This is a genomic window from Brachyspira hyodysenteriae ATCC 27164, from assembly GCF_001676785.2.
Taxonomy (GTDB): Bacteria; Spirochaetota; Brachyspiria; order Brachyspirales; family Brachyspiraceae; genus Brachyspira; species Brachyspira hyodysenteriae.
The window spans coordinates 2,306,863-2,422,205 of sequence record NZ_CP015910.2; the positions used below are offsets into that span (position 1 = coordinate 2,306,863).

A 115,343-nucleotide genomic window follows, 5' to 3' on the forward strand; every position below is an offset into this window, starting at 1 on the left:
ATTAAAAAAGCAAAAGAAGAAAAATAAAATTTAATTAATAATAATTAAAAAGACTTTGCTGAATATTAAAATCAAGCAAAGTCTTTATTTTTATTAAAACTATAAATTATAGATTATTAAGTCTATTTAAAACTTCTATATAAGCCTCTTCAATAGAACCTAAATCTCTTCTAAATCTGTCTTTATCTAATTTTTTACCAGTTTCTTTATCCCAGAATCTGCAAGTATCAGGAGTAATTTCATCAGCTAAAAGTATTTCACCTTTATCGTTTTTACCAAATTCTACTTTGAAGTCAACTAAAGTAATACCTATTTTATCTAAAGCATCTTTTAATAAATTATTAACTTTTGCAGTTACTTCATAAATATATTTTAATTCATCATAAGTAGCAAGCTTCAAAGCAACAGCATGATGATCATTGATTAAAGGATCACCGTATTCATCATTTTTATAGCAAATTTCAAATATAGTATTAGGAGGAACTGTACCCTCTTCTATGCCAAGTCTTTTAGCCATAGAACCTGCTATTAAATTTCTAACAATTACTTCCAATGGGAAAATTTTAACTTTCTGACAAAGCTGTTCTCTGTCGCTTAATTTTTCTATAAAATGTGTTTTAATTCCATTTTTTTCAAGCATTTTGAAAAGTAAAGTTGTTATTTCATTATTCATAACCCCTTTATCTTTTATAGAGCCTTTTTTTTCTCCATTGAAAGCAGTAGCATCATCTTTATAATACACGATTATTTCATCAGCATTATCTGTAGCATAAATCTTTTTAGCTTTTCCCTCGTACATCATTTCTTTTTTTTCTTTAGACATATATTAACTCCTATTATAGTTAAACTTTTTATATATATTCTATTTATTATATATCTTTTTTAATTATTTTACTATATAGTATTTTAAAAATAAAAACTCATTAAATATCAAATTCAATAGGCTTTTCATTATCAGCAATAAAATCTTCTTTCATTTTCTGTCTGTAAGCAATTAATTTATTTTTAATATCGCTATATTTTAAAGCAAGCATTTCTACAGCAAGCATACCTGCATTATAAGAATTATTAATACCAACAGTAGCAACAGTAATAGGTTTAGGCATCTGCACTATAGAAAGTAAAGCATCCATTCCGTCAAGATTGCTTGCACTAATAGGAACTCCTATAACAGGAAGTATTGTTTTTGAAGCTATTACACCAGGTAAATGAGCAGCAAGTCCTGCACCAGCTATTATTACTTCATAATTATTTTCTTCTATATGTTTTATAGTTTTTTCAAGATGTTCAGGCACTCTATGAGCAGAAAGAACAAAGGCTTTATATTCTATTCCAAATTCTTTTAAACAAGAAGCAGCATTTTTCATTTTATCAGTATCAGATCTGCTTCCAAATATTATAGCAACTTTCATGTTTTCTCCTAATAATAAATTTCAATATATTATAAATAAAAATATAGTATAGTCAAATATTATTAAGAAAATTAATATAAGAAAAATAAAAAAGTAAATTTATTTTTTTATGATATGATCCATAGACTTAGTGTCTTTACTTCCGCATTTTGGACATTTAGCACCAAACCCAAATAAATTAAGAACGGAAGGTCTTTTTTAGAAGAAAAAATTTTCCGCATGAATTGCATTTATACATAAAAGTCGGATTAAAAGGAAGCATAATAAACTCATAAATTAATTTTTATATAATAGTATTATAGTATATATGCATGACAGTTTTTGACATAATATTAAAAATGGGTTACTTTTAAATAAATAAAAATAACCCATTTTTTATATAAAATTATAATAATGATTCTATAAATTGTTTTGCTACTCTAGGACTTCTTCCTGCACTTCTTATAGCATAGCCTTCAGCCTGTTTTATTAATTCATCTTTATCCATTTTTATATTATTAATTTCAGCATAAGAAAGTACAATGTCTGTAAATAAATCTTTATCAGGTCTTTGATATGTTATTATTATACCGAATCTATTAGTTAAACTCATTATCTGCTGAATAGTATCTTCTATATGAATATCATCTCCTGTTCTATCTTGGAAATTTTCTTTTATTAAATGTCTGTAATTTGAAGTAACATAAACTACAACATTTGAGGGGAAAGAATTAACTCCTCCTTCAAGTATAGCTTTTAAATATGAAAAAGTATCATCATTTGAAGAAAATGTTAAATCATCTATAAATATTATAAATTTAAGAGGACTAAAACTCAAATCTTCTATTATATCAGTTATAAATGATAATTGACTTTTTTTAACTTCTATAAGTCTTAATCCATCATCTTTAAACATATTTGCTACTGCTTTTATAGTGCTGCTTTTTCCTGTTCCGGCATCTCCGTAAAGAAGTATATTATTTGCTTTTTTACCTTCAAGAAGACTTTTAGTATTTGCTATAACCTTGCTTCTCTCTCTTTCATAGCCATATAAATGTTTTATATCCTGCATATCCTGATGTTTAGCAGGTATTATATTCTTTTTGTCATCGAGAGTAAACATATTATTATTATAAAATATTCCATGACCTTTTTTAGACATTTCTTCTATATGTTTTTTATATAATTCATAAAAGTTTATTTCATCACAGTCTAATTTTGATATTTGACTTGAATATTCTTCTGAAAATAATGTATTAAAGTCAAATGAAGATAAAAATTCAAAAAAATTTAATTCATTTTTTAATGACTCTTCCAAATTATAATCTAAATTATCTTTCTTTATATATTTACTTATATAAATATTATCATCTTTAAATATATAAGTTAATAAATAATCAGCTATATTATTATTATGTTTAAAAAGTTCATATAAAAAGTCTGAATAATAATCTATCAATTTTATTTCATTGTTTTTATTATCATCATCATAAGCTTCTAAAAACTTAATTAGCTTTTTTATTACTTTATTTTTAAGTATATCCCTAAATATTACTATACTAGAAAACCCTATTCTCATCTTTACTATTTTATCATTCATAATATTTTCCATTCCATTTTTAATTTTCCGATTATTGTAAATTTATTACAAAAATATTCAAGTATTTTAATTTTATTTTTAATTTTTTCTACACTACTGTAATATTTTATTAATTTATATGCTATAATAATTGTATTATAAATTATTCGATTCCGAAAATTGTAAAAAGTATATGAATAAATGAGGTTGAATATGAAAATAAGGACAAGGTTTATTATATTTGGTATTTACACTTTTGCTGTTACTATTCTATTAATATATCTTCAGTTTAGAATAGTAAGAAGTGTTACAGAATATAGTAATATATATCAGCATACTATAAAATCATCTGCTATAGCAAGACAGTATCAGCAAAATTCAGCCTATTTAACTCAATTTGTTAGAAGTTATGTAGCAACTGCTAATCAAAAATACGAACAAGCATATAATGACTGTATAGGAATATCAGGCGGAACAAAGCCTACACCAATGAATTATGACAGAGGATTATATTGGTCTCTATACTTAGGAAGCGGTACTAAACCATATCAAGACGGACAGACAAAATCATATGCAGATGTTATGAAAGAACTTAACTTCTCTCAGGATATGTTTGATCTTTTGGCTTTATCAAAAAGCAGATCTGAAGAATTGGTAAAATTAGAAGTTCAGGCTATGGATATAATAAAATCAATACCAAGAAATGCAGACGGAACTATACCTGATGAATATAAGGCAAGACAATTAGAAGCCATAGAATTAGTTAATGGTGATGAATATGAAAGAAGAGTTTCAGAGATAATGACTCCTATAAGCCAGTTTTTTGATAAATTAGAAAGCGATAATGCTATAAAGTTACGTGCGGCAGCTTATGAAGTAAGAAATGATACTATATTATTTTTTATAGGTTTATTATTAGTAGGTTCATCTGTTGTAGTGTTCTTGGCTTCTTTAGGAAAAACTATAGGAAAAAATTTAAGATTATGCGTAGAATTAGCTTCTGAAATATCTAATGGTAATTTGACAGCAGAAATAGATGAGAGATTATGCAAAGGTAATGGAGAATTTGCTTCATTACTTAAAAGTTTCAGAGATATGATATCACATTTAAGAGAAATTATTTCAAGAGTATTACAAAGCTCTAAAGAAATATCTGAAGCTGCTACAGAAATAGCACAAGGAAATACTGACTTATCAACAAGAACAGAAATGCAGGCTTCTCATTTGGAAGAAACAGCTTCTTCTATGGAACAGATAGCATCTACTATAAAATCTTCTGCTGATAATTCTGTAAGAGGAAATCAAATGATGCAGGATTCTGAAAAATCTGTTCAGGAAGCCGGAGAAATAATTGAAGCTACTACAAATAACATAGAACTTGTATTTGAAGCAAGTAATAAAATCACAGACATTACAAAAATAATAGAAAATATAGCATTCCAAACTAATATATTAGCTCTTAATGCTGCTGTAGAGGCTGCAAGAGCAGGAGAACAAGGTAAAGGTTTTGCTGTTGTTGCTACTGAAGTTAGAAACCTAGCTCAAACTAGTCAGTCTTCTGTTAAAGATATTACTTCTCTTATAGCAGATGCTAATGAGAAAATAAAAACAGCTACAGAAACTGCCAGAAAATCCAAAGAAATATTTATGGACATAGAACAAAAAATAGAAGATACCTCTAGAATTATGCAGGATATTAGTGCTATGGCAGTAGAACAGCAGGCAGGAGTTGATCAAGTTAATGTAGCAGTATCTCAAATGGATCAATCCACTCAGCAGAATGCTGCTTTAGTAGAACAGGCAACAGCTTCTTCTGAAGGATTAATGGGACAAGCTAAAGAATTAGTTGATTTAATGCATTTCTTTAAAGTGTAATATAAAAAATATTTATTCATATAAAAACAATAACGGTATCATTTACTGTTATTGTTTTTTTATTATATTAAAAAAAATAATATTTTGCTATTAATTATAGCATTTTAATTAATCATATTATATAATTGATATCGTTATTTGATTTTTAATAAAAAACAATGGAGATATATCTATTATGACATTTACAGATTTAATTATGACTTTAAATAAATTTTGGAGCGAGAACGGATGTATAATACAGCAGGGATATGACTTAGAGGTAGGAGCAGGTACATTTAACCCAGCAACAGCATTAAGAGCATTAGGACCAGAGCCTTTCAGTGTAGCCTATGTAGAACCATCAAGAAGACCAACAGACGGAAGATACGGAGAAAATCCTAACAGACTTCAGCATTATTATCAGTATCAAGTTATAATGAAACCATCTCCAGAAAATATTCAGGATTTATATATACAAAGTTTGGAAGCATTAGGAATAAGCTTTAAAGATCATGATATAAGATTCGTTCATGATGACTGGGAATCCCCTACTCTAGGTGCTTGGGGCTTAGGTTGGGAAGTATGGCTTGATGGTATGGAAATAACTCAGTTTACATACTTCCAAGCTGTTGGAGGAATAAATTTAAAACCTATAACAGGTGAAATTACTTACGGACTTGAAAGAATATGTATGTATTTGCAAAATATAGATAATGTTTATGACTTGGAATGGGGACATGGAATAAAATACGGTGATGTACATTTACAAGGAGAAAAAGAATTTTCTAAATACAATTTTGAAGTTGCTGATACTGATATGTATTTCAGACATTTCAAAGAATACGAAGAAGAATGCGATAGATGCTTGGCTAATGGATGTGTACTTCCTGCTTATGATATGGTTATGAAAAGTTCGCATGTATTTAATATGCTAGATGCTAGAAATGCTATAAGCGTAACAGAAAGAGCCGGATATATTGCTAGAGTAAGAGAACTTATGAAAAAAGTTTCTGCTGCTTATATAGAATCAAGAGAAAAATTAGGTTATCCATTAATAAAAAATAAGTAAGTTATTTATTTAAAAATTATTATTTATTATAATATTATTACTAAAGACTATATATTAATTGTTTTATTAAGTTTTTAAAGCGATAATAAAAAAATATTAATTATAAGGCTGTCATTTATATAATGGCAGCTTTTTATTTTTATTTTGTAATGCTTTATAATTATAAATTTAATTATTTTTTGTTATAATTGGTTTATCTTAAATATATCTTTATATTACCGGTTTATTTTTATATTCAATATTTATTGTACATATTAATATAAAATATAACAAATACATTATTACTTTTTAATATGAAAAAGGTTATTTTTATTATATATAATATTGACATTATTTTTTTATCTTGTATAATATTATTAGTAATTAATACTATTAAGTAATTATTTTTAAAAAAGGAGACTAATATTATGCCTAGTTTTGCAAATCCGTTTAATGCAAATGTTAATAGAAAAGTGACTAAAGAAGAATTAATACAAGCTGTAAGACTTGATATTGCTGGAGAATTGGAGGCTATATATCTGTATGATGCTCATGTTATGGCTACAGATGATCCGGTTGCAAAGGCAGTATTAGCTGACATAAGAGATGAAGAAAAAGCACATGTCGGAGAGCTTATGGCTTTGCTTAGACATTTAGACCCTAAAGAAGCAGAACATTTTGAATCCGGACAATTAGAAGTTAAAGAGATGATGGAAGAGCTTGGAATAAAAGAACCTAATTTATCCGGACTTACAGTTGGAAGTTTGAAAAAAGACTGATAAGTTTTAAAAATTATTAATACAAGGAGGAATATATGGATTATTTAGCTAGAGAAAGTTCGCCTTTTGAAGAAAGTTTTTGGCAGAATATAGATAAAGTTGTTGTTGAAACAGCAAGCAGAACACTTATAGGAAGAAGATTTTTATCTATTTATGGGCCTCTCGGTGCAGGTGCTATAAGCGTTCAATATGATAAGAGCGACAGAGAAGAAGTTTTTGAAGATGGTTTCGTAAAAACTTCAGGAAGAAAATCTGTTGAGCTGCCTCAAATTTATCAGGATTTCACTCTATTATGGAGAGATTTGGAAAATAATATTTCAAATAAACTTCCTTTAGATTTATCAATAGTATCTCAGGCTGCTCAGACACTTGCTAATAAAGAAGACAATTTAATATTCAATGGAAATGATTTTCTTGAATTAAAAGGTATACTTAATGCTGAAGGAGCACAAAAATTACAAATCTCTGATTGGGGACAAGGTGAGAATCCTTATACTGATATAGTTAAAGCTATAAATATGATTAGAGAAAAAGGCATTGTTGGAAGATTCGTACTATGTTTAAGCCAATCATTATATTTTGACCTACAGAGAATACAGCAAGGAACTGGAATGACAGAAGCTCAAAGAATATCTAGTATGATTGGAAATCTTTACAATGTACCTGTTATAAAAGGAAAGAAAGCTGCATTGATTTGTGCTGAACCTCAATATATGGATTTAGCTGTTGGAATAGATATGTCTACTGCATATTTAGAACAGAAGGATTTAAATCATAGCTTTAGAATAATGGAAACTATAATACCTAGAATAAAAGACTCTAATGCAATAGTTGTTTTAGAATAGTTTGTTTCATAATAACTCTTTAAAAATTATAAAACCTGCAGATAAATAAATCTGCAGGTTTTGTTTTTATGATATTGTTTTTTTATTAATTTACTATATAATCTAATAAAATGTTAAATGCCATTTCAATTCAAAATATAATAGCTTTATGTTCTTATAAAGCAAGCAAGCAAGCAAGCAAGCAAGCAAGCAAGCAAGCAAGCAAGCAAGCAAGCAAGCAAGCAAGCAAGCAAGCAAGCAAGCAATAATCTAATATATTTTCATTTATATAAATATCTATTTTCTTATATAGGTACATCATTTAATTGCATATCATGTTATGCAATCGGTTACATTTTAACATTTTTCAAAATTAATTATAAACATATACAATATGAGGTCTAAAATGTCATACCATTGCGAATGTGAACAATGTAAAAATAAAGAATTTAATCCTGAAGATTATATTATAAAAGAAGAAGATTTCAAAGTACTAGATGAAGAACGCCCTTTAGGTATATCAGGACATTTAAGAGTAAAAGATGAGGCTATGAGCTTAGCTGAATGTATAGATTCATGCATTGATGCCTTAGATGAACTTATAATCACATATAATAAATCAACTGACAATACAGAAGAAATATTAAAAGAATATGCACAAAAATATCCTGATAAAATAAGACTTTATTATTATAAGCCTAATATAATTTTATATGATAATAATAAGTATTTGGAAAAATTTCCTATTTTGCATAATTTATGTAATTATTATAATTATGGCTATATAAAAATAAAATATAAATACTATATGAAAATAGATGCTGATCAAATATATTTTACTGATAAATTATTAAGTATTAGGAAAGCTTTATTTAAAGATATTTCAAAAGAAATATCAGAACTTAATTTTTATAATAAACTTCTATGGTTTATCCCTATTAGAAAAATAAGATCTATATTGAGATATAAAAAAGAGAAAAAACTATTAAATAAAATTTTAAATAGTAATTATATTGATCTTGATAAAATTTCTGATATTTATGATCTAATATTATATTATAAACTTATTATAAGAAAAAGTTGCTATTTTTCATTAGGCGGAATTAACTTAATAAAATTTAATAATAAACTTTGTTTGAATACTGGTAATCTATTAAATGGATGTGTAGGAGATCATAGTATATGGATTCCAAATAGTAAATCAAAATATATAATGGAAAAAAATGCTGTTACAGAAAATATTCATTTGGATGATAAATTCCATATATGCGGTACTGGAATTTTATGGGTTCATTTAGGAGACATAAAAAAACAACATAGTTTAGCAAAAGGATTTGATGTAATCTATTACGAAGATATAAATAGAAAAGAAAATTTCATATATAAAGTTGCTATACCAATGATACATATGTATTATAAAGATCATTTTTTTGATAATGATAAAAAATATTTAACAAAAGAATTTTATGACAGATTTTTAAAGAAACCTCTTGAATATGCAATAAAAAATCAAGATAAATTATGGTAATTACATATAGATTATGATATTAATTCATATGTAAAATATATAGTATTTATAATATAGTTTTCACTTATTATAATTAATATTTCTATCAATTATTATTAAATATAATTTGTTCTCTATAAGTTTTATTTTTATATATTGTTTTTTTATTAATTTACTATATAATTTATTAAAATGTTAAATACAATTTCAATTCAAAATATAATAGCTTTATGTTCTTATAAAGCAAGCAAGCAAGCAAGCAAGCAAGCAAGCAAGCAAGCAAGCAAGCAAGCAAGCAAGCAAGCAAGCAAGCAAGCAAGCAAGCAAGCAAGCAAGCAAGCAAGCAAGCATCTAATAAAAATTGTAAATTCAAACAAAAACCTATTTTCTCTTATAGGTGTACTAGTCTATTGCATAATATTATATTTAATAAAATTTTACTTCAAAATAACTACAATTTTCAATACAAAATTATTAATGATATAATCTAGGAGTATAAAATGTCATACCATTGCGAATGTGAACAGTGTAAAAATAAAGAGTTTAATCCTGAAGATTATATTATAAAAGAAGAAGATTTCAAAGTACTTGATAAAGAACGTCCTTTAGGTATATCTGGACATTTAAGAGTAAAAGATGAGGCTATGAGCATAGCTGAATGTATAGATTCCTGCATTGATGCCTTAGATGAACTTATAATCACATATAATAAATCAACTGATAATACGGAAGAAATTTTAAAAGAGTATAAAAATAAATATCCTGACAAAATAAGGATTTATTATTATGCTCCAAATTTAATAAAATATGATAAAGATGAATATATTACAAAATATTCTGAATTACATTATTTATATAATTATTATAATTTTGGTTATGTAAAAATAAAATATAGATATTATATGAAAATAGATGCTGATCAAGTATATTTTACAAAAAAATTACTAGATATAAGGGAAGCATTATTAATAGACATAAACGATAAAAGAAATATTGATACCAAAATATTATCTTTTCTAAAAATTGATAAAATAGCATGGTATATTCCAATAAAAAAACTAAGAAATACTTTCAGATCTTATTTCATAAAAAAAATCTTTAATAAAGACATAATTCCTGAAATGTTTGCATATGAATATCTATTTTCATTTAAAGAACTTATAATATATAATAGGATTAAAAGCGTAGATGATTTTAGTTTAGAACTTGGAGGATTTAATACTATTATAAATAATGATGAATTATTATTATATACAGACGATTTCATATTTAATGGATGTGTAGGAGACCATAATATATGGAAGCCTGATTCAAATTATAAATATCAATTGTATACTGCAAACGGTTTAGAAATAATTAATAAGTTAAGACCAACAGTTATAATTGGATTTTGTTGGATTCATTTTGGTTTTATAAAAAGAAGAATTACATTGAATAGTAAATTACATATAGATGTTTTAAACATAAAAAATACAACTTGGAAAGATATGAAAGATATTATATTATCTGTTAATAATAATAAATATAATTCAGAATTTGCTAAAAATACATATTTGATCTTTGGTGATAAATATTTCGATATTGATAAAAAATATGTTACAAAAGAATTTTATAATAGATATTTAAAAAAACCTCTTGAATATGCTATAAAAAATCAAGATAAGTTATGGTAATTATTTATACTTTATGATCCGCTCTATTATTACGCCTATTAATATAGTGAATATTCCAAGTATGATAAAAAATATCCAAGCATTCATTTCTAAATAAAAATATTCAAAATATCTTATATACATATTTAAAATAATGAAAAATATAGAATATCTTACTATTGAAGAAATTTTTAATTTATAGCCTATTATAAAAGTTATTATATCTGATACAAAAAACAAAATACTATATATTAATAATTCCATAGTCTTAGGTTTAAATATCATAACTTCATTTGAATTTCCCAATATAGACATTACAGCAAGTATTATATTCAAATATAATATACCAACCGTATAATATATGATTGAGAAATTATAATATCTCTCCCCTAATTTTTTATTTATATTAGTTATACCTATTAAAAACATTAATATGCTTGTTATAATAAATCTTATATAATTATTAATATTGAAAGTTATTTCCGGTATAATATCGAAACCTTCAAAACCATACCAAGTAATTAACCCTATAACAGCTATTGAAAGCACAGCATAATTTCTTTTTATATAAGCTATTATAAAAAATAATATTATACTTATAAGAGATAATAAAATAAAATTATCTTTATTATGAGTTATAATATATGATACAGTAAAAATAAATGCTGATAAAAATATTGAAGAAATGGCTATTATAGCAGAGGAAGTTTTAGGCAAATATATATCTTTTCTTTTAAAAATTTCGTCAATTATAAATCCCGATACAAAAAGCAAAGCAAATAAAAATGCTATAAAATAAAGAGAAAAAATATAGAAACTTATAAAGGCTATAAATCCAATTGATACCATTATAATACCTGTTATCATTATAGCTTTTATAATAGGCTGCCAATCTATATAATCATCTCTGTATCTTTTGGATAATGTTTCAAACTGCTCATCAGTTATGAGATTATCTTTATTCCATTTCTTTAATTCTTTGAGTAAAAATCTGTTTTTGCTTCCCATAATATTTAATAGTCTTTAAATATTTCGTTTTTTATAAATTTTATATTATCTAATGTATATCTAGTATAATCATTATCATTATGCTTCATAGTTCTTAAAGCTCTTATATATTTAATAAAATTCATAAAAGTATTCATTAAATTGGAAGGAACAATATTTTCAATATCAGATTTTATACTGTCATTGAAACTATCACTATTTTCTAATATTATTAAATTACAAAATTCATCTTTATGTTTGAAAAAATTATCCAAATCATTATTTTCTAAATATGAAATAAGTTCATTTAATTTATCAGCTATTAATTGTAAATCTTTGTTACTCATATATATAATTAAATATTATAATAAAATAATTGCAATAGCTAAAAACGAATATTTATAAAATAGAGTCATAAACGTAAGTAAATTTTACATTTATAGATAAATTTTATGTCTATATAAATCAACATGTAGAATAAGTATTATAAAATATATTAAAATCTATATTTTAGGTAAATTTTTTGTAAATTATATTGACAAATACCTGTTTTAGGCTATACTTATAATTGTAAAGATAATTTACATAGTTACTAACAACAATCAAATATTTATAAATTAAAGGAGATTTAACTATGACTAAAAAATTATTCGCTTTATTAATAACTTTAACTATAATTTCTACTTCAAACGCTTTTGCTGATTGGGTTGTTCCTGCTTCTTCACTTCCTCAAAAAGCTAAAAGTTTCATACAGCAAATTTATCCTGGTGTACAAATATGGAAAGTAGAAAGAGATGACGGAAAATTTGAAGTGAAATTATCAAACGGTTCTAAAATAGACTTTTTATACAATGGTGATTGGCATAGCATAGACGGCGAATATAATGCTGTACCTTTCAATGCTTTACCTGCTAATATAGCAAACACTATAAGAAATACTTATCCTCAGGCTGCTGTAATAGATGTAGAAAAAGAATGGGGCAATTACAAAGTAAAATTAAATAACTTTATGGAATTATTCATCTCTTCTAATGGACAGTTAATGGGACAGAAATTCGATGATTAATTACAAATATATTATTAATATTATTTCATGAAAAATACTAAATAAAAATAGGGGGCTATAAAAAGCCCTCTTTTTTATAGATATTAATAATAATATTATTTATTTTCAGGTCTTAAAGAAGCTTTTAAATTAGAGAAAAACTCCTCCTCATTCATAGCCATTTCTTCAGGCAAATTTGCACTCATCTCTTCCAAGAATACAGAAGGTGTACACTCAACTTTTTTTCCCATTTTAGTTCTGCTCCTGCAATATGTAAGAGTCAAATGCTTTTTAGCTCTAGTCATAGCAACATAGCAAAGTCTTCTTTCTTCCTCTAATCCATTTTCATCTAAACTCTTTTGATGAGGCATTATACCATCTTCCATACCACATATATAAACATAAGGGAACTCTAATCCCTTAGCAGCATGTATACTCATAAGCATTATTCCTTTCTTTTTATCCTCATCATCATTTTGTTCTTCTATACTCATTAATAAAATTCTATCTAAATAATTTTTTAAAGTAGCATTTTTATTTGATTTCTCATATTCAAGTATGCCGTTCATAAGAGATTCTACGTTTTCCATTTTTTTAGCACCCTGCTCTTTTGTATCGCTTGAGTTTAAAATCTCATTATGATAAGCAATAACATCTAAAAATTTATTAATGTTTTCATATAGTTTAGGACGCTCTAAGGCATTTTTATCAACAGTAAATAAATTATGATAATGATCTATAACTTCAAGAAAATCTTTTATACCTGCCTTAGCCTTAGGAGAAATATCATCCATACTCTCATAATTAAGCAATGTCTCATATAATGAAACTCCATTTTTTATACTAGCTTCATTGAGATTATTTATTGCAACAGCCCCGATTCCTCTTTTAGGTATATTTATAACCCTAAGCAAAGATACTTCGTCTTCAGGATTAACGAATAAATTAAGATAAGCAAGTATATCTTTAATCTCTTTTCTTTCATAAAATTGAAAAGCTCCTACTACAGTATAAGGCAAACCTCTAAGCCTGAAAGCCTCTTCAAAAAGTCTTGACTGTGCATTCATTCTAAAAAGCACAGCAAAATCTTCATAATTTAATCTTTTACTTATAGAATAATTTATTATAGAGTCTGCTACAAACTGAGCTTCTTCTCTTTCATCTTCGCAAGGCATTATAGTAGGAGGTATTCCTTCCTCGCCTTCTGCCACTACTTTTTTATCTTTTCTTTGAGTATTATTGCTTATTACAGAATGTGCTGCTTCAAGTATTGCTTTTGTACTTCTGTAATTTTTTGTAAGCGTTACTATTTTTGCATCAGGGTATTCATTTTCAAATGATAATATATTAGATACATCAGCACCTCTGAATGCATATATACTTTGATCATCATCGCCCACAACAGCAATATTTCTATATTTTGATGCTAATAAAGTGGTAAGTTTATACTGTGCAAAATTAGTGTCCTGATATTCATCTACCATTATATATCTGAATCTCTCCTGATATTTATTAAGAACTTCAGGAAACTCTACATATAAATCTATTGTAAGATTAATAAGATCATTAAAATCAACTGCATTATATCCTTTTAAATAGCTTTGATAAACTTCATAAACTCTCTTTGCTATCTTTTCTAAATCATCATGAGGCTCTACTTCATAAGGCTTCATCAAATTATTTTTAAATCTATCTATATACCAAGCAAATAAATTTTCATCATAATTGAGAGTGTTAATTTTTATTTCTCTTAAAATATTTCTTATTAAAGTACGGCTGTCAGATGAAGAATAAATACTGAAATTATTTTTGTATCCAAGTTTTTCAATATCGCCTTTCAATACTCTAACACAAAAAGAATGGAAAGTACTTACTACCAATTGTTTTGGTTTTTCTTTTAGAAGTTTTGTTATACGTTCACGCATTTCGGCTGCTGCTTTATTTGTAAAAGTAACAGCTAGTATCTGGCTAGGAAGTACACCATGTTTTATTAAATATGCTATTCTCTCTGTAATAACTCTAGTCTTACCGGAACCTGCACCAGCCAATGCAAGCAATGGTCCGTCAATATGTTCTACTGCCTGTCTTTGTTCTTCATTTAACATTAATGCCATAATTAAAAATACCTCTCATTTTGAAGAGTTATTATATATTATATTAAAATAATGTAAAATTTATATTTTTTAGTTTTTTCATCATATTTATAAAATGCATATAAAAAATAAAATATATTTGCAAAAATATTTGAAAATGATACTATAAATAACATAATTTTTTAATTAAAAGCAATTATAAGGAAACAAAATGAATATAGATAATATTAATGATATAAGAAAAAAAGTAAAAACTGTAAAAATTGGAAATGTTTTGATAGGCGGAAATAATCCTATAAGCATTCAATCTATGACAAATACAGATACTAGAAATATAAAAGACACTGTTAATCAAATAAAATCACTTGAAGATGCAGGAGTTGATATAGTAAGACTTGCTGTTTTGGATATGGATGCTGCTAAAGCCATTAAAGAAATAAAAAATCAAACAAAAGTTCCTTTAATTGCTGATATACATTTTGATTATAGATTAGCATTAGAAAGTATGAAAAGCGGTATTGATTCTTTAAGACTTAATCCTGGTAATATAAAAGACAAAGAAAAAGTAAAAGAAGTTATAAAAGAAGCCAAAGAAAGAAATCTTACAATAAGAGTTGGAGTTAATGGCGGAAGTTTAGACAGAAGCGTATATAAAGAAGTAACTCCTGAAAACATGGTAAAAAGTGCCGCTGAACATATAAAATTAATGGAAGATTTGGATTTCACCAATATAAAAGTTTCTTTAAAATCTTCAGACATAAAAACCACAATAGAAGCTAATACTTTATTCAGAGAAAAATTCGATTATCCTATACATTTGGGAGTAACAGAAGCAGGTACTTTAAGAAGCTCTCTAATAAAAAGTACAAGTGCATTATCATATTTAATAATGCAGGGAATAGGAGACACTATAAGATATTCTATAACAGGAGATCCTGTAGAAGAAGTAATGGCTGGAAAAATGCTTCTTAAATTCTTAGGAATAAGAAATGAACCTTCTATAGAAATAATATCATGTCCTACATGCGGAAGATGTCAGGTTAATGTTGAAGAGGTGGCAAGCTTTATAGAAAAACATGTTCAGAATATAAAAAAGAATATCACTATAGCTATTATGGGATGTGTTGTAAATGGTCCAGGAGAAGCAAGGCATGCTGATTTCGGAGTGGCTGGAACAGGTGATGGAAATTTTATATTTTTTGAAAAGGAAAATGAACCTATAAAAATAGCTAAAGATAATATTATAACTTTCCTTACAAAAAAGATAGAAGAATTTTAAAAGCTAGTTTATTAAATTATATGATTAAATAATTATAAATTAGTAGGATATGTTTTTATATATTAATAATGCATAATCAGAATATATAATTTTTTTTTAATAATAAAATATTATTATTGAAAAAAATGTAAATTTATGCTACTTTTTCTTTACAATCTTCTTATAATAAAGTATAGAAAATGCATAGAAAAAATATTAGAGATATAATATTCAATATAGATGAGGCGTATAGAAATAAATTATACTTTTTATCTGAAAGACTTCTTAAAGATATAGTAGATAAAGAATTGCAATATTATAAATTATATCTTTTATATGCATATTTAACACAATTAGAAAATGATGAAGAAAAATTAAAAATATCAATTCATTACTCTTCAAAAACTATAGAATATAATAAACATTATCTATTAGCATATTGCTATAGATACAAGGCAAGCAAAAGATTATTAGAAATATGTAAAGACAATAAGTTAAAAAAACAATTAGAAAAATTAATTAGTAACGATATAAATTATTTAAAAAACTCATCTAACAATTTTATAATAAAAAAGCATATTAAAAATTTTATTAAAAATCCATTATCCTATTATGATAGAAATAAACTTATATTAAAAACTTCTTCTCAAATAAAAAAATACATGAAATATTTCAATAGAGAAAAATCAAAATATGATTATATAGACATAATGGAAAATTATAACTTCTTCATAAAAAATAATGATAATGATTATGAAGCATATAATTTAAGGGGATTTTTAAAATATAATCTTAAAATATATGATGAAGCATTAGAAGATTTTAATAAATCTATAAATCTTAATTCCAGACTTGCAGAAAATTATTATAACAGAGCAAAACTTTATTATGCATTAAAACATTATGAAGAAGCCTTAAAAGATTTCAGAAAAGCACAGAAAATATTTGTAAGAAATAATATTGATTCTCCTTTAGATATAATAAAATGCGATCATTATATAGCTTGGTGCAATTATAGTTTGATGAGAGATGAAAAAATATTTTTAGATATTGAAGTAGATGAAGATATTAATGACTTTTCTGAAGGGTACTATAATAGTGCCAAATTAAAATTCAATAAGAAAAATTATGCAGAAGCTTTGAAAATTTTTTCCAAAGTAGATAAAAATAATAAGAATTATGCAAAAACGAAATATTATAAAAATGTATGCAAACATAAAATTAACAACAATATCAATATAAATTTAATAGTTAATACTTTGAGATTATCTGATATTTATAAATATGAAAACGATTTTCATGTTACTGAAAATTTATGCAATGAAGCCTTAGAATACATTGAATCTTTAAAAGAAAAAAATGATTTTTGGTATTTATATCTTAAAGGAATTGCTTTATATGAATTATATGATATTTCTTTTTTGAATTATAAATTAAAAGAAGAGGGATTGTATTATCTTAATAAAGCTAAGGAAAATATTGAAAAAGAAAATAAATATTATAAAAGAATAGAAGAAATAATAACGGATATTACAGAATATGGTATTTGATATAAATAAAAAATCAATAGAATTCAATTATAAGGATTCCAAAAAGAAGATTTCATCTTTGAAAGATATTATAAATGATAAAAAAAATATTTACTTGATTGAAAGCGTATCAGGAAGAGAAAAAGATATTGAAAAAGCTTATAAGTTAAGAAAAATAATAATAAACAATGATAATATATTTGATTATGATCTTTCAAAAAAAATTCAGTATATAGATAAAAATGAAATTAATAATATTATAAATAAATCTAATACATATTTTTTAAGCCGTGATGCATTTATAGAATATTATAATATTTTGTACAATAAAAAAATAGAAAATGAAAAAGATATAAAAAAAATCAAAGATAAAATAAAACAGCCTAAATATATAAAACATATATTTCCGGCATATAAATTAAAAAGCAAAGAAAAAGGCAAAGAAGGTTATTTTTATTCTCTAGAAGAAATGGAATTATTTGATATTGTCATAGAATATTTTGAACTTGAAATGAGTAAGTTAAAAGATATTTTATACAGCGAAAATAATAATTATTATAATATAATAAATGCTAAAATAAAATGCTTTTATAAAAATATTCAAAATTACAAATCAGTAAATAATGATAAAATGATATATTATGATTATAAATTATACTTCATACCTTTTTTTATTTTTGATAATTTCAAGCAAGGAAAAATCACTGAAAAAGAACATAATGAACTTATAAGAATATATAGGAAATTTTATAAATCATTGAAAAAAATCAAAAAAGAAAAAAAAGAATATTCATATATGAAATTCAAATTAGATAATAAAGAAACATTTTATAAAAAAAATCTTATAAAAATATTTGAAGTATTTTCTTATGAGGATTATAAAAATGATTCATATTTAGAAGAGTATATTCAATTGCATAAAGAATTAATAGAATATCAGATAAAATATAACAGATATATAGAATATTATAATAAGTTTTTTAATGATTATATTATAAATTTTTTATATTTTACAGACAGAATTTCTAATGATGATTTTTTATATTTTAAAAAACATATAGAAGAATTAAAAAATATAAACAATGAAAATAATGACAAATATATAAATCTTACAGAAAAAGATGAAAATATAATTTATGAAACAATAATTAAAAATAATCATAAAAAAGTTATTATAGGATATATAGAATTATACAATTTTAACAAACTTTATCATAAATCATCAAAAAAGCATTATAAAAGAAGTATAGAATTAATTTCAGGGTATAATTTCTTTAAAAAAATTTTAAAATAATTTTTGAAGTATTTAAAAAAATGCATACTTCAAATGCAATATTTTATTTTTATCGTATAGTAAATGTCAAAATATTTTATAAACCTAATATTAAAGACTTATAAGGAGGTAAGGTAAAAACTAGAAAAATGATAAATATAATTGAAAAATATGCTAAATTGACTTTTTATTATTATATATTCTTTACTGATAAAATAGTTATGAATATAGGTTTATTATACAAATGTTGATTTTATGGTATATGATCTTTCTAATTATATAGAATCATTATTCATTACTTCTTATATAGGTTAAAGTAGGACTGAGATTCGGACCTAAAGCGTTTAATTAATTTGACATAATCATTTTAAATTAAAACAATCAATATTATAAAAAGCCTGTCTTATATTTTAAGCTATGAGGCAGGTTTTTTATTATTTTTTTATTAAAAAATATAATAAATTAAATTAATAACTATAAAAAACCGAATTTTACTCCATAAATAATACTAAAATACAATAATTAAAGGTATTTATTATGAAAAAAAATTATCTATTAACCATTATATTATTTATTATAATAACTTTTAATATATATCCTAATACTTATCAAAATGCTTCTATAGATAAATACCTTCTTCTTACAATTAATGGTACTATAGATAAATCTCCTATAACTATGTATATAAAAATAAAAAATCCTGATTCTATTATGGAAGGTAAAATAATAAAAATAAAAGGGCATTATAAATACGATGGTACAAATAAAACAATAGAATTGGAAGGAAATATTGATAAAAAAGGAATAACAATAAAAGCTCCTAATAATGAAATTTTTGCTTTTAGTTTGAATGAAAATCAATTATACAATATTATCAATTCAAAAAATGAAATGTATTTCAATATAAATGGAAAATGGAGAAATAGAGATAAATCATCTGAATGCAGTATAAAAAAAGTTAAATTTGTTCACTACATTTATGAACTATATATAGAAAAAGAATATAAAGGTAATTCAGGCTCTATAGGAAGCATATACATAGAAGATAAATCTTTAGCAATATATAAAGGAAGTTTAACCAATATCACATTAGATCAATTAATATACGACATGAATAATAGCCTCTATGAAAACCTAAAAACTAATAGTTCAGAAAATAATTTAAATTATACTGAATCTTCATCTATTTCTGATTATTTTGATGATAATATATTTTCTATTATGAACTATTCTGACGGATACTATGGAGAAAAGGGATTAATATATAGATCTTATGTAAGCATATTCACTACGGTTTCATTGGTAAAAATGAATAATTATTTAGGAAATTTAGTATACGATACAGAAGATTTCAGAACTTTTTTAAAAAATAAAATAAAAGAACAAACCCGCAATTATGATAATGATAATTTTGAAAAGTATTTTGATGAATATATAACTTCTCTTAATTATGCTGAAATATATTTTAATACCGACGGCTATGTAACTATTCATTTCTTTTTCGGCAGAGAAAAATTAGAATACAGCTTTATCAATATAAGCATACAAGAATTAAAACCATATATAAAATCAGATAGTTTTTACATATATCTATTTTCAGACTTTAACTTACAGCAATAATATTAAATATATTAATGTAATAATAATAAATAATTGAATAGGAAATATTTACAAATTATATATATGTGATATAATTGATAAGCGATGCTTTATGTAATAAATAATTTTATATCAACTACAAGTTGGCGATATTTCTTTTATGGTCTTGATATAGTATTGGTTGCTGTATTATTTTATATTATATATATGCTCATGTATAATACAAGAGCTTACAGCATAGCAATAGGTTTTATAATACTATTTTTTATAACTTTAATAGCAAAAGTATTTGGACTTTCAACATTATCATGGATATTTGATAAGTTTTTCCAAGTAGGACTTATAGCTATAGTAGTTCTGTTCCAAGCCGAGATAAAACATGCATTAAGAATACTTGGAGGAAGAGCTTTCTTAAAAAAATCATTCAGATATGATGAAGATCAAATTCAAAAAATATTAAGTGCTACATTCAACTTATCATATAAAGGATACGGTGCTTTAATAGTTTTCCAAAGAAATATATCTCTTCATTCTTTGGTAGACAGAGCGGTAAAACTTAATGCTGACATATCTATAGAACTTGTAGAAGCTATATTTTTTAAGAATAACCCTATTCATGATGGAGCTGCAATAATAATGGAAAATAGAATAGCAGCAGCAAGTGCATATCTGCCCCTCACAGAAATAGAGCCTCAAATAAAAAATAGAAGATTAGGTACAAGACATAGAGCAGCACTTGGTATTTCAGAACAAACAGATGCAGTAGTTATTGTAGTTTCAGAGGAAACTCAATGTGTATCTATTGTTCATAACGGTATATTAGAATATAATTTAAATAGAGAAGAATTAGATAAAAGACTTGGGGAACTTTTAGAGATTAAAAAATGAGCAGCAAAAAAACATCAGATTTAAGTAAATTTAGTTTTAAAAAAGCGTTAGCTCGTGTAACGAATAGATTAGGAATAAAATTATTATGTCTTTTAATGTCATTTTTATTATTCCTATTTGTAAGATATCAAAAAGAATATACTAAAGATTATGTTACTAAAATAGAAATAAAAAATATACCTTCAAGATTATTGATTGCAAATGATATACCTGAAAATATTACAATAACACTAAAAGGATTTAAAGATAATATTTATGAACTTCCTACAGAATTTAGTGCCTATATAGATCTCACAAATGCCGCTATAGGAAGCAATATGTATGAAGTTAATTTGGCTGGTGATATAGACTATTCTAAGATGAATATTTCAGTAAATCCAAGAGAAATACCTATAATATTAGATGAATTATCATACAAAACAGTACCTATAAAAGTACCTACTATAGGAACTGCAGCATACGGACTTACAATTGATAATATAATAGTAAATCCTTCAAACACAATAATATCAGGCCCTAAGGCTTTAATATCATCCATAGATGAAATTAAAACCTATAATGTGGATATATCCGATAAATATTTGGATTATTCTTCTATATCCAGAATACATTTACCTAAAAATATCAAATCTGATGTTTCAAGAGTAAATATCAATATTATTTTTAATAAAAATCTTGATAAAATGGAATTTACTAATATTGCAATAAGCATAGATAATTTAAATGGAAAATTCAAAATTAATGATCACAATCCTCTTATAATAGATAAGGTAGTTTTAGAAGCTAATAAAGTAATGCTTGCTAATTTATCACTTGATGATATTAAATTGTATATAGATTTACGGGATATGACAAATGTCGGTATATATTCAAATGTATCTGTAGAAGCTAATGTACCTATTTATACAAAACTTATAGATATAGAACCTTCATTCTTTGATATTGAAATAATAGAAAGAGAGATATCCGAAAGCAATACGGATGAAAGCAACTTAACTAACGAATAAGGTAAATTAGTAAATAATGAAAAGATTAAAATACGGTGATGTATTAATATTTTTATTTATAATTATTTTCTCATTTTTTTATGCTAAAAATTTGATTTCAAATAAAAGTACTAAAATAATAATAGATACTTATGATAAATCTTTTAGATATGATTTAAATACTGACAGAGAAATTACTGTTAATGGTTTATTAGGTGAATCAAAAATACTTATAAGCAATCATCAAATTATGTTTGAAAGTTCGCCTTGCAGAGATAAATTATGCATCAAAGCAGGTGTACTAAAAAATTCACCTATAATATGCATGCCTAATGGTATATCTATAAGATTCGAAAAAAATATGGAGAACAATATAGAAATTGATTCTGTAGTTCAATAGGAATATTTATGGTATTTTTAGAAAATATAAAATCTCATACAGGCAAAAGAAGAATATATGATGTAATATTTTTTGCATTTTTATCATCATTCATAGCTGCTGTTGAAAACATGTTTCCAAGACCTATACCATATTTCAGAATAGGATTTTCTTTTATTATTATATTAATGGTTGTAGATGTATTTAGTTTCAGAGAATTATTATTACTCATATTTATAAAAAATGTTTCAGTTGCTTTAGCATTTGCTTATATATTAACACCTCCATTTTATTTAGGATTATGCGGAGGTATAACATCAATCATAATAATGAAATTTATGAGTTATTTCAAAAATACATTTTCTGTTCTAGGGGTTAGCTTAGCTGGTTCTTTAATAAGTAATTTATCTCAGGCCTTTCTATCTAAATATTTATTTAAATTGCCTGATATAAGATTTTTAATAGTACCTGTATTTATATTATCACTAATAACAGGAAGTATAGTTGGAATTATCACTATGTTATTATGCACAAATAATACTAAAAAAAGTGATTCTTATGCTGATAATAATTAATTAATAGCAAGTAAAGTTTCCTGTAAAGCCTGCATATATTCTCTTGCCCTTGAAACATTAGGGTTAGCCGGATATTCTGATATAAAAGTATCTAAAACCTTATAAGAATCTGAGTATCTTCCTACTTTGAAATATGATAAACCTATATAAAGCAAAGCCTCAGCATCTAAAGTATAAACATTATTAAGTCTTACTCTATTGTAATAATCTAAAGCCTTATTATAATTCTTTTCATTGTAATATGATTGTGCTATTCTAAATAAAGCATCTTCACCATATTCTGTTCTAGGGAATAATTCAGCTATTTTTGTATAATACATTCTTGACTTTATATAATTACCTTCTACGAATGTTTTATGAGCCATAGCAGGAACCTGTATTAAATATGTTCTTACAACTTCATCATAATATATACTAGTTTTATTATATTTTAAGAAATCCTCATAAGTTTCAAATGCTCTGTCATATTCATTCATATTAAAATAAACTCTAGCTCTTCCTAAAACTGCCAATTCACCGTCATATCTTAGAAAATAGCTTAATGCTTCTCCGTATTTTTTTTGAAGGAATAATTGATAACCATACTGCACATTTATTTTTGAAGTTAAATTTGAATTTCCTGTCTGCAAATTTTCCTGCAATTTTGATATTATATACGGATCTGCATGATTTTCTAATCTTGATATATCAGCATAAGCTAAAATTGCATTTACAGAATATTGAGAAAAATCCGGATTATTAATTATATTAGCAAGTCTCTCTTTTGCCAAAGAATATTTTTTTAATCTTTTCAATGAATCTGCCACCATAAAATATGCTTCAGCTATATTATTTATTGGTCTGGATTTACTATCTATAGATAAATATTCATTTAAATTATTAATAGCCTCTTGATAGTTCTCTATTTCATAACTTCTTTTTCCTTTTTGGAAATATCTTTCAGGAGATGATAATGCTGATACTTTTGTAATAAATACTCCACCCAATATTGCTACTATAGTTATAACAGATGCCAAAACTGCTGCATAAGTCTTCATAAATCATATACTCCAATCATAAATCAGTCAAAACTTGATTTATCCAAAAATTAACTTCTTGTGTATTATAAGATTTTATACGATTAAAAACATCTAATGAATTCTTCTTTCTGCCCAAATACTTATAACATTTTCCAAGAAGAAGATTAATATCATAATATAAATTCCTGTTTATATTTCTTCTAGATATAGGCTCCAATATAGAAGCTGCCTGAGAATAATTTTTTAATTTAAATTGTGCTAAGGCTCTGTCGTATTGATTTTTATATCTGCTGTATTCACTTTGAGAAGAATTATTATTAATACTTCCACTTCCTGATGGTTTAGGATTATTAATGATATTATTGGTTAATGTAATAGTATTCGTAACAGTAACTGTGTTTGTATATATAATATTATTAACTACTGTATTGTTATTAATGTTTGTATTATATTTTAAATTATTATTCAAAACATTATTTGTTGTAATACCATTAAATGCTAAATATGATGTATCAATATTTTCTTTAGCGTTATAAAAAACTGAATCATTTATATATGAAACCACAGCATAATAGTATGTAGAAGTAATTATAGGACTATCTGCTATAACGTACATTTTTGAATCATTAGTAGCCTTTACATAATCGACTACAGTAGAATTAGAAAATGAAGATTTACCTATTATGGGATTTTGACTTCTATAAACATAATATATTAAATTATCATCTGTTATTCCTTCCCATTCTATTAATACTATATTATTATTCGTATTTGATGTAGAAATTTTTATTTTAGATACAAATCTTTCAGCATTAGGTAAATTATTTATAAATGTTTCATCATAATAAGCGGAAGTTTGTGTATATAATACATTTATTGATATATAGAAGAATATTATGCTTATAAATGCAAATAATAAATAAATACCGCTTTTTTTACTTTTCTCTCTATTCATACAATAATCCTATAAATGCTTTTTCAATTTTCGGAAATGAAATATATAAAATTTAATAAGGAATATCTATGATAAAAAACGATTTTTTAAATAAAAAAGCCGAAAAATTGACTTTCCGGCTTATTATCATCTTATAATGAACTGTATTTAATTAATTATATTTTTTCCATGGCAATGGCAACCAAGAAACCAACACACATAGAAATAACTGTGGAAGCAAGCATAGGCAAACTCATAGTTGTCATATTAGGCCATAAACTTAAAAATGATACTATTATAATACCAAGAACAAATCCGAATAAAGTAGATTTATATTTTTGAAGCAGTATAGTTACTAGTTTTGATATTCCGAATATTCCTATCACAACACCAAAGCCTAAAAATATTAAAGGAAGCAGAAGACTAAAATTAAAAGTATCAACAAATGAAGATATAAAATACGATATATTTTCATATTCTCCAAGTATTAATAATAGTAAAGAACCTGATATTCCAGGTATTACCATAGCAACAGCAGCAGCTATACCGCATAAAAATAATTTAATGCCGTAAATTAGTGAAAAATTTCCTGCATAAGTAGTTGCTCCTACAGGCTTATTAATATCAAAATATACAAATATTGCCATGATAAAAGCACCTACAAAAAACGCTATAAAAACTTTAAAATTAAACTCTTCCACTGTTTTAGTTATAAATGGAAAAGAACCTAATATTAAACCTACAAAAAATATTCTAGTAGGTATAGGATAGTATGTAAATGTATAATTTATTAGTTTTAAAAATAATACTATAGAAATAGCAGCTCCCAAAGCAACAGGAATCAAAACCTTTAAACTTTCTTTAATTTCTTCCCATTTTAATTTTATTAAAGCATTAGGTAAAATAGATATAGCATAAGTTAATTTTTCATATATACCCAATACAAATGCAATAGTACCTCCGGATACACCAGGTATAGCATTGGCAATACCTATAGCCATTCCTTTAACAAAATACGATATGTAGTTTCTCATTATTTCCTCTTTAAGATTTATTAAATATGATAAAAAGATAGGTAAAATATTTGAATAATATATAAAAGAAAATTATAAAAAAATAACCATGAATATATATATACTCATGGCTATTATTAATAAAAATCAGCTTATAACAGCGATTATTTCAACTTCTACTAAAGCATCTTTAGGTAAAGCTTTTATAGCAACAGTACTTCTTGCAGGCGGATTTTCTGGAAAATAATTTGCATATACTTCGTTAAAAGCAGCAAAATTAGCCATATCTGTTAAGAAACAAGTAGTTTTAATAATATTAGCCATAGTTAAATTTTCTGACTCTAAAAGACCTTTAATATTTTCCATAACTCTTTCTGTTTGTTTTTTTATATCATTTTCAGCCATTTCTCCGCTTACTGGATCCAAAGGTATTTGACCTGATGCAAAAATGAAATTTCCGCTTTTTACTGCTTGAGAATAAGGTCCTATAGCTTGAGGTGCTTTGTGTGTTTTAATAATTTTTTTATCCATGTATTAATCTCCTTTATATATAAATTTTAATTTTTTTCCATTTTTTTTATTATGTTAATTATAATTATTTTTTAACAAAATATCAAGTAATTTATATACTATTTTTTTTTATTTATACAATTTATGTAATTAATATTTGACAATAATAAAAATTATATTATTATGTAGAATAATACTCATAAAAATAATAAGGATATAAATATGCAAATAAACGCTGAAACTATACTAACAGGATTATTCGCATCTCCTTCAAAGCATAGTATATCCCCTATTATGCATAATGAAGCATTCAATAAACTTAATCTTAATTATACATATTTGGCTTTTGAAGTTGATAAAAATAATTTAAAAGAAGCTGTAAATTCTATAAAAACACTCAATATGAGAGGCGTTAATTTGTCTATGCCAAATAAAAAAGAAGTAATAAAATATTTAGACAAAATATCTGAAGCAGCAGAACTTTCACAAAGTGTAAATACAATAGTAAATGATAATGGAATACTTATAGGATACAGTACAGACGGAGAAGGTTTTATAAAATCATTGGAAGAAGAGAATGTATTTATAAAAGATAAAAACATCACTATACTAGGAACAGGAGGAGCTTCTATTGCTATAATATCTCAGGCTGCATTATACGGAGTTAAAGAAATATATGTATTTAAAAGAGATACTAATTGGAATGAGCAGAAAAAAATTATAGATAATATTGCTTCTAAAACTAATTGTAATATAACTCTTCATTCTTTAGAAGATAAAAATATATTAAAATCAAAAATAGAAAATAGTTATGTATTAATAAATGCTACAAGCGTTGGTATGAAAGAAGATGTTTCTCTTATAGAAGATAAATCATTTTTCAGAAATGATCTTGTAGTCAGCGATTGTATATACCATCCTGCAAAAACTAAATTATTAAAAATAGCAGAAGAAGAAGGATGTAAAATAATAAATGGAATGGGAATGCTGTTATATCAAGGAGCTTTGGCTTTTGAACTTTGGACTAACAAAAAAATGCCTGTAGAATATATAAAAAATATTATATTTAAATAGATATTATTAATCAATCTAATATAGTTGAGGATGCGGAAATGGAAAATATAGTAAAAATAAAAAATATAAAATTGGGTGATGGAATTCCAAAAATATGCATATCTGTAGTTGAGAAAAATGAAAAGGATATAATTAAATATATAAAAGAAATAAGCAAACTTCCTGTTGATATTATAGAATGGAGAGCTGATTTCTTTATAGATGATATATCTAAATATAATGATAATTTTGAAGATATAATATCATTTTCAAAAGAGATAAAAAAATCAAGCAGCAAACCTATATTATTTACTTTAAGAAGCAATAAAGAAGGCGGAAATATTAAATATAATAAATATGAAAGCATTATAAATTTATATGATAATATAATAAAAAATAAATGCTTTGAATTAATAGATTTAGAATTATTAACATTAAAAGAAAATGATATAAAAAAATTAATAAAATCAGCTTCTTCAAATAATATAAAAACTATAATATCAAATCATGACTTCAATAAAACTCCTTCAAAAAGAGAGATAATATCAAGAATCAATAAAATGATAAAATTAAAATGCGATATAGCAAAAGTAGCTTATATGCCTAAAAATAAAAAGGATGTTATTACTTTATTGGACGCTTCAAGTGAAATAAAAAATTTCCCTATAATAGCCATATCTATGGGTAACATTGGAATTATAAGCAGAATATTTGGTTCTGTACTCACTTTTGCCTCTGCTAAACGTTCATCTGCTCCTGGACAAATAGAATCTATGAAATTAAAGTATATATTAGACACTATTTACGAAAAAAATTGATTTTATTTTTTTTATGACAAAATCTGTCATAGTTATCTCCTATTATTAATATAAAATAAAAGGAGAATAACAAATGGAAAATATAGATAAAGTAAAAGAAAAGAAATTAAATAATATTTATGATTTCTTTAAAAAAAATAATATAAATAAATATATTAATTACAGCAAAAACAAATTATTAAATATAAAAAAATTAGATTTAAGCTCTTCAAAATTAAATTATATTCCTAAAGAAATAGATATATTAATAAATCTTGAAACTTTAGATATATGCAATAATAAAATAGAAGAAATACCAGATAGTATATGCTCCTTAGTAAATTTAAAATATATAGACGCTAGTTTTAATAAATTAAAAAAACTGCCTAACAAAATATCATTGCTTCAAAATATTGAAGAGATAGATATATCAAATAACATGTTTAAAACTTTTCCAAAAGAAATATATGATTTAAAGAAATTAAAAAATATAAATCTTTCAAGATACTATTTAAATGAAATACCAAAAGAAATTTTTAATCTCACAAATTTAGAAAAATTGGACTTATCTAATAATAATATAGAAAATATACCTGATGAAATATCAAAATTAAAAAATTTAGAAAAACTCTATTTAAACAATAATAATATAAGCAAAATACCAAAAATCATAGAGAAATTATATAAGTTAAAAATTTTATCTCTAAAAAATAATAATTTAGATGATATTAATGAATGTATAGGAAATCTAAAAAATCTTGAAGAATTTTATTTCAGCAGCAAACATATAATAAAAGCAGCAGAAAATTTTTATTCTTTAGAAAATTTAAAAAAACTTTATATAGAGGGAGATTTATCATATATAAAAAATGAAATACATAGATTAAAAAATATTGAATATTTATATTTAGAAAATAATAATCAATAATAAAATATAAAAAAGTGCATATTATTATAATAGCTATAATAATATGCACTTCAAAATGGATAAATTTTTATGACTACTTTAACACTATATCTTTAGAAAACCATTTTTCAGATATTTTAGCAGCTGTACCATCAGCTTTCATCTCATCTAATATTCTGTCAATTTCTTCTAATAATTTCTTATCAGATTTATTTACTCCAATTGCATATAATCCATCAGTAAAAGGAGTATTATGAACTACAGTAAAAGGAGCTTTTTTTTCAGTAATATAATATTGAGCAAAAACATCATCTGTAATGAATGCATCCAATTTATTCAACTGAAGATCAGTAAATGCTTTAATATTTTCATCATACTGACGAAGCTCTTTAATTTTAGACATTATAGGGTGATTGGCTATTTGTTCATAATTTCCGCCTTTCTGAACCCCTACAATTTTTCCTGCTAAATTATCTATGGAATTAATTGTCTCATCATCATTATGTTTAACGATGATAAGCATGTTATTTAAATAAGGCTTAGAAAAATTCATATAAACTTTTCTTTCATTGTTTATATTAACTCCATTCCAAAGGACATCAATTTCTCTATTAGTTAGAATAGATGAAGATTTTCCCCAATCTATAGACTTAGTTTCTAATACCACTCCCATACGAGAAGCAACTTCATGAGCCAAATCAATATCAAATCCAACTATTTCCCCATTTTCATCTCTGAATCCCATAGGAGCAAAAGTATCATCTAAACCTAATACTAATTTTCCTGAATCTTTTACTCTTTGCAATGAATTATCTTCCTGAATCTCTGGTGTATCTTCAATAATAACTTTATTATTTAAATCAGTTTTATTATTTTCTTCTGATTTTTTTTGAGAGTTTCCGCATCCTATTAGCAATAACATCAACGATATAACTGACAACTTTAATATGAATTTCATTTGTTCTCCTATAAAAAACTATAAGCCTAAAATAATAAATATTATTTTAATACTATATCCTTAGCAAACCACTTCTCAGATATTTTAGCAGCTGTACCATCAGCTCTCATCTCATCTAATATTCTATCAACCTCTGCTAAAAGTTTAGCATCTGATTTTCTAAAACCTATACCATATAATTCTTCTGTTAAAGGACTATTTTCTACAACAACAAAAGGAGCTTTTTTCTCAGCTATATAATACTGAGCTGCAACTTCATCTATAACAACAGCATCTATTCTTTTAGCCTGTAAATCTAAGAAAGCATTAACATTAACATCATATCTTCTAATCTCTTTAGCATTCTTACTTGAAGGATCAGCAGTTAATGCTTCATCATTACTTCCAACCTGAACACCTAATACTTTTCCTGACAAATCATCTTTAGAATTAATAGTATTATCATCAGAAGCTTTTACTATTACTAATTTATTATTAAGATAAGGTTTTGAAAAATTAATTTGTTGTTTTCTAGCTTCATTTATAGTAACGCCATTCCAAAGTACATCTACATCGCCTTTATTAAGACTTAATATTGAACTAGACCATTCTATTGGCTTTATTTCTAATGTTACACCGAGTCTGTTTGCTACTTCTTTTGCCAAATCAATATCAAAACCTACTACTTCACCGTTTTCATCTCTGAATCCCATTGGTGCAAAAGTATCATCTAAACCCAATACTAATTTTCCTGCATCTTTTACTTTTTGCAATGAATTATCTTCTGCTGAAGTAGCATTTCCTGCACTGTTAGTATCAGTACTAGAAGTATTGTTTCCGCCGCCGCAGCTTACAATAAATGCAAAAATAATAAATAATAAAATACTTGATATGCGTTTCATAATTTTCTCCTAATTTTTTATGATTTTATAATATGATAAATTAATTATTAGAATTTTTTATTAATGGACGAAGGTGGTATGAAGTTGGAATGAAAAAGAATCATTAAAGATATAATTCAAAAAAAGACTATTCATGATAAAAACTCCATAACACGCTTTTATTACTATATACTATAATACTATTTACAAAAATGTCAATACAAAAATTATATATATTAATAATTTATTTAAATTTCTTTTACAAAATAATTATTTATGAAAAATTTTATTTAGAAAATCTTTTATTCTTTCATTGCTTTGATTATTAAAAAAATTATCAGAAGTATCCATAGCTATAATTTTTCCAGCATCCATAAAAGCGATATTTGTAGAAAGTTCATGTACAAAACTTATTTCATGGCTTACAACAATCATAGTCATTTTTTCTTTAGCAAGCTCTTTTAATACAGTAAGAACTTCTCCTATAAGTTCAGGATCCAATGCTGAAGTAGGCTCATCGCAAAGAAGTATTTCAGGCTTCATAGCTAAAGCTCTTGCTATAGCAACTCTCTGCTTCTGTCCGCCTGATAATTCATTAGGATAGCTGTCTTTTTTATGTTTAAGTCCTACACTATCAAGAAGTTTTAATGCTTCTTCTATAGCCTCATCTTTATTTTGTTTTTTCACTATAACAGGTGCTTCTATAATATTTTCTAAGGCTGTTTTATGAGGAAATAAATTAAAATGCTGAAATATCATACCTATTTTTTCTTTCCTCTTCATAAAATCTGCATGACTTATATCAAGTGCCTTCTCACCTTCTCTCTTACAAAATAGAACTTCATTATCTATATAAACCTCTCCGTAATCAGGATGTTCTATCTGTATAATATTTCTTAAAAGCGAACTTTTTCCAGCTCCTGAAGGCCCTATAATAGAAAGTATATCACCTTTATTAACTGTAAATGATACTCCATTTATGGCAGGAGTTCCTTTATAATGTTTTTTTATATTTACAACTTTTAAATTAGTTTCTTTAGTTTCTGATGACATACTTTTTCTCCAATTGTCTGAATACAAACACAAGTATAGAAGTAAATAATAAATATATAATAGCTGCTATTAAAAAAGGAAGTAATTTATAATCCCTTGTAAGTATTTGTCTTGCATGAAGCATTAAATCTCCTATTCCTAAAACTATAACCAAAGCAGTATCTTTTATCAAATTAATAGCTTCATTAGAAAGAGGAGGAAGAACTCTTCTTACAGCCTGAGGAAGAATGATTCTTGTCATAATCTGTCTGTAACTCAAATTAAGTGCAAAGCCTGCCTCATACTGACCTTTTTCTATACTTTCAATACCAGCTCTGAATATTTCCATAAGATAGGCTGAATAATTAAGTACAAAAGTTATTGCTGCTGATGTAAATGCAGGAAAGGCTATCATATTATTAGTCATGAGAGGAAGTCCGTAATAAAAGAATATAAGCTGAAGTATTAAAGGGGTGCCTCTAAATATCCAAGCATATATATCAAAAATGTATCTCACAAATTTAGGAGAGCTAAACTGTAATGCTGCAAATAGCATAGATAATGGAAGGGAAAATATTGCTGTTACAAAATAAAGAGATAAAGTAGTATATGTTCCCTTAAGCAAATATAAAGTAGTAGATATTACATAATCCATAAAATACAACCAATAATCATTTTTTAGTTACTAAGATAGCATTATAATGTTATTTGTAAAAATATCAATAATAAAAGATAATTCATAAAAAAATACTTACATATTTATTCTTTTAATATTAATTATTATTATGTATAATGAAGATAAACAACAAATATATTAGGAGTTTTATGATGTCAAGTAAAATTTGTATTATAACAGGAGCATCAAACGGTATAGGAAAGGAAATTGCATTATTATTTGCAAAAAACAACTGCGATATAGCATTTATTGATAAAGATAATGAAAACGGTTTAAAACTACAAAAACAAATAAAATATATGGGCAGAGAATGCCTATTTATAAATGACAACATAGACAATGAAAAATCTATAAAATCATTCACTGACAAAATAATAGAAAAATTTGGCAATGTAGATTACTTAATAAATAATGCATGCTATTCAAACAAAGGTCTTTTAAGTAATTGTAGTTATGATGATTTTTTGGAAATTTTCAAAATAGGTGCTGCTGCTCCTTATGAGATTACAAAAAATCTTATGAATAATTTCAATGAAAAAGCCTGCATAATAAATATAGCTTCCACAAGAGCTTTTATGTCTCAAAAAGACAGTGAAAGCTACAGTGCTGCCAAAGGTGCTATTATAGCTTTAACTCATGCGATGGCTATAAGTTTATCTCATAAAGTGAGAGTTAATTCCATAAGTCCGGGTTGGATTAATACCATTGATGATGCCTCATTCAGCAAAGAGGATATACTTCAGCATCCTAGTGCAAAGGTTGGAAAAACTTCTGATATAGCTAGTACCGCTTGGTTTCTTTGTAATAATGATTTTATAAACGGAGAAAATATCACTGTAGACGGAGGTATGACAAAACTTATGATATATCACAATGATGAAGGCTGGAAATTAGATATTTAATTATATTCAAAAATTTATTTAAACGCACGATTAGTAAAATTTTATATATAATTAGAATCTTATAATAATTAATCTAAATATATAATTTAATTACTCGTGCGGTATGCAGATTAACAATTAAAAAAAATATTGGGTGGGCAGCTAAAATTACAGAAATGAATTATAAAAAATATAATATAAAAATAACGGATAAATTTAAAAAGCCTAGAGGGTGGGTTTTAAAATAGGCAAAAAATATATTTACATACCCCGCCCTTTATTTTTTGCCACTTATTTTTTAAATTATAATTTTAATTAATTTTAAATCTTTATTTGAAAAAGCATACCCGCCCAAGCGATATTTAAATTTAAAAATTTATTTTAGATAATCAGATAATATAAGATAAGCTCCATATTCAAATCTCTCATCAGCATTTTTGAATTTTATTTTAATATCAATTTCATCTGTGGTGCTTGAAGCATAATAAAGATTTGGAGTTTCTATTGATACTACAGATTTATTATAATAATCATATAAAAAGTAAAAACTTATAAATCCTCCGTCATTTACTTTATCCATACCCAATTTCAATGCGGTATTTTTAATGCTTCCTGCTTTTGCCTTTTTGGGTATCCTAGAAATTAAATCTTCTTTTGTTTCTAAGGATAATTGATTGAAAGGCTGAATTATATCGTAATCTGAAAGCTGACTTTTCCATTTTTCTATCAGTTCTTTATTAGTTTCCATAGGACTTAATAATGTTATTAAAGCATTATCTTCTATATTCATTTCCTCATCATCAGCATTATTGAATGAGCCGTCCTCCATATATCTGAAAGTAGTTAATAAATTATTATCTTTATCATATACTCCCCAAATAAGTTTAACAGCAAAAGCCCTCATAAAAGGATTGTCAAAAAATATTTCTTTCCATTCATTTAATGTCCATTTTCTGCCGTCCATTAATACCAACTGCAAACGTTCAGTCTGAGTTTTAAGCATTTTATTTATTTCGCTTTTTAATTTTGTTAATTCTTTTTTAGGAATTTGAGGAAAATCTTTCGGTAATGTTTTGTATTCTTTATTTTTTATTTCATCGAATATTGATATTGTAAAATCAGACTTCAATGTTATTTTATATTTTTTATTATCGCTTTCTATTATTCTAATTCCGTTTTTATCAAAATCAAAATCTGGTATAATCTTATCAGCAAAAGTCTCTTTACTTATACCTAATTTTTTAGTTATATCTTCTATAATAAAGGAGCAAGTATTTTTAACACTAGCCTGTTTGAATTTTCTTGAAGCTTCATATAATAATGCTAAACCTTTTTTTGTTCCGCTTAAAGCAATAGCTTCCAACATAGAACATGCTAATTTGAATCTTCCGCTTGCAATAGATACCGCTCTTTTGTACAAATTATCAAGCTGTATATTATTTGCAAATATGCAGTAAGGATAAAGTATTGATTTAGTTTTATTATTTTCATCCCAATGTTTATATACATTCTCAAGTGCTTCGCTTAAACTTTCACTATCTAAAGAATTACCTATCATATCAGCATTTCTTAATCTGTAAGCCTCTTTTATATCTAAATATTCACCCAAAATATATCTTATCACTTTACTTGAAACTACGGCACTTTTATCTTTTATAAAAACATTCGATATTATAGAATCATCTATAAATGAAGTTGTTTTATCGAATTTTTTATTATAATTTTTTTCTACTATGTTGTTAATTTCTTCTAATGAAAGCACTATCATAAACCTCTAAAATATTTTTATACAAAATATATTATTTAGAAAATAAAATCAATAATCAAATTTCAATCTCTTATCTTCTTTGAATTTCTTTCTTGATGGATTTCCTTCAGCTATATATATTTTTTTATTTTTTATTGAATATATAGAAGACCAAACGGTATCAAAATTAAGCTTCCTATCATATTGACATAAAAAACCATATTCCCCTGAAATAAGTTTTTTGGCAAAGTCTAAATCATAATCATAATTTTTAAATGCTTTCTCCATAGTAATATATCTTTCATGTGAATGAATATCATCTTCAATATCAGTATTATATTCTTTCATAGACTTGCTTATAAAATGATTCGATATAAACACATAATCATTTTTTATTATTTCTATATTTCTGCAATTACATTCTATCAATGCAATATCTCCGTTTCTATCTGCTAATACTATATTCTGTGCCGATGAAATAGGAATATTTTTTAAAAACTCTAAAGCCTCATCAACAGCAGAGCATTTCTCTAAAATATATCTTATTATCATTCCTGCATTGAATCCATAATCTATTATTGTAGGATAAACAAAAGTTAATGCTGCAGCAAGTCCTTTTTCATTTATACCATCTTCAATTTCTATGAATGCAGTAGTATTTCCTATAAATGAATATGAATCATCTAATTTATAATATATGCTGTCGCAATAGTCTTCTATATCTTTTAAAAAATCACTGTTTTTGGTAAGTATTATATCTTCATCTGTTTTGAAAGCAAAAGACGAACATTTATTATCAAAAGTAAATGCATATATCGTGAATAAAAAATCGCATATATCTTTATAATCTATTTTTATATTATCATTCGTATTTAATCCGTCAGATAATCCTTTTATCTCCTCTATTATTTCAGGGAAAAATTTATTATATATAGGCATGCATTTATTAGCAAAATTTTTTCTCTCATTTGATATTTTTATTTTTTCTAATGGATTAGTATTATTTTTAGAAAGCAATTTACCATATTTAAGTCCTGCCTCATAATGACTGCCTTTAAATCTTGAATGATACATTTGATATACTCCTTATATTATTTATATAATTACACAATTATATAAAGGCTAGCATAATAAAAATTTTAAGTAAATATGAATAAAAATTTTTTAATATTAAAAATTAATTGGGTATGGTCGTGCGGCAAAATAAAACTATCAAAATATATTAATGCTTCTTTATTTATACAAAAAAAGAGGAAGCATTTTTTAGCTCCCTCTATTTATTTAGTATTTTTCATTAAATAATCTCATAATATATTTGTAATTAATCGTCGAATTTCTGTCCCATTAACTGTCCATCAGCTGTTATAAATAATTCCATAAAGTTATTTAATTTAACTTTGTAATTGCCCCATTCTTTTTCTACATCTATTACAGCAGCCTGAGGATAAGTATTTTTTATAGTGTTTGCTATATTAGCAGGTAAAGCATTGAAAGGTACAGCATTATACTCACCATCTATGCTATGCCAATCACCATTGTATAAAAAGTCTATTTTAGCACCATTTGATAATTTTACTTCAAATTTTCCGTCATCTCTTTCCACTTTCCATATTTGTACATTAGGATAAATCTGCTGTATGAAGCTTCTAGCATTTTGAGGAAGTGAAGAAGCAGGAACAACCCAATCAGCAAAAGCACTTGAAGTAGAAATTATAGTTAAAGTTATTAATAAAGCGAATAATTTTTTAGTCATAGTAAATCTCCTTTAATTTATAAATATTTGATTGTTGTTAGCAACTATGTAAATTATCTTTACAATTATAAGTATAACCTAAATCAGATATTTGTCAATATATTTTACATTTAATTTACAAAAAATTTACCTAAAATATATATTTTAACACATATTACAACACAAATACAACATATATATTTTCTACAACCTAAATAAAGTAAAAAAAATTTACTTTTATAGATAATTAAATATAATATAAACTATTAAAAAACATTATTTAAATAAAATATTTGAATTTTTCATTGTATAGTATATATTCTATTCATTGCAAAAATTAATTTATAGGTGTTTATTATGTCAAATATTACAAATAATACGGAAGAAAAAAAAGAACAAATCGAATTATTATCATGTGCTTTGGAAGGAGGATGTTCTGCTAAAATTCCGCCTGATTTACTTGAAAAAACTCTAGCACCATTAATCCAAACAAAAGTAGACTCTAACCTACTCTCTGATGTTGATATAGGTGATGATGCAGGAGTTTATAAGATTTCAGATGATAACGCTTTAATATTTACAGTGGATTATTTCCCTCCTGTTATAGCAGACCCTTATGGATTCGGACAAATAGCTGCATGCAATTCAATCAGCGATATTTATGCTATGGGAGGAGAACCTAAATTAGCATTGAATATCACTATGTTTCCAAAAGATGATTCTTTAAATATATTAGCTAATATGCTTAAAGGCGGACAGGATAAAGCCACAGAAGCCGGAGTATTGGTTGTAGGAGGACATACCATAACAGATGCATCAGTAAAATACGGAATGGCTGTTATAGGTTTTGCTAATCCTAATAAAATAACTACAAATGCAGCTGCTAAAGAAGGAGACATTATAATATTTACAAAACCTCTAGGAACAGGTGCTTGTTTGGCTGCTATGAGACAGGGACTCATAAAAGAATCTCATATAGAAGATGTTTTTGAATCTATGAAAACATTAAATAAAAAAGCATGTGCTGTTATGAATAAATATAATGTTAAATGTGCCACTGATATAACAGGATTCGGACTCATAGGACATGCTTATAAAATGGCTAAAGCAAGCAATGTAACTATAGAGATTCAATCGTCAGCATTGCCTATGTTTAATAAAACTTATGAAGTGCTTGATATGGGCTGTATACCTGGAGCTGCTTTTACTAATATGCGTTATGTAGGAGACAATATCAAAGTAGATGATAATGTTGATTACAATTTAAAAATGCTTTCTTTCGATCCTCAAACTTCAGGCGGTTTATTTATATGTGCTGATAAAAGTAATGCAGAAAACATACTAGCTGATTTATGGCGTGAAGGTATTGACTGTGCATGTATAATAGGAAAAGTTAAAAATAAAGAAAAAGAATACATACATTTAATAAAATAAAAAAATAATAATTCTAAGTATATCTAAAATTACTAATTTATATATGTGTATATAAAACATATATAAATAATAAAAAATAGGGCTTAACTTTATATAAAGTAAAGCCCTTTAAAAATTCATTTATATAAATATTTTATCTATTATTTTTTGCTTGTTTTTTTAGCAGGTGCTTTTTTAGCAGTAGCTTTTTTAGCAGCTGTTACTTTAGAAGCTGTTTTTTTAGCAGCTGGTTTTTTTGCAGATGCAGTTTTAGCAGCAGCTTTTTTAGCAGCTGGTTTCTTAGCAGCAGCTTTTTTAGCTGGTTTAGAACCTATTATTCCCTGAGCAGCAGCAAGTCTTGCTATAGGTACTCTATAAGGTGAACAGCTTACATAGTTAAGTCCTATGCTGTAGCAGAACATAACTGTAGCAGGATCTCCTCCATGCTCACCGCAGATACCAACAGTAAGTTTTTTATTAGCAGCTCTACCTTTAGTAACACCAATTCTCAAAAGCTCTCCTATACCTTCCTGATCCAATGATTGGAATGGATCTTTTTCGTATATCTCTTTATTAACATAGTCTTTCAAGAATTTACCAGCATCATCTCTTGAGAAACCGCCTCCCATTTGAGTTAAGTCATTAGTACCGAATGAGAAGAATTCAGCTTCTGTAGCGATTTTGTCGGCAACTAAAGCAGCTCTAGGAACTTCTATCATAGTACCAACTTTATAATCAACTTTAGAACCTTCTTTTTCAAATACTTCATCAGCTATTTTAATGATTCTTTCCTTTATCATTTTAAGTTCTTTTAAAGTACCTACAAGAGGAATCATTATTTCAGGATGAACATCTACACCGTTTTTCTTAACTTTAACAGCAGCCTCAATGATAGCTCTAGCCTGCATATCATAGATTTCAGGATAAGTAATACCAAGACGGCAGCCTCTATGTCCAAGCATTGGGTTGAATTCATGTAAACTATCTCTAATAGCTCTAAGTTTCTCAAAAGGAACATTCATTTCATTAGAAAGTTCTTGTAATTGAGAATCTTCATGAGGAATGAATTCATGCAAAGGTGGATCAAGAAGTCTTACTGTTACAGGATATCCATTCATAGCAGTAAATATTCCGATGAAGTCTTCTCTTTGCATAGGAAGAATGCTGTCTAAAGCATCATCATAAAGTTTTCTAGGCTCTTTATATAAAGGTTCAATTTCTTCTATAGTTTTCTTATCGCCGATTTTTTCAGCAGCTTCTAATTTTTCTTTTAACTGCTTAACTTCTTCAGCAACAAGTATAAGCTGTCTTACACTCTTAATTCTGTCAGCATTGAAGAACATATGCTCAGTTCTGCAAAGTCCTATACCTTCAGCACCGAATTTTCTAGCAATTTGTGCATCATTAGGAGTATCAGCATTAGTATGAACTTCGAATTTCTTTTCTTTTCTCTTTTCATCAGCCCATTGCATAAGTTTTTTGAAGTCTTCAGACATTTCAGCTTCTTTAGTAGCAACTTGTCCTAACATAACTTCACCAGTAGAACCATCTATAGAAATATAATCACCTTCATTAACTGTATCGTCACCTACTTTCATGCATTTATTAGCATAGTCTATTTCTAAAGCACTACATCCAGCAACACAGCATTTACCCATACCGCGTGCAACAACAGCAGCATGTGAAGTAGAACCGCCTCTTGCTGTTAATATACCTTCAGCAGCGTTCATACCTTTAATATCTTCAGGGCTAGTCTCTATACGAACAAGTATAGATTGTTCTCCTGCCTCTTTCATAGCTTCAGCTCTGTCAGCAGCAAATACTACTTTACCAACAGCAGCACCAGGAGAAGCATTCAATCCTTTAGCAAGAACTTTAGCTCCTTTTTTAGCAGTAGGATCGAACATTGGGTGAAGTAATTGATCCAAATCAGAAGGATTTACTCTCATTATAGCTTCTTCTTTAGAAATTATTTTAGCTTCAGCAAGTTCAACAGCTATCCTTACAGCAGCAGCAGCAGTTCTTTTACCATTACGAGTTTGAAGCATATAAAGCTTACCTTCCTGTATAGTAAACTCCATATCCTGCATATCGCTGTAATATTTTTCTAATTGATTTTTATAACTTACTAATTGTTTATAAACAGAAGGCATAACTTCTTCAAGAGAAGGATATTTAGCCTTTCTTTCTTCTTCGCTAATATTGTTATTTTTAGCCCATTCTAAACTGCCTTCTAATGTAATTTCCTGAGGAGTTCTAATACCAGCAACAACGTCTTCACCTTGAGCATTAATTAAGAACTCGCCATAGAATTTATTTTCACCAGTAGAAGGGTTACGAGAGAAACATACACCTGTAGCAGAAGTATTTCCCATATTACCGAATACCATAGCCTGAACGTTTACAGCAGTACCTAAAAGTCCTCTTATGTCATTTAATTTTCTGTATGCTTCAGCTCTTGGGTTATTCCAGCTTCTGAATACAGCATTAATAGCATGCCATAATTGTACTTTAGGATCTTCAGGGAATTCTTCTCCCTTCTCTTCTTTATACATAGCTTTATATTTTTCTACTACTACTTTTAAATCATCAACATCTAAGTCAGTATCTTTAACCTCTTTTTCAGGTTTTCCAACTTTAGGTGCTATAGCTTTTTTTCTTTCATCTAATATTTCTTCAAATTTATCATGATCAACACCCATAGCAACATCGCCGAACATCTGTATGAATCTTCTATAAGCATCCCAAGCAAATCTAGGATTATTAGTTTTTGCTACGAGTCCTTCTACTACTTTTTCATTAATACCTAGGTTAAGAATAGTATCCATCATACCAGGCATGGATATAGCAGCTCCAGAACGAACTGAAACAAGCAAAGGCTTATTAACATCACCAAATTTCATATTCATAGCCTTTTCCAGCTTTTTGATGTTTTCATCTACTATCTTTTCTAAACCTTTAGGATATGATTTGTTTTTTGAATAATAATCACAAACCTCTGTAGTTATTGTAAATCCAGCAGGTACAGGCACTTTACTTTCTGTCATTTGTGCAAGTCCTAAACCTTTACCTCCTAAAAGAGCTTTTGTTTCTTTAGCGCCTTCAGATTTACCATTACCAAAGAAGTAAACCATCTTTTTTGATGCCATAATAAACTCTCCTCTAAAAATAAAATATTTATATAAACTTTAAGTCATTACTTATTATATAGTATAATGTTATTTTTCTTATTGTCAATTTTATTGTAAAAATTTCATTAATTTTTTTTATCTTTAATTAATTTTTGAAATAAAATTAAGCATTGAATTATTAATCAATTTTCATTTTTGCATTTTAATCTAATAACAAAAAAATATTTAAATTTTTTTTATATATTGTATAATTATTTGATGTAAAAAGGAAAATTAAAATATGCTGAAAAAAATAAATATACTCTTTGCTCTGCTATTAATAGCTTTGAATACTTACGGAGCAATAGTAATATCAACTTATAAAAAACCAAAAGAAATAAAATACAAATATAAATACAAAACTACAGAAAGAGGAAAAGTTTTAATAGTACCTAAAAATATATTGTTCGATTTTAACAGCTCAGAATTAGATTTAAATAAATATTTAAAAACTGTTCAATATGTAGGAAATCTAAGTAAAAGCACTAATATTATGATGATTATTATAGAAGGGCATATAAGTAGTGATGAAGAAAAAAAAATAACTAACGGATATGATAAAAAGGATATATTATTTTTATATAATAGAAAAGATATTGATGATTTATCATATAAAAGAGCTTATAATGTATATGTAGCTATAACAAATGGCGTTGTAAATAAATTAACCAATTATGGGCTTCAGGATTTACTAAGCGAATATAAAAAAATTGAAGAAAATAGAAGAGTTGAATTTATTTTAATAGAAAATAGTAATGATATGAATGTATATACTAATTATATAAATAATTTGATAATGTCGAAATAATGATATTTTTTATAAAAATATCCTTTATAAATATATTGTAGGTGTGAATTATGCATGATAATAATAGAGAAAAACTTTCAAGCAGATTAGGTTTTTTATTAGTTTCGGCAGGATGTGCCATAGGATTAGGTAATGTATGGAGATTTCCTTATATCACAGGAAAGTACGGCGGAGCACTTTTCGTACTTCTTTATTTAATTTCTCTTGTAATATTAGGACTTCCTATACTTGTAATGGAATTTTCAGTGGGAAGAGCTGGTAAAAGAGATTTAGCTGGTTCTTATAGAGCTTTACAAAAGCCAGGATATAAATGGCATATAGTAGGATATATACAATTATTCGGATGCGTGCTTCTTATGATGTTTTATACTACTGTAGCCGGTTGGTGTTTATCATACTGTTATTTTATGGCGGCAGGAAAACTTCAAGGGCTTACCCCCCAGCAGGTTGGAGAGTTCTTTGGTTCTGTTCTTGCTTCTCCTTCTACTTTAATATTTTGGATGACTGTAACTGTTATAATAGCAACATTTGTATGTATGATGGGACTTGAAAATGGTGTTGAAAAGGTTACTAAGGTAATGATGACTCTTCTTTTGCTGGTTCTTTTTGTACTTATAATAAGAGCAGTTACACTTCCAAATGCTAAAGAAGGACTTAAATTCTATTTACTTCCTGATACAAATAAAATGTTCAGCGGAGGGCTTAAAGGATTTTTCTCTGTTGCTTATGCTGCTATAGGTCAGTCATTCTTCACTTTAAGTCTTGGAATAGGAGCTATGACTATATTCGGAAGCTACATTGATAAAGATTACTCTCTTACAGGAGAATCTGTAATGGTTATGGGGCTTGATACTTTAATAGCATTTCTTTCAGGACTTGTAATATTTCCTACAACATTCTCTTTCGGAATAAACCCAGGAGAAGGCGCAGGATTAGTATTTTTAACTTTACCTAATATATTTAATTCTATGGTTTTAGGAAGATTATGGGGAGCATTATTTTTCTTATTCTTATCCATGGCTGCACTTACAACTATTATAGCGGTATTTGAAAATTTAATTGCATTTACTATGTCTGAAACAAAAATGCCTCGTAAAAAAACTACTATAATAGTATCAATTACTATATTTATACTAAGTTTGCCTACAGCTTTAGGATTTAATTTATTATCATTTATAAAACCTCTTGGAGAAGGAAGCACTATAGCTGATGGTTTAGACTTTTTAGTAAGCAATAATTTCCTTCCTTTAGGCGGTATAATAATACTGATATTCTGTACTAGAGAATTTGGCTGGGGTTGGAATAATTTTATGAAAGAAGCCGATACAGGAAAAGGAATGAAATTCCCTAAATGGGCTAGATTCTATGTTTCATATATTCTGCCTTTCATAGTTTTGGCAATATTTGTAATTGACTATATAAACAGATTTTTTATCTGATATATTTATAACATTGATAATAAAAAAGCTCATCTATATAAAATATACAGATGAGCTTTTTATTTTATATTAGAAAATAATTTATTCTCTAGATACATTCAATATTTTTGTTTTAAGTTCGTTTTCTATATTTCTAAGTTCTAGCTCTGCTGCTCTTCTTTTTTCTCTGCCCTCAGTCTGTATTTTCATAACCTCATCTAAAGTAGATATTAACTGCTGATTTGTATGTTTTAAAGTTTCAATATCAACTATTCCTCTTTCTGATTCTTTAGCTGTTTCTATAGTAGAAGTTTTAAGCATGTCTGCATTCTTTCTAAGTAGCTCATTTGTAGTATCAGTAACGGCTCTTTGTGCTTTTGCTGCCTCATTAGAATGATGAAGTCCTATAGCAAGAACCATTTGATTCTTCCAAAGAGGTATTGTATTTGTTATAGTTGATTGAATTTTTTCTGTCATTATAACATTATTATTCTGAACCAAACGTATTTGAGGTATTGTTTGTATAGAAATTGTCTTTGTAAGCTCTAAATCATGTATTCTTTTTTCAAATCTATTAGCTAAATCTTTAAAATCTCTAGCCATTTGCGCATCTTCAGCAGTATTACTTGCAATAGCCTTTGATTCTAAAGCAGGTATTTCATTAGCCATTAAATGATTAAGTTTCTGTTTTCCTGCCTCTATATAAATTTCAAGTTCTTTCAAATATTCTAGATTATAATTATACATTTGGTCTAAAATACTTATGTCTTTTAGAAGATTTCTTTGATGAGCTTCTAAATTTTTTACAATGCTATCAATATTAGCTTCTACACTAGTATATTTAGCTTTTAATTTAGTAATATTATTAGCAGCTTTCCTGAAGAATCCAAATAAACCTTTTCCTTTAGTCTCATTTTCTATATCAAAACCTTTAAGTTCTGTTATAACATCAGTAATAGCCTCTCCTACTTCGCCTAAATCTTTATTCATAACATTACTTAAAGTATTTTCGGAAAACTGTATCATTTTATTTTGAGCTGCTGATCCGTAAGACATTATAGATACTGAATCCTGTAAATTAATACTATTCGATAATTGATTTATTTTTGCCAAATCTTCAGGTGTAAATTGTCCATTTGAAACGCTGTTCATATCATTTAATACTTGCTGTGCTGAATTCTGAGGCTGATAATTCTGTGTATTCACAAAGTTTTGCCCCTGCATATTAACAGGTATTGCATTTTGCTGCACAGGCTGAACATTTATAACATTCTGACCTTGTATATTGTTAGGCATTACATTTGGCTGCATAGGCTGGGCATTTACAAAATTCTGTCCCTGCATATTATTAGGCATTGCATTTTGCTGCATAGGCTGGGCATTTACAATATTTTGATCTTGAATATTATTAGGCTGTTGATTATTTTCTAAGTTATTATTTTCCATAGAACCTCTCCAATTATTTATTTTTTAATTAATAACCATCTTTATCAAGCATGTTTTTTAATACATCTATATCGCTGTTTATATCCATTAATTTATTCTGATTCATTTCTACAAGCATTTTTTTCAATGCTTCATTTAATTTTATTATAACATCTTCTATTTCCTGTGCTGTTTTTTGCATATTTTCATTTTTTACAGGAAAATTACAAAAATCTATATAAGAATTAAGCATTTTTATAGCTGTAGGAAGATGATATTCATTTATTTTTTCTAGTCTTTTCTCTCCCTCTTTATTAGCTTTAGAATATGAAACCATTTCTTTTAATATACCTATCATTTCTTTTAATGCAGGAGTAAGCTCCGGATCATCTATTTTTTGAGAGAAATCTGTAATTTTATATATATTTCTTTCTGTTTCTAAAATTGTTAAACTATCTTTATTTGAATAACTGTCATTTTTATAATTATTTTGATTATAATTATTTGCATCGTCTTCTCTTGGGAAATTTCTCTGTATATTTTGTCTTAACTTCTGAAAAATAAAATCATCTTCATCTCTTGACATATATATCCTCTAAAATAAACTAAATTAATAAAACTATAAACTAAATATAAAGTAAAAATATATTTACCATTACTTGGTATATATTATAATCAATAAACATAATATTTGCAAGATTATATTAATTATTTTAAACTATAATATAATGAAGATATTCAAATGTTTTTGAAGCAGAATTATATCTTTTGCTGTCGGCTTTAAATCTGCTGTATTCTTTAATAAATAATCCGTATTTTCCTTTTTTTGACATTATTTTCTTTATATCTTCCAATGACAATAAACCTTCATTATTATAGCTTAAAAATATATATTTAGCATTAGCTTTATTTATTAACTCTTCAAATGCATTATAAACATAATTCTTATTGCAGTATAATGATTTTATTCTGTCATTTCTAAGTCCCGTTTTTCCTTTTATTACAGGATCATCATATTTAGCTATAGTTTCAAGTATATGATAATTATCTGAATATTGTCTTCTATTATATGGCGGATCTAAATATAATATATCAGTTTTAATATTTTCTATTAATTTATTGGCATCTTCATTATATACTTTATGAGCTATATCACTTGTAATAAATTCACAAGGAAAATAATTGAAAGTCTTTGAAGCCGTTTTTTTTATATCTTTTAAAAATGCTCCGTAAACTGAAGCTGTATTTGCACATTTATCAACATTTTCAAGTAAGCTGGCAAGAAGAAAATAATATTCATTTTCATTAATCTTATTATCATTAAACCATTCCTCTATTTTCATTCTTATGGCATCGCATTTCATAGCATTTTCATCTGAAAAGTATATTCTCTTATGTTCTTTATCTTTAGTGCCTCCTAAAGAATAATTATTATAAATAAAACCTCTTTTATAATCTATATTATTTAAATACTCGCATACAATTATATATTTTTCTTTAATATCGGCTTCTTTTAATTCTTTTATTTCTTCACATAAACCATTAAAATCCAAATATTTATGATTTTCTATATAATGCTTATTTAAAACATAACTGTAATACTGAATATCATTAGCTATAATTGAGAAATTTTTAGATTTAAAATACTTTCCGACAATACCTGTGCCTGCAAACAAGTCGCATAATGTATGGCAATCACTATCTATTACAGAAATTATAGATTCATATAAAAAATCTAGTAATGATAATTTACTTCCTATATAATTCATAAATTATACCTTTGTGTTCATTAACAATATACAAAACTTTAACATAAAAACTATAGTATATAAATAATTTTTTAATCTTATTATAACTACCCCACTCTATAATATAATTTGTTAATATATAAATTTTAGTATTCTAACAATTTTAATTTTTCAATATTTATTATATAATAACTTTAAAATGTTATAGAGCTATTATATAAAAAAATTATATAGATTTAGTTATTTTTTATTGATATTAAATATATATAATAAAAATCGAGCCAAAAAACTTGTGTAACTTAATTTACTATTTGAGACTTTGGCCGAAATCGAGTATAGCAATAATAAGAAATAATTTTAAGGAGAGATTTATATGAGTGAAGATATTTTATTTACAAGAAGAAGCATAAGAAAATATATTAAAGGAAAACAGGTTGAAGATGAAAAGATAGAATATATGCTTAGAGCAGCTATGTATGCACCTTCTGCCAACAACAGAAGAAATTGGGAGTTTATAGTAGTAAAAAACAGAGAAACATTAGATAAAATCATGAACTCTCACCCTTATGCTAAAATGCTAGATACTGCTACATTAGCTATAGTTGTATGCGGAGATTTATCCGATGAATCAGGTCAGCTTTATTGGCAGCAAAACTGTTCTGCAGCTTTAGAAAATTTGATGCTTGCAGCAAAAGCTAAAGATTTAGGAAGCGTTTGGATTGGTGTTGCTCCTCGTGAAGAGAGAATGAATGAAATAATAAAAATATTTAATTTACCTGATCATATTAAGCCTTTAGGAATAGTTGTTATTGGTTATCCTGACGGAGAGCCTGCAATGCCAGACAGATTTGAGCCTAATAAAATACATTATGAAAAGTATTGATAATATATATCTAAACAACTATATTTGTCAAAAATTATTTTATTATTTTTATTATTTGTGGGGACTAGCCCCCACACCCCACTTCTTTTGCGACCGAAGGGAGTGCCTGTGGTATTGCCACAGGCGAAGCCCGCCTACGGCGAGAAGCAGGCACAGCCCGCCTTCGGCGAAAGGCTACATTTAAACTTAAATTTAATAAATTATCCTACATATAATATAATTTTAGTATGATTTAGTACTAATTTCATACTTGCACTTTCGCCGCAGGCGGACTTCGTCTGGTTCTTTTTGCGGCGGGAAAAAGAACGATAAAAAATTGACAAACTTAAAAATTTTCAGTATATTAATATAAAATTATAAATATATGATAAAAAAATAAAAACAAAATTTATTATTAGGAGATTATTTATGAAAAAAATTTTTATTATATTATTTATGATTTTTGCTGTATCATTCATAAATGAAAACTATGCTCAAAATGCTACTAAAAAAGTTAATATAAGTTTCGATTATACAAAAAGACCAGGTTATTCAAGCAATCAAATAGCTGTTTGGGCTGAAGATAATAACGGAAACTATATAGCCACAATATATATTACAGATTTTACAGGAAGAAGAGAAGGCTGGACATATAGAAAGCAATCTTTAAATAATTGGCAGAAAAAAGCTAATGCTCAAAGTATAGATAAAAAAATAATTGATGCTGTATCAAAATCTACACCAAAACAAGGCAAAGTTAATATAGTTTGGGACTGCAAAGATAATCAAGGAAACATAGTAAAAGACGGCACTTACAGAATAGTTGTTGAAGCTACTATATATCAGGATAATAATGTACTTTATACTTCTGTTATAAATATAGGAAATCAGGCTAATTCTCAAAAAGCATCAGCTAAATACTCAAAACCTGAAGCTCAAAAAATAGATATAATAAAAAATGTAAATGTAAGTTTCATGCCTTAAATGCAATTTACTCTATTATATTGACATATACACTTCTATAGTATAATATAAAACCTTTCTAATATTTATGAGGGTAAAATATGTTAAAAAATAAAAATATTTTTATAATAATTGTATCTTTTATTTTCTTAATAATAACATCTTTATTTCTATATTCTCAGGAATATGACACCAATTACTATAAAAATCTTTTTGATAAAATGTTTACAAATAAAGATGAATTAAAAGAAATGGCAAAAGACCCTAAAGAATATATGGAAAACTTAGCAAAAAAGGCAGTAGAAAAAGTATTAAAAGAAAAAATAGAACTTTATAAAAAATATAATGTTATAGAAATAGAAAGTTTAGAATATGAATATCAAAATACTGCAGAAGGTTATGGGGATTTAGAAGATGTTAAGAAGTTTATACAGAAATATGATATAAACGGAGTATATGACGGATATACCTTGCTTTATACTTATTCAGGATATAGAGGCAGCACTGATATAGTAGAGTTCTTACTTGAAAATAATGCTGATGTTTATCAAAAATCTATTAATGGTAAAACAGCCCTTTACAGTGCTGTAGATGATTATGCTTATGATGTTGTTGAAATTATCTTGAAACATTATAAAAACGATGATGATATAAATGATGAGTTTTTGTTGGCAGTTAATCAAGAAAATGAACCTATGTTAAAAAGGCTATTAAAAAAGAAATTTTTATTCTTTGGAAATAAATTCAAAATGGACTTAGACAAAGGGCTTGAAATAGCACTTGATAAAGGCAATGAAGATATAGCTGCCATATTGGTTTTAAACGGAGCTAAAACTGATAATTTTTTATATTATTTTAAATTGGTATTTGGTAAATATTTAATTCTTATAGCTATTCTTATAGCTGTTATTATTATTTTTATTAAAGCATATAAAAGAAGATATATTCCTACTATTTATCAAAATACAGTAACGTTTATAACTTTTAAAGATAAAGTAAATAATATGTATATTTACTGTTATGCTTATTATGGCAGACTATTATCTGTAATTAGTGGTTGTTTTGGAAATATATTTATAAATAATGATAAGATAAAAGGGTATTATAATATACTCAGTAATTTTATGGATAATTATATTTCTATTTATTGTTTTGATGATAATAAACAAAATGACAAAGAATATTTTAGCTGGTATGATATTATTATAGAAAGAAATGAAAAAGCCATTATAAAATTTGATTGTTCTCTTTATGATTTTATAAATAGTGATAAAAAGGAAATTAACTATATTGTGGAAATATCTGATTCTAAAATTATAAATGGAGTTTTTGAAGTTAATAGAAATCCTGATATTAAGGTAGAATATTTTAAATTAATATTTAAAAAGATAGCAAAATCTAATCATTTGATAAATATTCTTCGCTATTTATTTGATCTCTATCATTTCAATATAAAAAACAATGATAAAATTAATTCATATATAAACGGAGATAATAAATCATTTTCTGAGAAAACAAATGAATTGAAGATAAATGTTGAACAGATTTTAAAGAAACATGAGAGTATGTTATTTAATGATATTAAAACTAAATACTATGATAAACTTAAAGATTTTTATAATGCTGATAATATAGTTTATTTTGATGATAAAACAATATGCGTATACAAGAGATTTGCTAAGATAGAAGCTAATAATAATCTTATAGTAAATAATATATCGCTCATAATTGATTTAGATAATGAAAAATTAATAAGTCCTTATTTTAAAGATTTTGTTAATAATGCTGATGAGATATTAAAAAGATATAATGTTCCTAAAAACTTTTATAATGATACAGACAATTTAATTTTTCTTATAACAGAAGCCGGTATCATATTAATGAAAGATAAGGGGCATAAAAAAATATTTATTCCTTTAGATGATATAAAATATAATATTAATAAAGATCATTATTTGTCTTATTTATTTGATTAATTTTTGTACATACCTAAACAAATAATATTTTTAAAATTTAAAATATTTGCAGGGCTTTGCCCTTACGAAGTACACGGAGTGCAGCACCCCACTTCTTTTGTTGCCACAAAGAAGCAAAAAGGCTATATTTTAGCTTAAATTTAATATTTTATCTTACAAGTAAGACAAAATTAATATTATTTAGTACTAATTTTATACTTGCACTTTCGCGAAGCGTATCCGAGTTTATCGAGGATATAAGGTTCTTTGACGAAGTCAGCAGAGCGTATGCGGCGGGAAAAAAAAACAACAAAAAATTGACAAATTTAAAAATTTGCAGTATATATTATTTTTAGTATGATTCAATACTATATTTTTTAATGAAGATAAATAAAAAAATATAAAATATTTTAGTATAAAATGAATTTTCATTGACATAATTCTAATTTTTTATATAATACCATACCATAGGAGGTTATATGATATGAAAGGTAGAATTTTAAAATTTTCATTCTTTTTATTAATTTCAACTTTTTTATTTGTTAATATTGCATGTGCTAAAAAAACAGAAAAAAACACAAATATCCCCGAAGACCTATACGGTCAATATTTTATGTCGGCTGATGAAACCTATATGAAATCGCTTCTTATAATTGTGGGTTATGATGGTATAGAAATTAACTACCCTAATGATGAATCTACAATAGAAGTTGTAAAAAAGTGTGTAGACATTGTAATGGAAAGCGACAGAGCTATAAAAGGAGATATAGGAAATAGTAAATTATCACAAGCAGCAGACAATCATTATAAAACTATATCTTCAAACGATGCTCACTTAGAATTTAAATTTACTAATGAAGCACTTGAACTATCTGTTTATGATGGAACACAGCAAGTTAACTCAATTAGTCTTAGTAAATTAGGAAAATAATATTTTAAGTGAATAAAATTATAATTAGATACGATAAGTGTGGCATATAAAAAATCGTATTTTTAAATTTTTATTCACTTTATTAGTTTTTTAATAATGGATTTATATTTAATCCTAACAAAAATAAGTGAGCCTAAACCAGCTAGCTTATATATGGCGAACTGAGTAGGCACACTTTGTGTGGGCGAGCATAACAACAATAGGAGTTTATTATGATAGATAATATATTTGATTTTCTCTTGAATCAAAATGAAAATACAAAGTTTATTCTAGGTATAGTTTTTATTGTTATTTTTTATATTATTTTTATGTATATAAAGAAGCGTTCCAAGAAATGGTATTCTCAAAATAAAATAATAGTAGATGGAAAAGATTTTTTTATGCTTAAAGATAAAGTAAATAATATATATATTAATTGCTATAGATATAAAGATAATGCTTATGCCAAATGGTTTAATGACAACAAATCTAAAATGGAGGATATACTATCATTAAACAATAATTGGGCAGAAGATGAAAGTAGAATAAAAAGACAATTTGACGGTTTTGCAAATGAATATTTTGACCGTTTCCCAAGTCAAATATTTATAAATAACGGCGATGAATTAATTATCCGTGAAACTAGTAAATTATACATAGATGAAATGGTGGTTTACCATGATTATGACAAAAAATATTTTAAGGATTTATATTACAGACAATACGAAATAGAAACCCCTTTTCAATATTATGAATTTAATCCAAATGATAAACCTAAATTTGAGGGTTGGTATTCAAAAGAAGATGTAAGAGATCAGTTGGCAACTATAAAATTCAGAAAAGAATTAGATTATGAAAGAACATCTAAAATTGAATATACAATGGATATTGAAAATAAAAGAATAGAAGGAGTTTTTGAAGTTATTAGAAAGCCTGAAATAGAAGTAAAACAATTTTATATTCCAATTGAACAGATGAGTTTTCCTGATAAACTGTCTTACAAATATGATGGTTTGGGAGTTGATGAAACAAAGAAAATGCTTACTAATTATTTATTTAATTTCAATTATCCTTTTATTAAAGGAAAAGAAAAAATAAATATGGCTATCAGCGGAGCTTATAATTTTGATGAAAGATTCAAACAAGAAAAAGGAAAAAAACTTGAAGAGAAATTGAACCATAAAAATGCTCTTTTTGATATATTCTGTCCTTTAGATTATATTGGTCTTATATATTATAGGAAATTTAAAGACTTTAGATGCCTTGATATATCATACTATGATAATGAAGTAATATGCGTATACAAAAGAACTGTAGAAGCAGATGCAGAAAGTAAAGAAGCTATGGTAAAGAATAATTCTCTTATATTTGAATTGGATAGTGAAAGAAGTATAAGTTCTTATTTAAGAGATTTGGTTTCTGATAGTAAAGAATTATTATCTAATTATGAACTTACTGATAATTTTTATAATAATATGAGGAAATTAATATTTCTTTTAACAGATACAGGAATTATAGTAATGCCTGAATATCCTGATCTAGATATTAATGACTCTGCAGATGAATATGAAGAAATTGCAGAAAGAATATTCATACCTACAGAGCATTTAAAAAATTATCTAAATAAAAGTCATTATTTATTTAATTTTTTTGATAGGCAATAATTATTTTTATAATTAATTTTCATATACTGAAACAATTATTTTTGTAAATTTCTATATTTTTATAGATATATTATCAACTTTTTTGCCGCACACGCTCTGCGGGCTTCGCCAAAGTTGCTGCCGACACCGCAGGTGGACTTCGTCGGCACGCTTTGCGAAAACGCAAGTACTTTAACTCTATATGTAGAGAATATATCTTAAATGTAGTATAAATACGCTGAAATTCAAGTTACACATTGCCGCACACACATAGCAGTAAGTTCACTCACTAGCTTATATATGGCAGCGGCGGGCAGAGCAACAATAGGAGTTATTTATGATATCATTTGGAATATTGGAACCATTAAGACTTTTTCTTATTAGTGACTATTTTTGGCCTGTTTTGTTTGGAGCTGTTGCCATTTTTTTAGTTGTAATTTTTAAAATTGAGAAGGAAGCAAAAAAATGGTATGCTAAAAATAAAATATTGGTGTATGAAAAAAAAATTTTCATGCTGAAAGATAAAACAAATAATATATATATTAATTACTATAAATATAAAGATAATAATTATGATGAATGGTACAGAAAACATAGCGGTAAAATTAAGCATGTATTGAATGTAAAATTTGATAATTTCGCACATGAATATTTTGCTTCTTTTACAGGTCAAATGTTTATAAATAGTGAAAATAAATTAATGATTCGTGAAACTAATGAATTAAATAATAATGAAATTAATGTTTACCGTGATTATGATATGGATTATTTTGAAAGACTAAAGGAAAAGCAATTTAAATCATATCTTCCTTATGAAACGTCATGGAAAGAATCATTTAAATTTAATAAATGGAATTCAAAAGAAAAGAATAGAGAAATTTTATTAAAGATAAAATTCAAAAGAGAATTCAATTATGAAAGAACATCAGAAATTGAATATACTATGGATATTCAAGGCGGAAAAGTAGAAGGGGTTTTTGAAGTTATTAGAAAACCTGAAATTGAAATAAGAGAGTTTTATATTCCAGTAGAACAGACTACTTTTACTAATGATAAATTTTCAGCTTACCTTGGTATGGATGAAGTAAGAAAAATGCTTACTAATTATTTATTTAATTTCAATTATCCTTTTATTAGAGGCAAAGAAAGAATAAATTCAGTTATCAGCGGAGCTTACAATTTTGATGAAAATTTTAAAGAAAAAAAAGGAAGAGAACTTGAAGAAGAATTAAAAAATAAAGAGCTTATTATAGAAAAATTCCATCATTATGATCAAAATAAAGGGTATTATGCTGATGAAATTGGTATTATATACTATAAGAAGCTTAAAGACTTTAGATGCTTTGATATATTATACTATGATGATGAATTAATATGTATATATAAAAGAACTGTAAAAGCAGATGAAATAAGAGATGAAGCTACAGTAAAGAATCATTCTTTTATATTTGAATTAAACGGAGAAAAAAGTATAAGTTCTTATTTAAGAGATTTAGTTCCTGATAGTAAAGAGTTATTATCTAAATATATAGTTCCTGACTATTTTTATGACAATATATATAGTTTAATATTTCTTTTAACAGATACAGGAATTATAGTAATGCCTGAATACACGAATCTAGTTCTTAATGATAAAGATTATGATTTAGAAAATACACATGAAAAAATTGCAAGTAGAATATTTATTTCTTCAGCTGATTTAAAAAATTATTTAAATAGAAGTCATTCTTTATTTAGTTTTTTTGATAGGCAATAATTGCTTTTATAATTAATTTTTATATACTGATACAATTATTTTTATAAATTTCTATATTTTTTATAGAATTTTTATAGATATATTATCAACTTTTTTGTCGCACACGCTCTGCGGGCTTCGCCAAAGTTGCTGCCGACACCGCAGGTAGACTTCGTCGGCACGCTTCGCGAAAACGCAAGTACTTTAACTATATATGTAGAAAATATATTTTAAATGTAGTATAATACGATGAAATTCAGGTTACACATTGCCACAGTCACACATAGTAGTAAGTTCACTCACTAGCTTATTATAGGCGTACCAAGTAGGTACACTTCGTGTGGGCGAACATAACAATAATAGGAGAACGTGAAAACAATGAAAAATTTAATAACTAAATTTATGGATAAAGATATAATAATTTTGCTAGCAGTAGTAATTTTAATAGCTGCTGTCATAATAATTATTAATATACCTAAAAATAAGGCTAATAAAAATCCTGTAAGATTTTATAAAAATAATTTTTTTATGCTTAAAGACAAAGTTAACAATATATATGTTTATGCTTATGAACACCAAAAAAATGATAATTATAATAATTTATATTTTCCTAGAGATAATGTGTTTCCATATTTAGGAAGAGTATATATAAATAATGATAATGGCTTTATTATAAATGATGTTTACTTTTCATCTGAAAGAATAGGAGTTGATAATTATTATGATAAAGATAATCCAATTTTAATTAATAAACACTCATCAGAGGGTAATAAATCTTCTAGATATGATGCTGAAACTTTTGCTGAAATAAAATTCAAGACAAAATTAGATGATACATCAAAATCAGAAATTGAGTATGTTATTGAGTTTAAGCCTTATGACAGTATTGTTGACTATGTTGGCGATAATATTAAAAAAACTTTAAGAGAGCCTGTAAAAATAGAAGGAACTTTTGAAATCATAAGAGAAGATGAAGCAGAAATAATAAGACTGCATAATACAGACATATTGGGGTTGTATAATGATAAAAGTATTTTATTCAGTTCTGAGAGAATATTTTCTCTCAATGTATTTAATTTTGATTATCTTTTTATAAATGGAAAAGAAAAAATAAATTCTTCTATTAATGGAGTTGAAAAATTTTCAGATAAGTTTTTGAAAGATAAAATAAATGAAAATAAGGATATAGTAGAATCGTATGTAAAAGAGTCTAAAAACAGACATTGGAAATCATTAATGGATGAGAGTATATTAAATTATATTGATAATTATGCTGATTATTATAATGAACTTAAAGAGTTTAAAAGTTTTAATATATTATACTATGATGATAAAACAATATCTTTATATAAAAGAGTTTCAAAGCTAGAAGATTTAAAACTTTCTGAAATAGATAATATGTTTATGACATTTGAGTTAGAAAGTCAAAAATTAATAAGCCCTTATCTTAAAGACTTAATAAATGACCCCGAAGCATTATTAAAAAAATATAATGCCCCTAAAGATTTTTATTCTAATATAGATAGTTTAATTTTTGGTGTAACTGATTCATTTATTATAATAATGAAAGAAAAAGGCTATGGAAAAATATTTATAGATTATAATAATATGAAAGAGTATATAAATAAGGAGCATTATTTGGCTTATTTGTTTAATTGATTTTTATATCTAAAAAATTTAGTTTTTTAATTTTTACTATTTGTATTAATTGACTATTAAATTATAATTTTTGGAGTTAAATAAAGATTATGAAAGAATTATTATATAGTATTCTCTATAACGAATATCTTGTTTTGATTATTTCTATTATTATTTTGATTATTATTTTTAAATTATTAATGAGAAATAAATACCGTCCTTATTTTGAAATAAAGGATATAACTTTTACAATACTTAAAGATAAGATTAATAATATATACATTTACTGCAATAAATTTGAAAATGTTGATGATGGCATACATTACTTATATCTGGGTAAAATTTTTATAAATAATGCAGATTTATTTGGTATTTATGAAATTAGAGGAAACAGCAGTAAAATAGAAGTTTTTGATTATGATAGTAAAGAAGAATTTAGAATATCTAATATAAAAAATATCGCAGAAATCAATTTTAAAAATAATAATATTTCAAAAGCTGAGTACATTATTGAGATTAATTCCAAAAAAATAGAAGGAGTTTTTGAATTAATAAACGAGCCTAAAATAAATATAAAAAAATTTAATATATACAAATTTGGATATTTAAAAAACTATAGAAAATTAATTATAATTCTTAACTATTTATTTAATTTTTATTATGCATTTATAGACAATAAAGAAAAGATAAATTTTGATATTAACGGAGAATCTAGTTTTTCAAAAGATTTTCAGTATAAAAAAGAGAATGAACTTTCAGATGAAATTAATTCATTTTTGAAAAAATTTTCTGTTTATGAATTACAAAAATATTTTGTTGATATCAAAGATTTATATGCTTTTAATATATTATACTATGATGAAAAAACTATTTGTATTTATAAAAGACTTATAAAAACAGAAGATAGTAAAGAAATTATAATAAATAATGTTTTTCTAATTTATGATTTGAATAATCAAAAATTAGTTACTCCCTATTTAAAAGATTTAGTAAATGATACTGAAAAATTACTAAAAGAATACAATGCTCCTAGTGATTTTTATTCTAATATAGATAATTTAATTTTTTTAGTGACAGATTCATTTATTATAATAATGAAAGAAAAAGGCTGCGGAAAAATATTTATTGATTATAAAAATATAAAAGACTATATAAATAAAGAACATTATTTGGCTTATTTATTTAATTGATTTTAATTTCTTAAAAAGTAAATTATTAGATTGTTATATATTTTAGAAAAGTTTGTAGTTAAAAATAAAATAGTAAAATAAATTATACAATTTTTAGATAAACAATAAATAAAGATGAATAATAAAAATTTAAAATATTATGACAGTACTATACTATAAAAGAAACAAAAATATCTCAGCTAATTATTAATTATCAGCTGAGATATAATATTTTCAATAGTTCATTTATTATTCAGTTACAACAGAGATAGTTTTCTTTCCGAATTTATTAGTATGGAACTTCACATAACCAGAAGCAGTAGCAAATATAGTATGATCGCGACCTATATCAACATTTCTTCCAGCATGGAATTGAGTACCGCGCTGTCTAACTATAATATTGCCTGATATAACTTTCTGACCGCCGTAAACTTTAACACCTAAACGTTTAGATTGACTATCGCGTCCGTTTTTAGAACTTCCGCCGCCTTTTTTATGTGCCATTTTTATACTCCTCTTTATATTTTATAAAATCAGGATACTCTTTAATTAAAGATTTTATACCTATCAAATATCCATTACTAACTATTTTATACTCTATTTTTTTATCATTTTCAAGTTTATCAAAATTAACAAGTTCTAAACTCAAAAATCCATCTTTTATTTTATACTTTAGAAATCTATTTTCAACTATAGATAACAAAGCTTTATACATAGCCTGTGTTAATGCACTCAAAGCTATACAAACTTCATAACCTTCACCCGACTTTTTAATACCTGCATGCCCTTCAACTGTTATGCTTTGTATAATAAATTCTGTATTATATACTACATTAACAAAAGAAGCCATTAAACAGCTATATCTTCAATAGTTATCTTATGGTATTTATGTCTATGACCTGTTTTTCTTCTATAGTCTTTTCTTCTTTTATGTTTTCCGATAACTACTTTATCGCCTTTCATCATTTCTACTATTTTAGAGCTTACTTTAACGCCATCAACATAAGGTGTACCTACTAAAACACTTTCATCATCTTTTTTAAGAAGAAGAGTTTTAATTTCAGGAGCTTCTTTAGCATCATCGCCTAGATATTCTACTAAAATATCCTGACCTTTTTCCACCTTGTATTGCTTACCTTTTACTTCTACGATTGCATACATTATTGCTTATCTCCAATTTATATATATTTTTATTTTATACAATACTATGAGTACTCTATATTACTACATTAAATTAATTTTGTCAAGCATAAAAACAAAAAACTATCATAAATTACTGCTTAAAATAAATAGATTTTTTTACAAAAATATTGTAATATATATTGAATGAGTAAAAAAATTATAGAAAAAATTAACGAATTGCATAATCAAAATAAGCATCAAAAAATAATAGAACTTATTTATTCTATAAATGAGAATGAAAGAGATTATGAAATAATTTTATTATTTGCAAGAGCTTTAAATAATGTACATAATTATGATGAAGCATTAGACAATCTAATGTATATAAGAGAAGAGGGATTATTCGATCCTTTATGGTATTATAGAACAGGATATGCTTATTATCATAAAAATGAAAAAAATACAGCTAAACAATATTTTAGTAAAGCTATAGAATTATTTGAAAATTATGATAAAAAAAATATAGAAAATTTCTCAGAAATATCAAACAATATAAAGAATTTATATTCATTATGTTTTGAAAATGAAGATAAAGAATTAAGTTTCGCTCAAAGAGTAAAATTATTTTGGAAATGGTTTGAAGAAAATGAAACAGAAATTGATGATATAATAAAAAATAAAAATAAAGATATAATTCATTTTCTCTCTCATGGCGTAAAAATAATATCTGATAATTTAGCATTTAATATAGGAAGAAACTATAATTTTACTTTTAATATAGATGGTAAAAATTATCTATTTTATCTCACCCCAAGAATAATATCTGATATGCCTGAAAAATTAAAAGAAAAATGGACTTTTCTTCCATATATTCCTAGTTCTAATGGTGTAAACTTCACTATTGAAATTCATAATAAAAGAATAGAAATTCAGGATGTATTTGTAAAAATAGAATTTGATGATGAAAATGATAAATTTGATTTAGTTTTTTATAATAAAGATTTAAATAATTTAGATAAAGAAGAAGCTTATAATATATTTTTCCTCATTATGGAAAATTCTATAGGAGAAGGTTTATCCAGAGTATATATAAGATATGCTGATATAAGTAATAGAAAATTAAATAATATGCTACCTCTCACAGAATTAGAAAAATACATGAAAAAAACATTATCATTCCATAGAAAAAAAATAATAACTGATCCTATAAACCAATATTTAGCATACACCTCTGAACCTAGACAATCTGATACATTAAGATATGACATAATAGCAGGAACTACATCATATTATGAAACTGTTAATGATTATTATAATGAAAATACAGATGATATAATAGAAATATCAAAATGCGGGGCAAAGGCAATATTTTTATATTATACTTATGATTATAAAAATGATGATGAATCAAGAAAAACAATACTTAATGAAAGATATGAAATACAAGAAAGATTAGAAAAAGAAGTTCTAGCAAGCGGAGAAAAAGAATATGATATAGGTATTGTACTTGGCGGAGCTATGGGAGTATACAATATTTATATAGATTTGATTGTTTATGATGAGGATGAATTTATAAAAAGAGCTAAAATACTTCTGGCTGAATATGAAAGAAATTTCTATGTATCTAAATTCAGAAAAAATTCAGATATAATAAGCATATTTGATTTATAATAAGATATAATAATTACTGAGATACTGAAGTACTTATCATTCTCTCATCAAATTTTCTTTTTATTCTGTCAAATTTTTCTCTTGTTCTGCTAACAGCTGAATTCATTTTATTTATTGCTTTCTGATTGGCTGTATATAGAGCCAATGATTTTCTTGCATATTGTATTAATTCATTTCTTTTTTCAGGGTATAAATTTATTAATTTTACTATAGTATTATAATATCCTTCATTAGCAGCTATCATTCTATAATGCTTCATTTCAAGATCATTGATTTTACTCTCACCCTCTTCCATGTTAACTAATGAAACAAAATTTTCATTATTATTTACATCTGATATTCCTTCCATAGCAGTCATTAAATTTTCTATAGTATATTTATAATCTTCTCTTGAAGCTTCTTCTCCCCTATTTAAGAATACTATAGGATCACTGTCAGAACTTTGATTTATAATTTTAGATTGATCATCTATTGTATTTATATAAGCCTTTTTTGAATTTAATACTTCTTTGTCATTATCAGTAACAACATCTATAACACCATTATCAAGAACAACTATAGTAGAACCATCTTCTGCAAAAGCAACTTCAAAAGTAGTACCTCTTACCACAGAAGTTGTAGTAGGAGTATGTATTTCAATCAAAGCTCCTGCATCCTTATTTACATCTACTTTTATATAACCTTCTAACAAAGATATAGAAACTTTGCTATCATATTTTGAAATAGGCTCATTAACAAGTAATATACTATTTTGAGGAACTATTATAGTTCCTATTTTATCTCCCCTTCTATTTAAAGTAAGTTCTACTTGAGTATTACTTGATGTTCTTAATCTATATTCTTTATGTATTTCACTTCCTCTGAAAGCTCTTAATGATTTATTTATGTCAGGTCTTTCTATAAAAGCTATGCCGGATATTCCTGTAACTTTAAAAGAGATATCCTGTGATAATAAAATATTGCTAAATGACAAAGCAAATAATATTGCTGATAAAAATATTCTATTAAGCATAAATATACTCCTTAGTTTTAATACATAATACCACTAAGTAATATAAGTGTATAATTTAGCATAAAAAAAGTCAATAGCAATAAAATCAAATTTACATATTTATATTTATATTAGGTAATACAGGATAAGCAAATAGCATATTCAAATTAAAATCCTGAATGTTTAAATCAACATCATTTTTTGTATCAAAACATATACTTATTATATATGAATCATCAAGTATAAAAGAAGCAAAAAATATATTATCAGCATTTCTTACTTCCCTCTCAATTAAATCAACTTCTACAGAATTTTTTATATCAAAAATAGTTTTTCCAAGCATTTTTATATACGCTTCTTTAATAGTCCATATAGTAAAAAAATCTATTTCTAATTTATGAGTATTTTTAAGGTATTCAATCTCGCTTTTATAAAAATATTCTTCAGCAATGGCAAAATAATCTCTTTCTCTTATCTTTTCAGCATCTATCCCAACATTGTATTCATCGCTCATAACAGCAGCGAATAAATCTGAACTATGTGTACCGTTAAAATATAAATTATTTGCATTTTTAAAATAAGGCTTTTTATTCTCTTCTCTTTCTATAATAAGATTATTTTTATTATAATGATTTTGAGCCATAGAAATAATTAAATTCTCTAAATTTTTCCTTGCTTCTGCCCTACTTTCATTATCATTGAAATTATATTCTAAATAAGTCATAAATTGCCTTTTGATAATTTAATCAATGAAATTTCCTATCAATGTATGGCTTTTTATCTCTGTAACTTCAGCATTGAAAATATCGCCCATATTGAGTTCTTTATCTTTTTTTACAAGTATTATTCTGTTTTCCTTGCTCCTGCATAAATAATGCATATTATCTTTGGCTATATCATCTACCATTACAGATGTTTTTTTGCCTACCTGTTTTGATAATAATTTCTGAGCCAATTCTCTTTGATAATTTACAAGATTAGTAAGTCTTCTTGCCCCAGCAGCTTTATCATACTGTACATTTTTTTTATACGCAATAGAGCCTTCTCTCTCTGAATATTTATACAGGTAAGCCTCTTCAAAACCTATACTCTCAAGTAAATTTAATGTTTCTTGATACTCATCTTCTGTTTCATCAGCATACCCCACTATTATATCAGTAGAAATAGGAAAATCATCAGCATAATTTCTCAAGTATGATACTTTTTTTACATATTCATCTTTAGTGTATTTTCTATTCATTAAATTTAATATTCTATCTGAACCGCTTTGGAAAGGTAAATGTATATGCTTACATAAACTATTCAAATTCCATATAGCATCAGCCAAATCTTTATCAAAATCTTTAGGGTGAGAGGTTAAAAATCTTATCCAAACCTTATCTTTAGCCTTTTCATAAATAATTTTGTCTAATTTGTATAATAATTCTGTAAAATTAATCTCATTATCAATATCAAGCCCATAAGAATTAACATTCTGCCCAAGTAAAGTTATCTCTTTAGCTCCGTCATCTATCAATCTTTTTAATTCTTCTATTATTTCATCCGATTTTCTGCTTACCATTTTTCCTCTGGTATGAGGTACTATACAATAAGTACACCAATTATTACAGCCATGCGATATAGGTATGAATGCTTTATGAGGCTTATCTTCATCTACATAAGATTTATTAAATATATAATTATCATTAAATTTTCTTACAAATACTTCCTCATCCTTCAAATAATCTATAATATTAACTTCATTATATACATCAAATATCTTATCAACACCAAGATTTTCAAGATGTTCCTTGGAAGTTTGAGCCATACAGCCCATAATTATTATTTTTGTGTCTTTTTTATTCTTTTTTCTATTTGCATTGAATAATTTAACTCTTGAAAACACTCTTTCTTCGGCATGAGCTCTCACACTGCAGGTATTTATTATTATATTATCAGCATTTTCATGATTTTCTGTTTGTATAAAACCTTCCTGCATAAGAGAATTTATTAAACTATTCGAATCCGCCTTATTCATTTGGCATCCGTAATTTTCTAGGTAAAAATTCTTCATATTCTGATCTTTATTTTGTTATTTTTTTATGAATTTGGATCTTATATCTTCAACTAGTATTTCCGGCACTAATCCGTCTATAGGTCCATTAAATTTAAGTATTTCCTTTATTAAAGAAGAACTTACATAAGCATAATGCTCTGATGTATGTAAAAATATAGTATCCATCTCTGGATATAATAATTTATTCATTCTAGACATTCTTAATTCATAGTATAAATCTTCACTGTCTCTGATCCCTCTAGCCAATACTTTTATATCATTCTGCTTCATATATTCTGTTACAAGTCCGGATATAGTTACAATTTCTATAGTATCATTATCCCCTATTACTTTTTTAATCATATTTTTTCTTTCATCTATACTAAAAGTAGGAGATTTATCCAAATTAACAGCTACAGATATATAAACCTTATTGAAAATATCAGCAAGTCTGTAAAGGACATCGAGATGTCCCAATGTGAAAGGGTCAAAAGTACCCGGAAATATTACTTTTCCATTTTTCATAATGATAAAGTATATACAAAATTGATATAATATCAATATAAAAAATAACATTTATTTAAATACTTCGACAATTTATACATAAATATAGTGTTTTTCTATTTTAGAATAAAAAATAGAAAAAAAATAAATATTTTTTCTATTATATGTTATAATTTAAAGAATAAATATTCATTAGGAGTTATTTATGGCTCATGTTAATAAAACTGAAATAAGAGTGATATATGCAGATACTGATCAAATGGGGGTTGTTTATCATTCAAACTATTTAAGATATTTTGAGATAGGAAGGACAGAGCTTTTAAGAGAATTAGGCATTTCCTATAGAGATATGGAAGAAAAATATGATATAATGCTTCCTGTAAAAGAGGCTTTTGTAGATTATAAAATTTCTATAAAATATGATGATGTTATAGTAGTTTATACTAGTGTTGAAAAATTAAAAAATGTATCATTAAAACTGAAATATGAAATAAGAAGCAAAGAAGATGAAAAAATACTATACTCTACAGGTTATACTCTTCACCCTTTTGTAAATAAAAAAGGACAAATAGTAAAACCTGATGAATATCTGTATAATATAATGGCTAAAGGTAAGTAAAATATATGAGTTGGCTAAATGTTATATTAACAGTTTTGTCATCTGCTAATATGGTTGGAGACTTGGTAAAAACTACAACTATGGAAAGCAGAACAAAGAAACTGTATAGTAAATTAGATGAAAAAGAAAAAGAAATAATAGAAAAAGTAGAATCTAAAACAAAAAAAGAATTTCAATATATATATTCTGAAATAAATTCATTAAAAATAGTTGTAAGATTTTTATTTTTTATTTCATTAATATTGTTAATTTTATTTATCATTTCATTGATATTTATAATTTTTGTTTTAAAATATAAAAATATAATTTAATTTTGAGGGTTTTATATGGCTACTACTACTGCAGTAAAAAAAAATAAAAAAGCTTTAACTTGCTCTGTAATTACAAGAAACGGTCCTATATTAAGATCCATAAAAATAGATCATGTAGAAATACCTTCGCATGACGGTTATGTTTCAATACATTTGGATCATTGCCCATATATAGTAAGAATAGGTTATGGAGAACTCAAAATATATAATGAAGATAATAAACTTATAAATATGTATGTAGAAGACGGCATAGCCGAAGTTACAAATAATGTTATAGGAATATTAGTAGAAACTGCTTTATATCCAAAAGATATAGATGCTGCTATATTAAAAGATGAAATAAATAAATTGTCCAGCCAAATGGTTATCAATGCTGAAGAAGCAAGAAGAAATAATGAAAAAATAGCCAAACTTAATAAACAAATAGAAATTTCTTCTAAATAATATGCTATTGTAATTTTAGTATTATCCGATAATTTAGTTGACATATTTTTATAGCTTAATTATAATTAATATGTTAACTAAAAAATTTATATTAGATGATTGAAATATGCCTAAAATAGAAGATTTAGAAAGACTAGGAAGTATTGCTTTTTTAATAGGAAATAAAGCATTACCAAAAGAAATATCACAAAACGACTATGATCGTTTTAAATCAGTTTTTACAGATGAACATATGGCTAGTTCTATGCCTGCAGAAGATAATGGTTTACCTTCTATTGATGATTTAGATAGTTTAGATTTTCAAGATGATTCAGATAATGACAAAGCATCTGATGATCTTGATAATTTAGATTTGCCTGAAGATTTAGACAATGCATTATCTGATGATATTGATGATTTAGGACTGCCTGAAGACTTGGATAATAATGCATTATCTAATGATACTGACGATTTAGGACTGCCTGAAGATTTGGATAATAATGCATTATCTAATGATACTGACGATTTGGGACTGCCTGAAGACTTAGATAATGATAAAGTATCTGCTGATATAGATGATATAGAGCTTCCTGAAGATTTAGAAGATAATGATAAAGTATCTGCTAATATAGATAATCTAGAACTTCCTGAAGATTTAGAAGACAATGATAAAGTATCTGCTAATATAGATAATCTAGAACTTCCTGAAGATTTAGAAGACAATGATAAAGTATCTGCTAATATAGATAATCTAGAACTTCCTGAAGATTTAGAAGACAATGATAAAGTATCTGCTAATATAGATAATCTAGAACTTCCTGAAGATTTAGAAGATAATGATAAAGTATCTGCTAATATAGATAATCTAGAACTTCCTGAAGATTTAGAAGACAATGATAAAGTATCTGCTAATATAGATAATTTAGAACTTCCTGAAGATTTAGAAGATAATGATAAAGTATCTGCTAATATAGATAATTTAGAACTTCCTGAAGATTTAGAAGACAATGATAAAGTATCTGCTAATATAGATAATCTAGAACTTCCTGAAGATTTAGAAGATAATGATAAAGTATCTGCTAATATAGATAATTTAGAACTTCCTGAAGATTTAGAAGATAATGATAAAGTATCTGCTAATATAGATAATCTAGAACTTCCTGAAGATTTAGAAAATAATGATGAAGTATCTAATGATAATGATGATTTAGGATTGCCTGAAGATTTACATGACGATGATTTAGGATTACCTGAAGATTTACATGACGATGATTTAGGATTGCCTGAAGATTTACATGACGATGATTTAGGATTGCCTGAAGATTTACATGACGATGATTTAGGATTGCCTGAAGATTTACATGACGATGATTTAGGATTGCCTGAAGATTTACATGATGATGATTTAGGATTACCTGAAGATTTAGAAGATAATGATAAAGTATCTGCTGATATAGATAGTTTAGAACTTCCTGAAGATAAAGAATTGGAAGATAAAATAGCAATGGATATTAATGATGATAATTCATCTAAAAATGATATTCATTCAGAAAAATTACCTGTATTGGATGATTTACCTTTACCTGATACTTTACCTGATATAGAAGATGAAAAAAATATAGATAATGAAGATTTACCTGATATAAAATCTGATGATAATTATGGTGCAAATATAAATGACTTAAATCTTGATGATATATCTGACAGCTTAGATGATATATTAGAAGATGATGATTCAAATTTAGATAATTTAGAAGATATCTTATCAGATGATAATGAATTACCTTCAGATGATGCTTCTGAAGAGCCTAAAGATGAAGTTAAAGAAGAGGAAGCTAAAGAAGAGCCTCAGGATATAGATTTAGATGATTTATCTTTAGACAGCATTACAGCAGATGATGAAGAAGAGGATAAAACAGAAGAACCTAAAGATGAAGTTAAAGAAGAGGAAGCTAAAGAAGAACCTCAGGATATAGATTTAGATGATTTATCTTTAGACAGCATTACAGCAGATGATGAAGAAGAGGATGAAACAGAAGAACCTAAAGATGAAGTTAAAGAAGAGGAAGCTAAAGAAGAACCTCAGGATATAGATTTGGATGATTTGTCTTTAGACAGCATTACAGCAGATGATGAAGAAGAGGATAAAACAGAAGAACCTAAAGATGAAGTTAAAGAAGAGGAAACTAAAGAAGAACCTCAGGATATAGATTTGGATGACTTGTCTTTAGACAGCATTACAGCAGATGATGAAGAAGAGGATAAAACAGAAGAACCTAAAGATGAAGTTAAAGAAGAGGAAGCTAAAGAAGAACCTCAGGATATAGATTTAGATGATCTATCTTTGGACGATGCTGTAGAAGAATATGAAAAAGAACCTAAAGATGAAATTAAAGAAGATAATTATGATGACATGGATTTAGATGATTTATCTTTAGATGATGATGATGCTATAAAAGAAAACAAAAATATTTCTACTAATATAGTTACAGGACAATCATCACTTCCATCTCCAGATAGTGCTAATAATTTACCTGCTTCTAAATATGATGATGTAGATAAAGATGTTGATCATGATAAAGTTATTAATACAATAAAATATCTTCCTTCTCTTACACAGTATCATGTTTTAGATGCAATACTTAATGAAAAATTAGACAGAATCTCTATGGAAGCATTACTTAATGCTTTAGAAAGAGGAGAGTCTAGTGAAAACATTACAGAATTATTAAATAAAGAATTAGGTTTAAGTATTAAAGATGAAGGAAATAAAAATGTACTAGAACTTATACCCATACCTAATTCATTAAAAGACTATGCTAAAATAATAAGAGTTGCAGCTGTATTTTTAGTATTATTTGTAGCTATAGTAGTTTTATCTTTCCAATTTATTTATAAACCTGTAATGGCAAATAAATATTATGAACAGGGTTTATTAAGCATATCAAACGGAGCTTATGATGATGCGGAAAGAAACTTTGCTGAAGGTGAAAGATTAAAACCAAAACAGATAAAATGGTATAATAAATATGCTAGAGCTTATATTGACAGAGAAACTTTCAATTATGCTTTAAAGAAAATACAAGGTGCTTTAGATATTAAGCCTAGAGATTTTGAGACTAGAATAACTTTCGGATATTATTATAGAAAGAAAGGTGAGAAAGAATTATCATTAGAAGATTACACGTTAGGCGAAGAATTATATAATGATATGTTAGTTTATACTGAAAAGAAAAAAGAAAAAGAAACTATATATGATGAACGCGGGCTTCTTATGATAAGCAGAGCTAAAACTCTATCAGAGCCTAATTATTATGATATAGCTTATAATAATTATAGAGATATGATTAATTTCTTTGGAGATGGAGTTGTTCCTAGAAAGAGAGCTATGCTTATAAAAATTTATCAGAACGATTATGAGCAGGTTAAAGCACTTCAAAATCATATAAACTTATTGAAAAAAGATTATATTGATGATGAGGTTTATCCTAAATTAGCTAAGTACTTACTTGATAAAGATGATTTTTATGGTTCAAGAATATTGTTTGAGAATCTTATAACTGCATATCCTAATAACTTAGAATCTATAGTAGGTTATGCTGATTATGAAGCAAGATTAAAACATTATGACAGAGCTATGGAAATACTTACTACAGCAGCATTACCTTTATATGAATCTAATCCTTTCTATAGAGGAAAAGAATTTGTATATAATATGTTAGGTCAGATATATTATAATTTAGGTGAATATGGAAATGCTGTTAAAAACTTTAATGAAGCTTTGACTATAAATGCAGTATATCCTGATGCTAATTATAATTTAGGTAATGTTTATTTCTACAGAGAAAAAGATTATGCAAAAGCAAAACAGTATTATCAAACAGCCTATGATAATTTAGCACCTAATCTTAGAAGCGATAAACTTCTATATAACCTATCTTGGATATATTATTCAGATGGAGAATATGACAGAGCATTTGAAGGATTCAATGCATTATTCCAAAAGAATCCTAGCAACAGTGTTGTTTCTTATGCTTTAGGTAATTCGCTTCTTCATTTAGATAAAGCTAATTTGGCTAATGGTTTTTATAGAAATGCTTTAAGCCAAGTATTATCTAAAAGAGATAGATTGGGAAGAATGGAAATGCGTACAGAAGGTGATTTTATACTTTTAAGTTATTTAGCTAGCCTTTACAATAATATCGGTGTTTCATATGCTTATAACTCTACTGTTACAAATACTATTGTTAATGAGCAGGAAGCATTCAAGTATTTCGTATTGGCAAGTGAATATTTTGATCAAATAAGAACTTCAAATATAGATTTGGAAAGAATTGAAAAAAGAACTATACTTGTTGATAATCAAAATATAGGAGCTGCTACTTATAATATAATGTCTGTACAGGGAAAAAGAAATTTAAAACAAGCTACTGTTATAGATGATTATATACCTAAAGATATGTATTATGTCAGATAAATAAAATAAATATTAATAAAAAAGCAGAGATTTAATTCTCTGCTTTTTATTTTTAAATATTATTTTAAATATTAAATTATAAATTTCTAAGATGAACCTTACCATTTATATCTATAGTTTTGTTTCCTTTTTTGTACATTATAAATAGATAATTAAATCCCCTCAAATAAAAATTATTTTCAGCTGCTGCTATATGATAATTACCTTTATTAAGAGTTTTATTATGACGTATAACGGATACTATATCAATAGGCATAAAATATTTACTCATAATCTCAAAAAGCTTAAAACCGATTGGCATAAAAGGAAATCCCTTTTCATAAGAATCAGAAACATATAGAGCCATATATCTATCTTTTTTCATTATTCTAAATATTTCATTAATAACTTTTTCCATAGCCTCATAATATTCATTTTCTCTAGCTGTCAATTTTCCAATACAGTTTTTCTCATCGGAATAATTTATATGAGTACTGTAAGGAGGATCTATAAAAACAAAATCTACTTTCTCATCTTCAATAGGTATTTTTCTAGCATCAGCTTTGAAAATATCCTTTCTTTGCAATGCTTTCGGATTTATATCATAGCCTAAAGCTCGTCTTCCAAGCTCTCTTGCCACATCAATAGTAGTACCGCTTCCAGCCATAGGATCAACTACTAAATCTTTTTCTTTTGTATATCTATTTAATAGATTCCAAATTATATATGAAGGTGTTGCACCTATATAATGTTTATGCTTCTCTTCTTCACTTTTTAAATACTGCTGGGAAGGATAATCCCATAAAGTTGTAGTTTGCAATTCTAATTTTTTTTTCATGTTTCTATTCGCTTTATAAAATTTTTATAAATAATATACTATAACTATTTATTAGCAAGTATTGAATAAAAAATTTACTTGTTAAAAATAAATACTTTGATATTATATAATAGTAAATATTAGGGGTTATTATAAATGAGAAAAAGAATTAAAGCCATAATATGTTCTGCCCTTTCTCTAATATTCGGAGGAATAGGAATACAAAAATTTTATTTAGGTCAAACTAAAAGAGGCATATTATATGTTCTATTCTGCTGGACTGGTATACCCTATTTGCTTTGCATTATAGACTTAATAAGATTTATATTTATGAGTGAAAAAGATTTTAATCTCACATATAATAAAGAATATATAGAAAATATAAATTATAAAAATGATAGTTTTGAAGAAAAAAATTATAAAAATAAATTTGATGATGCTATAGATATTGAATATAGTTATGTTGATAATAATGATGATATAAATAAAGAAGAGGAAAATAATAATAAAGAGAATATTATCATCAATAAATCATTAGAATATCATAAATTAATTAACAATACTATAATTTCCATAAAAGACAATGATTTTTCATTTAAAGTTAAGAATTTAAATCAATTATTTAAATGTATTATTGATAAATCAAAAAGCTCTAAGAATAATGAAAGAGCATTAAAAGAGCTGGATAAAATGCTCGCATATAATATACCTACAACATTAAAGCTTATTAATTCATATATAGATTTATCATTGAAAAATACATCAGATTTACAAAATATTAAATCTGGTATAATAGAATCTATAGAGTCTGTTACAATTTATTTGAATAAGGTATTAGAAAATATAGAAAAAGATGATATTTTGGATATAACAAGCGATATTGATGTACTTAAAGCAGAATTAAAAAAAGACGGATATGTTTAAAAAGGAGATAATAAAGTGGATAGCGACGGCGTATATAAAAGAGTAAATATAAACAAAGTTATAAAAAACATTCAAAAAAATAATAGCGATATAACTGAGAGTAAGGCACAGGAAATAGCATATATTATGATAAAGGAACTTAATAAAAAGGTTTCATCTATGGTTAGCGATTTTGAAAATGGAGAAGGAGATTTTATGGCATGCTATTTTGATGCTATAGATAAAAAATAAAAAATAATAATAATTGTTGGAATCTATATAATTAATATATTATAAACAATTTTTATTAGATATAAATCAATTAAATATTTAAAATGTTTATAATGTTTATCAATAATAATTAAAACAATAATATTTTTTATAAAATGAAATATAAGAGGTTTTTATTTACAAAAAGTACATTTTTTTATATTGACTTTTTAATTTGCAATGATAAAAATTAATTTATTAATAAATAATAATAGGAGGATATTTATGTCTTTATCAGATGATATCAAATCAGGATTTTATTCAAGCATTGGTATGATGCTAAAAGGAAAAGAAAAATTAGAGGAAGCAGCACGCGAGTTTATCAAAGATAAAAATGTTAGTGCTGAAGAAGGAGAAAAGTTTGTAAAAGAGATGGTTAATAAAGCCAATGAAACTAAAGAAGACGTTTCCCAATTTATAGATGAGAGAGTACAAAAAGTTGTTGATAAAATGGGATATGTAAAAAAAGAAGAATATGATGCTATGAGAAAAGAATTAGATGAATTAAAACAATCTATAAAGAAAGATGAACAATAATTATAATTTTTAATAATTGAAAGGAGTTTTTTTATTTTACAAAAAATAATTAAACTCCTTATTTTATAAAAAAGAGTTATATAAAAAGCGCGGGTGATTAAAGAATATGAATAATATGAAATCTATAAACAGAGCAAAAGAAATTATATCCATAATAATAGCTTATGGATTTAGAGATATTATAGCGGTAACTCCAATATTAAAAATAATAAAAAATCCAATAGATAAAATAAATATAAAATATAAAGGAGTAGACTTAAGAAAATATACTAAAGCCGAAAGAATAAAAATGGCTTGCGAAGAATTAGGCACTACATTTATTAAATTAGGACAAATACTATCAAACAGAAGCGACATACTTTCAAAAGATATAACAACAGAATTGAGCAAACTTCAAAATCATGTAAAGCCTTTTGATGAGAATACAGCCAAAAGCATCATAGAAGAAGAATTAGGAGGAAAAATAGAGGATATTTTTGAATCATTCGAATTAACTCCTAAAGCAAGTGCTTCTATATCTCAGGTTCATACTGCTGTATTAAAAAATGGAGAAAAAGTAGCTATAAAAGTAAAAAGACCTAATATAGAAGAAAATATACTCACAGATATAGAAATTATAGTATGGCTTTCAAATATAATAGAAAAATATAATGAAGAATTTGCATTGATGCAGCCTCAGAAATTAATAAGTGCTTTTAAAGCTCAGCTTTTACAGGAATTGGACTTTAATTTTGAAAAGAATAATACTCTAAAATTTGCCAAATTCTTTAAAAATAATAAAAATATAAAAATAGCAAAAGTATATGATGAATACAGTACAAAAAATATATTAACTATGGAATATATAGAAGGAATAAAAATCTCTGATATAGCAGAAGATGATACTAGATATGATAGAAAAAAACTTGTTTCTATAGGTGTAGATGCTGTATTGGAGCAGATATTTATGCTAGGTTTTTTCCATGCTGATCCGCATCCTGGTAATTTAATGGCTTTAGAAAATAATGTACTATGTTTCTTAGATTTCGGTATGATAGGATTTATTCCGCCGAACTCTAAAGATGCTTTTTCTTCTTTAATTATGAGCATAAGTTCTGCTGATTATTTGGAATTGTCTAAATCGATACTTGATTTATGTTATCATGGAGAAATAAATAATATAGATGAATTTAATATGGCTATATTTGTGTTAGTAAGTAAATATGTTGATATGCCTTTAGATAATATTAATATAGAAGATGTATTTAATGAACTTATAGGTATAATAAGAGAATTCCGTTTAACTTTACCTAGCAATATTATGCTTTTAATAAAATCTTTGATAGTTCTTGAAGGAGTTGCTAGGAATTTAGATAAAGATGTAAAATTGATAGAACATATTAAGCCTTTTGCTTTTAGATACGTTAAAGAACAGATGAAGCCTGATAATATATTAAAGCAATTCAAAAAATTATTCTATGATTATAGTTATATAATAAAAGAATTTCCATCAGACTTAGAACATTTAGTATCGGTTATAAAGCAAGGAAGTGTCAAAATTCAGCTTGAACATAAAAAGCTAGAATCATTAGCATCTACTTTAGACGGTTTAGCCGACAGATTAAGCTACTCTATAGTTTTAGCTTCTTTAATATTGGCAAGTGCTTTAATAATAACAAGTAAAATGCCTCCTCTTTATCATGGTACATCTGTTATAGGAATGATAGGCTTTGCTTTATCAGCTATAATGGGATTTATTATGATTATAAGCAGATTTATAAAGAAGTATGTTAAAAAGAATAATTAAATTAAGATAAGAAAATAAAAAAGCCCCTTTAATAGGGGCTTAAAAATGCTCCGAGAACAGGGCTCGAACCTGCGACCCGGTGATTAACAGTCACCTGCTCTACCGACTGAGCTATCTCGGATTGTTTTTTAATGTTTCAGTATTATAGCATAAACAAAAAAAATGTCAACACATAAAACCTATTTTTTTATTTATAAGCACTAAAATATTCTAATATTTCCTTATATTTTGATGATTTATTTCCTGATAACACAATATATTTATTTAAATATTCATATACATTCTTACCGTATTCTTTTTCTTTATTTGCATCATTTTTCTTTACAGCATCATCAAATTTTTTCTTGTACATAGTTGCCAATTGATAATTAGAATTTGGATCCGCCCTTAACTCTAATGCTTTTTTATATAATTCAATTATTTTATCCTCTTTATACTCTCTAGACAAATATATAGCACCATACATATATACATCGCCTAATTTAGGATATGAAGGATGTTTTTTTAATGCTGCCATTCCTTTAGAATCTAATATATTTATATATGCTTTTAATTTTGTATATGCATTCATACTTCCGTCAAATTCAGATAATGTTCCTGAATATCCCGCTACCCTATCCAACTCCTGATCTTTACTAGGTGTTATAGGTACAGTAAAATCATCCTGAGAAAATGCTATAATATTACATATAAATAATAAACATATAATTATTTTGTTCATTAATTTTCTCCATTTCTTATAAAATATAGGTATTTACTTATTATCGTAATAATTAAAATCTAGTAAAACTAAAAAAGTAAAAAAGTAAATTTAATTGTTGACAATAAAAGTATTTGCTCTATAATATTTCTGACAAATATAAATTTATGGAGATATTTTATGGCTACTAAAAAAACAGAAAAAGCAGCTGAAGATACCATCAAAAAAACTGCTGCTAAAAAATCAGCAACTACAAAAAAAGCTGATGAAGAAAAAGCCGAAGGTGCACCAAAAAAAGCCGCTGTAAAATCAGCTGCCGCTAAAAAAACTACTTCTGCTGCCGCTAAAAAAACTACTGCTAAAAAAGCACAAACAAAGAAAAAATCAGAAAAAGAAATAGAAGAAGAGATAGAAGAAATAAAAGAAGAAGCAAAAAAAGATGAATATATTCCTGATGAAGTTGATATAGTAAGAGAATTGCCTGACAGATATAAAGAAACAAAATTAGTACTTATGATGCGCGACCCTGAATGGTGCTTTTTCTATTGGGATATATCTGATGAAGATATAAATTATCATTCTTTGAAAGGAAAAAGAATATCTGTAAGAATATTCCATGTATTTGGATATGATATTACTAATGGAGAAATCCATAAAGAAATAGAAGTTAATTATATCTATGGTGATAGATATGTTAATTTAGCTATGCCTCATGCTTATTTTATTGGTGAATTAGGATACTATGATGAAAATAATAGATTTATAGTATTAGCAAGAAGTAACATGATTTATGCTCCTAGAGATTCTATGAGCAATGTTTATGATGAAGAATGGATGGTTAATGAAGAGATTATAAAACTTTTGAAATCTCCTAAAGCTTTAAGAGAAAGCTTATCATCTGCTACAATATTTGAACTTATAGATTTAAGAAGAAATCATTTAGCAGGTTCATCATCTTCACTCTTTATGAAAAAAAATTAAGAATATTAAGCGGTATTAATTGATAAATACATAATATTAATTTTCTGTTTTTGTAATTATTGGACTCTATAAATTAAATATTAATTAATGCCGCTAAAAATAATATATAAAGCGGAGAATCTATTAGTATAGAAAATAAATGTCTGCTTGTTATTATCTTCTTCTTCATCACTACAAATGAAATTATACTGCTATATACAATAGGGATACAGTATTTCAATTTATTAATTTCTAATGGAAACTTACCAATAATAATACCTACCAACATAAATAAAGCTAAAACAATTGGTATTATACCGGTTATAAATGCTAATTTATGAGAATCTATATATGTAGTTAAAGTTACAGCTCCTGCTATTTTATCGCTTTGAGAAAATTTTATTTCAATCAAAGCCTGTCTTATAAACATAAATAAAAATACTAAAAAAGTAGAGAATAAATATAAAAATAATTTTTCTTTTAATATATCTCTATGCAAAATGAATATAGAGCCATTCAATAACACAGTAACTGCAACAGATATTACTATAGCTTTAAAAGGTATAAGTTTTTTAAATAATCTGAAGAAAAAAGAACTTTCAAATCTAGATTTATTTTCAAAACTTATATTATACCCCATTCCAAGCAAACTCGAAAGTATCGAAAGCATTAATATACCTACATTAATCTTATAGGCAAAATAAAACATAAGTACAGCACTCATCAGTATTAAAAATCTGAAAAATGTTTTATACTCTTGATAAAATAAATATCTTCTTTTATCGCTTATTTTTATGGTATAATTACTGTATCCATTTTCTAAACTCATATATAGATAGTATAAAGCTATTATAATGCCTATTTGATATTTAAAAGGCTGTGATAATATATCGTATACGGCATATGACATTAAAAAAGCACCTACTGAAAAAAATATATAACCATAATTTAAAAAATCAAATATTCTAGATATAAATCTATAGAAATTAGTGGCATATTTATCTTTTATAGTTTGTGCTATATCTTCTATAAGCCAATCTGGAGTGGATGCCCCTGCCATTATACCTATATTTTTATAGTTTGATAAGTCTATCTTTTCCAAATCTTCTTTATATTCAACATAAAATGCTGGTTTAATAGATGATGCTATATTATATAAATTTCTAGTATTAGAACTTTCAGAACCGCCTATTACAAGCACAACATCATTTCTTTTTGCTATCTCTAATACCTCATTTTGTCTCTGTTCTGTAGCAGCACATATAGTATTTTTAATAATTATTTCTGTATCTTTATATTTATCCTGTATTTGAGCCACAAATTTATCAAAAGCAGATTTCTGTAAAGTAGTCTGGGCAACTATTAAAGCTTTTTTAGAATCATTAGGAAGTTTATTTAAATCTTCATCTTTATAAACAACATATACATCATCAGCATATCCGCATACACCAACAATTTCAGGATGAACAGGATTACCTATAACTATAACTCTATATCCTAGAGAGCTATATTTTTTAACAAGACCTTGAATTTTAGCAACATATTTACAGGTAAGATTTACTATTTTTTTGGCATGGCTTGATAGAGCTTCCCTTCTTTTAGGAGATATTCCATGAGCTCTTACAATAACAGTTTTTCCATCCAAGACAGACATATCCTCATCATCTTCATAAGTTTTAACTCCTATATTTTCCAACATATCAAGAGTTTGAGGATTATGTATCAAATGTCCATCTATATATATATCGCTATTTTTTTTGGAAGCCTGAGAAAAAGTATTTTCCACAGCATACTTCACACCATCGCAAAAACCAGCAAATTTACCTATATCTACATTCATTGTATTTAGATTTTAAAAAGGAGTAATAATATTATTTAGCTTTAGATATTTTATTACCTTTAATACATTTAGTGCAAACTAATGCTTTTTTTACAGAACCATTTACTTCTATTTTAACATTTTGTAAATTAGCATTAAAAGAACGCTTAGTTTTTATATTAGAATGGCTTACACTATGACCATTTTGTTTGCCTTTACCGCATATTTCACATACTCTTGCCATTTTTTCCTCCAAGAAAAATAATATTATTTAGTTTAGAATTATGATTGAATAATTATATATTAAAAATTGATTTTAGTCAATGATTTATTAAAAAATTATTCATGCATATATTAAGTATTATATAAAAATCATATTAATAAATATTAAAAAAATTAAAAAAAAATCAAATTTATTAAACTATTTGCAGTTTTTATAAAAATTATGCTAATTTTATAGCATATTGTTATTTTTTTTATGAAATTAGTTTACAAAAAAACTATTAATGATGTATAATATAAGTAATGCACACGGATGCAAAAGTTAATATAAGGTTTAATTAAGATTATTTAATATATTTTTTATAGATGGAAATAGTATAAAATTTTAATAAAAAAAATAAATTATAGGAGAGACAAATATGAGAAACCTAGATAAGTACAAAGGAATTATTCCTGCTTTTTATGCTTGTTATGATGAAAAAGGAGACATAAGCCCTGAAAGAGTTAAAAAGTTTACACAGCATTTAATAGACAAAGGTGTAAACGGTTTGTATGTAGGAGGATCTTCAGGAGAATGTATTTACCATAGTAAAGAAGAAAGAAAATTAGTATTAGAAAATGTTATGGAAGTAGCAAAAGGAAAAATAACAATTATAGCACATGTAGGATGTAACAATACTGCTGATAGTGCTGAATTAGCTGCCCATGCTGAAAAATTAGGAGTAGATGCTATAGCTTCTATACCTCCAATATATTTCCACCTTCCTGACTATTCTATAGCAGATTATTGGAATGATATAAGTGCTGCTGCTCCAAATACAGACTTTATTATCTATAATATACCTCAGCTTGCTGGTGTTGCTTTAAATGTTAATCTTTACAAAAAAATGAGAGAAAATCCAAGAGTTATAGGTGTTAAAAACTCATCTATGCCTGTACAGGATATTCAAATGTTTAAAGATGTAGGCGGCGATGACAGCATTATATTTAACGGACCAGATGAACAATTTGTAGCTGGAAGATTAATAGGTGCTGATGCTGGAATAGGCGGTACTTATGCTGTAATGCCTGAATTGTTCTTAGCTGCTAACGATGCTGTTAATAAATGTCAATTCGATAAGGCAAGAGATATACAATATAAAATAGACAGAATCATATATGCTATGTGCGAATGCCATGGTAATTTGTATGCTGTAATGAAAGCAATTCTTAAACTAAAAGGATTAGAATTAGGCGGAGTAAGAAAACCATTAAGCAATATAATAGATGAAGATAAAGCAAAAATAGAAAAATGTGCAAAAATGATAGATGATGCTATAAACAGTATAAAATAATACAAATCTCTTGTAAAACCAGTCATTTATTTATATTAAAGTGAATGACTGGTTATTTTATTGCATAAAATAATATTTTCATTCAGATAATAAAATATATAATATTCGTTAATATTTGGTATATAATCTAGTAATAAAAAACTTAAAAATAAAAATAATATTAGCATTGATTATATTTAAAATTATAGTATAATCTACGAAAAATAAAATAAAAAGCAAAATACCTAAAATAGGAGAAATATATATGCCACCAAGATCAAAATTAGGTGAAATACCTAGACAAGAAATGCCTACTAGAAGTCCAGAAGAAAGAAGGAAAGATTTTAAAGAAGTTCCTCTTGGATATACTGAAGAGCAAGCATATCAGGAATCTTTAAGATGTTTAGATTGTAAAGTTCCTCATTGTATGGAAGGCTGCCCTGCTAAAGTAAAAATTCCTGAATTTATAGGACTTATAGCAGAGAAAAAATTTTTAGAAGCAGCTAAAAAAATTAAAGAAACTAATGCTTTACCTGCCGCATGCGGAAGAGTATGCCCTCAGGAAGAACAATGTGAACAAAGATGTGTTGTTGGTAAAAAATTTGAACCTGTTGCTATTGGTAAATTAGAAATGTTTGTTGCTGACTATGAAAGAAAACATGCTCAGCATGAGGATCTAAAAGTAGAAAAAAATGGTAAAAAAGTATGTATAATTGGTGCAGGACCTGCAGGTTTAGCTTGTGCTGGAGACTTAATAAAATTAGGATATGATGTTACTGTATTAGAAGCTTTACACACAATAGGTGGTGTATTAATGTACGGTATTCCAGAGTTCCGTCTTCCTAAAGAATTAGTAGCACATGAAGTAGAAAACCTTAAAAAAGATGGTGTAAAATTTAGAATTAATGAAGTTGCAGGTATATCTTTGGATTTTGAAGACTTAAGAAAGGAATATGATGCCATATTTTTAGGAACAGGTGCCGGACTTCCAGCATTTGTAAATGTACCTGGAGAGCATTTCTGTGGTGTTTACTCTGCTAATGAATATTTAACAAGAGTTAACTTAATGGGAGCTTATAAATTCCCTGAAGTTGATACTCCTGTTATAAGACATAAAAAAGTAGCTGTATTAGGCGGCGGTAACGTTGCTATGGATGCTTGCAGAACTGCTGTAAGATTAGGTGCTGAAAAAGTATATATAATTTATAGAAGAACTGAAAAAGAACTTCCAGCAAGATTAGAAGAAATTCACCATGCTATGGAAGAAGGTGTTGATTTCAGATTCTTAAGAGCTCCTTTAGAAATATTAGGCGATGAAAATGATAATGTTATAGGTGTTAGAACTCAAGTTATGGAGCTTGGTGAGTCTGATGCTGATGGAAGAAGAAAACCTGTTGCCGTTGAAGGACAAACAGAAGATATAGAAGTTGATGCAGTTATTGTAGCAATAGGTACTACCCCTAACCCACTTATAGCTAGAAAAGTTCCTGAATTACAAACTACTAAAAAAGGTACTTATGTTATAGATGAGGAAACAGGAGCTACTTCTATGGAGGGAGTATTTGCCGGCGGAGATGCTGCAAGAGGTGCTGCTACAGTTATTTTAGCTATTGGTGATGGTAAAAGAGCTGCTGCAGGAATAGATAAATACTTATCTAATAAATAATAATTTGGGTAATAAATATAACAAATATTTTACAAAAAAGAGACTTTATTTTTTAAAAAGTCTCTTTTTTTTATAAAAAATAAATAATCTAATACATAAATAAATTAAAAAACGACAAAAGCTCTTGACTTTTATACCGTTAATAATAACATAGTTAACATAATTTCATTTTTTTTATATAAAATGTAATTATATTTTTTTTCTTATTTTAATAATTATGGTTTTACTTAATTGAAAGCCATAAAACATATTTTATAAATACTGGAGGATTAATCTGATTATGAAACTGAAGTTGCAAATAGGTTTTATTACCTTAATAGCTTTGATGCTTATTTCATGCGGCGGCTTGCCTACAAAGGAGTATGAAAGGGTAACCGCTCTAAGAGATACTGTAGTAAACAAATATCCTGAGATACAAACATTTGCTCAGGAAGATTTTGATATAGCAGAAAAAGGTTATGCTGAAGCTGATATCATAATGAAAGAAGAAAATAAGGATGAAGCTGAAAAAGCTAAAGAATTATTATTAACTGCTGAAACTAATTATAATTTGGTTTTAGACAAAGGTTTGCCACCATATTCTGAAATACTTAAAAAACAAACAGATGAAAGTGCAACTAATGCTATTGATATTAAAGCTAGTGTAATGTATGCTGATGAATTTGCTAAAGCTGACACTGTATATCAAGAAGCTAATGCAATGTATACAGCTGAAACTAAAGACTACAGAATAATGGTAGATAAACTTTATCAAGCCAAAGTAGCTTATACAGATTTATATAACAAAACTAAAGAACAATTTGATAGAAGTGATGAGGCTTTAAAATTAGTTAAAGAACGTTTAGCTCAATTAGAAAAGATGATGCAGGAAATAGAAGCCTTTGAACAGGAACAGAACTAATATTTATAAGGAGTAAATGATGAAAATAAAAAAAATAATGGCTACTATAGCTTTATTATCTTTCACATGGTCTATCCTACCAGCACAAACTTATGAAGATGCTGCTAGAATAACTCAGGAAGCTGATGATCTTCAAAATCAAGGTCAATATCAGCAGTCTTATGATAAATCTCAAGAGGCATCTTTGAGTATAGACAAAGCTCAAATGGCATTATTCTACAGACTTATGAATGCTAGAATAAATAAAACTAAAAATGATGCCAATAATGCAATCACTGAAATAAATCAAATGGGTGCTGCTACTGATAATCAATTCAAAGCTCAATATGAAGAAGCTGTAAAATATTTTGAAGAAGGTAATGCTAATATAGGAAGCATACCTGGTCCTGATACAGTAGCTCAAAATGATGAAGAATTTAATACTGCTTCTAATACTTTTACTACAGTTTTACAATACTTTGATAACGCATTAGCTTCTGCTAATACAGTTAAAGAAGGATATTTAGGAAGAGAAAGAGACACTGCTTCTAAAGCAATAGCTGATGCTAGAGGCAAATACAATGCTGCTTTAGGTAAAAGTATAAAAGCAGGTGATAATAATGATAAAGCAGTATCTGGTGCTTTAACTAAAGCTGATGAGGCTCTACAAGCTGATAACTTTGCAAGCGTACAACAGAATGTTGCTGCTGCTCTTGCTGGTATAACTAAAGCTGAGGCAGATGCAAAAGCTGCTGCTGAAAGAGCTGCCGCTGCTGCTAAAGCAAAAGCTGAGGCAGAGGCAAAAGCTAAAGCTGCCGCTGAAGCAAAAGCTAAGGCTGCTGCAGAGGCAAAAGCAAAAGCTGAGGCAGAGGCAAAAGCTAAGGCAGAAGCTGAAGCTAAAAGAAAAGCTGAAGAAGAAGCTAAATTGAAAGCACAACAGGAAGCTCTTGCTAAAGAAAAAGCTGATGCTATCGCTAAAGCTAAACAAGATATAGCTAATGCTCAGCAAAAATATGATAATCTTGTTAATGACAACACTATAACAAGAGGTGATGAAGCAGATCAAAATATATCTACTCTTTTAGCTGATGCTAATAATGTTGTAGAAACAGATCCTGCAGCTGCTAGTCAAAAAGCATTAGAAGCTTCTCAAGCAATGGACGACTTAGTTAATAATCGTGATAATACTATAGCAAGAGAAGAAAATCAAAGACAATTAGATGATCTTAAAGCTAGATATCAGCAATTAGTTGATGAAGGTTATATAATCCCAGATAGTGAAGAGGATCAAAACCTTTCTCAAATAATAAAAGATGCTGAAGATGCTTTAAATAATAATGATAATGCTTTAGCTAGAGAAAAACTAGAAGAAGCTAACAGAACTATGAATGCTATATATGAAATGGGACCTAAGAGACCTGGAGACGGTGATTTAGTTGATGTAGATAATAACAATGAAACTGGTCAAATCATAGACGCTACTACTGGTCAAACTGTTAATACTGAAGGTAAAGTTACTGTACTTCCTATGTATTACACTGTAGTACAAAGAACTCCTTTAACTGATGCTTTATGGAGAATAGCTGGTTATTCATTCATATATAATGATCCTATACAATGGTATAGATTATATCAAGCTAACAGAGACATATTAAGAGATCCTAATAATCCAGACTTAATATTACCAGGTCAGGTATTAACTATACCTAGCATGAATGGTGAAGAAAGAGCTGGTACTTATGATCCTAATATGGAATACATAACTTATGATGAAGCTATGATATTAAGAAATCAGCAGCAAAACAATCAGAATAATGCTCAAGAAGAGGCTAACACTGCAAATCAATAATTAATTGAATAACAGTTGTAAAAATAATAGCTATGTATGGATATAATTATTCATACATAGCTTTTTTTATTAGTCTTTATAAATCAAAAATTATGATTATTTCAAAACTAACAAATATTTACACTGTCTTTAATTCTATATTTTATAATTTTTATTAACACCCTACTGCACTCTAATAGAAATAAGATCTAATCCTAGAATAGTACTAATATCATAAAGAATTAGATTTTAGACAATACATAAAACATTCATTTTAACTAAAATTATATTGATAATCATACAACTAATTTTAAAACAACTATATTATTTATATAAAGTTCCATATATAAATACCATATATAAAGTGTATTTTCATAGTAAAAATTAAAAAATACATCTTTTAAAAGGTTGTAAGTAAATAAATAAAAAATATAATCCATTATAACATGAGAATATATATTTACTGCATAATATCTATAATTTTTATAATATCTTGCCAAACTAATCAGGTATACAATATAAAAAATGATGATGATAAATCTCATTTTGTAAAAATAAATAGAATAGAATATCTAAAACCTAATATAAAATACAATATAAATGGAACTCTATACAGCACTGATAAACGATCAAGAATATACAAAGTCATAAGAAAAGAAAACCTCATACTTTCAAATGCTAAAAGGAATAATTATGCCCAAAAAAAAGTTGTGGAACTTTATGGTATAAAAGATCATGATCAAGGGGGGCATATAATAGGCAGACAATTCGGAGGATCTCCAAATATTGATAATCTTATACCAATAAATAAAAAATTAAACATTGGAGAAATGAGAAAGACTGAAATGGAGTGGAGAGAAAGTATTATAAATGGGGATGAAATAAATGATATTGTTATAGATATAAAATATATATATACTAATATGAGACCTAATATAATTATTATTAATTATGATATAGAAAAAGATTATACAAATTACAGAATACAAAAAATATTCACAAATGACTAATTTTAATATATATAAAAGTAAAAAATAAAAAGACGCCCCAAAATCATAAAAATAATTTTGGAAGCATCACAAATATTTATAGGAGTATGTTAACTAACTTTTAGATAATTCCTTATTCTCAGTCTTAACTGACTTGTCATAAGAAAATATCAAAGAGCCATCATTAGCATCAACGTTAATAGTATCACCATCTTCAATATTACCGAATAATATTTCGGTACTCACATAATCCTCTATCTCTTTCTGTATAGCCCTTCTTAAACTTCTAGCACCATACTTCTTATCGAATCCTTTATCTATGATATAATTCTTAGCTTCTTCGCTTAAATTAATAACAATATTTCTTTCTTTAATAGCTTCATTAAGCTCTTTAAGCATTATATTAATAATATCTTTCAAATCCTCTTTACTTAAAGTATGGAATACTATGATATCATCAATTCTATTTAAAAACTCAGGATTAAAATTCTGTTTTAATTCTTCTAAAGCAAAATTTTTAATATCATTAGCATCTTTTTCGCTTCCAACAGCATTAAATCCTAAAGAACTTCCTTTTACAATATCTCTTGCACCTAAGTTACTTGTTATTATTATAATAGTATTTGAAAAATCAACTTTTCTTCCAAAATTATCAGTAAGCTGTCCTTCTTCAAGTACTTGTAAAAGTATATTAGTAACATCAGGATGAGCTTTTTCTATTTCATCAAAAAGTATAAGAGAATAAGGCTTTCTTCTCACCTTTTCAGTAAGTCCGCCTCCCTCTTCATAACCAACATATCCAGGAGGAGCTCCTATAAGTCTGCTTACCGCAAACTTTTCCATAAACTCACTCATATCTATTCTGATAAGAGCATCGCTGTCTCCAAACATAAACTCTGAAAGAACTTTAGCTAAAGCAGTTTTACCAACACCTGTAGGTCCCAGGAAAATAAAACTTCCAAGAGGTCTTTTTGATGTTTTAAGTCCTGCTCTGCTTCTTCTTATAGCCTTAGATATAGAAGATATAGCTTCTTTCTGTCCTACGACTTTCTGATGCAATTCTTCTTCCATACCTATAAGTCTTTTACTTTCTGAGTTTAATAATCTTTTTATAGGTATATTAGTTATTTCTGATATAACATGTCTTATATCATCTTCTTCAATAAATGTTTCTATCTTTTCTCTTTCTTCACGCCATTTTTCTTCTTTTTTAGAAAGCTCTTCCTGTAAAGAAGTAATTTCATCTCTTATTTTAGCAGCATCTTCGAAATTCTGACTCTCAACAACTCTTTTCTTTTGCTGATTAAGCTCTTCTATTTTCTTTTCTAAATCTTTAAACTCCTGAGGTCTTGTCATATTAAGAAGTCTTGCTCTTGAACCTGCCTCATCTATTAAGTCTATAGCTTTATCAGGCAAATGTCTTTCAAAAATATATCTCTTACTCAATACAGCAGCAGCATTTATTGCTTCATCAGTATATTTTACTTTATGATGTTCTTCATATTTACCTTTGATACCATTCAATATTTCAATAGTATCCTCTATACTAGGCTCTTCAACATTTATAGGCTGGAATCTTCTAACCAAAGCACCGTCTTTTTCTATATATTTTTTATATTCATTTATAGTAGTGGCACCTATACATTGAATCTCGCCTCTTGAAAGTGCCGGCTTTAACATATTAGCAGCATCTAAAGCACCTTCAGCACCGCCTGCCCCTATTAATGTATGAAGCTCATCTATGAATATAATAATATTACTAGCTTTTTTTATTTCTAAAACTATGTTTTTTATTCTCTCTTCAAATTCACCTCTGTATTTTGTACCAGCAACAACTGAAGACAAATCTAAAGTTAATACACGTTTTTTTAGAAGTATATCAGGTACATCAGCAGCTACTATCTTTTCAGCAAGTCCCTCTACTATAGCTGTTTTACCTACACCAGGCTCACCAAGAAGTATAGGATTATTTTTCTTTCTTCTTGATAAAATCTGAACAACTCTCATTACTTCATTTTCTCTGCCTATAACTCTGTCTAAAGCCTTGTCTCTAGCCATTTTAGTTAAATCTCTGGCAAATTGATCTAAAGTAGGTGTTTTTACCTTTTTTACATTATCTTCCTGACTTGTCTGTTCCATAGAAGAAATATTACTTCCAGCAACACCAAGCATTTTTAATATTTCTTGTCTTAATATAGTAAGCTCAAGCCCCATACTTGTAAGTACATTATAAGCTGTACCACTTTCTTCTCTTAGAAGTCCAAGAAGTAAATGTTCAGTACCTATATAGTTATGACTTAAAGCCCTAGCCTCTTCAGCAGATCTGCTTATAAGTTTCTGTACTCTTGGAGCTGTAGGTAAAGTTCCAAATACTTTTGTAGTTGAAGATTTTACCATAGCTGATTCTAATTCTAATTTAAGTCTGTCCAAATCAATTTTCAATCTCATCAAAACACGTGTTGCCAAAGCCTCTGATTCATGAAGAAGCCCCAAAAGTATATGTTCAGGTGTAACCATATCATGATTTAATCTTTTTGCTTCTTCCTGAGCATATAATTCTATTACCTTTTTTGCTTTGCTTGTTAAATGAAATTGAAACATATTATAATCCTGTATTATATTTTACGTATATAAAATATTTTAATAATCATTATCGGATATAATAGAAATACTATTATAAATAAAACAAAATTATACATTAACATAAAGGAATGCTAATGTATAATTTAGAATTTCTATTATAGGTTTTAAATTTTAAATAAAACTACTATTAGCTACATTAACAACATTTATGTTAGTCTTACTAGATGATGCAGTATTAGTCTTATGAGAATTGTCCTTATTAGGGTTTCCATAAAACAAAGATAAAGCTAATACCAAAAGTATTGCTGTAGATAGAGCTATAGAAAGCCTAGCAGAACTCATAAAAGCATACAATGGACTTATTTCATTTTTTTTCATACTTTCCATCTTAGCTCTTTGCAACATGTACTGCCATTCTCTATCAGGCAAACTTGGCAAATCAAAATGATGTCGCTTCTTTTCGATTTTGCTTTTAAATTGCATCATGTCATGTAGTTTCATAAAAGAGTCCTTTCTTTTTCTAGGAGCGATTTCATCTTTTTAAGAGCATAAGAATAATTACTCTTAGCTGAATCGCTTGATATATTTAAAATATCTGATATTTCTTTATATGAGTAATTCTCATAATATCTCAATATAAAGACATCTCTCTGTTTTCCCTTTAATTTAGTAGAAGCATTGTAAATTTTTTCTTGAAGATATATTCTTTCATATTCTTTTTCTGTATTATACCTTTTATCATCAACTATTTCTAATTTTTCTAAATAAGGAGATTCTCTCCTATAAGCTTTAGAATACATATTTATAGCTGTATTGCTTATTATACGGTATAACCAACCTTTGAAATAATTACGTTCTTCATATCTGTCTATTGCTTTATACACACGTATCAATACATCTTGTGTTAAATCCATAGCATCTTCATAGTTATGCATAAAACGATATGATAAATTAAATATATAATTTTTATATCTTGTTAATAATATATCTAATGCTTCGCTATCGCCTTTTTTATGTGCTTCTATTAATTCGTAATCCTTTAATAATTCTTTTTCTTTAGTTACTATCATCTCTACAAACTCCAATATTACCTGTTCTTAAATAATTATATATACATTATTTATAACAAATAAACAAAAATAAAGTAAAATCAAGCCATGAAAGATTCTTTAGAAAAATTCTTGCTGGAATTATCTAATTTTTTATCTTCATTTCCTGAAGTTACAAACTCCTTCTCGCTGAATGCATTCTCTATATCATATTTAGTAAGAGTCAAAGTATTGCCTTTTACTCCGTCTAAATTGAAAAGTATATTAACCATTGCTGTTTCAACTATACTTTTTAAAGATCTTGCACCCATATTCATGCTGGAAGCCTTATCAACTATAAAGTTAATCGCTTCCGCAGTTACTACCAACTTCTTACCTATACTTTTGAAAAATTCAGTATATTTTATAATAGGAGATTCTGAAGTTTTTGTCAAGATATCTTTCAAATTTTCTTTAGTAAGATCATTCAATGTTACTATTATCGGTATTCTGCCTATAAACTCAGGTATCATACCATATTTTTCTATATCTTTAACATCAACCTGACTTAATATCCTATTTTTCTGCAGTTTATTTATAACAGCATTAGAGCCGAATCCTAAACTGCTTTCTCCTTTCAAACGCATCTTGATTATATCATCAAGACCTACAAAAGCACCTCCAAATATAAATAATATGTTTTTAGTATTCATAAGTATTCCATCACTTGAATGCATCATTCTTCTATCGCCGAATTCAGGAACTCTTATATCTTCTCCATTCATCATAGAAAGAAGTGCTTCCTGTACAGCTTTATCTGAAGGATTACCTGTAGTGGATTGATGAGCATCTGCCTTTGCTATCTTATCTACTTCGTCTAAAAATACTATACCATGCTGAGCTTTTTCCAAATCCCCATTAGCTTTTCTATAAAGATTATAAAGAACTACCTCTACATCATCTCCTACATATCCGGTTTCTGTAAGAGTGGTAACATCTGCTCTAGCAAAAGGAAGTCCTAATATATCTGCTAATGTTTTTACTAAATAAGTTTTTCCAACACCTGTAGGCCCTATCATAAGAATATTAGATCTGAATGGTATATCTTTATTACCATTTATTCTCAAACAATGCAAATAAGCATGTACTGCTAATGCTTTTTTTGCTTCGTCCTGACCTATAACAGTTTTATCCAGCTGAGCAACTATTTCCTTAGGGGTTAAAATATCTGATGCTGAAGATTTACGTTTACCGCATAGTTTATTTTCTAATGAAATTTTCTTTATAGCTTCTCCGCTGCTTATGATATTTTCTATAACATTGTAATTATCTTTTTCTAAGAATGCGAATATTACTTTAGAATTTATAAATGTTATCAATGTATTTGTTATTTCAAGTATTCCGCTGCTTGGATAAGGCTCATGCGATAAATTGAATATACCGCTTGATATCAATTTACTGCTATTATCAAAATAATGATATTTGTTTATATATATATCATTATTTAATGTAATAAGCTCCAATATTCTTCTAACAGATATGGCAGACATAGAATCTCCGTAAATAGTATAAACCAATACAGAGTATAAAATAAATCTTTCATCTAAATCCAAATTTTTATCTGAGATAAATCTTTCTATATTAAAATTATACTTTTTAAAAGAAGATATCTTTCTTACATCTGTTTTAAGAGAATTTATAAGTATTTCAACTTCATTGCTATTATTGGCTATCTTTTCATTATTGGATATCATCTCATCGTCATAACCTAAAGCCCTATCAATATTGCTTGATAGTCTTCTGGTCATATCATTTCTATCAGATATTAAATTCAATGTATAAACTATTTTTGTAACTATTTCAAAATATGCTCTAAAAGCATCTTCTCTATTAGCATAATTACCAGAGGATTTTTTTTCTTCTTTTTCAATACTGTTAGGTTCATTTTCCTGCTTTTTTTTCTTCATAACAAAGATCTCCTAATTAAATAACATTGCCTATTAAATCATATTCTGTATTATGAGTAACAGCAACCTGCACTATATCGCCAATATTTATATTATTATTAGTATTTTCATTATAAACTTCAACATATCCATCAACTTCCGGAGCATCATATATGCTTCTGCCTATAAACTTATTATCATCTTCTTTTTTCTCTATCAATACATCTATAGTTCTTCCTATAAACCTTTCTAATCTTTTTTCGGATACTTCTATAGCAGCCCTCATAAGTTTTTCTCTAAGCATCAATTTTCTATTTCTGCTCATTTTAGGTTTATTGATAAGTAAAGCCTTAGTATTCTCCTCTTCAGAATATGTAAATACTCCTACCCTATCAAGTTTAGCATTTCTTACAAACTTTATTAACTTTTTAAATGACTCAGCAGTTTCTCCTGGAAATCCTACTATCAAAGAAGTTCTTATAACAGCATCATTATTATAGCTTCTTATTTTGTCTATCATTTCTCTATAGAATTTATAGCTTCTTGTGCCTCTGTTCATATCTTTTAATATATCTTTATCAACATGCTGCAAAGGTATATCAAAATAAGGAACAACTTTTTCTGTATTAAAGAATGATTCTATTATCTCATCATTCAAAACAACAGGATTCTGATATAATACTCTTATCCATTCAATGCCTTCAACTTTTGAAAGAGCTTTAAGCAAATCTGGTAAGGCTAGTTTTTTATATATATCATATCCATAGAAAGTTGTTTCCTGAGCTATCAAATTGATTTCTTTAGCTCCATTTTTAGCATAATTTTCAGCCTCTTTTACAATATCCTCAATCTTTCTGCTTCTATGCTCGCCTCTTATTCCTGGTATAGCACAAAAACTGCAGTTTGCATGACATCCGTCGCTTATTCTTATATAAACGCTATACTTAGTACCTGTATTTACCCTATCGCCATACTCTTTATATTCAGTATTTTCTTTTGCATCATGAAACCCGTCTTCTTCTACAGCTTTTAATATATTCTCTAAATCATATATACCTATAGCAGAATCAACTTCCTTGAACATCTCAAGGAAATTTTCTTTATATCTTTCACTCATACAGCCTGATACTATTAATCTCTTACATTTTCCATATTTTTTATACATAGAATGATCAAATATAGCATCAATAGATTCTTTCTTTGAATCCTCTATAAAAGCACAAGTATTTATAACTATTATATCTGCATCTTCTGGGTTATTTGTAATATTAAAGCCTTTTTTCTGTAATATGGCTAATATATGCTCTCCATCAACTGTATTCTTCTCACATCCTAAACTATGTAAATATATATTTTGCAAATTAAATTTCCTTTTTAATATTAAATTATGATACTATACTGCAAAAATACCCAAATAATAAATAATTACTTAGTATCTGACATAATAAGATTATATCTAGTAGAATCATTCAAATTCTTAACCCATTTTATAGTCTTATTAACTGTCTCTCCTGCAGCACCTACATTAATAATCTTGCCATTAACTTTAACTACAACCTCTCCAGCATTACCTATAGTAAGCATAACAACATCATTGGCTTCTAAATATAATGTTTTACCGCTTAAAAGGTTAGTAGTTGCCGGTCTGTTAGAATCTATAAAATATCTTATATATACAAAATGCTTAGCAGTTATTTCTATTCTTATATCTACTTTTTCAGTATCCTGTTCTATATAAGTTTCTCCATTTATCACAACTAAATTAGTAGATACAGTGTCATTATAATTAGTAGTATTTAAAGCAGCTGTTGTTTCAATATCATTAGTATAAGCTGTATTAATCATCTGATCTTCTTCAAGTTTTTCCATTTCAACAGTAGCTGAATTATCATAAACTTCTATAACACTTATTTTGAAATCATTTATTCCATTTCCATTCAAGTCCAATATTATAGGGCTGCTTTTAGAGAAAGATAAATCCTGTCCATTAATATTGATATGAAGCACATTACCAATACTGTTAAATTTTATAGTAGCGGATATTCCAAGAGGCTTGAAGTATATAATATCTCCTGATTTTACGCTCTGCTTAGCTTTACTATCAACTATATTTTTTGATATTTCAACTTCATTTCTGTTTTGTCTTTTATTATTTGAAGGAAATATAAATCCTGTTATATTCTTCCAATTAAACACTATAACCGCTATAACAACTATAACTGCAAGTATAATAATAACTGTAGGCATTACAGATCTATTTTTATTTCTTAATTTATATAAATCTCTTCTAGCCATAAAAAGCAAATCAGCTTCAGCACGATTATTGGTATTGGTATTTTTATTTTTTTTATTTGTTTCTTTTATAGTCTTTTCTTCATGCTTTTCTGTATTTATAGCATCTTTAAGAGATTCTTTTGTATTAACTTCTTTTACTGCCTCTTTAACAGGTTCTTGTTCTTTATTATCTTTAGTTTCTTTAACTTCTTTTACAGGCTCTTTATTTTTCTTAATATTTTTAATTGCTTTACCGCTTTTTAATAAATCCTGATCAGATTTAATGCCGTTTTTCTGCAAATTATATCTCTCAAGAACCATATCAGCATCTAATGATAATTTATCGCTTAAATTCTTTATAAAACCCTTAACATATATTTCGCCAGGAAGAACATCAAATTCTTCATTTTCCAAAGCCTTAATAAATTTAGCAACTATATGAGTAGTAGCCTCAAGTTCTTCTATAGTAAGCCCTTTCTTTTCTCTAGCATTTTTTAATATTTGACCTATAGTTTCCATATAAATCCTTAAAATTAATTGTTAGGTACCAAACCATCTTTAAGCACCTGCATATTTTCTGATATTTCAGGTTCAAAATCTTTATTATTATCTTCATAATTAGGATTATATCTAATAGAAGTAAATAAATACTCTACCGGAACATTTGTTGTTGTTATTCCTAATATTCTTATAATCATACCTGTATTATCAACCCATAAATGTATCTTTGTAAAACCGGTTCTGTCTACACTAGCCTGCTTTGAAGTTAAAAGCATATGATAAGCCTTCCTATTATCATTTGCCGCATAAGAACTATTATACTTAGCTATACCTAGTTCAGAATCATTAAAGCTATTTAAAGATACCATTTCTCTTTCATTATAAAAATCTATATTAAATTTAGTTGTAAGTCTCATAATTCCTTCAGGAGTGTATATAGCGCCTGAATCACCATAATTTAATTTCTGCTCTGCTACTACATTATTTCTAGGAAATATTATCCATAAAGTTTCACCATTGCAGTATATAGACTGTCCGTTTCCTCCGCTTGAATACTGCATTCTAAATAGATTAGGATTTTTTGTTATAACATTGCCATAAGAAACTTTTTCTCCATTTCTTTCCACAAAATTAGCTGAAAATCCTTTAATAGTTGAAAATCTGTTGGATATCATACTTACAACTTTTTCTGGAGTCATTATCTGTGAATAGGCTTGAACACTTAATAATATAATAAATAATACAACTTTTTTCATAAATTAATTTGATTTCCTTAAAATATTAAACTTACTTTTTTACTAATATTATATGATATAATAAAAATCTATAAAAAACAAGTATTTTATTTTTTTATTTAAAACAAATAAATTCATACTCGTTTTTTATAAAAAAAGCTTATAAATTTCAATTTTTTTTATAAAATATATACTTTTTAATATTTATAGGAACTATATATTACTTCACATTAATGACTTATTTAAAATAAAAAGTATATTTTAAATACATAAAAAATAATTATAAATGATTACATTATATTAATTTATATGTGAATCATAAATGGAGATAATATGAAAATAAACAATACAAAATACAATATGAAAAAATCAAGAACCATATATAGCAATAGAAGTGCTGTAATACAAAATGATGAGGAAATAGTGCTTCTTCTTGGGAATGAAATGAGAAAAGAAAATACGGTGGACGTTGATGCTGCTGTATATTTATCTCTTCCAAGCTTTTTAAGGCTGTATGATACTTTGAAAGAAAAAGTTGATAAATTTAGAGAAGGAGGAAATCTAATATAAAATATTTTAATAAAGGAGTAAATTTATGGAAAAAAATATTATAAAAAACAGTATAAAAGAATACTATATAAATAATGATAAAAATATAATACTGATAATAGAAAAAGACATTAATAAAAGCATATACAATGAACTTTATAATATAGTAAATAGGCTTTTAGAAAATCATGCAAAAAATATTATTATACATTTTAGAAACAATACAAAATATATAATATCAAATGCGATATATTTAATGCTTGAAGTTCAAAAAGTATTGGAATTTAGAGGAGGAAATCTAATATTAACGGGTTTAAATGAATATTCAAAATGGTCATTAAAATCATTAGAAGCACATAAAAAGATAAAAATACATGATGATATACAAAATGCCATAAAAGAAGTAAAAGCATCATGATAATAACATCATAATAATAAAAAATAAGCAGGGATTTTTGATATCCTTGCTTATTATTGTATTATTAAAAAAATTAATTTTGATTTGTTAATATAGCATTTACAAAATCAGCATAACTTATATTCTGTAAATTATAAACATGTAAAAAACCATTAGTAGCCATTATACTTGAAGCTATAGAAGATCTGTTTCCGCTTCTGCAGTATACTATATATTCTTTATTTTTATCTAAAAGATCTATTTTACTTTTGAAATCAGTATTAAGAACATCTATATTTATAGAATTAGGAGCACTTCCTCCCATATATTCTTCTGCTGTTCTTACATCTAATAAAACTAAATTTGTTGATTTACTCATTAAATCCAATGCTTTTTTCAAATTAATATTATCATATGGTTTTTTAGAGCATGAAAATACAAATAATAATGACACTGAAATAATAAAATATAATAAAATTTTTTTCATTTTTACAGTTCCTTTAAAATTATGCAAATATTATGTTAATAACAATAATATTATATTTATGCTTTTTGTCAAACAATTTTAGTAATAAACTAATTATTTTTTATATTTTTGGCGATTATACTGTTTATATAATAAAGTATAAATTTGTTTGCGGATAATATAATGATAAAAAAAATCTATTGTTTATTAGTTTTAATTATGTTATTATTGTCTTGTGCTGATAAAAAAGAAACAGATAATAAAAATTCTATCAAAATTATAGAAGATGATGAATATATAAAAAATGTTATAAAGGATTCTTCTAAATAATTGGAAAAACACCATGTTTATCAATCAAAATATTAAAGCATACTTATGCACATTTTTCAGTATATTAATGTGGGGTATTACTTTTATTTCAACAAAAATATTATTAAGAGATTTTTCTCCTGTAGAAATACTTTTCAGCAGATTTTTATTAGGATTTGCTCTATTATTTATAATATATCCAAAAAATAATAAGATATATTCAAAGAAAGAAGAAATATTATTTGCCATTACAGGATTAAGCGGAATAACACTTTATTATCTATTTGAAAATATGGCATTAAATTATTCTCTCGCATCAAATGTTGGTATTTTAGTTGCTATAGGCCCATTATTTACAGGAATATTTGCTTCAATGTTTTTAAAAGAAAAACTAAAAACTAATTTTTTCGTAGGGTTTATATTTGCAATAATTGGAATAGCAGTAATAACTTTTAATGGAAAGTTTATATTAAAAATAAATCCTATAGGAGACATGTTTGCTCTGCTTGCTGCTGTTATGTGGGGAATATATTCTGTATTGGTAAAGAAAGCAGCAGACTTAGGACATAATTCTATTTTAATAACTAAAAAGACTTTTATGTATGGAATAATATTTATGCTTCCTGTAATGTTTTTTATGGGATTTGATATAAATATAAATGATTATTTAAAACCTGTAAATTTGATTAATTTTTTATTTTTATCATTTATAGCATGCACTTTATGTTTTATAACTTGGGCTTATGCAACAAAAATATTAGGTGCTGTAAAAACTAATACATACATATACCTAATACCTATAATAACTTTAATTACTTCAAAAATAGTATTAAATGAAAATATAACTTTATTTGCTATTATAGGAATAATTTTTATATTGTTAGGTGTTATAATATCTCAGACAAATATTTCATTTAAAAATATAAATCAAAGAAAGATAATAAATAATCAATAAGGATTTATTTCTTTTTGCTGGATTTTTTTTCTTTAGTATCTTTATATTCATTTTTGAAATAATCGCAGTACTGAGAAACTGTACATTTTGAGCATAATGGAGAAATAGGCTTGCATAAATTCTGCCCGTAAACAACCAAAGTATCATTATAAACTCTCCAATATTCTTTAGGTAATTTATCTCTCAATGCAAACTCTGTTTCTTCAGGAGTTTTTGTATTAACATACCCAAATCTATTTGATATTCTATGAACATGAGTATCTACGCATATACCATCTTTATCAAAAGCTTCAGTTACTACTAAATTGGCAACCTTTCTTCCAACACCTTTGAGTTTCAAAAGTTCATCTATTTCATCAGGAACTTGTCCTTTAAAATCATCTATTATCATTTGAGATACTTCTAATATGTTTTTAGCTTTCACTTTATAAAAACCTACAGGATATATTAACTTTGCAATTTCTTCTTCTGAAAGTTTAAGCATATCTTTAGGATTACCTGCTTTCTCAAATAATCTCATAGAAGCATCTCTTGTTGTAGGATCTTTTGTTCTAAGTGAAAGCATTGTAGATATTAAAATTTTATAAGCATCTCTATTTGTTAATAATTTTATTTCAGTTACAACAGGCATAGGCATTTCTTTAGTAACTTTTGTAAGCTCTTTCATTATTGGGTGAATATCATTATCATTCATAAAATATATCCTCAATCTAACATAACAATAATAAATTATTTATTAAACAAATACCAAAATTTAGAATCTTTTCTTATGAAAGGTTTAAGCTCTAAATAAGTAAAATCAATTTCTATAATACCTTGAGCATAATCGGCTATTTTATATAATGGCCATATAAATTTCACCCCTGAAGGAGTAATATCATAAATATCGCTAAGTCTAATAGAATAAAAATCAAAAAAGTCTTTTTCTGTAAAATTTCTAAGTAATTTAGCTCTCATCAAATTAATCAATTCTCTATCATTTTCATTTTCTACAAGCTCAGATAAATTTGTACCTATCTTCTCCCCTGTTGAAATCAAATATATAGAAGGGACAATATTATATATTCCATGCATTCCGCCGGTATAAGAATAATTATATATAGAAAATGATATAATATTTTGATCTAAATATGAAACATCTATTTCTTTTATAACATGAAAATCATCTTTGTTGTATGATGATCTTTTCCATACATTATACTCATCAATAATTGAATTGTTAAGAATATATGCTATTCTGTTTGTGTTTAAAGATTTTATTCCATCAACATCTAAAGAAATTCTATCTAAATTATTAAGACTTTTTTCATTTTTTAATATAACAGCATCTTTACTAGATATAAATTTTCTATTGTCATCAAAATCTATTTCCAATGTTGAATTTATAATATTCAAATTATCTATAGGATATGACTCATTTTTAGAAAAATAAAAGTCATATTTATTATTACCATCATAAGATGACCATTCTCCAGAAAAATATAAATCATTAGAAACTATTCCATTGAAATATCCTGTTATACGATTATTAACTTTTTCCTCAATATATATCTTATTTTGTTTAATATATCCGTCTATATCTATAAACTGATTTATATTTTTATAATAATATCTTCCAGCAATATTAGTTCCTTCTAAATATAAATACATAGTTATTTCAGAATTTCCTATATTTCCATTACATATATAAAAATTTACAAAAGAAATTTGAGGCTGCTGAGAAAATAAAATATTTGAACAAAAAACAAATAAAAATATATAAATAAATTTCAATATCTTCAAATTATTATGCTCTTTTAAATTTATTTAATAATAAACCTTTATATTATATATTTTTCAAAAAATAAAACAAGGGCAACACTAATAAGCATTGCCCTTAAAAAATAATACAATAATTATATTCTTAAATTAATTTACTTAGCTACATAATTAACTATTCTAGCAAATTTATCAGCAACCAAAGATGCACCGCCAACTAATGCTCCATCTATATTAGGCATATTAAGTAAATCATCAGCATTTTTCTCATTAACGCTTCCGCCGTAAAGTATAATCATACCTTCAGCTACACTATCATTATAAAGAGATTTCAAAGTTTCTCTAATAGTTTTATGTACATCATCTGCATCCTGAGGAGTAGCAGTTTTACCTGTACCAATAGCCCAAACAGGTTCATAAGCTATAACAACTTTTTTAGCCTCAGCTTCGCTTAAACCTTTAAATGCTTCTTTAGTTTGAGTACTTACTATATCAGAAGTAATACCTTTTTCTCTCTCTTCTAAATGTTCTCCTACACATAAAACAGGAATAAGATTTTTATCTAAAGCTCTTTTTACCTTTTTATTTATAAGTTCATCTTTCTCACCAAATATATCGCGGCATTCAGAGTGTCCTATAATAACATACTCACATCCTACAGCTAAAAGCATGTCGGCAGAAATTTGACCAGTGAAAGCACCTTTTTCCTCAAAATATAAATTCTGAGCACCTAATTTAATATTAGTTCCTTTAATTGCATTATTAACATCACTTAAACAAGTAAATGTAGGTGCAATCATAATATCTCTGTCTTTAACATCTTTAACTAAGCCCTTCAAACTATTAACTAATTCTAAAGCTTCTTTATTGGAATTATTCATTTTCCAATTACCAGCAATAAGTTTTTTTCTAGCCATTTTATTTCTCCTAAATTATATAATTAATTATCTTTTAATAATTTGCTTACATCTTTAAAACAAGGAACTTTACAATTTTCTATATGACCAAATATTATCATCTCTGTGCTTACTATATTAGCACCAAGTTTTCTCATTTGTTCCAAACCTATTTCCTTATTTTCTTTTGTTCTTGAAGTACAAGCATCAGCAACTACATATACATTATAACCATTTTCAAGTAAATGCACAACACTATAATATACGCATACATGTGTTTCTATACCAAAAACTACAATATTTTTTTTATTGATTTTATTAAATTCTTCTACAAAATCTTCAGTTCCAAATATGCTGAAATATTCTTTAGCAAATAATTTGTAATTTTTAGGAAATATAATTTTTTCGTCAGTGCCTCCAAGACCTTTAGGATACTGTTCTGTAACCAAAACAGGTATATTATGCATATCAGCAGTTCTAAAGAGCATATTAGTATTTTTGATAACAGTATCTACATCATAAACAGCATTTATTAATTTAGCCTGCTCATCTATACATATATATAAAGTATCATCTTTATTGATCAAAGGTTGTTTCATTAATCTCATAAATAACTCCTTAAATATAATTTTTAATATAAACAAATTATATTGTAAAATAAAAAAAATACAATAAAAAAAGGGGAAACTATTAAAGTTTCCCCTTAATCTATTAATTAGCCTTTTATTTCCAAACTAATTTAATTATTGAGCTTGTTCTTGAGCAGCGCCTGTGTCAGCAGCACCTGTATTAGCAGCAGCACCTTGATCAGCAGCAGTACCGTCGCCTATACGTCTTTGTTCAAGATCTCTTAACTCAGCTTGTTCACGTATTCTAGCAGATTCGATAGCTTGTTTTCTATCGTTTTCTGTTTTTAATAACTGCCAAGTAGCTTCATCGTCGATATCTTCTTCAAAATCAACAACTACTACGTCATACTCAAGTGTTACATCTTTAACGTAAGTGATGAAATCTCCGCCTTTAGTATCTTTAGTTCTATAGAAACCTAAAGAATCTAATTTAACAGAAGGGATCATTCTAGGATAAAGAGGTTCTCTTACTAATACTCTGTCGCGAACATTAGGTAAGTATTCTCTGTTTTCCCATCTTACTTGTCTCCAACCGTTGAAGTAAACAGTACCCATTGGATAAGATTTTAATTCACCAAATTCATTTTGTAAGTTTACGAAATAACTAATTAAATAGTTACGTCCATAAACCCAAGAACTAATAGATTTGATTTCGCCAACGTTATGTATAACACCTTTACCTTCTGTATATTTAGTACCATCAGCACCGCCATACATTTCAAGTTCATATACTGGTTTTACTAAAGCATAACTGTTCCAAGCTGCTAATGGGAAATGTACTCTTACACCAAGAACTTTACCTGCTTCCCAAGCACCGTTGTTACCTTTACTGTCTACGTTAGTAACATAAGAATTTCTGCGATTCTCTGTTAATCTAGCAGATTCATTCAACCATACTACCCAGTTATCATTATAAAGATTTTCTGCAACTGGAACTACTTCATTTGTATCACCTTCTCCAGCTTGTAAGTTATCAGCATTACCTGTTAAAGCAAAATCAATCAAAGTTGAGTTTGTTAAACCGTAAGCAGATGCAGCGATAAAAATGGAAGTTAATACTACGAATAACTTTTTCATAATTTATTGCACTCCTTGTACTAATTAATAAGCATAATAATACAACTTTTATACACTAAATTTCTTAATTTGTCAAGCAAATTTAATCAAAAAAATAAATCATTATTTGACATTATCTGTTATTAATGTAGAATCTAATGAAAAAATGTAATTATGTAAATTAAAAAAGAGGTTTATGCTATGGCTGACAAGAAATCGCAAACTAAAACTATAAAACCGCCTATACTATTTTCTAAAACTCAGGAAATTATAAATAAAATTACAAAACAGCTTGATGCTCCATTACTTTCATATTGGAACTCAAATGGAGGAAGCGTATGCCAAAATGATGTTATTGTACTCTCTGATATACTTAAACATATAGGTAAATGCGATAAAATATACTTCTTTATAAAAAGCTCAGGAGGAAGCGGACAGGCATCTTTAAGAATAGTACATTTACTTAGGCAGTCTTGTAAAAAAGTTATAGCATTACTTCCTTTAGAAGCTGCAAGTGCCGCTACTATGCTTTGTTTAGGTGCCGATGAAATACAAATGGGACCTTTAGCTTTTATAACAGCAGTAGATACATCTCTTCAGCATGAATTATCTCCTGTTAATAAGGATAATAGCCTTGTGTATGTTAGTCAAGACGAGTTAGCTAGGGTTATAAAGTTATGGAAAGAACAATCAAATAATAATGATAATAATCCTTATGAGCATATATACAAATATATACATCCATTGGTTTTAGGTGCAGTAGACAGAGCTTCAAGCCTCTCTATAAAACTATGCAAAGATATTTTATCATATCATATGAAAGATCAAAAATTAATAGATGAAATATCAAATTCTCTAAATTCAGCATACCCTTCACATAATTACCCTATTACCATAAGAGAAGCCAAAAAATTAGGACTTAATGTAAAAGAAATGGATGATAAATTAAATGAATCATTAATGTCATTAAATGAATATTATTCAGAAATGGGACAAAAATCCTGCACAGATTATGATGAAATTAATTATCATGACAATGAAATATTAAATATACATGAGGGAAGCGGCATACAAATATATTATCAAGAAGATAAAGATTGGCATTACAGAGTTGAAGAAAGAAGATGGATTCCTATGAATGACAATAGCTCTTGGATAAAAAATACTTTGATTAACGGAAAGCAAAATAGAAGTAAATTTCATATTAGATAATACTATCTGATGCTTTGAGTATAATCATTATCATTTTTCTTTTTAATTTTATTTCTATACCATTTCTTTATTGGTTTGAATAGTATGTCTGTTATCCAGCCATTATCAGTTGGAAATACTCTTCTTCTTGATATAAATAATATACATTTTCCTACCCATAAAACCTTACTGCTGGCATCGCATACATCATTTGAATATTTGGCATCATCTCCGTCTCCGATTCTAACTGTCCAACCGCCTATTTTTTTAGCTATTTCTGTTTTGGTTGCTATGCCTGTTGTATGAGTTCTATTTGGTACATTCCATATACTGACAAAACCTTTTTTATTTTTCATCATATTAAACCATTTACAAATCCAAGGAACAAATTGAACAGGAAAACGCTTCATCATAAATCTAGGACAATGTCTTATAAAACCAACATAACTTTTAGAATAATTTTCAGGAAGTACATCATAAAATGCCTCTAATACAGCATAAGTTTTGCATAATGTTGTATCTACCTTACCATCTACTATAGGTCTTACCATTTTTTCTACAAAATTATCAGATATTGCTATATCAGCATCGCAAAATATTATAACTTTTCCAAGAGCTTCTTTTAATCCTGTATTTCTCATATATTGTACGTCAGATTTTCTATCATTATGAACTATTCGCACATTTTGATAAGACTTTGCTATATCCAATGTTTTATCTGTTGATGAATCATCTATTATAAGTATATCTATTTTTAAATCAGTCTTTTGTGCTTTAATAGAATCAAGCAATATAGGCAAATATTTTTCTTCGTTATATGTAGTTATAGAGAGAGTTACATCATAATCCATTAATAATTCCTTCAAACTTATTTATAACTTCCTGAGGCTTTATCACTTCTCTGCATTCAAATGTCTGCAATTTACATTTTTTACCTCCGCATATACAAGCAGGGTTATCAACATTTTTTTCTATTGCATGACTATTAATACCAATTGGATAATTTCTTCCTGCCGGAGTAGCAAAATATAATGCTAAAGTAGGTATTCCAACTATAGAAGCCACATGCATAGCCCCTGAATCATTGCCTATAAAACCATCGCATAAACTAAGTATTGCTGCTATCATATCCAAAGACATATAAGGTATTATTGGATCTTTTAAAAGCATTGCTGATATTTTATCGGATATCTCTTTTTCATTAGGTGTAGTAATAAATAAAGTTAAAGCATCATATTTATTTGATAAATAATTAGCAACTTCTGCAAAATATTCCTCTTTCCAAATTTTACCAATACTGTTAGTTGCCCCTATTCCATAAGCAAATATCTTTTTATTTTCAGGATTAACAGTTTTTAAATACTCTTTTGCTTTATTCAATATATCTTCTTTTATTTTTAATTTAAAAGTAGGTCTTTTTTCATCTATACCAATAGCTTTAAGCAAATTAACATAATAATCAGAAGTATGTATCCATCTTACTTCTTTTCTATCAACAGCTTCTGTAAGCATAAAATTTCTATAATCAGCTTTATACCCTATACGCATTTTTATACCATGCCCAAATACTCTGAAAGCACTTTCAAATGAATTAGGAAAAATTAAAACTGCATCAAAATTATATTTTCTTAATCTTGGGAAATTTCTTAATTCTATGCACTCATCAACTAAATCGCCAGCAGCAAAAATTCCAGCCATAGATTTTTTTGTCATTACTGTAATCTTTATATCTTTATATTTTTCTTTGATTAAATAAATTGCCGGCATAGACATAATTATGTCTCCAAGCCAATTAGGTGAATGTATAAGTAAATTGTTAATATTTTTCATAAAATAATTCTATTATAAAAATATAATTAAAAATCATCTAAATCTATGAAATCATCCATAAACTTCTCATATCCAGATATTATACTTTTATAAACACTTCCTTCTATAATTAAATTACTAGACTTTCTAATATTTTGAAAATACTCATAAAGCATAGAAAAATCATTTTTAAAAATATTTTTCCAGGCATCTTTAGCAGATTCAATAACTTCAATATTATTAGAATTTATTATCATATATTTCAGCTTATTAGTGTTATGATGCTGCGTCGAAATTACAATATCTATATGTTTATCATTGACAAAAGACAATTGATCCTGACAATATATAGAATTTATAGGACTTTCATCTGTAGGTATTAATTTTTCATTTTCATCTATATAGTTATTAGAATAATAATTAATACCTTTAAATACTAAAGTAACATAAAAAGGCTCTAACTTTACATCCATAGATTTTATATCTATTAAAGTATTAGCCAAATTAGTTAAAATTATATCGTTTAATTTCATGGATATATCATTTTCTGTTATTTTCATATCTTCTATTATAGAACTATGCATTTGATTAAGACCTATATAATCAATACTTTTTCCAAGACGTATAGCATTAGAAAACAGGAAATTTTTATAAACATTATCAGATACATGGCATCTTTCAAATGTTTCATCATCCAAAATTATAGCGTCTTTATCTGAGCGTCCTTGATATTGACTATAGAATATAGTTTCATATACGCTAGGTGATAACATAGAAGCTATCTCATATAATCTGACATTACTATAATCCATAAATAAACTATATAATATTTCCTATATTTTATTTTTTATATCATAATCCATTATAAATAAATCATATTTAGTAAATATTTTAGAATTATTATGATAAAATTTGTTATTAATACAAGTAAATTTTATCGGAATATTTTTCTCTTTAGATAATTTATCTGCAATAATTTCACCTTTTTCTATATCATCAAGAGAAGTATCGTCCATTAAATGAGTATTATTTATTATGCCAGTAACTTTTAATCCAAGAACTGACTCTATATCAATTAAATATCCTAATGCCAATTCAAAAGTAGAATTTTCTTTTCTATTAGCATTAAAAACAAAAAAAACATCTGTTTCATTAACATCTGCATTATTACGGAAAGAAGCAAATGATAAACTTCCGGCAGAATTTCCTCCCATATCAATTATTCCTATAACATCTTTCTTATCAAATATAGAATAAACTTCAGCAGATACTGCCGGTATATCAGCACCTGATTGAGGAAGATAACTGCCTATAACTTTTATGTTTTTTTCTTCTAAATATGAGGAATGCTCTCTGGATCTGAAATAAGGGTTTACAACATCTAAATCTGCAATATAAATATTTTTGGATGTATAATTTCTAATGTACATACTATAGTTAATAGAGAAAGTTGTTTTCCCGACTCCATAATGACCGCACACTATTGTAACCCTATTATATTTATTCATAACCAATTTCCTAAAAGCCTTTCATATCTAAAATATAATATATTTCATAATTTTTTCAATTTTTTTTAATTAAATAAATATATCTAAATTACATAAATTTGCAAGTATATGCTCTATAAAAGCTATAAAATAAATTTACTATTTTGAAATAAAATATAACCGATACTATATAACAAGATTGTATTTATAAGGTTTTAAAAATAAAATAAAAAATTTGGGATAAAAAATGAAAAGATATATATTTATTTTGATATTTTTATTTGGATGCAATTTATTTTCTCAATATGCCACAAATGATCTTTATATTCCTCCAAATAATAATAATACACAAACAGAAGAAAATAATCAAAATAATAATGAATATATAACTAATGACGCTATAATGGGCAGACAACCTGCTGTAATAGATACTCCTATCACAGGATTTAAAAATATTACTTTAGGCGCAACAAGACAAGACACAATAAATGCTATATTAAGCGATAACACAATGACTTTGCCTAAACAATATATGACAGGTACTGTTGATTTGAATGCTGAAGAAAGTGCAACATTTCTTGCTCTAGAAGAAAATAAATTTTATAAAAGCGGATATTTTATATTTAAAAATGATGCTTTATATTCTATAACTATAAACTTTCAGCCTAATCAAGTTGATTTTCTTGAATTATTATCTGCATTAAATGCAAAATATACTAAAGGAGCATTTTTGAATGCAAATACTGTAGCTTGGCAGAATGGAGATATAAGAATAATATTAGAAAGACCTAGCGTTGTGAAATATATAGATATGAACAATGTTACAACAACTTCTGATACAAGAATAAAAGAAAAAGAAGCTATGCCTCCTCAAAATACAAGAAAATCTATATTAGAAGGACTTTAATAAATGTTTAAATATATATTATTAATATCGTTTGCTGTATTAATATCATGCAGCAATAGCAATAATAGTAATAATAAAGAAAATATTAAAAGAGTGGAAATAATCCTCACTGATGAAGATTTCAGAGAAAATATTGAAGTTAAAGAATATGATGAAGATAAATTAAAAAATCTAGCTTTATCATCTTTAAAAGAATTTTATTCTTTACCTTATACTCAGGACAGTGTAAGAATAGCTTATGAAAAATTTTATTCAACAAATTATAAAGAAGTATTAAGAAAAAGCAGAAATATAAAAAATGCTGATGAATATGTACAAAGTGATCCTTCATTAGATTTTGAATTTGAAACTAAAATAGAAAAAGTTTATGATATAAAATTAGAAGGACAAAAGGCTTATATAGATGCCGATTCATCTGTATATGACAGAGTGGAAGATACAACTTCAAAAGCTAGACAAACATTTGTAATGTCTTATGAAAATAATAAGTGGGTTATCTTATAATTTAATAAATTATATTGATTAAATCATAATAATTAATCATAAAAATAATCATTAATCATACTTTTATTTTTACCGAGAATATTAACATAATATTATCATTTAGGAGTTTACCTTGAAAGAGCCAATCTTAGCAGGATTAGATGTCGGAAGTGCATCAATAAAAACTGTCATTGCCCGTGTTAATAATGACAAATTAGATGTTATAGGTATAGGCGAAAGTGAAAGTGAAGGCATCAAAAAAGGAGTTATCATCAATATAGATGCCGCTGCTAATGCTATAGAAAAATCTATCAATGAAGCAGAACATATGGCCGGATTACAAGCTCCTGATATAATTGCCACAATAGGCGGAGATCATATAAAAGGATTAAACAGCAAAGGTGTAATAGGTGTTAATACAAAAGATAAAGAAGTTACTCCTGCTGAAATAGAAAGAGTTTTAGAAAGTGCAAAAAATATATTGATACCTGCCGACAGAGAAATTATTGAAGCTATAGAACAAGAATATTCTTTGGACGGACAAGATGAAATAAAAAATCCTGTTGGTATGTCAGGAACTAGACTTGAAACTAAAGTACATATCATAACAGGGCTTAAACATGTAAGCGAACATTTAAGAAAAACTTTAAATAAAATGCGTTTTTCAGGAAAAGATTTTATAGTTAATATAAGAGGAAGTTCTGAAGCTTGTCTTACTGAAGATGAAAAAGAACTTGGTGTAGTAGTATTTGATATAGGACATTCAACTACTTCTCTTATGGTATATTTGGAAGGATCAGTTTGGCATACTGCTGTTATACCTGTAGGAAGCCAACATATAACTAATGATATAGCAGAAGGACTTAGAATTACAATACCTTCTGCAGAAAAATTAAAAAGAGATCATGGTTTTGCATTCATAGATATGGTAGGAGAAAAAGAAATTATTGAAGTGCCTACTGCAAGCGGACAAATGCGTACAATACCAAAAAGAGTATTAACTGAAATAATACAGCCTAGAGTAGAAGAAATATTCAGTTTATGCGGAAAAGAATTAAGCAAAATGAAATATATTGATTCGCTTTCTGCAGGAATGGTATTTACAGGAGGAGGTGCATTGCTTCCTGGCTTGGTAGAGCTTGCCAAAGCTTATCAGACTGCTGTTAAAGGTGCTGCTCCTATTACTGCAAGAATAGGTGTGCCTGATAAAATAGAAGGCATAAGAGATATAGCAAATAACCCTGCATATTCTGCAGTTATTGGAATACTTATGATGAGTTTAGATGAGGCTACTCAAGTTAATATACCTCATAAAAAAACATCTGAAAAAGGAAGATTTAAATTCAACTTCAAAAATCCTTTCTCTGAGTTTTTTAAATAATACAATATTGATTTTTATATCTTTATATGTAATAATTAGTCATTATACGAGGCTTTAAAATATGAATCAAGAACCGGATAATGATGATATACTTGCTATAACAATGCAGCTTATATTGGCAAGAGTAATTATGATTAGCAATCTTGTAGCTTCTATAAGCTTAATTGTAATTAATGAAGGTATAAAAAGATATTATTTCATTGCAACATTAATTTTTGCTTTATTTTTAGTAATATATTTTCTTAAGTCTATAAAAATAAAAATGTCTTTAATATATAGTATTATTCTAGCTGTAATAATATTTGCAGCTAATTATTTTTTATAAAAAATATTATTATTTTAAATAAATATTATAAGGATTATTTTATATGGGTTGTTTAGGTGTATTCTTTGCTTTAAGCGATAGAGATTTAAATAAATTATTAAAAACTTCAAGGTTTGAAAGACCTGATTTTATTTCTGAAGATTTAGAAGAAATTTATTTTGAAAAGCATACAAAATATATTTATGAGCTTGATAAATCTTGGGACGCTATGCATAGATGTCTTTCTAATGATGGGCTTTTAGTATTTGGCGATGATAATTATCCTTTTGGCTCTATCATAATGGGCGGAGATGTTTTATATGGAAACGGAGATGATGAGGAAGATTATATTATAACATTAAAAAAAGCAAATGTAGTTAAAGATATTGCCTCAAAAATAGAAACTATAACAAAAGAAAAGTTCAAAGAAAAATATTTTAAAATTGATGAAAAAGATTATGAATATCCTTTAAGCGATGAAGATTTTAAATATACTTGGGATTATTTTTATAGAAGTATAGAATTTTGGAAAAATGCTTCGGATTCAAACAGAGCCGTTATATTCACAGTAGATCAATAATAAATAAAGAATGATTAAACATTTCATTTTTATAATATTCATTTATTGTTTAAATGCCTATTCTATAATGTCTGATGATATTTATAAACTAAACGATTTAAAATATAATGGTTATGATATATACAGAGAAAAATCTCATATAAGCGGATTTCATAAAGATGAATACAATTATAATTTATTCTTAGAAGATGATAATTTCGATACTAATAAATTATTCGTTCAAACATTCGACAGAGATGCAAATATAGAATTAAAAATTAATGATTCAAAACAAAATCAAAAATATAATATAAAAATTTTAGAAATAAATATAATTAAGTTAGGAAAAATATTAAACACATATAATATAAATATATACCCTACCCTATTTAATTTAGAAATTACAGACGGATACAATAACTATAAATCTATAAAAGAAAATAAAACATTCATAATAAAAATACCAAAACAAATTATTGATAATATAAATGAAAGAAATATTAATTCATTTTTAAAAATGGATTTTTATTTAAATGGCAGTAAAAAAATAAAAAATTTTAAAGAAATAAATAACAATACAAAAACTTTTGATATAGAACTTTTCAGCAGATATCCATACTATTTTAATGTTTATAATATCAAAGTAATTTCTGAATAATATTATATTGCTAATATATACTGAAAATTTTTAAGTTTGTAAATTTTTTTTATTCAACTTTTTACCGCCGCACACCTGCCGAAGGCACGCACAGCGAGGTAGACTTCGTCGGTACGCTTCGCGAAAGTGCAAGTGTAAAATTAGTACTAAATAATACTAACTTTGTTTTATATATAATATAAATTATTAACTTTTGTATATTAATAAGTAATCAGCCGCACGTATAGTTGACTATCCATAATAATTTGCAGTACCGTGCGGAAAGCCCATATGGCTAATATTTGACAAAATGTAATTGTTTAGGTATATACTCATCTATATTATCTATTGTCAGGATCGAATCTCTGTAAAAGCCTTATAAGAAAATAAGCTGCCAAAAACATTATAGGACATAAAGCCCATTCTATGCCTTTTGGAAGTCCAGGAAAAACCTGTATAATAGAGCCTAATACAAAACCTGATATTATCAAATAAGATGATTTTACATAATGCTCCATCCAATATTCCAAAATTTTCGTAGTAAGCACAACTCCTAAAATAGAGCCTATAGCCAAAGGTGCTAAATATGGAATATATAAATCATGTACGGCATCAATAGTTTCCTGATAAATACCTAAAAGCAAAAACATGTATGACACACTTATACCAGGAAGTATCATAGCAATTGCCACAATCAATCCTGCCACTATAAGTATAAAATACATAAACATTTCACTTCTATCCCCTGTGCTGCTGAAAAATCCTTCTGGTATTATGGATATTAAATATACTATTCCTGCTCCCAAAAGAATATATATAATGCTTAAAAAATCGAATTTATAAGATTTGGTTTTATTATAAACTGTATTGAATCCGCCAAGTGCAGCCCCCATAAAAAAGAATGAAGAAACAGTATAATATTTTTCTATCAAATTTGATAACGGCTTTGAAATTATCACCATACCCAAAACAGAGCCTACACAGAAAAATATCAAAAATAAAAAATTAAGTTTGTTTTTTATAAAATAATTTTCATTTTTTGAAAATGTTAAAACACCGCTTAAAGAAGCAATTAATTTATCATATATGCCGAGTATCATAGCCATAGTGCCGCCGCTGAATCCCGGTACAAGCATTGAAGCTCCTATGATAAAACCTTTTATTATAGTGTAAATATAATTGCCTAAAATTTTCATAATTTTCAATAAACCTCTTAATAAGAAACTCAAAAAATCATCAATTATTAGAAAAATGATGATATATTATATAAGAATTTTAAGCAAGTATTTTTTACAATTATTTTACTATTTTTTTACAAAGCTATTTATGATAATTATTTTTAAATAGTTTTTATAAAAAATCCATTTTATAATTTATTATCTTTTAATAATGTATATAAATTAATCATATTATTTTTAGCATTTTCAATTTCTTTTTCTAAATTATCTAAGTTTAATGTATAATCAATATACCATTTGCTATCAATATATTCTTCAGGTTTTGATAAACAACCATCTTTATCAATATTTTTTAAACATGCTAATATATTATCTTCTATATTTCTTAATAGTTCTATTTTATTTTTATCATTAAACCTAATTCCATAGTATAATATAAAATTACTACCATCACTTCCAATTTCAAAAACTACTCTAAAAAATTTAGTTTCCAATGATACAGCTTCAATATATAGTTCATCAGATTTATATATTTCCTTTTTTACTTTTTCTTTATTATATTCTATTTTATTATTTTTTTTATTTCACTATCATTTATTAATTTTAATATATAGTACTCTATATTATTTTCAAAATAATTATAAAATATATCTGCAACTGCTTCAATTGCAGATTTTAGAAGTTTGGTATAATTAATTACTTCAGGATATTCTTTAAATTTATTTGGATATTTATTATTGAAATACTTTTTTATTTCCTCTTTCATAATATCTCCTTCCAATGAATTAGTAATTATTTGTTCTGTTTCTATTATTTGAATAATAGCTGAATATAGAGAATCATTATTTTTTACTTCTTCTTTTTCTTTAATACTTTCAAGCCAATCTATTATTGTTTTATGTGAAAGTAATATTAACTTTTCTTTATTATAAAAATTATTCTTAGGTTCATCACCATTACGAGTTAAATATATAAGATAAGTATTAGTTCTATTGGGTATGGCATTATAATATTTCTGAAGCTGATTTTCACTATCTCTAGTATTTATTTTATTTTCTATAATGATATTATAGTTATCTGATGTTAATAATATATCTATTTTACCCTTTTCTTCTTTATTAATAACAACTTCTTTTTCTATATTAATAGTTATATATTCATTATAAAAATCTATTTCTTTAAAACTATCAATATTACAATTATTTTTTATATATTCCAATAAACTATTTATAAACTTATAATCTTTTTCAAATATGCAGTCTAAAAAACTACCTAATAGTTTAGTATTTGATGTTTCTTTATGTGCACCTACAATAGAATCCACTATATTAAATCTTGTAGGTAATTTTGCTATTTCTTCTTCAATATATGATTTTAAATTAAATATATCAGTTAAAATATTTTTAGCTTCAGTTTTATTCATATTTATCAATATCCATTATTTTTATTAACTTTATTTGCTTTTTCTAATAAATCTGTAGGATTATCAAAAGGAGGTATTGCAAAACTAAATATCGTCTTATTGTTTTTATTAGATATTGCTAAATCTCCAAATTTAATAATATCCATTCCAATAAGCATATCACATCCGCCAATATCACAAACACCAGCCCTAACATTTTTTATATTAACTTTATTTGATAATGATATATCTATTAATACTATATCAACTGTATGAATTCCGCTATTAACACCTCTAACCTTACAACTATCAATAGGCTTTAAATTTAGTTCTTGATATACTTTATGAGTAATAGCTGTATTAGTTGCTCCTGTATCCCATATAGCATCATATTCTTTTTCTACTCCGAATTTATTTTTGATTAATACTTTTGTTTTTAATTCTACAGGTATATGATTATATTCTACTCTAAATGCAAAATGGTATTGCTCATTTTTATTAAAAATTGACACGGGAATAGAATCTCCAATTAGTATCTTCATCATTACTAGATACTATTTTTACAGCAAAAGTACCTAGCTCCATAGTTTTTATTGATTCATTAATAGCTTCTTCATCGCTATTATATATGCCTTTTAATTCATTACCTTTTATTACTATATGTTTGCCTAGATACTTTTCTCTAAATTCCTTTATATGTTCTTCATAAAATTTATTTTCTACTTCAAACATATTTCCCCCATATAATAAGTGATTGATTACTCCTCCCCTATACTCATAGGCATAATGATATAATAATAATCTTCTCTTTCTATTTCTTTTACCATAGTAGGGCTAGAGTCTTTATTAACCATGAAAGTAACTATTTCAGAATCTATTTGTTTTATAACATCTTGAATATAAGTATAATTATAAGCAACTGAATGTTCTTCGCCTGAATATTTTATATCTATCTCTTCTAAAGATTCTCCCATCTCTTGGTTTATACCTTTTACTTTTAGAGATTCCTCAGAAACTGTTAATATCATTCTCTTTGAACGAACATCATTAATCATAGGAACGATACGTCTTATAGCATCAAGCAAATCATTTTTATTTACTCTAAAGCTGTATGCAAACTCTTTTGGTATAACCTGTCTAAAATTAGGATATTTTCCTTCTATAAGGCTTGATACGAAATCATATTTACCAACTTGGAAATAAACCTGCTGTCCGTCTACACCCATTTTTACCTGCTCAACTTCATCATAATTTGCAGTTACAAGTATTTCATTTAAAACTTTAGGCTCTATTATTATAGAGAAAGAACCATTTTCTACACCTTCAAATTCTCTTTCAATTACAGCCATTCTTCTTCCGTCAGTAGCAACAGCAAGAAATTTAGAATCAGTTTTCTCAAAGCATATACCTCTTAAAGCAGGCTTGAAAGGCTCTTTAGCTATTGATGATATAGTCTTATTAATCATAGTAACTAATTCTTTTGTAGGAAGCATAATATAACTAATATCTCCGTCGCTTTCAGGATAAGCAGGGAAATCATCTGTTTTCATACCTATGATTAAGTGTTTAGTTTTTCCGTTTTCAGATTCTATGTTTATTTTTTCATTTTCTTCAACATTTATAGTAATAAGTCCGTCAGGCATCTCTTTTAATATAGAACTTATTTTTTTAGCATATACAGCCACTGCTCCTTCGCCTTCACAGTCATCAAGTATTATTCTGCTTCTAGCCCAAACAGAGCCGTCAGTAGCAGTTAATGTAAGCATATTTCCTGAAAGATGAAAAAGTACATTGCTTTCTATATTATAAATTACTTTACCTTCAACAACATTTTCAGTAACTCCGATGGATTTTACTATATCTTTTTTTAAACATCTAAATCTCATTGCTTCCTCTTTTTTATTATTTTTTATTTATTTATATTTTACTAATTTCTAAAAACTATAATATTGATTACTAATTCTAACATTAAAAAATATTTTTTACAATATATTTTAATTACTATAAATTTGATAAATATTTATATATCTCTTCATACCCCTCATACTGTGCTATATCTATAGGAGTAAGCGAATAATTATCTTTTATATAATCCTTTGCCCCAAGCTCTGTTAAAGCAACAACAGCATCATATTTATTATAAAAAACAGCCCAATGCAAAGCCGTTCTTCCATCATCATCTGTTTCATTTAATAAATTCCCATATTCAGCAATATCCTTTATTATTTCAGTATCTCCATTGAATACAGCATACATTAAAAGAGTCTTACTATCTGTATCTCTTATTCTATAATCTATATTTTTTCTATTATCTCTTATAAGTCTCTTTATATCATTAATATTAAGCTGATTATTTTCATTAAGTAATGCTTTCATAACTATTGTACGGCCTGAAGAATCTACATCATTTATATTCGATATTAAATTGATTTTTTTATTATAATAATTATATATAAATACAGCAAATAAAATAAATACGGCGAATAAGATAATAAAGATATTATTCTTATTATTGTTTTCTCTAGTAGAAATTTTTTTAGTATTTTTATTTTTATTATTTTTTTTATTATTTTTATTAGACTTTTTCATAAATTTGCCCTGATATTAATTAATAAACAGTAATTTATATACACTTGTAATAAATAAAATGCATTATTATTATATATAATAATACGAAATTTACTTGAAAAAATTAATATTTATCCTATACTTAATATAGTAGTATTCTAAATAGTAATAATTTTAAGGAGATATATAAAATGGAACTATTAGCACATATTCTAGCAACTGAAAACAATGAAGAATTCATTAAAAAACTTCTAACAGAACTATTTACAAAAGACGAACAAGACATGATACAGCAAAGATTAAGGATAGTTA

The 115,343-nt window shown here is 26.3% G+C and carries 116 protein-coding genes and 1 tRNA gene (2 of these 117 only partly in view); 58 read left to right on the forward strand and 59 right to left on the reverse strand.

Translation table 11 applies throughout. The features are described from left to right. On the forward strand, nucleotides 1-27 hold the 3' end of the coding sequence (locus BHYOB78_RS10070) for a hypothetical protein (protein ID WP_020064029.1). Its footprint begins 462 nt before the window's first position; the window shows 27 of its 489 coding nt (coding positions 463-489); its start codon lies off the left edge, out of view; the stop codon is at nucleotides 25-27. Nucleotides 28-106: 79 nt separating this feature from the next. Here BHYOB78_RS10070 and purC read toward each other — a convergent pair whose 3' ends face one another. From purC to BHYOB78_RS10085, 3 genes are all read right to left on the reverse strand, one after another. Then, a complete protein-coding gene (purC, locus tag BHYOB78_RS10075; RefSeq protein ID WP_012670677.1) occupies nucleotides 107-823 on the reverse strand; it encodes a phosphoribosylaminoimidazolesuccinocarboxamide synthase in 717 nt (238 codons plus the stop codon). 100 nt (nucleotides 824-923) lie between these two features. Then, a complete protein-coding gene (gene purE / locus BHYOB78_RS10080) occupies nucleotides 924-1,412 on the reverse strand; it encodes a 5-(carboxyamino)imidazole ribonucleotide mutase (protein WP_012670678.1) in 489 nt (162 codons plus the stop codon). Between the two features lie 385 nt (nucleotides 1,413-1,797). Continuing rightward, nucleotides 1,798-3,003, reverse strand: coding sequence for an ATP-binding protein (locus BHYOB78_RS10085; protein ID WP_012670679.1), 1,206 nt, complete (start codon nucleotides 3,001-3,003; stop codon nucleotides 1,798-1,800). 180 nt (nucleotides 3,004-3,183) lie between these two features. On the opposite strand from BHYOB78_RS10085, the gene BHYOB78_RS10090 reads away from it, so the two are divergent. The 4 genes from BHYOB78_RS10090 (at nucleotide 3,184) to BHYOB78_RS10105 (ending at nucleotide 7,496) form a co-directional block, all read left to right on the forward strand. Beyond that, nucleotides 3,184-4,845, forward strand: coding sequence for a methyl-accepting chemotaxis protein (locus BHYOB78_RS10090; RefSeq protein ID WP_012670680.1), 1,662 nt, complete (start codon nucleotides 3,184-3,186; stop codon nucleotides 4,843-4,845). A 175-nt stretch (nucleotides 4,846-5,020) separates the two neighbouring features. Then, nucleotides 5,021-5,893 carry a glycine--tRNA ligase subunit alpha gene (locus BHYOB78_RS10095; protein ID WP_012670681.1) on the forward strand — a complete coding sequence of 291 codons (873 nt, stop codon included), beginning with the start codon at nucleotides 5,021-5,023 and terminating at the stop codon, nucleotides 5,891-5,893. Between the two features lie 407 nt (nucleotides 5,894-6,300). Continuing rightward, a complete protein-coding gene (locus BHYOB78_RS10100) occupies nucleotides 6,301-6,651 on the forward strand; it encodes a demethoxyubiquinone hydroxylase family protein (RefSeq protein WP_020064030.1) in 351 nt (116 codons plus the stop codon). 35 nt (nucleotides 6,652-6,686) lie between these two features. Continuing rightward, nucleotides 6,687-7,496 (forward strand): family 1 encapsulin nanocompartment shell protein, encoded by an 810-nt coding sequence (locus BHYOB78_RS10105; RefSeq protein WP_012670683.1) that lies wholly within the window; start codon nucleotides 6,687-6,689, stop codon nucleotides 7,494-7,496. A gap of 154 nt (nucleotides 7,497-7,650) precedes the next feature. Here BHYOB78_RS10105 and BHYOB78_RS13615 read toward each other — a convergent pair whose 3' ends face one another. Further along, nucleotides 7,651-7,797, reverse strand: a complete 147-nt coding sequence (locus BHYOB78_RS13615; protein ID WP_167541831.1) for a hypothetical protein — start codon at nucleotides 7,795-7,797, stop codon at nucleotides 7,651-7,653. A gap of 84 nt (nucleotides 7,798-7,881) precedes the next feature. Between BHYOB78_RS13615 and BHYOB78_RS10110 the strand changes: the two genes are divergently transcribed. After that, nucleotides 7,882-9,003: a glycosyltransferase gene (locus tag BHYOB78_RS10110; RefSeq protein ID WP_020064032.1), complete on the forward strand. Its 1,122-nt coding sequence runs from the start codon at nucleotides 7,882-7,884 to the stop codon at nucleotides 9,001-9,003. A 215-nt stretch (nucleotides 9,004-9,218) separates the two neighbouring features. Here BHYOB78_RS10110 and BHYOB78_RS13620 read toward each other — a convergent pair whose 3' ends face one another. After that, nucleotides 9,219-9,359 (reverse strand): hypothetical protein, encoded by a 141-nt coding sequence (locus BHYOB78_RS13620; protein ID WP_167541832.1) that lies wholly within the window; start codon nucleotides 9,357-9,359, stop codon nucleotides 9,219-9,221. 123 nt (nucleotides 9,360-9,482) lie between these two features. On the opposite strand from BHYOB78_RS13620, the gene BHYOB78_RS10115 reads away from it, so the two are divergent. Further along, complete coding sequence (locus BHYOB78_RS10115; RefSeq protein WP_020064034.1) at nucleotides 9,483-10,655, forward strand: glycosyltransferase; 1,173 nt, start codon at nucleotides 9,483-9,485, stop codon at nucleotides 10,653-10,655. Here BHYOB78_RS10115 and BHYOB78_RS10120 read toward each other — a convergent pair whose 3' ends face one another. Beyond that, the gene (locus BHYOB78_RS10120) at nucleotides 10,656-11,642 is read right to left on the reverse strand and encodes a DUF2157 domain-containing protein (RefSeq protein ID WP_020064035.1); all 987 of its coding nucleotides are present in this window, start codon (nucleotides 11,640-11,642) and stop codon (nucleotides 10,656-10,658) included. 5 nt (nucleotides 11,643-11,647) lie between these two features. Then, nucleotides 11,648-11,968, reverse strand: coding sequence for a hypothetical protein (locus BHYOB78_RS10125; protein ID WP_020064036.1), 321 nt, complete (start codon nucleotides 11,966-11,968; stop codon nucleotides 11,648-11,650). 287 nt (nucleotides 11,969-12,255) lie between these two features. On the opposite strand from BHYOB78_RS10125, the gene BHYOB78_RS10130 reads away from it, so the two are divergent. Continuing rightward, nucleotides 12,256-12,687, forward strand: coding sequence for a PepSY-like domain-containing protein (locus BHYOB78_RS10130; RefSeq protein ID WP_020064037.1), 432 nt, complete (start codon nucleotides 12,256-12,258; stop codon nucleotides 12,685-12,687). Nucleotides 12,688-12,782: 95 nt separating this feature from the next. Here BHYOB78_RS10130 and BHYOB78_RS10135 read toward each other — a convergent pair whose 3' ends face one another. Then, entirely contained in the window at nucleotides 12,783-14,780 is a 1,998-nt protein-coding gene (locus BHYOB78_RS10135) for an ATP-dependent helicase (protein ID WP_012670688.1), read from the reverse strand. A 190-nt stretch (nucleotides 14,781-14,970) separates the two neighbouring features. Here BHYOB78_RS10135 and ispG point away from each other — a divergent pair, with 190 nt between their 5' ends. The 8 genes from ispG to BHYOB78_RS10175 all read left to right on the forward strand — a co-directional run bounded on the left by ispG (nucleotide 14,971) and on the right by BHYOB78_RS10175 (nucleotide 23,246). After that, nucleotides 14,971-16,038, forward strand: coding sequence for a flavodoxin-dependent (E)-4-hydroxy-3-methylbut-2-enyl-diphosphate synthase (gene ispG / locus BHYOB78_RS10140; protein WP_012670690.1), 1,068 nt, complete (start codon nucleotides 14,971-14,973; stop codon nucleotides 16,036-16,038). A gap of 179 nt (nucleotides 16,039-16,217) precedes the next feature. Further along, a complete protein-coding gene (locus BHYOB78_RS10145; protein WP_020064038.1) occupies nucleotides 16,218-17,567 on the forward strand; it encodes a tetratricopeptide repeat protein in 1,350 nt (449 codons plus the stop codon). After that, on the forward strand, nucleotides 17,557-18,840 hold the full coding sequence (locus BHYOB78_RS10150) for a hypothetical protein (RefSeq protein ID WP_020064039.1): 1,284 nt from the start codon (nucleotides 17,557-17,559) through the stop codon (nucleotides 18,838-18,840). The genes BHYOB78_RS10145 and BHYOB78_RS10150 overlap by 11 nt, the downstream gene beginning before the upstream one ends. A 516-nt stretch (nucleotides 18,841-19,356) precedes the next feature. Next, complete coding sequence (locus tag BHYOB78_RS10155; RefSeq protein ID WP_020064041.1) at nucleotides 19,357-20,439, forward strand: hypothetical protein; 1,083 nt, start codon at nucleotides 19,357-19,359, stop codon at nucleotides 20,437-20,439. 84 nt (nucleotides 20,440-20,523) lie between these two features. Next, nucleotides 20,524-21,306 (forward strand): diadenylate cyclase CdaA, encoded by a 783-nt coding sequence (gene cdaA / locus BHYOB78_RS10160; protein WP_012670694.1) that lies wholly within the window; start codon nucleotides 20,524-20,526, stop codon nucleotides 21,304-21,306. Next, nucleotides 21,303-22,313 (forward strand): CdaR family protein, encoded by a 1,011-nt coding sequence (locus BHYOB78_RS10165; RefSeq protein WP_020064042.1) that lies wholly within the window; start codon nucleotides 21,303-21,305, stop codon nucleotides 22,311-22,313. Before cdaA ends, BHYOB78_RS10165 begins: the two co-directional genes overlap by 4 nt. Before the next feature lie 16 nt (nucleotides 22,314-22,329). After that, nucleotides 22,330-22,692 (forward strand): NusG domain II-containing protein, encoded by a 363-nt coding sequence (locus tag BHYOB78_RS10170; RefSeq protein ID WP_012670696.1) that lies wholly within the window; start codon nucleotides 22,330-22,332, stop codon nucleotides 22,690-22,692. Nucleotides 22,693-22,700: 8 nt separating this feature from the next. Next, nucleotides 22,701-23,246 carry a Gx transporter family protein gene (locus BHYOB78_RS10175; protein ID WP_012670697.1) on the forward strand — a complete coding sequence of 182 codons (546 nt, stop codon included), beginning with the start codon at nucleotides 22,701-22,703 and terminating at the stop codon, nucleotides 23,244-23,246. Here BHYOB78_RS10175 and BHYOB78_RS10180 read toward each other — a convergent pair. The 4 genes from BHYOB78_RS10180 to BHYOB78_RS10195 all read right to left on the reverse strand — a co-directional run bounded on the left by BHYOB78_RS10180 (nucleotide 23,243) and on the right by BHYOB78_RS10195 (nucleotide 26,743). Then, nucleotides 23,243-24,283 carry a tetratricopeptide repeat protein gene (locus BHYOB78_RS10180; RefSeq protein ID WP_020064043.1) on the reverse strand — a complete coding sequence of 347 codons (1,041 nt, stop codon included), beginning with the start codon at nucleotides 24,281-24,283 and terminating at the stop codon, nucleotides 23,243-23,245. The genes BHYOB78_RS10175 and BHYOB78_RS10180 overlap by 4 nt on opposite strands. A 16-nt stretch (nucleotides 24,284-24,299) precedes the next feature. Beyond that, nucleotides 24,300-25,220 (reverse strand): tetratricopeptide repeat protein, encoded by a 921-nt coding sequence (locus BHYOB78_RS10185; protein ID WP_020064044.1) that lies wholly within the window; start codon nucleotides 25,218-25,220, stop codon nucleotides 24,300-24,302. Between the two features lie 155 nt (nucleotides 25,221-25,375). Further along, entirely contained in the window at nucleotides 25,376-26,233 is an 858-nt protein-coding gene (locus tag BHYOB78_RS10190; RefSeq protein WP_020064045.1) for a DUF368 domain-containing protein, read from the reverse strand. A gap of 126 nt (nucleotides 26,234-26,359) precedes the next feature. Then, a complete protein-coding gene (locus BHYOB78_RS10195; protein WP_014487148.1) occupies nucleotides 26,360-26,743 on the reverse strand; it encodes a RidA family protein in 384 nt (127 codons plus the stop codon). A 201-nt stretch (nucleotides 26,744-26,944) separates the two neighbouring features. On the opposite strand from BHYOB78_RS10195, the gene aroE reads away from it, so the two are divergent. The 3 genes from aroE to BHYOB78_RS10210 all read left to right on the forward strand — a co-directional run bounded on the left by aroE (nucleotide 26,945) and on the right by BHYOB78_RS10210 (nucleotide 29,500). Continuing rightward, entirely contained in the window at nucleotides 26,945-27,796 is an 852-nt protein-coding gene (gene aroE / locus BHYOB78_RS10200) for a shikimate dehydrogenase (RefSeq protein ID WP_028331293.1), read from the forward strand. Nucleotides 27,797-27,834: 38 nt separating this feature from the next. Next, nucleotides 27,835-28,593, forward strand: a complete 759-nt coding sequence (aroD, locus tag BHYOB78_RS10205; protein ID WP_020064046.1) for a type I 3-dehydroquinate dehydratase — start codon at nucleotides 27,835-27,837, stop codon at nucleotides 28,591-28,593. Between the two features lie 73 nt (nucleotides 28,594-28,666). Then, nucleotides 28,667-29,500 carry a leucine-rich repeat domain-containing protein gene (locus BHYOB78_RS10210; RefSeq protein WP_020064047.1) on the forward strand — a complete coding sequence of 278 codons (834 nt, stop codon included), beginning with the start codon at nucleotides 28,667-28,669 and terminating at the stop codon, nucleotides 29,498-29,500. A gap of 73 nt (nucleotides 29,501-29,573) precedes the next feature. On the opposite strand, the gene BHYOB78_RS10215 is transcribed toward BHYOB78_RS10210, so the two are convergent. The 4 genes from BHYOB78_RS10215 to BHYOB78_RS10230 form a co-directional block, all read right to left on the reverse strand. Continuing rightward, nucleotides 29,574-30,437, reverse strand: coding sequence for an amino acid ABC transporter substrate-binding protein (locus tag BHYOB78_RS10215; protein ID WP_020064048.1), 864 nt, complete (start codon nucleotides 30,435-30,437; stop codon nucleotides 29,574-29,576). A 41-nt stretch (nucleotides 30,438-30,478) separates the two neighbouring features. Further along, nucleotides 30,479-31,318: an amino acid ABC transporter substrate-binding protein gene (locus BHYOB78_RS10220; protein WP_012670706.1), complete on the reverse strand. Its 840-nt coding sequence runs from the start codon at nucleotides 31,316-31,318 to the stop codon at nucleotides 30,479-30,481. A gap of 249 nt (nucleotides 31,319-31,567) precedes the next feature. Then, nucleotides 31,568-32,350, reverse strand: coding sequence for an amino acid ABC transporter ATP-binding protein (locus BHYOB78_RS10225; protein WP_012670707.1), 783 nt, complete (start codon nucleotides 32,348-32,350; stop codon nucleotides 31,568-31,570). Beyond that, complete coding sequence (locus tag BHYOB78_RS10230) at nucleotides 32,334-32,984, reverse strand: amino acid ABC transporter permease (RefSeq protein WP_012670708.1); 651 nt, start codon at nucleotides 32,982-32,984, stop codon at nucleotides 32,334-32,336. Before BHYOB78_RS10230 ends, BHYOB78_RS10225 begins: the two co-directional genes overlap by 17 nt. Nucleotides 32,985-33,157: 173 nt before the next feature. Here BHYOB78_RS10230 and BHYOB78_RS10235 point away from each other — a divergent pair, with 173 nt between their 5' ends. Then, complete coding sequence (locus BHYOB78_RS10235) at nucleotides 33,158-33,907, forward strand: SDR family oxidoreductase (RefSeq protein ID WP_020064049.1); 750 nt, start codon at nucleotides 33,158-33,160, stop codon at nucleotides 33,905-33,907. Nucleotides 33,908-34,262: 355 nt separating this feature from the next. Here BHYOB78_RS10235 and BHYOB78_RS10240 read toward each other — a convergent pair whose 3' ends face one another. The 3 genes from BHYOB78_RS10240 to BHYOB78_RS10250 form a co-directional block, all read right to left on the reverse strand. Then, nucleotides 34,263-35,654, reverse strand: coding sequence for a DUF4132 domain-containing protein (locus tag BHYOB78_RS10240; protein WP_020064050.1), 1,392 nt, complete (start codon nucleotides 35,652-35,654; stop codon nucleotides 34,263-34,265). 48 nt (nucleotides 35,655-35,702) lie between these two features. Further along, a complete protein-coding gene (locus BHYOB78_RS10245; RefSeq protein WP_020064051.1) occupies nucleotides 35,703-36,707 on the reverse strand; it encodes a C45 family autoproteolytic acyltransferase/hydrolase in 1,005 nt (334 codons plus the stop codon). A gap of 247 nt (nucleotides 36,708-36,954) precedes the next feature. Continuing rightward, a complete protein-coding gene (locus BHYOB78_RS10250) occupies nucleotides 36,955-37,386 on the reverse strand; it encodes a PepSY-like domain-containing protein (RefSeq protein WP_020064052.1) in 432 nt (143 codons plus the stop codon). Between the two features lie 336 nt (nucleotides 37,387-37,722). On the opposite strand from BHYOB78_RS10250, the gene selD reads away from it, so the two are divergent. Then, nucleotides 37,723-38,799: a selenide, water dikinase SelD gene (gene selD / locus BHYOB78_RS10255; protein WP_020064053.1), complete on the forward strand. Its 1,077-nt coding sequence runs from the start codon at nucleotides 37,723-37,725 to the stop codon at nucleotides 38,797-38,799. A gap of 140 nt (nucleotides 38,800-38,939) precedes the next feature. On the opposite strand, the gene ppdK is transcribed toward selD, so the two are convergent. Continuing rightward, a complete protein-coding gene (gene ppdK / locus BHYOB78_RS10260; protein WP_012670714.1) occupies nucleotides 38,940-41,927 on the reverse strand; it encodes a pyruvate, phosphate dikinase in 2,988 nt (995 codons plus the stop codon). A 262-nt stretch (nucleotides 41,928-42,189) separates the two neighbouring features. Between ppdK and BHYOB78_RS10265 the strand changes: the two genes are divergently transcribed. Then, a complete protein-coding gene (locus BHYOB78_RS10265) occupies nucleotides 42,190-42,756 on the forward strand; it encodes an OmpA family protein (protein WP_020064054.1) in 567 nt (188 codons plus the stop codon). A 50-nt stretch (nucleotides 42,757-42,806) separates the two neighbouring features. Beyond that, entirely contained in the window at nucleotides 42,807-44,195 is a 1,389-nt protein-coding gene (locus tag BHYOB78_RS10270; protein ID WP_020064055.1) for a sodium-dependent transporter, read from the forward strand. A gap of 81 nt (nucleotides 44,196-44,276) precedes the next feature. Here BHYOB78_RS10270 and BHYOB78_RS10275 read toward each other — a convergent pair whose 3' ends face one another. The 3 genes from BHYOB78_RS10275 to BHYOB78_RS10285 all read right to left on the reverse strand — a co-directional run bounded on the left by BHYOB78_RS10275 (nucleotide 44,277) and on the right by BHYOB78_RS10285 (nucleotide 47,368). Continuing rightward, the gene (locus BHYOB78_RS10275; RefSeq protein ID WP_020064056.1) at nucleotides 44,277-45,620 is read right to left on the reverse strand and encodes a toxic anion resistance protein; all 1,344 of its coding nucleotides are present in this window, start codon (nucleotides 45,618-45,620) and stop codon (nucleotides 44,277-44,279) included. A gap of 28 nt (nucleotides 45,621-45,648) precedes the next feature. Then, nucleotides 45,649-46,185, reverse strand: a complete 537-nt coding sequence (locus BHYOB78_RS10280) for a 5-bromo-4-chloroindolyl phosphate hydrolysis family protein (protein WP_012670718.1) — start codon at nucleotides 46,183-46,185, stop codon at nucleotides 45,649-45,651. Nucleotides 46,186-46,312: 127 nt separating this feature from the next. Further along, on the reverse strand, nucleotides 46,313-47,368 hold the full coding sequence (locus tag BHYOB78_RS10285; RefSeq protein ID WP_020064057.1) for a DNA adenine methylase: 1,056 nt from the start codon (nucleotides 47,366-47,368) through the stop codon (nucleotides 46,313-46,315). A gap of 352 nt (nucleotides 47,369-47,720) precedes the next feature. Here BHYOB78_RS10285 and BHYOB78_RS10290 point away from each other — a divergent pair, with 352 nt between their 5' ends. The 8 genes from BHYOB78_RS10290 (at nucleotide 47,721) to BHYOB78_RS10325 (ending at nucleotide 58,243) form a co-directional block, all read left to right on the forward strand. Further along, nucleotides 47,721-48,230 (forward strand): nitroreductase family protein, encoded by a 510-nt coding sequence (locus BHYOB78_RS10290; protein ID WP_012670720.1) that lies wholly within the window; start codon nucleotides 47,721-47,723, stop codon nucleotides 48,228-48,230. 408 nt (nucleotides 48,231-48,638) lie between these two features. After that, nucleotides 48,639-49,193 (forward strand): DUF2271 domain-containing protein, encoded by a 555-nt coding sequence (locus tag BHYOB78_RS10295; protein WP_020064058.1) that lies wholly within the window; start codon nucleotides 48,639-48,641, stop codon nucleotides 49,191-49,193. Nucleotides 49,194-49,273: 80 nt separating this feature from the next. Next, nucleotides 49,274-51,148, forward strand: coding sequence for an ankyrin repeat domain-containing protein (locus BHYOB78_RS10300; protein ID WP_020064059.1), 1,875 nt, complete (start codon nucleotides 49,274-49,276; stop codon nucleotides 51,146-51,148). Nucleotides 51,149-51,611: 463 nt separating this feature from the next. Then, nucleotides 51,612-52,058, forward strand: coding sequence for a hypothetical protein (locus tag BHYOB78_RS10305; RefSeq protein ID WP_020064060.1), 447 nt, complete (start codon nucleotides 51,612-51,614; stop codon nucleotides 52,056-52,058). A gap of 215 nt (nucleotides 52,059-52,273) precedes the next feature. Then, nucleotides 52,274-53,701, forward strand: coding sequence for a hypothetical protein (locus BHYOB78_RS10310; RefSeq protein WP_028331294.1), 1,428 nt, complete (start codon nucleotides 52,274-52,276; stop codon nucleotides 53,699-53,701). 316 nt (nucleotides 53,702-54,017) lie between these two features. Further along, complete coding sequence (locus tag BHYOB78_RS10315) at nucleotides 54,018-55,436, forward strand: hypothetical protein (RefSeq protein WP_020064062.1); 1,419 nt, start codon at nucleotides 54,018-54,020, stop codon at nucleotides 55,434-55,436. Between the two features lie 357 nt (nucleotides 55,437-55,793). Next, entirely contained in the window at nucleotides 55,794-57,074 is a 1,281-nt protein-coding gene (locus tag BHYOB78_RS10320) for a hypothetical protein (protein ID WP_020064063.1), read from the forward strand. Between the two features lie 89 nt (nucleotides 57,075-57,163). After that, the gene (locus BHYOB78_RS10325; RefSeq protein ID WP_020064064.1) at nucleotides 57,164-58,243 is read left to right on the forward strand and encodes a hypothetical protein; all 1,080 of its coding nucleotides are present in this window, start codon (nucleotides 57,164-57,166) and stop codon (nucleotides 58,241-58,243) included. Between the two features lie 228 nt (nucleotides 58,244-58,471). On the opposite strand, the gene rpmA is transcribed toward BHYOB78_RS10325, so the two are convergent. From rpmA to rplU, 3 genes are read right to left on the reverse strand one after another with little or no spacing between them, the layout of a single operon-like run. After that, on the reverse strand, nucleotides 58,472-58,726 hold the full coding sequence (gene rpmA, locus BHYOB78_RS10330; protein ID WP_012670728.1) for a 50S ribosomal protein L27: 255 nt from the start codon (nucleotides 58,724-58,726) through the stop codon (nucleotides 58,472-58,474). Next, nucleotides 58,716-59,072: a ribosomal-processing cysteine protease Prp gene (locus BHYOB78_RS10335; RefSeq protein WP_012670729.1), complete on the reverse strand. Its 357-nt coding sequence runs from the start codon at nucleotides 59,070-59,072 to the stop codon at nucleotides 58,716-58,718. The genes rpmA and BHYOB78_RS10335 overlap by 11 nt, the downstream gene beginning before the upstream one ends. Then, on the reverse strand, nucleotides 59,072-59,383 hold the full coding sequence (rplU, locus tag BHYOB78_RS10340; RefSeq protein ID WP_008722750.1) for a 50S ribosomal protein L21: 312 nt from the start codon (nucleotides 59,381-59,383) through the stop codon (nucleotides 59,072-59,074). The genes BHYOB78_RS10335 and rplU overlap by 1 nt, the downstream gene beginning before the upstream one ends. A 165-nt stretch (nucleotides 59,384-59,548) precedes the next feature. Between rplU and BHYOB78_RS10345 the strand changes: the two genes are divergently transcribed. Continuing rightward, nucleotides 59,549-61,015, forward strand: a complete 1,467-nt coding sequence (locus BHYOB78_RS10345; RefSeq protein ID WP_020064065.1) for a tetratricopeptide repeat protein — start codon at nucleotides 59,549-59,551, stop codon at nucleotides 61,013-61,015. 13 nt (nucleotides 61,016-61,028) lie between these two features. Here BHYOB78_RS10345 and BHYOB78_RS10350 read toward each other — a convergent pair whose 3' ends face one another. The 4 genes from BHYOB78_RS10350 to coaD form a co-directional block, all read right to left on the reverse strand. Continuing rightward, nucleotides 61,029-62,027, reverse strand: a complete 999-nt coding sequence (locus BHYOB78_RS10350; RefSeq protein ID WP_012670732.1) for a FecR family protein — start codon at nucleotides 62,025-62,027, stop codon at nucleotides 61,029-61,031. Nucleotides 62,028-62,118: 91 nt separating this feature from the next. Further along, entirely contained in the window at nucleotides 62,119-62,730 is a 612-nt protein-coding gene (locus BHYOB78_RS10355; protein WP_020064066.1) for a 4'-phosphopantetheinyl transferase family protein, read from the reverse strand. Between the two features lie 18 nt (nucleotides 62,731-62,748). Further along, nucleotides 62,749-64,059: a tRNA (N6-isopentenyl adenosine(37)-C2)-methylthiotransferase MiaB gene (gene miaB / locus BHYOB78_RS10360; RefSeq protein ID WP_028331295.1), complete on the reverse strand. Its 1,311-nt coding sequence runs from the start codon at nucleotides 64,057-64,059 to the stop codon at nucleotides 62,749-62,751. Between the two features lie 18 nt (nucleotides 64,060-64,077). Then, nucleotides 64,078-64,566 carry a pantetheine-phosphate adenylyltransferase gene (gene coaD, locus BHYOB78_RS10365; protein ID WP_012670735.1) on the reverse strand — a complete coding sequence of 163 codons (489 nt, stop codon included), beginning with the start codon at nucleotides 64,564-64,566 and terminating at the stop codon, nucleotides 64,078-64,080. Between the two features lie 184 nt (nucleotides 64,567-64,750). On the opposite strand from coaD, the gene BHYOB78_RS10370 reads away from it, so the two are divergent. The 4 genes from BHYOB78_RS10370 (at nucleotide 64,751) to flcA (ending at nucleotide 70,375) form a co-directional block, all read left to right on the forward strand. Continuing rightward, entirely contained in the window at nucleotides 64,751-65,164 is a 414-nt protein-coding gene (locus BHYOB78_RS10370) for an acyl-CoA thioesterase (RefSeq protein ID WP_012670736.1), read from the forward strand. A gap of 5 nt (nucleotides 65,165-65,169) precedes the next feature. Then, entirely contained in the window at nucleotides 65,170-65,475 is a 306-nt protein-coding gene (locus tag BHYOB78_RS10375) for a hypothetical protein (RefSeq protein WP_020064068.1), read from the forward strand. Nucleotides 65,476-65,490: 15 nt separating this feature from the next. Further along, nucleotides 65,491-65,919, forward strand: a complete 429-nt coding sequence (locus tag BHYOB78_RS10380) for a F0F1 ATP synthase subunit delta/epsilon (RefSeq protein WP_012670738.1) — start codon at nucleotides 65,491-65,493, stop codon at nucleotides 65,917-65,919. A 106-nt stretch (nucleotides 65,920-66,025) separates the two neighbouring features. After that, nucleotides 66,026-70,375 (forward strand): periplasmic flagellar collar protein FlcA, encoded by a 4,350-nt coding sequence (flcA, locus tag BHYOB78_RS10385; RefSeq protein ID WP_065203234.1) that lies wholly within the window; start codon nucleotides 66,026-66,028, stop codon nucleotides 70,373-70,375. Between the two features lie 76 nt (nucleotides 70,376-70,451). Here flcA and BHYOB78_RS10390 read toward each other — a convergent pair whose 3' ends face one another. Beyond that, nucleotides 70,452-71,192 (reverse strand): DNA methyltransferase, encoded by a 741-nt coding sequence (locus BHYOB78_RS10390; protein ID WP_012670740.1) that lies wholly within the window; start codon nucleotides 71,190-71,192, stop codon nucleotides 70,452-70,454. 135 nt (nucleotides 71,193-71,327) lie between these two features. Between BHYOB78_RS10390 and BHYOB78_RS10395 the strand changes: the two genes are divergently transcribed. From BHYOB78_RS10395 to BHYOB78_RS10410, 4 genes are all read left to right on the forward strand, one after another. Continuing rightward, entirely contained in the window at nucleotides 71,328-72,095 is a 768-nt protein-coding gene (locus BHYOB78_RS10395) for a TM2 domain-containing protein (RefSeq protein ID WP_012670741.1), read from the forward strand. A gap of 15 nt (nucleotides 72,096-72,110) precedes the next feature. Beyond that, nucleotides 72,111-72,326 carry a hypothetical protein gene (locus tag BHYOB78_RS10400; RefSeq protein WP_012670742.1) on the forward strand — a complete coding sequence of 72 codons (216 nt, stop codon included), beginning with the start codon at nucleotides 72,111-72,113 and terminating at the stop codon, nucleotides 72,324-72,326. 243 nt (nucleotides 72,327-72,569) lie between these two features. After that, on the forward strand, nucleotides 72,570-72,881 hold the full coding sequence (locus tag BHYOB78_RS10405; RefSeq protein ID WP_020064487.1) for a phasin family protein: 312 nt from the start codon (nucleotides 72,570-72,572) through the stop codon (nucleotides 72,879-72,881). Between the two features lie 106 nt (nucleotides 72,882-72,987). Continuing rightward, nucleotides 72,988-74,667 (forward strand): ABC1 kinase family protein, encoded by a 1,680-nt coding sequence (locus tag BHYOB78_RS10410; RefSeq protein ID WP_020064488.1) that lies wholly within the window; start codon nucleotides 72,988-72,990, stop codon nucleotides 74,665-74,667. 48 nt (nucleotides 74,668-74,715) lie between these two features. Here the strand turns inward: BHYOB78_RS10410 and BHYOB78_RS10415 are convergent. Together BHYOB78_RS10415 and BHYOB78_RS10420 are read right to left on the reverse strand one after the other, a co-directional pair. Continuing rightward, nucleotides 74,716-74,788, reverse strand: a tRNA-Asn gene (locus tag BHYOB78_RS10415). Between the two features lie 66 nt (nucleotides 74,789-74,854). Next, nucleotides 74,855-75,388 (reverse strand): hypothetical protein, encoded by a 534-nt coding sequence (locus BHYOB78_RS10420; protein WP_012670745.1) that lies wholly within the window; start codon nucleotides 75,386-75,388, stop codon nucleotides 74,855-74,857. A 159-nt stretch (nucleotides 75,389-75,547) separates the two neighbouring features. On the opposite strand from BHYOB78_RS10420, the gene BHYOB78_RS10425 reads away from it, so the two are divergent. After that, a complete protein-coding gene (locus BHYOB78_RS10425; protein ID WP_012670746.1) occupies nucleotides 75,548-76,348 on the forward strand; it encodes a DUF4912 domain-containing protein in 801 nt (266 codons plus the stop codon). A gap of 73 nt (nucleotides 76,349-76,421) precedes the next feature. Here BHYOB78_RS10425 and ispH read toward each other — a convergent pair whose 3' ends face one another. Next, nucleotides 76,422-78,167 (reverse strand): 4-hydroxy-3-methylbut-2-enyl diphosphate reductase, encoded by a 1,746-nt coding sequence (ispH, locus tag BHYOB78_RS10430; RefSeq protein WP_012670747.1) that lies wholly within the window; start codon nucleotides 78,165-78,167, stop codon nucleotides 76,422-76,424. A 31-nt stretch (nucleotides 78,168-78,198) separates the two neighbouring features. After that, nucleotides 78,199-78,390 carry a 50S ribosomal protein L28 gene (gene rpmB, locus BHYOB78_RS10435; RefSeq protein ID WP_008727936.1) on the reverse strand — a complete coding sequence of 64 codons (192 nt, stop codon included), beginning with the start codon at nucleotides 78,388-78,390 and terminating at the stop codon, nucleotides 78,199-78,201. A 397-nt stretch (nucleotides 78,391-78,787) separates the two neighbouring features. On the opposite strand from rpmB, the gene BHYOB78_RS10440 reads away from it, so the two are divergent. The 5 genes from BHYOB78_RS10440 to BHYOB78_RS10465 all read left to right on the forward strand — a co-directional run bounded on the left by BHYOB78_RS10440 (nucleotide 78,788) and on the right by BHYOB78_RS10465 (nucleotide 85,065). Further along, a complete protein-coding gene (locus BHYOB78_RS10440) occupies nucleotides 78,788-79,702 on the forward strand; it encodes a dihydrodipicolinate synthase family protein (RefSeq protein WP_012670748.1) in 915 nt (304 codons plus the stop codon). A 244-nt stretch (nucleotides 79,703-79,946) separates the two neighbouring features. Then, nucleotides 79,947-81,347 carry an NADPH-dependent glutamate synthase gene (gltA, locus tag BHYOB78_RS10445; RefSeq protein WP_020064489.1) on the forward strand — a complete coding sequence of 467 codons (1,401 nt, stop codon included), beginning with the start codon at nucleotides 79,947-79,949 and terminating at the stop codon, nucleotides 81,345-81,347. Nucleotides 81,348-81,627: 280 nt separating this feature from the next. Then, entirely contained in the window at nucleotides 81,628-82,248 is a 621-nt protein-coding gene (locus BHYOB78_RS10450; protein ID WP_020064490.1) for a hypothetical protein, read from the forward strand. Nucleotides 82,249-82,264: 16 nt separating this feature from the next. Further along, nucleotides 82,265-84,076, forward strand: a complete 1,812-nt coding sequence (locus BHYOB78_RS10455) for a LysM peptidoglycan-binding domain-containing protein (protein ID WP_020064491.1) — start codon at nucleotides 82,265-82,267, stop codon at nucleotides 84,074-84,076. A 425-nt stretch (nucleotides 84,077-84,501) separates the two neighbouring features. After that, a complete protein-coding gene (locus tag BHYOB78_RS10465) occupies nucleotides 84,502-85,065 on the forward strand; it encodes a DNA/RNA non-specific endonuclease (protein ID WP_020064493.1) in 564 nt (187 codons plus the stop codon). 93 nt (nucleotides 85,066-85,158) lie between these two features. Here the strand turns inward: BHYOB78_RS10465 and BHYOB78_RS10470 are convergent, their stop codons facing one another. The 7 genes from BHYOB78_RS10470 to BHYOB78_RS10500 all read right to left on the reverse strand — a co-directional run bounded on the left by BHYOB78_RS10470 (nucleotide 85,159) and on the right by BHYOB78_RS10500 (nucleotide 94,131). Next, the gene (locus tag BHYOB78_RS10470) at nucleotides 85,159-87,645 is read right to left on the reverse strand and encodes an ATP-dependent Clp protease ATP-binding subunit (protein ID WP_012670753.1); all 2,487 of its coding nucleotides are present in this window, start codon (nucleotides 87,643-87,645) and stop codon (nucleotides 85,159-85,161) included. A gap of 153 nt (nucleotides 87,646-87,798) precedes the next feature. Next, nucleotides 87,799-88,128: a hypothetical protein gene (locus BHYOB78_RS10475; protein WP_020064494.1), complete on the reverse strand. Its 330-nt coding sequence runs from the start codon at nucleotides 88,126-88,128 to the stop codon at nucleotides 87,799-87,801. Beyond that, nucleotides 88,125-88,697 (reverse strand): RNA polymerase sigma factor, encoded by a 573-nt coding sequence (locus BHYOB78_RS10480; RefSeq protein ID WP_008722679.1) that lies wholly within the window; start codon nucleotides 88,695-88,697, stop codon nucleotides 88,125-88,127. The genes BHYOB78_RS10475 and BHYOB78_RS10480 overlap by 4 nt, the downstream gene beginning before the upstream one ends. 80 nt (nucleotides 88,698-88,777) lie before the next feature. Further along, nucleotides 88,778-90,622 carry an ATP-dependent Clp protease ATP-binding subunit ClpX gene (gene clpX, locus BHYOB78_RS10485; RefSeq protein WP_020064495.1) on the reverse strand — a complete coding sequence of 615 codons (1,845 nt, stop codon included), beginning with the start codon at nucleotides 90,620-90,622 and terminating at the stop codon, nucleotides 88,778-88,780. A gap of 16 nt (nucleotides 90,623-90,638) precedes the next feature. After that, nucleotides 90,639-91,961 (reverse strand): 30S ribosomal protein S12 methylthiotransferase RimO, encoded by a 1,323-nt coding sequence (rimO, locus tag BHYOB78_RS10490; protein WP_020064496.1) that lies wholly within the window; start codon nucleotides 91,959-91,961, stop codon nucleotides 90,639-90,641. A 65-nt stretch (nucleotides 91,962-92,026) separates the two neighbouring features. Then, nucleotides 92,027-93,394 (reverse strand): helix-turn-helix domain-containing protein, encoded by a 1,368-nt coding sequence (locus BHYOB78_RS10495; protein ID WP_020064497.1) that lies wholly within the window; start codon nucleotides 93,392-93,394, stop codon nucleotides 92,027-92,029. A 14-nt stretch (nucleotides 93,395-93,408) separates the two neighbouring features. After that, nucleotides 93,409-94,131: a LolA family protein gene (locus BHYOB78_RS10500; RefSeq protein WP_012670759.1), complete on the reverse strand. Its 723-nt coding sequence runs from the start codon at nucleotides 94,129-94,131 to the stop codon at nucleotides 93,409-93,411. A gap of 312 nt (nucleotides 94,132-94,443) precedes the next feature. On the opposite strand from BHYOB78_RS10500, the gene BHYOB78_RS10505 reads away from it, so the two are divergent. Together BHYOB78_RS10505 and BHYOB78_RS10510 are read left to right on the forward strand one after the other, a co-directional pair. Next, the gene (locus BHYOB78_RS10505; RefSeq protein ID WP_012670760.1) at nucleotides 94,444-94,680 is read left to right on the forward strand and encodes a DUF3467 domain-containing protein; all 237 of its coding nucleotides are present in this window, start codon (nucleotides 94,444-94,446) and stop codon (nucleotides 94,678-94,680) included. 25 nt (nucleotides 94,681-94,705) lie between these two features. Then, a complete protein-coding gene (locus tag BHYOB78_RS10510; protein ID WP_020064498.1) occupies nucleotides 94,706-95,077 on the forward strand; it encodes an STAS domain-containing protein in 372 nt (123 codons plus the stop codon). Nucleotides 95,078-95,150: 73 nt separating this feature from the next. On the opposite strand, the gene BHYOB78_RS10515 is transcribed toward BHYOB78_RS10510, so the two are convergent. Beyond that, a complete protein-coding gene (locus BHYOB78_RS10515) occupies nucleotides 95,151-95,543 on the reverse strand; it encodes a rhodanese-like domain-containing protein (protein ID WP_020064499.1) in 393 nt (130 codons plus the stop codon). A gap of 162 nt (nucleotides 95,544-95,705) precedes the next feature. Here BHYOB78_RS10515 and BHYOB78_RS13625 point away from each other — a divergent pair, with 162 nt between their 5' ends. Both BHYOB78_RS13625 and BHYOB78_RS10520 read left to right on the forward strand, forming a co-directional pair. Beyond that, the gene (locus BHYOB78_RS13625; RefSeq protein WP_020064500.1) at nucleotides 95,706-95,852 is read left to right on the forward strand and encodes a hypothetical protein; all 147 of its coding nucleotides are present in this window, start codon (nucleotides 95,706-95,708) and stop codon (nucleotides 95,850-95,852) included. Nucleotides 95,853-95,865: 13 nt separating this feature from the next. Continuing rightward, entirely contained in the window at nucleotides 95,866-96,786 is a 921-nt protein-coding gene (locus BHYOB78_RS10520) for a DMT family transporter (RefSeq protein WP_020064501.1), read from the forward strand. Between the two features lie 4 nt (nucleotides 96,787-96,790). Here BHYOB78_RS10520 and BHYOB78_RS10525 read toward each other — a convergent pair whose 3' ends face one another. The 5 genes from BHYOB78_RS10525 to BHYOB78_RS10545 all read right to left on the reverse strand — a co-directional run bounded on the left by BHYOB78_RS10525 (nucleotide 96,791) and on the right by BHYOB78_RS10545 (nucleotide 101,146). Continuing rightward, nucleotides 96,791-97,480: an endonuclease III domain-containing protein gene (locus BHYOB78_RS10525; protein WP_020064502.1), complete on the reverse strand. Its 690-nt coding sequence runs from the start codon at nucleotides 97,478-97,480 to the stop codon at nucleotides 96,791-96,793. A gap of 35 nt (nucleotides 97,481-97,515) precedes the next feature. After that, nucleotides 97,516-98,568 carry a PdaC/SigV domain-containing protein gene (locus BHYOB78_RS10530; protein ID WP_020064503.1) on the reverse strand — a complete coding sequence of 351 codons (1,053 nt, stop codon included), beginning with the start codon at nucleotides 98,566-98,568 and terminating at the stop codon, nucleotides 97,516-97,518. A 131-nt stretch (nucleotides 98,569-98,699) separates the two neighbouring features. Continuing rightward, the gene (tpiA, locus tag BHYOB78_RS10535) at nucleotides 98,700-99,461 is read right to left on the reverse strand and encodes a triose-phosphate isomerase (RefSeq protein ID WP_012670767.1); all 762 of its coding nucleotides are present in this window, start codon (nucleotides 99,459-99,461) and stop codon (nucleotides 98,700-98,702) included. Between the two features lie 23 nt (nucleotides 99,462-99,484). Continuing rightward, a complete protein-coding gene (locus BHYOB78_RS10540; RefSeq protein ID WP_020064504.1) occupies nucleotides 99,485-100,048 on the reverse strand; it encodes an isochorismatase family protein in 564 nt (187 codons plus the stop codon). A gap of 135 nt (nucleotides 100,049-100,183) precedes the next feature. After that, entirely contained in the window at nucleotides 100,184-101,146 is a 963-nt protein-coding gene (locus BHYOB78_RS10545; RefSeq protein WP_012670769.1) for a flagellar filament outer layer protein FlaA, read from the reverse strand. A gap of 180 nt (nucleotides 101,147-101,326) precedes the next feature. On the opposite strand from BHYOB78_RS10545, the gene BHYOB78_RS10550 reads away from it, so the two are divergent. After that, entirely contained in the window at nucleotides 101,327-102,337 is a 1,011-nt protein-coding gene (locus tag BHYOB78_RS10550) for an SDH family Clp fold serine proteinase (RefSeq protein ID WP_020064505.1), read from the forward strand. A 2-nt stretch (nucleotides 102,338-102,339) separates the two neighbouring features. On the opposite strand, the gene BHYOB78_RS10555 is transcribed toward BHYOB78_RS10550, so the two are convergent. Genes BHYOB78_RS10555 through BHYOB78_RS10570 form a run of 4 tightly spaced genes read right to left on the reverse strand, consistent with a single transcriptional unit; the run spans nucleotide 102,340 to nucleotide 105,633 of the window. Then, nucleotides 102,340-103,182: a glycosyltransferase family 2 protein gene (locus BHYOB78_RS10555; RefSeq protein WP_239649056.1), complete on the reverse strand. Its 843-nt coding sequence runs from the start codon at nucleotides 103,180-103,182 to the stop codon at nucleotides 102,340-102,342. Next, entirely contained in the window at nucleotides 103,157-104,146 is a 990-nt protein-coding gene (locus BHYOB78_RS10560; RefSeq protein WP_012670772.1) for a glycosyltransferase family 9 protein, read from the reverse strand. Before BHYOB78_RS10560 ends, BHYOB78_RS10555 begins: the two co-directional genes overlap by 26 nt. Before the next feature lie 26 nt (nucleotides 104,147-104,172). Then, a complete protein-coding gene (locus BHYOB78_RS10565; RefSeq protein ID WP_012670773.1) occupies nucleotides 104,173-104,937 on the reverse strand; it encodes a hypothetical protein in 765 nt (254 codons plus the stop codon). A 21-nt stretch (nucleotides 104,938-104,958) separates the two neighbouring features. Continuing rightward, entirely contained in the window at nucleotides 104,959-105,633 is a 675-nt protein-coding gene (locus tag BHYOB78_RS10570; RefSeq protein ID WP_020064506.1) for a hypothetical protein, read from the reverse strand. Between the two features lie 226 nt (nucleotides 105,634-105,859). Between BHYOB78_RS10570 and BHYOB78_RS10575 the strand changes: the two genes are divergently transcribed. From BHYOB78_RS10575 to BHYOB78_RS10600, 6 genes are all read left to right on the forward strand, one after another. Further along, a complete protein-coding gene (locus BHYOB78_RS10575) occupies nucleotides 105,860-106,519 on the forward strand; it encodes a hypothetical protein (protein ID WP_012670775.1) in 660 nt (219 codons plus the stop codon). A gap of 3 nt (nucleotides 106,520-106,522) precedes the next feature. Next, nucleotides 106,523-107,023: a hypothetical protein gene (locus tag BHYOB78_RS10580; RefSeq protein WP_012670776.1), complete on the forward strand. Its 501-nt coding sequence runs from the start codon at nucleotides 106,523-106,525 to the stop codon at nucleotides 107,021-107,023. A gap of 112 nt (nucleotides 107,024-107,135) precedes the next feature. Next, nucleotides 107,136-108,383, forward strand: coding sequence for a cell division protein FtsA (ftsA, locus tag BHYOB78_RS10585; protein WP_012670777.1), 1,248 nt, complete (start codon nucleotides 107,136-107,138; stop codon nucleotides 108,381-108,383). A gap of 61 nt (nucleotides 108,384-108,444) precedes the next feature. Continuing rightward, nucleotides 108,445-108,708, forward strand: a complete 264-nt coding sequence (locus BHYOB78_RS10590) for a hypothetical protein (protein ID WP_012670778.1) — start codon at nucleotides 108,445-108,447, stop codon at nucleotides 108,706-108,708. Between the two features lie 43 nt (nucleotides 108,709-108,751). Further along, a complete protein-coding gene (locus tag BHYOB78_RS10595; protein ID WP_012670779.1) occupies nucleotides 108,752-109,267 on the forward strand; it encodes a YfbM family protein in 516 nt (171 codons plus the stop codon). A 10-nt stretch (nucleotides 109,268-109,277) separates the two neighbouring features. Continuing rightward, nucleotides 109,278-109,904, forward strand: coding sequence for a hypothetical protein (locus BHYOB78_RS10600; protein ID WP_020064507.1), 627 nt, complete (start codon nucleotides 109,278-109,280; stop codon nucleotides 109,902-109,904). A 320-nt stretch (nucleotides 109,905-110,224) separates the two neighbouring features. Here BHYOB78_RS10600 and BHYOB78_RS10605 read toward each other — a convergent pair whose 3' ends face one another. The 7 genes from BHYOB78_RS10605 to BHYOB78_RS10635 all read right to left on the reverse strand — a co-directional run bounded on the left by BHYOB78_RS10605 (nucleotide 110,225) and on the right by BHYOB78_RS10635 (nucleotide 115,052). Next, on the reverse strand, nucleotides 110,225-111,079 hold the full coding sequence (locus tag BHYOB78_RS10605; RefSeq protein WP_012670781.1) for a DUF368 domain-containing protein: 855 nt from the start codon (nucleotides 111,077-111,079) through the stop codon (nucleotides 110,225-110,227). A 170-nt stretch (nucleotides 111,080-111,249) separates the two neighbouring features. Then, complete coding sequence (locus BHYOB78_RS10610) at nucleotides 111,250-111,555, reverse strand: hypothetical protein (protein ID WP_020064508.1); 306 nt, start codon at nucleotides 111,553-111,555, stop codon at nucleotides 111,250-111,252. Between the two features lie 68 nt (nucleotides 111,556-111,623). Next, entirely contained in the window at nucleotides 111,624-112,484 is an 861-nt protein-coding gene (locus BHYOB78_RS10615) for a PD-(D/E)XK nuclease family protein (RefSeq protein WP_020064509.1), read from the reverse strand. A 5-nt stretch (nucleotides 112,485-112,489) separates the two neighbouring features. Further along, on the reverse strand, nucleotides 112,490-113,008 hold the full coding sequence (locus BHYOB78_RS10620; RefSeq protein ID WP_080638461.1) for a retropepsin-like aspartic protease: 519 nt from the start codon (nucleotides 113,006-113,008) through the stop codon (nucleotides 112,490-112,492). Beyond that, nucleotides 112,962-113,195, reverse strand: coding sequence for a hypothetical protein (locus BHYOB78_RS10625; protein ID WP_020064511.1), 234 nt, complete (start codon nucleotides 113,193-113,195; stop codon nucleotides 112,962-112,964). Before BHYOB78_RS10625 ends, BHYOB78_RS10620 begins: the two co-directional genes overlap by 47 nt. A 26-nt stretch (nucleotides 113,196-113,221) precedes the next feature. Continuing rightward, nucleotides 113,222-114,349: a DNA polymerase III subunit beta gene (gene dnaN, locus BHYOB78_RS10630; protein WP_012670783.1), complete on the reverse strand. Its 1,128-nt coding sequence runs from the start codon at nucleotides 114,347-114,349 to the stop codon at nucleotides 113,222-113,224. 115 nt (nucleotides 114,350-114,464) lie between these two features. Further along, nucleotides 114,465-115,052, reverse strand: a complete 588-nt coding sequence (locus BHYOB78_RS10635) for an ankyrin repeat domain-containing protein (RefSeq protein WP_020064512.1) — start codon at nucleotides 115,050-115,052, stop codon at nucleotides 114,465-114,467. Nucleotides 115,053-115,222: 170 nt separating this feature from the next. Between BHYOB78_RS10635 and BHYOB78_RS10640 the strand changes: the two genes are divergently transcribed. After that, nucleotides 115,223-115,343 carry the 5' portion of a Trp family transcriptional regulator gene (locus tag BHYOB78_RS10640; protein WP_020064513.1) on the forward strand. It continues 179 nt past the right edge of the window, so the window shows 121 of its 300 coding nt (coding positions 1-121); the start codon lies at nucleotides 115,223-115,225; the stop codon falls past the right edge of the window.

Excerpts from the sequence above, each read along its gene's own strand:
- purC (WP_012670677.1), bottom strand. The coding sequence starts at position 823 with ATGTCTAAAGAAAAAAAAGAAATGATGTACGAGGGAAAAGCTAAAAAG.
- purE (WP_012670678.1), bottom strand. The coding sequence starts at position 1,412 with ATGAAAGTTGCTATAATATTTGGAAGCAGATCTGATACTGATAAAATG.
- BHYOB78_RS10085 (WP_012670679.1), bottom strand. The coding sequence starts at position 3,003 with ATGGAAAATATTATGAATGATAAAATAGTAAAGATGAGAATAGGGTTT.
- BHYOB78_RS10090 (WP_012670680.1), top strand. The coding sequence starts at position 3,184 with ATGAAAATAAGGACAAGGTTTATTATATTTGGTATTTACACTTTTGCT.
- BHYOB78_RS10095 (WP_012670681.1), top strand. The coding sequence starts at position 5,021 with ATGACATTTACAGATTTAATTATGACTTTAAATAAATTTTGGAGCGAG.
- BHYOB78_RS10100 (WP_020064030.1), top strand. The coding sequence starts at position 6,301 with ATGCCTAGTTTTGCAAATCCGTTTAATGCAAATGTTAATAGAAAAGTG.
- BHYOB78_RS10105 (WP_012670683.1), top strand. The coding sequence starts at position 6,687 with ATGGATTATTTAGCTAGAGAAAGTTCGCCTTTTGAAGAAAGTTTTTGG.
- BHYOB78_RS13615 (WP_167541831.1), bottom strand. The coding sequence starts at position 7,797 with ATGATGTACCTATATAAGAAAATAGATATTTATATAAATGAAAATATA.
- BHYOB78_RS10110 (WP_020064032.1), top strand. The coding sequence starts at position 7,882 with ATGTCATACCATTGCGAATGTGAACAATGTAAAAATAAAGAATTTAAT.
- BHYOB78_RS10115 (WP_020064034.1), top strand. The coding sequence starts at position 9,483 with ATGTCATACCATTGCGAATGTGAACAGTGTAAAAATAAAGAGTTTAAT.
- BHYOB78_RS10120 (WP_020064035.1), bottom strand. The coding sequence starts at position 11,642 with ATGGGAAGCAAAAACAGATTTTTACTCAAAGAATTAAAGAAATGGAAT.
- BHYOB78_RS10125 (WP_020064036.1), bottom strand. The coding sequence starts at position 11,968 with ATGAGTAACAAAGATTTACAATTAATAGCTGATAAATTAAATGAACTT.
- BHYOB78_RS10130 (WP_020064037.1), top strand. The coding sequence starts at position 12,256 with ATGACTAAAAAATTATTCGCTTTATTAATAACTTTAACTATAATTTCT.
- BHYOB78_RS10135 (WP_012670688.1), bottom strand. The coding sequence starts at position 14,780 with ATGGCATTAATGTTAAATGAAGAACAAAGACAGGCAGTAGAACATATT.
- ispG (WP_012670690.1), top strand. The coding sequence starts at position 14,971 with ATGAATATAGATAATATTAATGATATAAGAAAAAAAGTAAAAACTGTA.
- BHYOB78_RS10145 (WP_020064038.1), top strand. The coding sequence starts at position 16,218 with ATGCATAGAAAAAATATTAGAGATATAATATTCAATATAGATGAGGCG.
- BHYOB78_RS10150 (WP_020064039.1), top strand. The coding sequence starts at position 17,557 with ATGGTATTTGATATAAATAAAAAATCAATAGAATTCAATTATAAGGAT.
- BHYOB78_RS10155 (WP_020064041.1), top strand. The coding sequence starts at position 19,357 with ATGAAAAAAAATTATCTATTAACCATTATATTATTTATTATAATAACT.
- cdaA (WP_012670694.1), top strand. The coding sequence starts at position 20,524 with ATGCTTTATGTAATAAATAATTTTATATCAACTACAAGTTGGCGATAT.
- BHYOB78_RS10165 (WP_020064042.1), top strand. The coding sequence starts at position 21,303 with ATGAGCAGCAAAAAAACATCAGATTTAAGTAAATTTAGTTTTAAAAAA.
- BHYOB78_RS10170 (WP_012670696.1), top strand. The coding sequence starts at position 22,330 with ATGAAAAGATTAAAATACGGTGATGTATTAATATTTTTATTTATAATT.
- BHYOB78_RS10175 (WP_012670697.1), top strand. The coding sequence starts at position 22,701 with ATGGTATTTTTAGAAAATATAAAATCTCATACAGGCAAAAGAAGAATA.
- BHYOB78_RS10180 (WP_020064043.1), bottom strand. The coding sequence starts at position 24,283 with ATGAAGACTTATGCAGCAGTTTTGGCATCTGTTATAACTATAGTAGCA.
- BHYOB78_RS10185 (WP_020064044.1), bottom strand. The coding sequence starts at position 25,220 with ATGAATAGAGAGAAAAGTAAAAAAAGCGGTATTTATTTATTATTTGCA.
- BHYOB78_RS10190 (WP_020064045.1), bottom strand. The coding sequence starts at position 26,233 with ATGAGAAACTACATATCGTATTTTGTTAAAGGAATGGCTATAGGTATT.
- BHYOB78_RS10195 (WP_014487148.1), bottom strand. The coding sequence starts at position 26,743 with ATGGATAAAAAAATTATTAAAACACACAAAGCACCTCAAGCTATAGGA.
- aroE (WP_028331293.1), top strand. The coding sequence starts at position 26,945 with ATGCAAATAAACGCTGAAACTATACTAACAGGATTATTCGCATCTCCT.
- aroD (WP_020064046.1), top strand. The coding sequence starts at position 27,835 with ATGGAAAATATAGTAAAAATAAAAAATATAAAATTGGGTGATGGAATT.
- BHYOB78_RS10210 (WP_020064047.1), top strand. The coding sequence starts at position 28,667 with ATGGAAAATATAGATAAAGTAAAAGAAAAGAAATTAAATAATATTTAT.
- BHYOB78_RS10215 (WP_020064048.1), bottom strand. The coding sequence starts at position 30,437 with ATGAAATTCATATTAAAGTTGTCAGTTATATCGTTGATGTTATTGCTA.
- BHYOB78_RS10220 (WP_012670706.1), bottom strand. The coding sequence starts at position 31,318 with ATGAAACGCATATCAAGTATTTTATTATTTATTATTTTTGCATTTATT.
- BHYOB78_RS10225 (WP_012670707.1), bottom strand. The coding sequence starts at position 32,350 with ATGTCATCAGAAACTAAAGAAACTAATTTAAAAGTTGTAAATATAAAA.
- BHYOB78_RS10230 (WP_012670708.1), bottom strand. The coding sequence starts at position 32,984 with ATGGATTATGTAATATCTACTACTTTATATTTGCTTAAGGGAACATAT.
- BHYOB78_RS10235 (WP_020064049.1), top strand. The coding sequence starts at position 33,158 with ATGTCAAGTAAAATTTGTATTATAACAGGAGCATCAAACGGTATAGGA.
- BHYOB78_RS10240 (WP_020064050.1), bottom strand. The coding sequence starts at position 35,654 with ATGATAGTGCTTTCATTAGAAGAAATTAACAACATAGTAGAAAAAAAT.
- BHYOB78_RS10245 (WP_020064051.1), bottom strand. The coding sequence starts at position 36,707 with ATGTATCATTCAAGATTTAAAGGCAGTCATTATGAGGCAGGACTTAAA.
- BHYOB78_RS10250 (WP_020064052.1), bottom strand. The coding sequence starts at position 37,386 with ATGACTAAAAAATTATTCGCTTTATTAATAACTTTAACTATAATTTCT.
- selD (WP_020064053.1), top strand. The coding sequence starts at position 37,723 with ATGTCAAATATTACAAATAATACGGAAGAAAAAAAAGAACAAATCGAA.
- ppdK (WP_012670714.1), bottom strand. The coding sequence starts at position 41,927 with ATGGCATCAAAAAAGATGGTTTACTTCTTTGGTAATGGTAAATCTGAA.
- BHYOB78_RS10265 (WP_020064054.1), top strand. The coding sequence starts at position 42,190 with ATGCTGAAAAAAATAAATATACTCTTTGCTCTGCTATTAATAGCTTTG.
- BHYOB78_RS10270 (WP_020064055.1), top strand. The coding sequence starts at position 42,807 with ATGCATGATAATAATAGAGAAAAACTTTCAAGCAGATTAGGTTTTTTA.
- BHYOB78_RS10275 (WP_020064056.1), bottom strand. The coding sequence starts at position 45,620 with ATGGAAAATAATAACTTAGAAAATAATCAACAGCCTAATAATATTCAA.
- BHYOB78_RS10280 (WP_012670718.1), bottom strand. The coding sequence starts at position 46,185 with ATGTCAAGAGATGAAGATGATTTTATTTTTCAGAAGTTAAGACAAAAT.
- BHYOB78_RS10285 (WP_020064057.1), bottom strand. The coding sequence starts at position 47,368 with ATGAATTATATAGGAAGTAAATTATCATTACTAGATTTTTTATATGAA.
- BHYOB78_RS10290 (WP_012670720.1), top strand. The coding sequence starts at position 47,721 with ATGAGTGAAGATATTTTATTTACAAGAAGAAGCATAAGAAAATATATT.
- BHYOB78_RS10295 (WP_020064058.1), top strand. The coding sequence starts at position 48,639 with ATGAAAAAAATTTTTATTATATTATTTATGATTTTTGCTGTATCATTC.
- BHYOB78_RS10300 (WP_020064059.1), top strand. The coding sequence starts at position 49,274 with ATGTTAAAAAATAAAAATATTTTTATAATAATTGTATCTTTTATTTTC.
- BHYOB78_RS10305 (WP_020064060.1), top strand. The coding sequence starts at position 51,612 with ATGAAAGGTAGAATTTTAAAATTTTCATTCTTTTTATTAATTTCAACT.
- BHYOB78_RS10315 (WP_020064062.1), top strand. The coding sequence starts at position 54,018 with ATGATATCATTTGGAATATTGGAACCATTAAGACTTTTTCTTATTAGT.
- BHYOB78_RS10320 (WP_020064063.1), top strand. The coding sequence starts at position 55,794 with ATGAAAAATTTAATAACTAAATTTATGGATAAAGATATAATAATTTTG.
- BHYOB78_RS10325 (WP_020064064.1), top strand. The coding sequence starts at position 57,164 with ATGAAAGAATTATTATATAGTATTCTCTATAACGAATATCTTGTTTTG.
- rpmA (WP_012670728.1), bottom strand. The coding sequence starts at position 58,726 with ATGGCACATAAAAAAGGCGGCGGAAGTTCTAAAAACGGACGCGATAGT.
- BHYOB78_RS10335 (WP_012670729.1), bottom strand. The coding sequence starts at position 59,072 with ATGGCTTCTTTTGTTAATGTAGTATATAATACAGAATTTATTATACAA.
- rplU (WP_008722750.1), bottom strand. The coding sequence starts at position 59,383 with ATGTATGCAATCGTAGAAGTAAAAGGTAAGCAATACAAGGTGGAAAAA.
- BHYOB78_RS10345 (WP_020064065.1), top strand. The coding sequence starts at position 59,549 with ATGAGTAAAAAAATTATAGAAAAAATTAACGAATTGCATAATCAAAAT.
- BHYOB78_RS10350 (WP_012670732.1), bottom strand. The coding sequence starts at position 62,027 with ATGCTTAATAGAATATTTTTATCAGCAATATTATTTGCTTTGTCATTT.
- BHYOB78_RS10355 (WP_020064066.1), bottom strand. The coding sequence starts at position 62,730 with ATGACTTATTTAGAATATAATTTCAATGATAATGAAAGTAGGGCAGAA.
- miaB (WP_028331295.1), bottom strand. The coding sequence starts at position 64,059 with ATGAAGAATTTTTACCTAGAAAATTACGGATGCCAAATGAATAAGGCG.
- coaD (WP_012670735.1), bottom strand. The coding sequence starts at position 64,566 with ATGAAAAATGGAAAAGTAATATTTCCGGGTACTTTTGACCCTTTCACA.
- BHYOB78_RS10370 (WP_012670736.1), top strand. The coding sequence starts at position 64,751 with ATGGCTCATGTTAATAAAACTGAAATAAGAGTGATATATGCAGATACT.
- BHYOB78_RS10375 (WP_020064068.1), top strand. The coding sequence starts at position 65,170 with ATGAGTTGGCTAAATGTTATATTAACAGTTTTGTCATCTGCTAATATG.
- BHYOB78_RS10380 (WP_012670738.1), top strand. The coding sequence starts at position 65,491 with ATGGCTACTACTACTGCAGTAAAAAAAAATAAAAAAGCTTTAACTTGC.
- flcA (WP_065203234.1), top strand. The coding sequence starts at position 66,026 with ATGCCTAAAATAGAAGATTTAGAAAGACTAGGAAGTATTGCTTTTTTA.
- BHYOB78_RS10390 (WP_012670740.1), bottom strand. The coding sequence starts at position 71,192 with ATGAAAAAAAAATTAGAATTGCAAACTACAACTTTATGGGATTATCCT.
- BHYOB78_RS10395 (WP_012670741.1), top strand. The coding sequence starts at position 71,328 with ATGAGAAAAAGAATTAAAGCCATAATATGTTCTGCCCTTTCTCTAATA.
- BHYOB78_RS10405 (WP_020064487.1), top strand. The coding sequence starts at position 72,570 with ATGTCTTTATCAGATGATATCAAATCAGGATTTTATTCAAGCATTGGT.
- BHYOB78_RS10410 (WP_020064488.1), top strand. The coding sequence starts at position 72,988 with ATGAATAATATGAAATCTATAAACAGAGCAAAAGAAATTATATCCATA.
- BHYOB78_RS10420 (WP_012670745.1), bottom strand. The coding sequence starts at position 75,388 with ATGAACAAAATAATTATATGTTTATTATTTATATGTAATATTATAGCA.
- BHYOB78_RS10425 (WP_012670746.1), top strand. The coding sequence starts at position 75,548 with ATGGCTACTAAAAAAACAGAAAAAGCAGCTGAAGATACCATCAAAAAA.
- ispH (WP_012670747.1), bottom strand. The coding sequence starts at position 78,167 with ATGAATGTAGATATAGGTAAATTTGCTGGTTTTTGCGATGGTGTGAAG.
- rpmB (WP_008727936.1), bottom strand. The coding sequence starts at position 78,390 with ATGGCAAGAGTATGTGAAATATGCGGTAAAGGCAAACAAAATGGTCAT.
- BHYOB78_RS10440 (WP_012670748.1), top strand. The coding sequence starts at position 78,788 with ATGAGAAACCTAGATAAGTACAAAGGAATTATTCCTGCTTTTTATGCT.
- gltA (WP_020064489.1), top strand. The coding sequence starts at position 79,947 with ATGCCACCAAGATCAAAATTAGGTGAAATACCTAGACAAGAAATGCCT.
- BHYOB78_RS10450 (WP_020064490.1), top strand. The coding sequence starts at position 81,628 with ATGAAACTGAAGTTGCAAATAGGTTTTATTACCTTAATAGCTTTGATG.
- BHYOB78_RS10455 (WP_020064491.1), top strand. The coding sequence starts at position 82,265 with ATGATGAAAATAAAAAAAATAATGGCTACTATAGCTTTATTATCTTTC.
- BHYOB78_RS10465 (WP_020064493.1), top strand. The coding sequence starts at position 84,502 with ATGAGAATATATATTTACTGCATAATATCTATAATTTTTATAATATCT.
- BHYOB78_RS10470 (WP_012670753.1), bottom strand. The coding sequence starts at position 87,645 with ATGTTTCAATTTCATTTAACAAGCAAAGCAAAAAAGGTAATAGAATTA.
- BHYOB78_RS10475 (WP_020064494.1), bottom strand. The coding sequence starts at position 88,128 with ATGAAACTACATGACATGATGCAATTTAAAAGCAAAATCGAAAAGAAG.
- BHYOB78_RS10480 (WP_008722679.1), bottom strand. The coding sequence starts at position 88,697 with ATGATAGTAACTAAAGAAAAAGAATTATTAAAGGATTACGAATTAATA.
- clpX (WP_020064495.1), bottom strand. The coding sequence starts at position 90,622 with ATGAAGAAAAAAAAGCAGGAAAATGAACCTAACAGTATTGAAAAAGAA.
- BHYOB78_RS10495 (WP_020064497.1), bottom strand. The coding sequence starts at position 93,394 with ATGGAAACTATAGGTCAAATATTAAAAAATGCTAGAGAAAAGAAAGGG.
- BHYOB78_RS10500 (WP_012670759.1), bottom strand. The coding sequence starts at position 94,131 with ATGAAAAAAGTTGTATTATTTATTATATTATTAAGTGTTCAAGCCTAT.
- BHYOB78_RS10505 (WP_012670760.1), top strand. The coding sequence starts at position 94,444 with ATGAAAATAAACAATACAAAATACAATATGAAAAAATCAAGAACCATA.
- BHYOB78_RS10510 (WP_020064498.1), top strand. The coding sequence starts at position 94,706 with ATGGAAAAAAATATTATAAAAAACAGTATAAAAGAATACTATATAAAT.
- BHYOB78_RS10515 (WP_020064499.1), bottom strand. The coding sequence starts at position 95,543 with ATGAAAAAAATTTTATTATATTTTATTATTTCAGTGTCATTATTATTT.
- BHYOB78_RS13625 (WP_020064500.1), top strand. The coding sequence starts at position 95,706 with ATGATAAAAAAAATCTATTGTTTATTAGTTTTAATTATGTTATTATTG.
- BHYOB78_RS10520 (WP_020064501.1), top strand. The coding sequence starts at position 95,866 with ATGTTTATCAATCAAAATATTAAAGCATACTTATGCACATTTTTCAGT.
- BHYOB78_RS10525 (WP_020064502.1), bottom strand. The coding sequence starts at position 97,480 with ATGAATGATAATGATATTCACCCAATAATGAAAGAGCTTACAAAAGTT.
- tpiA (WP_012670767.1), bottom strand. The coding sequence starts at position 99,461 with ATGGCTAGAAAAAAACTTATTGCTGGTAATTGGAAAATGAATAATTCC.
- BHYOB78_RS10540 (WP_020064504.1), bottom strand. The coding sequence starts at position 100,048 with ATGAGATTAATGAAACAACCTTTGATCAATAAAGATGATACTTTATAT.
- BHYOB78_RS10545 (WP_012670769.1), bottom strand. The coding sequence starts at position 101,146 with ATGAAAAAGTTATTCGTAGTATTAACTTCCATTTTTATCGCTGCATCT.
- BHYOB78_RS10550 (WP_020064505.1), top strand. The coding sequence starts at position 101,327 with ATGGCTGACAAGAAATCGCAAACTAAAACTATAAAACCGCCTATACTA.
- BHYOB78_RS10560 (WP_012670772.1), bottom strand. The coding sequence starts at position 104,146 with ATGAAAAATATTAACAATTTACTTATACATTCACCTAATTGGCTTGGA.
- BHYOB78_RS10565 (WP_012670773.1), bottom strand. The coding sequence starts at position 104,937 with ATGGATTATAGTAATGTCAGATTATATGAGATAGCTTCTATGTTATCA.
- BHYOB78_RS10570 (WP_020064506.1), bottom strand. The coding sequence starts at position 105,633 with ATGAATAAATATAATAGGGTTACAATAGTGTGCGGTCATTATGGAGTC.
- BHYOB78_RS10575 (WP_012670775.1), top strand. The coding sequence starts at position 105,860 with ATGAAAAGATATATATTTATTTTGATATTTTTATTTGGATGCAATTTA.
- BHYOB78_RS10580 (WP_012670776.1), top strand. The coding sequence starts at position 106,523 with ATGTTTAAATATATATTATTAATATCGTTTGCTGTATTAATATCATGC.
- BHYOB78_RS10590 (WP_012670778.1), top strand. The coding sequence starts at position 108,445 with ATGAATCAAGAACCGGATAATGATGATATACTTGCTATAACAATGCAG.
- BHYOB78_RS10595 (WP_012670779.1), top strand. The coding sequence starts at position 108,752 with ATGGGTTGTTTAGGTGTATTCTTTGCTTTAAGCGATAGAGATTTAAAT.
- BHYOB78_RS10600 (WP_020064507.1), top strand. The coding sequence starts at position 109,278 with ATGATTAAACATTTCATTTTTATAATATTCATTTATTGTTTAAATGCC.
- BHYOB78_RS10605 (WP_012670781.1), bottom strand. The coding sequence starts at position 111,079 with ATGAAAATTTTAGGCAATTATATTTACACTATAATAAAAGGTTTTATC.
- BHYOB78_RS10615 (WP_020064509.1), bottom strand. The coding sequence starts at position 112,484 with ATGAATAAAACTGAAGCTAAAAATATTTTAACTGATATATTTAATTTA.
- BHYOB78_RS10620 (WP_080638461.1), bottom strand. The coding sequence starts at position 113,008 with ATGATGAAGATACTAATTGGAGATTCTATTCCCGTGTCAATTTTTAAT.
- BHYOB78_RS10625 (WP_020064511.1), bottom strand. The coding sequence starts at position 113,195 with ATGTTTGAAGTAGAAAATAAATTTTATGAAGAACATATAAAGGAATTT.
- dnaN (WP_012670783.1), bottom strand. The coding sequence starts at position 114,349 with ATGAGATTTAGATGTTTAAAAAAAGATATAGTAAAATCCATCGGAGTT.
- BHYOB78_RS10635 (WP_020064512.1), bottom strand. The coding sequence starts at position 115,052 with ATGAAAAAGTCTAATAAAAATAATAAAAAAAATAATAAAAATAAAAAT.